Here is a 91,518-nt window from a genome sequence, read left to right as displayed (position 1 = left end):
AACGATGACGTCAAACTGCTTTGGATTTCTGACCATCTGCATAGCTGCATTGTCAATATACATATGGCTTAATTCAACCTCAGGATAATCTGCTGCAACTTCCGTTACTACTTTTCTCCAATGCCTGGAGCTTTCCAGTACGTTTGCCTTATCTACACTAGTGAGCTTTTTATTTCTTTTCATCGCCATATCAAAAGCTACGATGGCAATTCTTCGAATTTCTTCTTCAGCATAGAGTTCAACATCATAAGCTGCTTTTCCAAGCTCCGTATCCTTATAGCCCTTTTCACCGAAGTAGATCCCTCCAGTAAGCTCACGAACCACGACGATGTCAAGTCCCCCCTGGATGATCTCCGTTTTCAGCGGGCAGGCATCCGCCAGTTCTTCAAAAAGCAACGCCGGTCTGATGTTAGCAAAGAGCCCAAGCTCCTTTCGAAGTCCAAGCAAAGCTCTTTCCGGCCTTTGATCTCCGGGAAGGGTATCCCACTTCCAGCCGCCTACGGCACCCAGTAAGACAGCATCACTATCTTTGCATATTTCAATAGTTTCATCAGGCAGGCAAGCGCCTGTTGCATCAATAGCTGCTCCCCCTGCCAATACAGTACGGTATTCAAATTGATGTCCGTATTTTACTCCTATTTGATCCAGAACCTTTACCGCCTCAGCCACCACATCGGGGCCGATGCCATCACCGGGAACCAGCGCTATTTTGTAATTCATTTCATACTCCTATCTACTTAGATTATTTTTTACGTAATTTACAAGGCCGTCATTTTCAATTATTTTTGTGATAAATTCCGGGAAAGGTTCTGCCTGATAGCTCTCCCCTTTTGTCATATTTTTGATTTCTCCGGTCATAAAATCAACTTCAACCTCATCTCCGGCCTGAATTTTTTGGGCTGCCTCTTCACACTCAAGGATGGGAAGTCCCGTATTAAAGGAATTCCTGTAAAAGATTCTGGCAAAGGTAGGGGCGATAACACAGCTGACGCCGGCCGCTTTGATCGCTATAGGCGCATGCTCTCTTGAGGAGCCGCAGCCAAAGTTCTTTCCTGCTACAATAATATCTCCCAGTTTTACCTTTCCGGCAAATTCTGCATCGATATCTTCCATGCAATGCTTCGCAAGCTCCGCCGGATCAGAAGTATTCAAATGCCTTGCGGGAATGATTACGTCGGTATCGACATTTTCACCATATTTAAAAACGTTTCCCATTTTCTTATCCTTTCTTTCCTTTTGTTTATAGCTTCTCCGGATTAAAAATTTTACCGGCGATTGCGGAAGCGGCAGCCACTGCAGGACTTGCCAGGTAGATTTCCGAATCCACGTGTCCCATTCTGCCGACGAAGTTTCTGTTTGTGGTGGCTACAGCTCTTTCACCTGCTGCAAGGATTCCCATATGCCCTCCAAGACATGGTCCGCAGGTTGGCGTTGAGAATACTGCACCGGCTTTTACAAAGATTTCAGCGTAGCCTTTCTTTACACAGTCAAGATAGATCTGCTGGGTTCCCGGGAAGATGATCAGCCTCAAATTCTTGGCAACCTTTTTCCCCTTCAGGATTTTTGCTGTTACTTCCATATCTTCCATTCTGCCGTTGGTGCAGGAACCGATTACAACCTGATCGATCTTAATGTCTCCCACCTCGTCAATGGTTTTTGTATTTTCCGGCAGATGAGGGAAGGCTACCGTAGGTCTTATTTTTGCCAGATCAATGACATAAGTCTCGTCATAAACCGCATCCTCATCGGGTGCATAAATCTTGATCTTCTTTTTAAAGGCTTTATTCTTATTTTTATGCTCCTTCATGTATTCCTTTGTAATGTCATCCACCATGAAGATGCCGTTTTTTGCCCCGGCTTCAATGGCCATGTTTGCCATGGCAAGCCTGTCGTCCATGGACAGGTTCTTTAAACCGCTGCCCATAAATTCCATGGATTTGTAGAGTGCGCCGTCCACACCGATCATCCCGATGATATGCAGGATCACGTCTTTCCCACTCACCCACTTGGTTGGTTTTCCTATCAGTTCAAATTTGATCGCGGAAGGTACCTTGAACCAGGCTTTCCCCCTGGCCATTCCTGCAGCCATATCCGTAGAACCGATTCCTGTGGCAAAGGCGCCTAAAGCACCATAAGTGCAAGTGTGAGAATCTGCTCCGATAACGGCATCTCCTGCCACCACCAAGCCTTTTTCCGGAAGCAGCGCATGCTCAATTCCCATTTCTCCCACTTCAAAATAGTTTTCAATTTCCTGATCTACTGCAAATTCTCTGAGCATTTTACACTGCTCGGCAGCCTTGATATCTTTGTTGGGAGTAAAGTGATCCGGCACCAGCACGACCTTGTTCTTGTCAAAGACACCTTTTGCTCCCATCTTGTTGAATTCTTTTATAGCAACCGGACCCGTGATATCATTTGCCAAAACAATATCCAAATCCGCTTCGATAAACTGCCCAGCCTTTACTTCTTTCAAGCCGGCATGTGCAGCAAGTATTTTCTGTGTCATGGTCATTCCCATTTTGTCATCCTCCTTCCTGTTTATGCACGATGTTCTTTATCGTAAATCATTTTATTTACTGCGTTGATATAGGCTTGAATACTCGCTTCTATCACGTCTGTGGAAAGCCCTCTTCCTCCATAGATTTCACCGTTTTCGTCACTAATCTTCACCAGTGCATCTCCCAGTGCATCCATTCCTTCCGTGACGGACTGCAGCTGATAATCGTCAAGCTTCAGATCCATCCCAACAATTTTTTCAATTGCCTTAAAGGCGGCATCGATAGGACCGTCTCCTCTTGATACCTTTTCGATTGCTTTTCCGTCTTTGATTACCTTTAATACGGCGGTGGAAGTAATACTGTTTCCGCTGTTGATAACGAAGCTTTCCAGGGTATAGGTCTTTGGAACCTGAAGAGTTTCCTTTGCAAGAATCGCCTCAATATCTCTGTCATATACGGATTTCTTCTTGTCGGCGACTACCTTGAACTTCGCAAAAGCCTGTTCCAGCTGCTCGTCGCTGATTTCATATCCAAGCTCTCTGATCTTGTTTCTGAAGGCGTGTCTTCCGGAATGCTTTCCAAGTACGATGTTGTTATTTCCTACGATCCCGATAGATTCAGGAGTCATAATTTCGTAAGTCTGCTTGTGCTTTAATACACCATCCTGATGAATTCCCGATTCATGGGAGAAAGCATTTTCTCCGACAATCGCTTTGTTTGGCTGTACCTTTACGCCGGTGATTCTGGTAAGCAGTTTCGAAGCACGCATCAATTCAGTGGTAACCACTCTTGTTTCCGCCTGGAACAGATCCTTTCTTGTGTGAAGGGCCATGACCACTTCTTCCATTGCCGCATTACCGGCACGTTCACCGATACCGTTAATGGTACATTCGATCTGGTTGACTCCCGCTCTGATTGCCGCCAGGGAGTTGGCTACGCCAAGACCAAGGTCATTATGGCAATGTGCGGAAATGGTTACGTCATCCAATCTTGGGCACAATTCACGGAGCTTCATGAAAAATTCATAGTGTTCTTCCGGTGTGGTATAACCAACGGTGTCCGGAATGTTTACCGTAGTGGCTCCAGCCTGAATGGTTGCATCAAAAATCCTGGCCATGAATTCCAAATCGCTTCTTGTTGCATCTTCCGCGGAAAACTCGATGTTGCTGCAATATTTTTTAGCATATTTTACGGAAGCAACCGCTTTTTCAATTACAGCATCCGGCTCCAGATTCAATTTATATTGCATATGAATAGGAGATGTAGCGATTACGATATGGATTCTGGGATCCACTGCTTTTTTCAATGCTTCCCAGGAAGCATCAATGTCCTTTTCCGCAGCTCTGGACAGGCTGGCTACTGTGCAGTCCTTGATAATGGATGAGATCGTTTGAACAGATTCGAAATCTCCAGGAGAAGTGATAGCAAATCCCGCTTCAATGATATCCACTTTCATCTTTTCCAGCTGTTTTGCCATTTCAATTTTTTCTTTTAAGTTCATGCTGCAGCCTGGTGACTGCTCTCCGTCTCTCAACGTAGTGTCAAAAATTCTAATCATTCTGGTCATTGTTGTTACCCTCCTATATTCTCCGTAAATTCGTTTATTCTTTGTTAGAACGCAAAAAGTCCCTGAAGCTTTTAGTAAGCTTCAGGGACGATATTATACTACCGCGGTACCACCCTGATTACTGTATGTAACAGTCATCTCACTGGATTCTAACAAATCCTCGACCTTGATAACGGGGTCTGCCGGAATCTTTTACTTTCCTTTGATTTCGAAGATTCTGCTCGGGAGAGAGATTCAATTTTCACACGTACCGGTTTGCAGCTACCACCGGCTCTCTGTAACGTTTTATGGAAAAAAGAGAAGCTCCGTCATTGCATTTATTGTTAGTAGTATATTAAAATACTTTTTCGTTGTCAATGGTTTTTTTCTTAGATCGTGTCTCTTTTAAATTATTTTTTCAGATTTATTCGATTCCTCATACTTTTACTCCGGTCTTTTAGTGTATAATGATTTTGGAGAGAGAGTTAGGAGGTTTTATGTATAAACTAATCGTAAGTGACATGGATGGAACGTTATTGAGAGATGATCACTCTGTTTCAGAGTATACGAAATCAATCATCCAAAGAGCAGCAAAGAACGGCACCGAGTTTATGCTGGCGACAGGAAGAATCTACGGTGGAGCGCGGCGTTATTCGGCGGAGTTGGGGCTAAATACTCCCATACTGGCCTGTAACGGGGCCTTGATTAAAGAAGCCGGCGGCAGGAAAGTATATGGAAAGCCCATTGCTTCGGAAGCTTTGTCTGAGGTTTTTCAGTTTCTGACGGACAAGGGGCTTTATTTTCATTTTTATGGGGAAGAGTGCTTTTATACTGAAAAGTTCTCCCCTCAATGGTCGGGCTTTTATCAATTCAACAATGAGCTTCCTGAGGATGAACGCTTTCCTATGATGGAAGTAAATCCTTTTCAAATTCTTGATAAGGATGAAATTTATAAGGTACTGGTGCATTGTGAGGAGGAAGAACGCGGAGTGCTCTACAGCGAATTAACGGAGCTGCCGGGAATTTCTGTAACCAGCTCCTGGTATAACAGCTTTGATATTTGTGCGGAGCAGGTAAGCAAAGCCAACGCCATTGAGAAGTATGCAAAGGGAAAAAATATACTTCCCTCAGAAATCATGTGTTTCGGAGATAATTTCAATGACATTGATATGATACAATTTGCAGGTCTTGGAGTAGCCGTCGAAAATGCAGTCCCAAAGCTTAAGGAGCTTGCAGACTATGTTACGGGAACCAACAATCAGGACGGAGTGGCCAGGGCAATAGAAAAATTCTTATTCGAATAACGGTTTAAAAAATTGAGTAGGTGTTAAACCTACTCAATTAAATATTACCGTATGTATGATTGTTACTCTTAAAAGCGCTACTTTAGAATTCTTTAGAGCATTCCTTCATAGCGGTCATCCGGCTCTGCTTTCGGTTCCGGTGGAGAATCCACCTCATAATTGGCTTCTGCAGGAGCTTCGATATCTTCTACTTCCTTTGCAGGTTCACAGATGGTACACCCTAAATAGTCATCAATTTTTTTGCCGTCACCGCAGCAGTTGTCGTTTTTCTCCAATTCCTTTTCGGACATAATCTTACCTCCTTTATGAAATAACCCAATATCATTTTATTGTTTTCATTTTATATCTTATACCCAAAATGAACAAGAATAAAAAATAAAATTACTTCTTTACCCAAGGTTTTTTTGATTCCTCAAATTCTTCGGCTAATTCCTTCGGAAGTTTCGTTAGAAGGCTGACAACAACAAGAACCAGAGAAGCCGCCAGGAATCCGGGGATAATCTCATAAATCTGGAAGATACCCCCTTGAGCCTTCATGGAATACCAGTATAAATCCACCACGCCGCCGGTAATCATACCGGCAATGGCACCCTGTACCGTAGTTCTCTTCCAGAACAAGGAAAAGAGGATCAGCGGACCGAAGGCAGCGCCAAAACCGCCCCAGGCACAGGACACAAGACCAAAAACAGAACTGTTGGCATCCAACGCGATGACAATCGCAATGGCGGATACCACTACCACAGTGATTCTGCTTACCCAAACAATTTCCGTCCCTTTGGTACTCTTTTTAAACAGCAATGCGTAAAGATCCCTGGAGGCAGAGGATGCCGTAACCAGAAGCTGTGAGCTGGCGGTACTCATGATGGCTGCCAGAATAGCCGTCAGCAGGATTCCTGCAACCACATCCGGGAACATGGAATTGATCATGGCCATATAAATAGTTTCACCATCTACCAGATCCGGCAGGTAGGCTTTTCCGATAATTCCGATTCCTACGGCAGCGGTAAGCGTTATAATGACCCAGATCATTGCTATCGTTCTGGATTTTTTAATCATATCCGGAGATTGAATTGCCATAAATCGGGTGAGGATGTGCGGCTGTCCAAAATAGCCGAGTCCCCATCCAAGCCCCGAAGCCAGCAGCATGGAATCCACAGCACCATTTTTCATAGGGAAAAGGCCTAAAGATTCGGGAGTCAGTTGTGAAAGTCTCGTTGCCACTTCACCGACACCGCCCATTTCCATCATTGCCATAAAGGGAACCGCAATCAAGGCAAAGAACATGATGCTTCCCTGGATGGCATCCGTCCAGCATACTGCGGAGAATCCACCCAAAGCGGTATAAGATACAATAATAGCAGCACCAAGTATCAGGCCGGTTGTGTAATTGAGGCCAAACACCGTGGAGAATAGTTTTGCTCCGGCTGAAAATTGTGATGAAGTATAAATAAGGAAAAATATTACGATAAAGACTGCGGAAATGATTCTTAGTATATGTTTTGTATCCTTGAATCGATTTTCGAGGAAGTCCGGTATGGTAATGGAATTGCCTGAAACCTCTGTATACTTTCTCAGACGTTTTGCAACAAACAGCCAGTTCAGATAGGTCCCGAGTACCAGGCCGATAGCCGTCCAAATCGCTTCTGAGGTTCCCGCGTAGATCACATAGGCAGTTCCGGGGAGTCCGATAAGCAACCATCCGCTCATATCGGATGCCTGGGCAGACAAGGCGGTGAGCCAGCTCCCTAAATTTCTTCCTCCAAGAATATAATCGCTCAGATTACTTGTCTTACTGTAAAACTTAAAGCCGATGGCCACCATGATGGCCAAATAAATGACAAATACGATTGCAATCGTTATCAAAATATTCACTCCTTTATTTTATTTATAATTAATTGAATTGCTGTTTCCGCATCACAGATATCAAGATCACCCTGCATCTGCTCCATGAGGTCATAATCCCTCACCGGTATTACCAGTTCGTCCTCTTCGCGATCCCCCGCATTGATGACGAGGACCTGAAGTTTACCGGAAATAGCCTTGTTCTTTTGATTTACAGTATCAATTACTCGGTCTTCCAGTCTGGTATACCTGATTTTATCATAGGGGCATTCATAAGTATGCTGAAATTTGCTGGTGCCATTCCTCATATTATAAATGCTGGTATAAATATAGAGATTTTCATTTCCAAAATAAAGCGCCATAACGGAAAAGTTGGAGTATCGCAGGAATCCGTCTTCTCCCTGTTTCCAGAGTAATGGCAAATTGACATTATGAACGTAATCTCTCGGTCCCCTTACAAGAACCATTTCCAGCTGTTCAAGATTCTCTTCCTCTGCCAGCTTCGGAATATTTTCCTTCAGCAATGCTTTGCTGATATCACCGAGCTTGACGAGGTCATAAGCCAGGATCTCATCAAAGGTCTGATCCGAAACCTGCTTTTGCTGTACTCGATACTCCTTTTTCATTCCATGTAATCCTTTTAAAATGAGAAAAATCCCGGCAGCGGTCATAAGCCAGCACATGTATTGCAATGCTGCATTGGTATTGGAGTATAAAAACAGCTTTGGCAGCAGAATCCCTCCCAGAAACCCGGTGAGAACCCCTCCTACGACAGTTCCAAAGCCTTCCTGTGACCAGATATTTTCCGGCCCCAGGAAATAATGCCGGACGGCACCCCTTCTTAACAGTTCTTGGATCTGCTCCTGCTCTTTGGCTACAGCATTCTCGTGCATGGTTTCTTCGGGTGTCTTGACCATTTCCATAGTAATCATTCCTTCGGTATTATTTTTTTTACGCTCTTTTCCAGATCGGGTCTCCCCAGCCATATTTGCGTACCGCAAGTTTCACATTTAATACGAAAATCCATTCCGGTACGCATGACGGTGAAGCGGTTTCCTCCGCAGGGATGCTTTTTCTTCAATTCTACAATATCACCTATTTTTAGAGCAAGAGGTGGCATCATGACCCTCCTTACCGACTAAAATGTTATTCTGTCCGTTCCCATATAAGGTCTAAGGGCTTCCGGTATCACTACGGTACCGTCTGCCTGCTGATAATTCTCCAAAATGGCCGCGCAAGTCCTGCCGACTGCCAGACCGGAACCGTTTAAAGTATGAACAAACTCCGGTTTGCTCTTGGAATCCGGACGGTATCTGATTCCTGCACGTCTTGCCTGATAGCTTTCAAAATTACTGCAGGAAGAAATCTCAACATACTTTCCATAGCTTGGCATCCATACTTCAATATCGTAAGTCATTGCAGATGAGAATCCTAAATCTCCTGTGCTGAGCTTTACAACACGATATGGAATTTCAAGACGTTTTAGAACCTCTTCCGCCGCATTGAGAAGGGATTCCAGCTCCTGATAGGATTCCTCCGGCTTTACAAACTTCACTAATTCCACTTTATTGAATTGATGCTGCCTGATCAGGCCTCTGGTATCTCTGCCTGCAGAACCCGCCTCTTTTCTAAAGCAGGGGGTGTAGGCCGTATAGTAGACAGGAAGTTCCTCAGCATCCATAATTTCATTCATCCTGAGATTGGTAACAGGTACTTCGGCAGTAGGAATCAGGAAGAAATCCTTGGCCGGAATCCAAAACATATCTTCTTCAAATTTTGGAAGCTGCCCCGTTCCCGTCATGGCATCTCTGTTTACCATAAAAGGCGGCAGAATTTCCGTATAACCATGCTCTTCCGTATGAAGATTCAGCATGAAATTTATGATAGAACGCTCGAGCCTTGCTCCCATTCCTTTATATACGGTAAATCGAGCCCCGGAAATTTTCGCAGCTCTTTCAAAATCCAGAATTCCCAGATCCTGACCCACATCCCAGTGAGCCTTGAAATCAAAATCAAAGACTCTCGGTTCGCCCCATTTTCTGACCTCTACATTATCTGCATCGCTTTTCCCTACAGGGGCAGATTCCGACGGTGTATTGGGGATATTTAAAAGGGTGCTTTTCAGCTGTTCTTCTACTTCGCTGACTTCCGTATCCAGCTTTTTAATTTCATCGGAAAGAGCCTTCATCTCTTTCATCAGCTCCGTAGTATCCTTTCCCTCTTTTTTCAATTTGGGAATTTCCTTTGAATCAAGATTCTGCTTGTTTTTCATCTGTTCTACAGAGGAAAGAATACTTCTCCTTTTTTCATCCAGCGCCAATACCTGATCGATTCCGTAATCACCCTGGCCTCTGGATTCAACTGCTTTTTTCACAGATTCAAAGTCTTCTCTGATTCGTTTCATGTCTAACATTTCTTCTTCTCTCCTTTACAACAGATTCTTTTTATATTCCATATAGGTATTCACAAGCTCCTCGATCTTTGATTGCATTTCGATTTGGAGATCGGAAGCCTCATTATAGTTTTTACTGTCCAATGCCAGTTTTATCCTTGTAAGCAAGGATTTTTTCTCTATTTGATCCTGTCCCAGATACACTCTTAATTTTTGTATCTTGGTCCAGTTCAGAACGTCATAATCGGTGCATTCATTATCGGGATGCATTTTTTTGCATTCTCTTACCAAAGCCATGGTGTTGGGAATAATTCTGTTATGAAGCTCCGTAGCCCAGGCTCCCACTGTTGCTTCTTCGTAAGATTCCAGGGTGATATTGTCCATAACCCCATCTTTCATGAGGATTTTCAATTTATCCGGATATTCCCGGAATGCACTGATATTTTCCCAGACGGTAGCAGGAACTTTTCCGAAGAGCTTGTCTCTTTCTTCCTCACTGTATTCGTCAAATACGTCCTTTTCGCTTCGATATTCACGACGGGTTTCCAGATAGAAATCTTCTTTACCGTACTTTTTCGAAAGGGAGCCTTCCAGTTCCTTTGTTGTTTTCCCTGCTTCCAGAGCCGCGGTTATCCCATCCAGCATTGCCAGATAAGCAGTAGCCAGTACCAGATAGGTATTGCTTTTGGGATTTGGAGAGCGCAGCTCAAATCTGGTAGACAGCGGATTATTGATGTCACGAACCAACCCGACGAGCACCGTCCTGTTTCGTGAAGGAACCTTTGCCGTATGACCGATGGAAGTTACAATGCATACAGGAGCCTCAAATCCGGGTTTCAATCTGTTCAACGCATCATTGGAAGATGCGATGAAGGGATTCATCACCTCATAGTTCTTCAGGATTCCGAGCAGCGCTCCAAAGCCTATCGGATTCAGGTAATCCTCTTCCATATTCTTCGGTGCAAATAAGTTAATTATTTTTCCATTTTTCAGTTTGGCAGCTACCCCGATATGGGTATGCTCTCCGTTGCCTGCAACGCCTTCCATAGGCTTGGCCATAAAAGTAACATCCAGGCCATGGGCTCTGAAAACATCTCTTACCACATATTTTACCTGGTTTTCATTGTCGGCAGCCTGAAGAGCCGTACTGTATCCCCAGTCGATTTCCAACTGCTCCATCACATGGTCATATTCGCCGGAGGTGCCCAATTTTGCTTTGATTCCTCCGACCTCCTTGTGGCCCATTTCAATATTGAATCCATAACGATCCAGGATCAGCAGCGATTTTTCCAATGCTGTTCTTACCGGACCAATGGTTCTCTTCCAATACTGCTCCTTCAGAATCTGCGAGGTAGAAAGCTGTTCCCGGTCCGCTTTGTCATCCGGAGTCTTTACCCAAAATTCCAATTCGGTGGCCGCTGTTAAAACGATATCATCGATTTCATCAATGGAATCAATCTCCAGATAATCAAAAACATAAGGATTTTTTTCAAGAAGGCTGCGGACACCTATTTTAAATGCCTTTACCGTATCTCTAAGGATGACTCTTGAACCAACTTCAAAGGTATCATTATGAACCAGGAAGGAAGGAATTCTCAGAGTGCCTACAGGCAGCTTGGTATCCTCTGTCACATGGTTGAAATTATAATCAACATACCAGTTAACACTTAAATCCGGTATGATGTCTACTTTGGCATTATTCAATTCCGCGATTTTCGGAAGTACTACACTGGATCCGTCCGTTTGAACGCCCTGGGACAGAAATTTCTCCATATCTTTTATGAACAGCTCCACGGGTATTTTTTCATCCGTATCGTGGCCGCCGATATCAATCCCTACCAGGGAAACAAACTTCACTTCCTGATGTTTGGAAAGCAGTTCGGTTATCTCTTCTACGGTATGGTTTTCCGCGGGAATATTAAACAGCATTCTATTTATTATCATCTCGCAAGGGCTCCTCTCTTTATTTAAATATTAAGTATTATCTATTTCTGTTGAGTCTTAGAGCCGGTTTGTCATTGGTTAAAACTCTTAACATATTATTATAACTTTAAATGCCGCACTTTTCTAGCCTTTTTTAAAGGTATGGGTGAAGTAAGCACCTGCTAAACGAAACTTTCCTATTTTGGATCAGTTACAAGTATAAGTTTGTTAAAGTCAGTGATTTCTTTATTATGGAGTTTTATAATAAAATCTGCGGCTTCGGATAGAGGCAGCTGCTTACTGATTACATAATTTGTTTTCAGCAGACCCTTTTCTAAAAGATCCAAAATTTCTTTATACTCCCCGCTGGAAGCACAAGATCCTTTTATTGTCAGCTGCTTCGTTATGACACTGGCTATATCCAATTCAAATTTTTTATCTAAATTTGCCAGAGTCACTAAGGTACCGCCCTTTTTTAAAGATGCAATTCCCATATGGAAAGTGCTTTGAGCTCCGGCCGCATCATATCCGTAATCCGTCCCTTGCCCGCCGGTCAGTTCCATTATAGCAGTACTCACGTTCACCTTTTTTAAATTAATAACGGAATCAGCTCCCAACTTTTGTGCCAAAAGCAGTTTTTTATCATTTCGGCCAACCACAATGAGATTACCACAATTTCTTAGTTTAAAAAATTGCACCGCAAATAAAGCAATGGTCCCGGTACCAAAAATGACAACGGTATCGGAGGAAGTCAGATTCAGAAGATTTATGGCATGAAGAGCAACTGACATTGGTTCGACCAAGGCTGCCTCTTGGTAGGATACGTGATCACCGATTTTATATAAAATATGCTCCGGAACTGCAAGATACTCACAATAAGCGCCATGCTGTCTGTAATCATCACAGGAAACTCCATAAACCTTCCTATAGTCACAAAGGTTAAGCTGTCCTTTCCGACAGAATTCACACCGGCCGCAATAGATAGTAGAGTCAAATGTAACCCTGTCTCCTGGTTTAAATTCCGTTACCTTCGCACCGGCTTCCGTAATCATACCGCTAGCTTCATGTCCCATAATGATCGGCACCTGCCGTCTGTTGGATTTGCCGTCGATACCGTGGATGTCACTCCCGCAAACCGATACGGCCATTATTTTGACCAAAACTTCATTATCCTTAATTTTGGGCATCTCTACATCCGTATATTCAAGTTTCATATATTCTTTCATAATCAGCGCTTTCATTCTTATCTTCTCCTTTATCAGAAAAGGTAGAGTTTGTTATCTCTACCTTTTCTTATTTTTACAAATGAAAAAACTCTCTTGTAAACTCTTCTTTTAAACTTTCTTTCACTCATTTTGAGATAAATACTTAATGATGTTACGGGCAGCAATCATGCTTACATCATTAATAGATTCAAAGGAGTACATCCCCATATGAGGAGTAATCGTAACCTGTTGTAATTTTAGTAAAGGATAATCCTTGTTTGGGGGTTCTTTTTCAAGGACATCCAGTCCTGCCCCGGCGATATGTTTGCTTAGCAGCGCTGCCAGTAAGTCGGTTTCGTTAATAATTCCGCCTCTTGAAGTATTGATAATAAAACTTCCCCTTTTCATCATATTGAGCTCTTTCAAGCAGATTAAATTTTGAGTTTGATGGTTTAACGGAACATGAACAGACAGGAAATCAGCAACAGAAAGTGCTTCCTCAAGGGATACCGGTTTTACATAATCTTTAAACTCTTCCGGAAGCACTGATAAAAAAGGATCGTAAACGAAAACCTTCATTGAAAATCCATGAGCCCTTCTTGCTACATTTTTACCGATTTCTCCAAATCCAATCAGAGAAAGATTTTTTGAATAAACGTTTACACCGAACACCTTTTCCCAGGATCCTTCCTTTACACTCTTTGCCGCACAGGAAGTTTTGCGTGCCACATCCAGAATAAGCGAAAAGGCTAAATCAGCAACAGCGTTTGAGTTTACCGCAGGCACATTATCCACTTTGACCTTATATCGTTCCATTATTTCTAAATCGATATTATCCAATCCGGTCCCGTGTTTACACACAATTCTTAGTTCAGGAGCTTCCTTTACCGCTCCTTCCGTTAAAGGATGGGATCCTATGATAAGCCCGCTGCATTCTTTCAGTCTCTTGCGAAATTCCATTTCATCAAATTCTTTATTATAATATTCAATATTCATGCCGGCCTCATTTAGCAGTTTTAACGGTTGATCGCTAACCTGCCCAAAAGATTTAGAGGTAATCAGTATTTTTTTCATAAATTAACTCCTAGCTTTCTTTATCCTTGATGCTTTAACTATTTATAATATCAACAAAGCCTTCCACGCAGCAATTCATCTTATTTCTTGCCAAAGCAATCGTCTCAAGACCCGTATTCCATGTTAAATATCGTAAAACTTCCAGGTAGGTGTTTGCTATGCTTTCTTCTGCATAGACCGCTATATTATTTGTCTGTTCCCATTTACTCTTCAGATGTTTCAGAAAAGATTGCATGACAGTGCTGGTTACCACACCGCTCAAGCAGCTTCTCCTTTTATAGTTATCTTCAATATTAAAAATTTTCATGGCATGGATAATATAAACGGCTCGTGCAAATCCATATTTTTGTACATACTCACATCCCTTTTTGACCGCGTTTAAATCAATGCTTTGAAGCTTGCCTTCTTGTACTTCCGTAGAAGATGCCAGTACTGTAGCTGAAGTCAGTGCGTGAAAAATCTCACCGGAGAAAAGAGAAAATATATCAAGAATCGTTTCCTTATCCATTAGAACCGCATGGGTATGAGAACCGGGTAATAAAATTATATATTTTGAAGATTTCCATTGAATTGGCAGGTGATTGCATATACCTGCTATTTCGACCTCCTCTCCCCGGAGGTTGTTAATTTCTTCGATTACATCCCATGACAAATCCATTGATGTAGTCTTCAAACCGCGAATCAGATGAATTTCCCGGTGAAACAAGGTATGCTCAAAATGAATAAAGATGGAAGCTTTTATCCCCTGCTTATCAATCGGAATGGCCGCATGCGGTACTTCCACCAGTCCATAAGGGCTTGTGATCATTCCAGAGGCATATATGCAGGAAATGTCATGGTCAGTCAGTCCTGCTTTGTGAAGCAAAGAATCATAAATTGTTTTCAAACCCCTGACAAGTAAGCTTTTATCATTACATATAGATACATCTTTAGATCCAATATTTAAATTTTGACTACTTATTACGGTACTGTTCTGAATCAGGTATCCTCTCGTATTGCTTGTACCACAATCAAAATAAAAATAATACATTTTCTTCCTCCTATGTACGAGCTTCAAGCTCCGAAATGCGATTCAATGCCTGCTCAATCAATTCTTTTATTTCCCTTATTCTTTCTTCTTTGTCATCATAGTTTACGGTCAGCGGCAGTCTCATACAGCCTGGATCAAAGCCTCTTGCTTTTAATGAAATATGTGAGGAGACCAGACTGTTGCCTTCTTTGATCCTCTCTCCCAACTCATAGGTAATTTCATAAGCTCTAATGGCTTTATCCTCATTCTGATAGGAATATCGAAATAGTGCCGACACAATCTCGGGTGTGTAATTACACATACCCGCTATCATGGAATCAACCCCCAGTTTCCGAAATGCCAGCCAACCTGATGTTGTTCCTGATATATATTGAAAATTCTTGTTATTGATTCGGTTGTCATTATAAACACATGTTGCAAGCTTTATATCTACAGCGCTGTCTTTGACCCCGCATACACCGATTTCTTCCAACCTGCACAGTTGATTCCAGGATAAGGATTTTCCTGTAATTTCGGGATTATTGTAAGCAAATACGGGTATGTCTTCCGCATCAACCAATGCAGAATAGTAATGTATAATTTCTCGATCCGTATATTTATAATGAAAAGGCAAAATCGCACTCACCGCATGGAGCCCTATTTTTTTTGCATACTTGGTCAATTTTATGGATGAAGATGTATCAGCACAACCTGTATGCGCTATTATGAATACTTCCGGGTTTTTCAGGCTAACTTCTTTTGCCAACTCATATACTCTTAATCTTTCTTCTATTGAGAGAAGGAATCCTGATCCATAAGTTCCTGTTACAAAGAAGCCATTTACCCCTTTGCTCAGCATCCAGTCCATGTGCTGCTTACATTTTTTTTCATCTATTTTGCCTTCTTCATCAAAGAAAGTTAAATTTGGTGCAATAATTCCCTTTATCATTGTAAATCCCGCCTTCCCGTATATTTTATTCATTAAGGCTATTCTCAGCTATTGGGGGAACTACATTGTGTAATTCCCCCTTTTTTAAATTTTATATTTTGATTTCTTACTAATATAAATCTGTTTTATAATTCATATATACCGCTCTTGTCTTTAGGAATTCCTGAAAGCCATGCTTACCGTCATCGCCGCCAATTCCGGATAATTTCCATCCGGCATGGTAGCCATGGTATGCTTCTCCCTGTTGTCTATTGACATATAGTTCTCCAAATTCAATATTGTTGGAAAAGAGCATAATTGTATTATAATCATTGGTATATAAACTTGACGTCAACCCATATTTGCAATCGTTTGCAAGCTGTAAAGCTTCATTGGCAGTTTTAAAGGTTGCTACCGGTAGGACAGGGCCAAAAACTTCCTCTTGCATGATTTCTGATTTTTGACTTACATTAATCAAAATTGTCGGCGGGTAAAATGCACCCGATCCCTCTGGCAAAAATCCTCCCAGAATTATATTTGCACCGGCTGCAACAGCCCTTTCTACCATATTATGAACTCTTATGGTTGCTTCTTTGTTTATCATTGCACCCATGGTATGCTCCGGATTGTCTATTCCATCTCCGTAAGTCGCGGCTGCCATACGCTCTTTTATCATGTTTATAAATTTCTCGGCGATGTTTTGATGCACGTAAAGCCTTTCGGCGCAATTGCATATTTGCCCGGCATTACCCAATCTGGAACCTACCACACAGTCTGCTGCAAGCTCAAGATCCGCATCCTCCATTACGATAGCAGGCGCTTTTCCCCCTAACTCTAAAGATACTTTACAAACATTATCGGAGGAAGCACGAATGATTTCTTGTCCCGTTTCTACGCTTCCGGTTACGGTAATCATATCAACCTTCGGATTTCTGGCGATAGCCTCCCCGATAACCGATCCCTTTCCGGAAATAAAATTTACTGTACCGGCAGGGAAGCCAACTTCATCAATTATTTTTGCTATTGCCAAGGTAGAAGCGGGTGTTTCCCCGCTTGGCTTGCAGACTACGGTACATCCTGCTAATAAAGCGGGTGCTATTTTTCTGAAAAGCACATACACAGGAAAATTCCATGGCATGATACAGGCAACAACGCCTATGGGTTCTTTAAATATCATAATATTTTCTTTATTGCTATTATCCCCAGCCAGGATCTCCCCTTCTATACGCCTGTCCCAGTTTGCATGATACTCAATAAGCCCCGTAGCACCGGTGATTTCTCCCATACTTTGATGTAATGTTTTTCCTTGTTCTTTCGAAAGAATAACGGCTAAATCGTCTGCATTCTCCATCACTTTTTCAGCTAATCTTCTTAAGTAGTTTCCTCTTTCCACAGCTGTAATTTTGCACCACTCTTTTTGTGCTTTATATGCAGCTTCTATACTTTCATGAACTTCTCTTGCGTCACATTTGGGAACTTCATATACAATTTTTCCTGTTGCAGGATTATTGACAGCAGAAAACTCGCTGCTATAAGCCTCCCGGAACACTCCATTGATATAGACTTTAAATCTTTCCATAATACATTCTCCTTCACTTTGCAAGTAAAACTAATCTCAGTTAAGGAAAATGAGTACAATAAATATTAAATTTTATTGCAATTCATTCCCTTTTCAAGATGGAAGGCATACACGTTTCCCTGTATACCCTAACGGTCAAAGCCCCATTGCCAAACACTTTAGGTGCTAAGACTCGGAAACAAATTTGATTTATTGAGTGTGAAATTCTTTACCCTTTCTCAATCAACTCCTTCGCAGAATTTTTATAGTACCTTGAATTCACCTCCTTTCAGGACTATTCTTCATTCTTTTTAAAATACGCTCCCAATTTATCAGCAACGATAACAGCCTCATATAGGCTCTCTTCTGTAACTGGAAAAGGCATATGATGTGTGATTTCATTTGCACATGCAGCTGTAACCGCTTGTTTCAATTCTGCATCTGTGATATTACCCCAGCCTAAATCTGCCAGAGTCAAAGGCAGGCCGACACTATAGAAGAAGCTTTGGACCTTATAAATCTCATCAGAACCAACATTTTCAAGAACTAATTGAACCAGCGTTCCAAAAGCTACACACTCACCATGCAGGAAATGATGCTCTTTGTGTAATGCTGTAAATCCGTTATAAATTCCATGTGCTACGGCACATCCATTATTCTCAAACCCCACACCGCTAAGATAGATATTTGCCTCTATTATATTTTCTAGTGCCTTTGTCACTGTTTTATTCTCAACCGCAATCTTTGCTTTCAACCCGTCTTCCAATAGAATCTGCCTGCTCAATTTAGCCAGTTCATAAGAAGAATTAGTTCCAAACCCTTGAAATATATTTTTAGCTCCGGAATTTTTACATGCTCTTGCTTCATAATAAGTTGCAAAAGCATCGCCCATTCCTGAAACCAATAATCTTACCGGCGCTTTTGCAATAATATCAACATCTACCAAAACCAAATCAGGGTTTTTAGGTAAAATTAAATCCTTTGGAAGCTCATTTTCTTCATACATAACTGCCAGTGAACTGCATGGGGCATCTGTAGAGGCAATGGTAGGGGCAATAACCAGGGGCGCACCTGTATAATGCGCAACCGCTTTAGCGGTATCCAAGGCCTTGCCCCCTCCCGCTCCCACTACGGCATGAAAGCTTTGCTCTGTGAAAACAGATTGTACACGTTTTACCTCATCAGGTGAGCTTTCTCCATTAAATTTCACCCAAACCAGTTCAATATCAGTGTTTTTCAAACTTTTATTCAATTGATCTGCGAGAATTTGATATACATTTTCATCCGCTAAAAAAAGAAATTTACTTCCATATTGCTGTAAATAATGATGAATGTCATCCAGTATATGCCTGCCCTGCCGATATCTTGACGGGTTCCCGATTACTTGGCATGTCATAGGTATACTCCTTTCTATTACACAATCTGATATTATTAAATTTTGTGCATAGCAATAGCATACGAAATGCCATTTGCTATGCACGCAGCCCTATTGCGGAGGAATGACAGCAATAGGGAGGAGAGCCTTTTTTCAAGGATTGATAGAATTTAAACCGGCTTTTTTTCACGGTTTGTAATGTGTTGCAGGAAAACCGCCAGTACAATAATTAGACCCTTTATGATCTGCTGAGGATACGCCGCAATGCTCATTAAGCTCATTACATTTGTAATAAGCCCCAGAACCAAAACACCTATAATAGTATTGACAACGGTACCTTTACCCCCGGAAAGGCTTGCTCCTCCGATTACGCAAGCTGCAATGGCATCCAGCTCCAAGCCGGTTGCGATGGAAGGCGCTGCAACTGATACACGAGATGTGGCAACAAGTCCGCCTAAGGCACAAAGCGCTCCGCAGATCGCATAGGCAAAGAATATGTACTTGTTTACGGTAATACCGGCAAGTCTTACTGCAGTCTCATTGCTTCCAGAAGCAATGATCAGCCTTCCAAATACCGTATTCTTTGTGATAAATACGAAAAGTAAAATAAAGAAAACTCCTAAAATAACAGGCCACGGGATACCTGCAATAGACTTGGCCCCAAAAGAACTCAGCAGTAAGGTTGCAGGTTCTCCCATTGGAAGTCTAACCGGCTGCCCATTTGACATTAAGTAGGCAAAGCCTCTAGCCATTGTCATTGTTGCCAAGGTTGCTACAAACGGGGCCATTTTTAATCCGATTACGAAAAATCCGGTGATAGAACCAATCAGGAAGCCGACTGCCAGAACGATTAATATTACACCGACAAGCGCTCCTGCAGAAGTCATATTATAATTGGCGATAAGGATACCGGTAAACATACCGCCAACTGCAGTTACCGAAGCTACTGACAAGTCAATGCCGCCTGTCAGAATAACCAGAAGCATTCCAAGAGATGCCAATGTCAGAGGGACCAATTGTCTTAATAAATTCATGATATTGGTAGCGGTAAAGAATGCGTCTGATAAGATCGTTGATACAATAATCAGTACAACCAGTATAACAATTGCGTTATACTTCATCATTAAATTTACAACATCTACGTTTCTATTGTTGATTCTTTCTTCCATTTCAAGAAACCCCCATCGATAAATTAATTAGATTCTGCTCCGTGATATTTTCTTTTGTTACCTCACCGGTGATCTCACCATGCCGCATTACCAGAACTCTGTCGCTCATACCTATTACTTCTGGCATTTCGGAAGATATCATGACAATTGCTACACCCTGTTCTGCCAGACTGTTCATTACTTTATAAATTTCCACCTTCGCTCCTACATCGACACCTCTGGTAGGTTCATCAAAAATCAATACCTTACACCCTGAAATCAGCCATTTCATGAGAGCAACCTTTTGTTGATTACCTCCCGACAGTGAGGATGCACAATTATTTTGATTCGGGGTTTTAACAGTCAAAAGCTTAATGATTTCATTTACTTCATTGATTTCTTTTTTATGCTTCAATACCCCAAAGGGTCTCGATGAGAATTCATGAAGAGTACTCAATGTTCCATTGATTCGAATCGACATGTCAAGCAATACACCCTGTTGCTTACGATCTTCAGGCAGCATTCCGATCCCCGCTCTGACAGCATGTTTTGGACAATTTATCTTAAACACGTCACCATTTAAATAAATGACTCCACTTTCTTTTTTATCAGCTCCAAAAATTGCTCGCATGGTTTCAGTACGTCCCGCGCCGACGAGACCGGCAAATCCCAGCACTTCTCCTGATTTCACTTCAAAACTGATATTTTTCACCATGCTGCCGCAATTTAAATTTTCAACCTTTAAAACTGTTTCTCCGACCTTCGCATTTCTTTCCGGGAAAAATTCACTTAAATCTCTTCCAATCATATAAGTTACCACTGCTTTTTCATTCGTGTCCTTAACCTCAATGGTCGTTACATTTCTACCATCTTTCAATATGGTAATGCGGTCACAAATTCTAAAAATTTCTTCTAATCGATGAGATATGTAGATGATGCATACACCCTTCTCTTTCAGTTTATTAATAACAGCAAATAATTTTTCGACTTCTTTTAATGTTAAAACTGCAGTCGGCTCGTCGAAAATCAGAACCTTTGCATCTCTTGATATTGCCTTGCATATTTCAACGACCTGCTGATATGCCACGGTAAGTTCGGAAACAGGCTTACTTGGATCAATATCTCCAAACCCCATTTCCTCTAAAACAACTTTTGCTCTCTGCTTTAATTTCTTCCAGTTTACAAGTGTCTTCCCCTCACCGAGACTGTCTATAAAGATATTCTCTGCTGCAGTAAGATGCTTTGCTAATGCAAACTCTTGATAGATTACTGAAATACCGCAGTCCTGGCCCTGTTTGGGGTTATTGATAGAGACTTCTTTACCATCAATCTCGATCTTTCCTGCATCCTTTTCAATTGCTCCTGCCAAAACCTTCATCAAGGTTGATTTCCCTGCTCCGTTTTCACCGAGTAAAGCATGGATTTCCCCTGGTTTTGCACTAAAGCTAACATTATCCAAGGCTGTAACCCCACCGAATCTCTTAGAGATATCGGTCATCTTCACCATATCATTTTTTGTATTATCCATTGCATTACCTCATTACAAATTAAGAGTTATGTAAGAACTCTTACCATAAAGTGAGATTGTAATATAGGAGGGAAAACCTCCTATATTACAATTAACTGGATTTCATTAATCAGCAGCATAGTAAGTGCCGTTTTCAATCGCTTTCTTGAGTTCAGACACTGTCCTGATTTGTAAAGCGGGAACCTTGTGATACAGATTCTTTGGATCCGGATCCCAAACCTGGTCAACATTCTCTTTTTTGATTGCAAATGAATCGAATGCAGTAAGCATAGGCAAGTTGTTTTCATTATATGTATTTGTACCTTCAACGAGATCATGGATCATATCAATTGTTGAATATGCAAAATGCTGACCGCTATGCGTACTTGTAGCGAGCAATTGTCCATTCTTCACCATGGTTACTTCGGCCTTCATTCCGTTACCGATACATGCGATCTTTATCTTATCTGTCAGTCCATAATTCTCTACTGCTTTATAAGCACCGGCACCCTGAAAGTCATTTTCTCCGATAATCAGATTCAACTGATCTCCGACTGCGGATAGCATGGTTTCGCCTACAGCCAAGCCTCCTTCATAGGTCCAGCCTCCTTCTCCCCAGTTCAGACAAGCAATTTTATACTCATTAGAGTCAAATTTACCGCTTTTTACAACTGACTTGAATAACTTTGTCGCGTCAACAATAGCTTGTTCTCTTGTAATTTCTTTACCCATTGCTTGTGCACGTCCATACACTAATCCACTTAGCAAGCCATTAACTCGGCTTTCGGCAGTACTGTTACCCATCATACCAATGACGATACCGAGGTTGATCTGCTCATCGGCACCATACTGAGTTGCAGTATATTTACCAACAGCATATCCATCTTCGAATGTATTTGCGGTGATTGTGGTAATAACCGGGGCTCCGTAAATTTCTGACCCAAAACCAATTACCGGTATTCCAGCATCCACTGCTCTTTGAATGTCGGCAGCAATACCTACAACGTCAGTCGGGTCAACTACAATTATGTCAACACCTCTTGCAATATAAGAATCAATATGGGCACTCTGTTTCTGAAGGTCACCATCAGCCACATCAAAATTAAGAGTATAACCATATTCCGCACATCTCTCCTTTGCTGCATCTCCAACGGATACAAACCAAGGATCACTCTGTGTTATTTCAGTCCAGCCAATAACAACGTTCTTAGGATCTTTTGGCTTAAATGGGAGGGCTTTATTAATGTTTGTTCGGTCTTCAAGGGCATTGGGATCGAATACACCAGATAAACAAGTATCAGGCATCATAGAATACAATTCTTTTGCATAATCCGTCTCTGCAGCTGCATCGCCACTGGACTCAGCTGATCCTTCTGGTGTGTTACCTCCACATCCGATGAATAAACCTGCTGCCATAACTACCACCAGAAACAAAGCTAAAATTTGCTTCTTCTTCATTTTAATCCTCCTAATTGTTAATCTATTTTTAATGCTTGGATTAGCATCAAAAATCGTCATAGGTTTCGTCAAGTCTCTTTAGGCTTTTTAAAAAGATTGTTCAGGTGTAACGATTATTTTTACATGTTCTTTTTTTTCAGGACCTAATAAGGCGTCAAATCCTTCTTTTATGATGTTGCCCAGATGAATTTTTTTAGTAATATACCCTTCTGTTTTTATTTTTTTATTTGATATTAACTGAATTGCCATGGGGAAATTTCTTCTGGAAGAGATAGTACCGATCATTTTTATTTCCGAATATACCAGATCATTTAGATTCAACCGGATGGGATCATCCCATATACTCGTTATTACAAATGCTCCGCTATATTTCAAAACTTTCAAACCAATATCGAACCCTTGCTGAGACCCTGTCACTTCAAATACAATGTCAGCCCCTCCATCGGTAATTTTCTTTATTTTACCAACAATATCTGCTTCATCATTTGGATCTAAAACAATATCAGCTCCTTTATCCTTCGCATATTTCTGCCTTACGGATTTTCTCTGGACAGCAATAATTGTCCTGGCTCCTGCTGCTTTTAATGATTCTATTGTGGAAAGCCCAATTGGGCCTGCACCGATCACTACAGCTGTCTGCCCTACGGTAAAGTTTCCTACTTCAAGAGAATGCAATGCCACAGCGATTGGTTCAATTAAAGCGGCTTCTTCATAGGAAATTGTATCCGGGATTTTATGTACAAATCTCTCCGGAAACGTAGTGAATTCTGCGAATCCTCCGCCTGTACCACATAATCCATGGAAACCAACATTCTCACATAAATTGTATTTGCCTTCCAAACAGGCGGGGCATTTACCGCATATAACCAAAGGTTCTACTACCACTCTGTCTCCCGCTTTGAATTTTGTAACGTCTTCCCCAACTTGGACAACTTCTCCAGAAAGTTCATGACCGAGAATTACCGGAGACGACTTACCACTAATTGGATGCGGTACATCAACGGGTATTGCTATGGGGCCGGATAGGTATTCATGAATATCAGACCCACAGATTCCACACCATTTCACTTTGATTTTTATCATACCGGGTTCTGCTTCAGGCTCAGGTATTTCAACCAGCCGTATATCGTTTCTTCCATACCAAAGTGCCGCTTTCATCATTCACCTCCAAAGTAAATAATTTTTTATATTTTGAGAATATTTACATTATTGGTAATACGCAATTATTATGCCAAGGCCTCGCTGTGGTTTTCGAAAAAAAGTCCTTAGATTTAAGCCATTTTAAGGCATTCCAAGAGCCTTGATAAGAACCTTGGTATCTCTAAGCAGATTCTGGTTGATGTCATTTTGCATCCAGAATGATTTCTGCATCAACGTCCTTTATTGCAGATTAAATGCTGTCCCAGGATCGTATTCATCTATCAAAACTCATTGGGCATTAAAAAACGCCTTAAGCACCATTCAATGCATTAAGACGTTTTTTATATTTCATTTGGAGGCTAAGATTACAAATTATATTTATCTCCGAAGGTCTTATATACCTGCTGCCTGCCGAATAATCGGTATCTCATCAGGTATAGAGGTCTGTAAAAGAGCTTGTATTGCTTTTTCTTGATATTATGTTCCTTCCAAGACTTCAAATTTCTAGGGAGAGTTTTGAACAGCAATTCCCTTCGATCGTTTTCCTCTAGCTGCTTTTCATCTAAATCGGTCTCTGTAACAAGATTCTCCAGATGCTCTTCTTCCAAAGTATGAAAATCTTCAATTGCTAAAAAGGCTTTTTTTCTGTTTGTTTGAACTTCAGTGCTAATAAATATATTACCTTTCTGCCCGCCTTTTTTTAATTTGGTATTTTCGATTTCATACTCACTTAACGCATAGGGTATATAGACTAATCTAATTTCTTCGAATTTATAAGCACGCTTAAATACTCTGGGCAAAATCATGCTTTTGACAATTGAATCCAGTTCTTTGATAACGTCTTCTTCCTTTTTTATTTTTTCTGTTACAGAATAGGTTCTCATGCTGATGTCCTCCCTTTATGGTACTGATAAAATCAGAACCAGCTGGTATGTTTCCAGAAATTACAGATATCGCCTTCTGTAAAATTTCCTTCTTGTATTCTATCGTCCGTTAACGCTATCGTCTCCTCATCAAAGTTGGAAGGCAATGTACCTTTCACGACCGCCCTGCACGATAGAGAGCCGCTCCAACCTTTCTGCACGTAAATGAAATCACCCATCTTTACTCCTATTTGATCCATCTTTTTTTGAGATAACCAAGCGCCGACGATAATGCCCTCTTCATTGTAGGGCTTAATAATTCCAGTGGCTTTTGCAATTCCCATCATTGATCTCCTTTCAATTTCAGTCTATTCAGCCAATGCATGTTTGTCTTTTGCTTCTATGATTTCTTTTATTTCTTCTTGAGAAAGATCAATATATCCTTTTCCGCCTTTTGCAAGTGCATTCCAATACAATTCCTCTAGTTTTGAAACAGGTTGTGCAAAATACACCAGCCCATAATACTCAAAATCTTCTTTTTCTTGTTTCCTCCAGATTAAGGAACCTATCACTAATGCAACCAATGCCCAAACAAGACCTACAAATGAGTTAAACCATCCTGCACCAGCAGTGCCGTATAGTCCAAAGCAAAATGGCTGCTGAAAGACATCCGGAATAAATACCGCAAGCAGTACACCAATAATACTAGCCGCAATAGTAACAGTTGCAGTATTAGAATGAATTCTCTTTGAGCAGATTCCAAAGACGGCAACGATAACCATTCCAGGCATAACAGCTGAAGTCAGGCTGTAAAGTGCAGTCATCAACGCGCTGAATCCCATAAAATATTTTGCATAAATAATTGGAACTACTAAAGCAATTATGACAGAAGAAATACGCGCGGCTTTCAAATAATGTGTGTCAGATCGATTCGGTTTGATCTGCATATAAATATCATTTATAAAAATGGTTACACTGGAGTTTATATATGTACTTCCAGTTGACATCATTGCAGACAGAACAAAGGCAACGATTACTCCTAAAATCCCCGGAGTCGCAACCATTCCAACCAGTACGAGGAATGAAGCTCCTGTGTTTTCAGGTGAAGTCGCAATGCCTTGTTCTACCAGTGATCTTAGAATCAACCCCGGCATTCCGGTAAACAAAACACCGATTGGCATTAAGATGCCCATGAATACGATTGTTACCAGTCTGGCTTGATTAATGGTTCTTGCAGCTAAAATTTTCTGAATATTTCCCTGGTGAGCGAAATACCATGCAGCAGTGATCGCAAAAGCACCGCCCAAAAACATACCGAGCTGCGGAAAATTAGGGTCAAACAGAGGTGTAAATAAGCTTCGGTGTCCGGTAGGGAGATACGTTATCATATTCCCTAAACCACCGGCCATCTTTAAACCTGATCCTACAACGAAGAAACCTCCGACAAAAATTAATACGGCCTGTAACGTGTCGGTAATCATTACAGCCATAATTCCGCCGCTCGTTGTGTAAACTGCCGTGATGACTGTAATAATCATCATACCAACAAAAACATCTATACCGAACATGGCATTCAACAGAACCCCTACTGCGTATGCATTAAAGGACATCAATGCCAGCATAAACAGAAGCATTGCAATAGAACTAACGACTCTTACATTCTTGTTAAATCTTCTTTCCATGTATTCTGGGACAGAATATATTCCGGATAGGAAATAGATCGGTGTACCAATTGCCAGGAACAATACTGCCCATCCCAGGTCATCCAGATACATTTGAAAAGCCGCAAAACCGGCTTCATAACCTGTTTGTGAATAGGATACAATGTCCTGAGCACTAATTAAAACTGTCATAAATGCTAAGGAGCAAATCCACCATGGCAATTTTTTGCTTGCTACGAAGAATTCTCCTTGATTTTTAACACGCTTTCCAAAGAAAAGTCCAATTCCAACCACAGTGACTAAGTAAATTGCAATGATAACGAAGTCTATGGCTTCTAAGTTAAATACTGTATTTGTCACTTATTTCATCTCCTCTCAAACTGTCATTGTAGGATAGTTTCATGCAATGGAAAAGCCACCGGGAATTGAAAATGCCAGTAGGCTTGGCTGATCGGGAAAAACAGACAGATAAACACAACTAGTATAAATAAAATTTTTCCACCAGGTTTTTTAAAAACTCCCTCTTTGCAGAGTAATACAAATCCAATTACGGCAAGCGGAATATGCATTGCATACTCGATCAGCCAGGGTCCAATTTGTTCATAGATAGGCGTCATAATACTATTCTCCTTTGCAAATTAATTTTCATGACTATATTAATGTACATGAAATCATACTATAGACATTTTTGCAGACCGCAGCATCGTCCTCCTTTTTCTGAAGATTTGTCAACTTATATCGATAAAAGCGTGGCAATATTAGTATTTGCAAAACTAATGCCATATTTTATGTTTTTATTATTTTGATCAGATACCCTATGAAACTGTGAAGCCCTTCATTTAACTTAATTTGAATCCTTTTACCAGAATCCTTTTGATAAGAGATTTTAAAATAGGGATCCCTTTTGATGCGTTTTGGAATCTGCCCCAATTTTGCATCATCCACAATCTAAATATTGGCTAATACAACATAAGAATCTATTCTTGCGCATAGATTCTTATGTTGCATCTGGTTAACTTATATTTAAAGAAGGTAGCTATACGGCCAAGTCCAGACCTATTTCCTTCAGTTTTTCTTGTGTTGGAATTCCATCGGAATCCCAGCCTCTTACTCTATAAAATTCTTCCAGCATCTTTTCCAGCGGAGGCAGCTGGGTAGGTGCGCCGCCGGATCCTCTCGGGTCCTTCAGGATTCTATCCGGCAATATGTCATCTTTTCTTGTCAATCCAAGTCTGTAGTTGTACATCCTTTGAAGATTCACAATTCTTTCTCCGGTGATCATCAATTCTTCAAAACTGATCTTCCTGCCGGTTACTGCCTGATACCAACCCTCAATATCGCCTTCCTGCACTCCACCCCACATGAGGAATTTGCACAGTTTCAACGAATCAAACAGGGCACAGAAATCCTGCATCTTTGCGCTCAACCGTCCCTTATCGTTCTCATCAAATCGATCCATTACCTCAGGGAAGCCCATTCTGGCATAGGTTACACCTTTCTCCAAGACATCCGCATATGTAGAGAGATGACATCCTCCGCGATTCGATGTAGCGTATTGAATTCCCAGTGCGAAGAAGGCTCTTGGATCATGTGCCGGTAAATCAAGCCCTTTCACGGCTATTGCTGATTTAGAAGCTTCCGGTCCAAAACGTTCTGCAACTTTTACGACACCTTCTGCAAGTAAATTGCCAATGCCTTCTCTCTCGCCGATTTTATCAATCAGTTCAACCAGAACATCTCCGCTCCCCCATTCAAGGCTCAAGCCTTCCGTATCTTCCGGAGTGATCAATCCTTTTTCGAAAAGCTCCATAGCCTGAGCTACCGCAGAACCGGTAGAAATGGTATCCATTCCATATTGGTTACAAAGCTCGTTCGCTTTACAAATTGCTTCTAAATCATCCACCATGCAATTCGCTCCCAACATGGCCATGGACTCATATTCAGGACCGCCTCCATCCACTGGAGCATATTTCCCCTCAGTGATTTTCACGACTCTTCCGCATCCGACAAAACAGGATTTACATCTATAGTTATTGACAAGAATTCCTCTTTCCACCATAGCCTGACCACAGGTTTTCTCCGCACCTTCATGCCAGGAGCCTTCCATCCAATTTTTGATCGGCATGTCTCCTGATTCTTCTGTGGCCACATGTGAAACCGTAGTTCCAAAATCAGTCATTCCCTGCATTGCTTCTTTACATTTTGGTGCAAAATCTTTAATAAGCTCTTTTAACCTCTCAGGTTCCGCAATCGGTGTTTTCTTTGAACCGATTGCAACTATAGCTTTCAGATTCTTACTGCCCATTACGGCTCCCAATCCCGCTCTGCCTGCTGCTCTTCCATCTTTTCCATCGCTCATTATAGAAGCAAACTTTACCAGTTTCTCGCCAGCAGGTCCGATACAGGTTACCTCCGCTTTCGGATCGGTGTTTTGTTTTAAAATTATTTCCGTCTCGTAACTGTTTTTGCCCCATACGATGTCGGCATCTCTGAGTTCTGCCGAATGATCCGTAATGTATAAATACTTTGGAGATGAAGCTTTTCCTTTGAAGACGATTCCGTCATAACCGGTGGCCTTTAAAGCGGTCCCGAAACTTCCGCCGATATCACTCTGTGCGAATATGTTTGTTAAAGGTGATTTTGAAACCACAGCATGTCTGCCGCTCAAGGGTGTACCTGTTCCGGTAAAGGGCCCCGTCATAAAAATTAAAATATTTTCCGGAGACAACGGTTCTGTCTCCGGTGCCGTTTCGTCATACAGAATTCTTGTTCCTATTCCGCTGCCGCCAAGATAGTTTATTGCATCGTCTTCTTTTAAAACTTCATCCTGAAACGTACCGTTCGTTAAGTCAACTCTTAATATTCTGCCCATATATCCATACATAAATAACCACCTGTTCCTTTATCATCCACCACTAATGGGCGGTACTAACTTAATTTGCCGCTCTTTACCAGTGACCCTTTCGTTTAAGAGAGAAATCCTGCCGTCAATAATCACCAGACAATATTTCCGCAGTTGAACATCATTTTTCACTTTGCCCAAGATTTCCACCCCATACTGTTCCTGCAATGCAATCAGCAGATCTTTAACAGCAGCATCTTCCTTGACAACCAGCTCTAGATCACCAGTACTGGTAAAGTATTTATTTAAGAAACGGCTCACGTTTATTTTAATTTTCACTTTACGCTCCATTATATAAAAATCCGCCGTCCACAGGGATTGTGGCTCCGGTTACATAGTCAGAGGCATTGGAGGAAAGGAATACCGCACAGGCTCCCAGCTCTTCAACGTCTCCCCATTCTCCAGCCGGAATTTTATTTTTTATCATCTCATATAGTTCTTTATTATCCTGTACCGGCTGCGTCAACTCCGTCTTAAACCAGCCCGGGGCAATGCCGTTTACCTGGATGTTATAGGGGGCAAATTCCAACGCGGAAGCCTTTGTGAATTGAAGAACCGCACCCTTGCTCGCGGTATAGGCCGGAGCTTCAATCAGACCTAAAAAGGAAGCCATGGATGCAATATTGATTATTTTCCCAGCGCCCTGTTGTATCATCACATTTCCAAAGATCTTTGTTGCCAGAAAAACGGAATCGATGTTAACGGATAGAACGGTTCTCCAATCTTCCAAAGAAAAGTCCTTAATATAGCCACGTCTTTCCACGCCCTGTGAATTGACAAGGATATCGATATGTCCGAACTCTTTCAGGATATCATCCTTAAGCTTGATCAGCTGTTCTTGGCTGGAGCAGTCCATACTTACCAGCATTGATTTTCTTCCTATTGCTTCTATCTCTGCCACAACACTTTTCGCATTTTCGATATTTCTGCTTGCAGGAATCACATCAGCACCATGATCCGCAAGTGTTAGTGAAATACCTCTTCCAATACCTCTGGTTCCGCCGATTACTACTGCAACCTTTCCTGACAAGTCAAAGCTTTTCTTTTTGAAAGTCATAATAACCCTCCTATTACTTTTTTAATTTCAAACATTTTACATAAAGGGCCTTGAAATCATCAATTGTAGTCTCTCTTGGATTTGTCCATCTGTCTCCGCCCTTCATCGCTTCCTCTGCCAGCTTGTCAATATCGGATTCTTTTACGCCCCAGTTGCTGAGAGGCGGAATCGGAAGATCCTCCAGAAGCTGGAATACACAGTTCACGCCGACCTGTGCAGCTTCCATCAAATCCATATTAGAGACATCCTTGCCGAATAGTTTGGCTATCGCTGCGGTTTTTTCAGGATTGGCGGACATATTAAACTGCATGACCACAGGAAGACAGATTGCATTTCCTACACCGTGAGGCACATGGAACATTGCTCCCAGAGGATGTGCCATGGAATGCGCGATTCCTAATATCGTATTTGTGAATCCCATACCGGCAAGAGTACTTCCGAGCATCATATCATATCTTGAATCCTTGTCATACTCTCCCTTAAAGGTTGCTCTTCTAAGTGCCCCTGCAATTAACTTGATAGCCTGTTCCAAAATCGGCTCTGAAATAGGATCCAAAGCTCTTGATACATAGCCTTCAATGGCATGAGTCAGTGCATCCATACCAGTTGCGGCTGTAAACATCGGAGGAAGTGATGCCGTAAGTTCCGGATCACAGATCGCAAGAGAAGCGATATTGTAAGATCCGCCGATAGCCATTTTCCATTGTTTCTGGACATCTGTGATAACCGCGAAAGGAGTTGTTTCCGCACCGGTTCCGGCAGCGGTAGGTATTGCGATAACAGGTAAAGGAGGCTCTTTGAAAACGTCACAGCCTTCATAATCTCTTATGTTTCCGCCGTTTGTTATCAAAATAGCTGCTGCTTTAGCAGGGTCTATGGAGCTTCCGCCGCCGACACCGATCAGCATATCCACATTCTTTGCCAATTCCACTACAGCCTCTACCGTTTCCACAGATGGATTTGCTTCGCACTTATCAAATACTATGTACTCAACCCCTGCCTCTTCAAGAGAGTCTGTGACTTTTTGGACCACCCCGAATTTAACGAGACCTTCATCTGTGCATATTACTACTTTTTGTCCTCCAAGCCTTTTTATTTCCTGTCCTGTTCTTGCAACCGATCCATTACCAAAAATAACGGATCCGGCTGGAGACCAATTGAATATAGAGTTTTTGCCTTTAAATAGATCATAATCTAGTGGTAATTGTGCAACTTTTCTAAACATTTTGTTCCCTCCTAAATTCTAATTAATTTCTGATGTAATTCTACGTTAAATATTATTAGAGCAATTTTTATGCCACTCTATTGTTGCGGCGATGCTTCTTTCTTTTCTTTTAATTTCTTTCATCTTTGTACGAGAAAGCAGCACTGTCATTATGGTTTTTGATGCGCACCAACATCAAAATGCTATTCCGCATCATTTATCAGCGCTACCATTTTCCCTGCGACATGGCGTCTCTCCAGTTCTGCCAAACATTGAGGCACTTCATGTAATTCAATTTTTTTAATGGAAAGAGGCTTGATTTTTTTCATAACAACCAGCTTCGCAAATTCATCTCCAATCTCTGCCAGCTGTCTTTTGGCTTGCAGATCTCCATTTAGATGTGCTCCTCCCAATGCGACTTCATGTATGGACATAGCCTTCTCATAAAACCGAATCCTGCTGAAATCCGGATGCTCCACAATTGCAGCAAGCTCTCCGTGAAAGGCAAGAATATCAATGTCCTTGGTTGCACTTTCGCGATCCAAGGTATTAACGATATAATCAACGCCTCTCGACTGGGTCTCTGTCATAATTTTAACATAAATGTCGTCCTTTGTATAATCCAGTGCGAAATCTGCCCCTAGTTCTTTTACATAATCAATATTTTTTGTGGAACAAGTTGTAAAAACCGTGAGGCCTCTCATTTTCGCAAGCTGAATGGAATATCCGCCTACTCCCCCGGCACCCGCATGAATCAAAATCGTTTTGCCCCTTTCGGCTCTAAGCTTCTTTACAACAGCTTGATAGGCAGTAAATCCCGAGCATGGCAAGGAGGCTGCCGCCAACATTGAAAGATCTTCAGGCATAAGAGAAACCGAGTTTTCATCCGTGCAGGCATATTCGGCAAATCCTCCGTTAACTTTTGACAAATTGCCATGATAATAAACTCTGTCACCCACGGAGAATTTTGTAACACCTTCTCCGATACTGTCAACGATACCGGCAACATCAAGACCCAGGACCGGGGGACTGCTCCAATTCACATCGCCCCATCCCAGAGTGAGCTTATAATCGACCGGATTTAACCCTGCGGCGGAAACCTTTACCCTTATCTCTCCGTTCTGTGGATTCGGTACAGGTCTGTTCTCTACATATTTTAGTCCATCCAGGGACCCTATTGTCTCTAAGACGATCGCTTTCAATATAATCCTTCCTTTCTTCATTTTTTTGTTAGGCTTATTCAATTAAAAAGATAAGCAACTTTAATGCCAATTGCTAAAGTGTATCGCATAAAAATCTGAAAACAGACTTTTATGCATTATAAATAATTGCATTATTAATATAACATTGATAAAATGAAAGAGTAGGCTTATTCATAATTTTTATTTGGAAATCGCAAGAAATAATGTAGATTTGCGGAGGTTTAATTATGCCTATTTTACCGAAAAAAATATATGAAGTGAAACTGCCTGCAATGATTAAAGTAAAACAACACTTTCCTGATGAAAAGCTGGAAGTGATTCCCGTTGCAGTTGCAGAAGAAATCATGAAGGAAAATATCAAATCCAGAATCCCCAAGGGAGCTTCCGTTGCAGTCCTGGTAGGGAGCCGCGGGATTTCAAACCTAAAGGAGATTGTAAAAGCAACTGTTGACTGCCTGTTAAGACTGGAATCCCATCCGTTCATTGTTCCGGCCATGGGGAGCCATGGCGGCGGCGTTGCAGAAATGCAGAAAGAAATTCTGGAGGGTTACGGAATTACGGAGGAGTATATCGGTGTTCCGATTCATAGTTCTATGGAAACAGTAATCATCGGTAATACAGAAGATGATATTCCTGTTCATATTGATAAGATAGCGTCGGAGGCAGACATAATCATTCCGATTGCCAGAGTCAAGGTTCACACAGACTTTGATGCTCCTATTGAAAGCGGCCTTTGTAAAATGCTGGCCATCGGCCTGGGGAAGCATAACGGCTGCTCCAGATTGCATCAGGAAGGTTTCAGAGAGTTCCCTAGGATCATTCCATCTGTTGCCAAGGTAATCTTAGAAAAGAAATATATCGGTTTTGGAATTGCAATTATCGAAAATGCTCATGAAAACATCCATATGGTAAAAGCCGTCTCTGGTTTGGATTTTATAGAAGAGGAGCCAAAGCTGCTGTCTGTCAGTAAAAGTCTGATGCCAAAGCTTCAATTTGATGAAATTGATGTGCTCATCATTGAACAAATCGGAAAAGATATTACAGGAGCCGGCATGGATCCAAATATTACGGGAAGAATGTCTGTAGGTCCCATCACTGATTTTAAGGGACCTAAAATAAAGAGAATTGTGGTTTTAGGCCTGTCCGAAGGTACCCATCGCAATGCAACAGGAGTAGGAATCGCAGACTTCATCACAAGAAATGTATATGATAGCATAGATCAAGTTTCCACCTATGCAAATTGCATTGCTTCGGGCAATCCTGAAGCCGGAAGGATTCCGATTATGCTGGATACGGAAGAGGAGACAATATTGGCGGCCCTTCAGACGTGCCCTAAGATTGACATAACGAATCCAAAGATCGTTAGAATAAAAGATACCTTACATCTTATTGACATTGAGGTTTCAGAGAACATGCTTGAATATTGCAGTTCTCATCCCTCTTTTATTGTATAACAATTTTTCAAAATTTTTAAATAAAAAAACGTAAATGGTTTTATCCGTTTACGTTTTTTTATCTATCTTAACGACCCATCCACCCTCCGTCAACAGATAAAATCGATCCGTTTACATAATCTGAGGCTTGGGAAGACAGAAAGATCAAAGCACCTATAAGATCGTCCGGGCTCCCCCATCTTCCTGCAGGGATTCTCTCCAATATTTGTGCATATCTTTTGGGGTCCTGTTTGATTTCTGCCGTATTATCCGTGTCCATATATCCCGGGGCAATTGCATTGACATTGATACCTCCGGCTGCCCATTCATTTGATAACGCTTTTGTAAGCTGTGCGATTCCGCCTTTACTGGCCGCATAAGCAGGAACGGTATATCCACCAGAAAAACTTAGCAGAGAGGCTATATTGATTATTTTGCCGCTGTTTTTCTCAAGCATAATTTTCCCGGCCAATTGACTTAATAAAAATACCGATGTCAGATTAACAGCCAAGACCAGTTCCCAATCCCGAAGCGGGAATTCCACACTTGGATGTCTAATCTGCATTCCTGCATTATTTACAAGAATGTCAATATCTCCAAGAAATTCCAGTGCCTCGTAAAAGGCTTTGCGAACATCCTCTTCCTCTTTAAAATCTGCAATTACACCATACGTTCTTGCTTCAGAGGAATCCATTTCTTTTGCTGTGGTTATCACAGTTTCATTTGTCCCCATTAGGACAAGCTCCACTCCTGCATCATGGAGGCCCTGGGCCATTCCCTTGCCGAGGCCGCGGCTGCCCCCGGTAACGATGGCTTTTTTCCCTCTTATATTGAACAATTCCATCATGATTATCCTCTTGATTAAGATATATTCTATGAGATCCTACAAAGTCAGTTTCAGCGCATTGAATATGGTTTTTGAATCTACGTGAAAAGGCATATTATAAGCGTTTTTGCTTTTTGTACAGGTGGCTTCGGCAATAGAATAAATCTGTTTATCAGTTGGAATATCAATGCCCATTTGCCCGAAGGTCAGCGGCAATCCCACTCTTTGATAAAATCTGATTGTTTCGTCCAATTCATTCTGATTGCTTTTGTAAGCTCCCTCCGCTATTAATTGCACAATCGTTCCAAAGGCCACTGCTTCTCCATGAAAAACCGGAAATGGTTTCAGTATTGATGTCATACCACTATAAACGGCATGAGCAATAGCACAACCATTATTTTCAAAGCCTACGCCGCTTAAATAGATGTTGGCTTCTACTATCCTTTCAAGAGCAGTGCTCCACTCCTTTTTTTCAGTACTTTCTTTCGCTTGTTCACCATATTCCAGCAATAATTTACGGCAAAGCGCTGCCATATCATAGGCTGCTTCCGTTGCAGTTCCCCCGCTAAAATTCTTAGCCCCCGACTGCCTGCAAGCCCTGGCCTCGTAGTATGTAGCATAGGCATCTCCCATACCTGCCACCAATGTTCTCACCGGAGCCTTCGAAATGATTTCCGTATCTACAAGTACCATATCAGGATTTCTTTTCATCTTAGAAGATATTATAAAAGTTCCGTCTTCGTCGTAGATAACCGACATTGCACTGCAGGGAGCATCGGATGAAGCGACTGTCGGAATAACGGCCAATGGCAAACCTAGAATGTTCGCAGCAAGTTTAGCTGTATCGATGGTCTTACCTCCGCCTATGCCGACAATCACCTGATAGCCTTTTTCAATCACAACAGAAGCAATTCTTTCAGCTTCAATTTGCGTAGACTCCCCCCGAAAAAGAATGAATCCATGCATATTTTTATTGTTTGAGAAGCTTGTATTTATCTTTTCCTCAATAATTTGCAGTACAACTTCATCACAAATAATTGCAAATTTTGAGCCAAGCACGTTGATATGACTGCTGATATTCTCGATAAGATTTCTTCCCTGCAGATATTTGCCTGGAGCTGCTAATGAGAGCATCTCTTTATGTCTCCTTAAATTTTCATTCGCCTATTTTTTTGTAATAGTCAAAGAACTCTTTTTCTAATTCCTCTCTAAATTGAGGAGCCGCGATTTGAGTTAAGAGCTTCGCTCTTTCTCGGATGGGCTTACCGAACAGATTTGCAATACCATACTCCGTGACTACATAATGGACATCCTGTCTTGTGGTCGTAACCGGGGTTCCGGGCTTCAAACAAGCTACAATTCTGGAAATGCTTCCGTTTTTAGCAGTGGCAGGCAGTGCTATAATCGGTCTGCCATTTTTAGATTGTTCGGCTCCGCGCAGGAAATCCAGCTGTCCGCCTACTCCACTGAAGGTTTTGATTCCGATGGAGTCTGCAACCACCTGTCCCATCATGTCTACTTCCAGCGCAGAATTAATGGCTACCATGTTGTCATTAGAAGCAATTACCGCAACGTCATTGGTGTAATTTACAGGCTTTAAACAAATCATATTATTATTGTCTACATAATCATAAAGGGCTCTGGTTCCTTGAATAAATGTGGAAATAATCTTACGGTTGTTGATAGATTTTTTAGCTCCGTTTACAACACCAGCTTCAACAAGCGGAATCAGGTTATCGGAAAAAACTTCGGTATGTATCCCCAGATCTTTCTTATCCATCAAGAACTTTAATATCGCATTGGGAATGGTTCCCTGGCCCATCTGTAAAGTATCACCATCCTGGATCAGAGTAGAAATATTATATCCGATTTTTTCCGCAATCGGATCATCACTCTTGATTAACGGAATTTCATACAAATCTTCGTCATATTCTACAAAATAATCGATTTCTGAAACATGGATAAGCGTATCTCCGCAAACTCTGGGCATTTTTTTATTCACCTGAGCAATGGTAATCTTCGCGGTTTCAACAATTACTCTGGTTTGATCGCATGAAATCCCCATATTAACGTAACCATTTTCATCAGGCGGTGTACAACTAATCATCGCCACATCACATTTGATAGCGCTCTCTCTAATTGCCCTTGGCTGAGCATAGAAGTGAATTGGAAGAAATTCGCCTTGTCCTGATTGAATACATTTACGGTTGTTCTTTCCCAGGAAAAAACTTATGTCAATAAAGTGTCCTGCATATTCTGGCTGGGCGTAGGGGGCATCGCCTACATTTAATCCCTGCCAGATTTGGACACTCTGGAGCACTTCTTTTCTAGCAAGAAGTGCGTTAATAATATGCTTTGGTTCTGCGGCTGCATGAGAAGGAATGATTGCATCGCCGGATTGAATTACTTTCACCGCATCTTCTGCTGTGGTAAGTCTTTCTCTGTAAATTGTTTTCCAGTCCATATTCTATCTCCTAACATTTATTATATTTTTACCGATATCTATAGATTTATCTCATTGCGAGAGTCACTTCGCCTGTAGCTGCGAGTTCACCCTTGTTAAATACTTTAGAGCAGCACGTTACGATAGCTTTATCCGCTTTTTCATTCAAAATATTAGAGTGAATTTCGATGGTATCACCAGGTTCTATCTTTTTCATAAACTTGACTTTGTCAATGCCGATGAAATACGGTATTTTACCTGCATACCGCTCCATAGAGAGGAGAAGGATATCTGAAGCCTGAGCCATGCATTCTACCGTATACACACCCGGCAGTACAGGCTCTCCCGGAAAGTGCCCTTTAAAAATTTCTCTCACCGGATCAACAAAAAATTTTGCTTTTATACTGCTTCCCTCTATGATTTCTTCCACTTCATCAATGAGGAGCATCGGCTCTCTGTGCGGTATAATACTTTTTATTTCCGCCTGACTTAATGCTGTTTTTTTCATCATTATTCATCCTCCCTGTTTGATTTTTCATAAGCAAACACAGCTGCACCTATTGATCCTACGGCTTGAGGATAAGGGGCCGCCACAACAAGATGCCCCAGTTCCTCGCCCATCAACTTTACTATATTAGAATTCAAAGCCACTCCGCCAGTCATTGCGATTAAGGGTTCATATCCAATGCGGTTGCACATTCCTCTAATTCTTTTAACAATAGCAACGTGAGCACCTTTTGCAACATCTTCTGTAGCTGCTCCTGATGCCAATTGAGAGATCACTTCGCTCTCAGCAAATACAGTACATACACTGCTGATTGGAATATCATTGGTAGATTTCTCGGCAAGATCGGACAACTCTTCTATTTTACAATTCAAAACTCTGGCCATTACCTCAAGGAATCTTCCTGTTCCTGCCGCACATTTTTCATTCATCACAAAGTTTTTCACTTTCCCGTCTTCCCCAATTTTTATCACTTTAGCATCTTGTCCGCCAATATCTATAACCGTGGCTACATCTTCCATGAGAAATGACGCACCCTTAGCATGGCAGCTGATTTCTGTAATTTGAAGATTGGCATCCTGAAATGTAATACGACCATAACCGGTGGCAATGGTATATTTAATATCTTCCTTGGAAATATTCGCTATTTTAAGGACATTTTCCAATACCATTTCAGGGCCCTTTGTTCCGGTGCCCATATTCACGACACTGGTAGCGACAAGTTCCTTACGATGATTAATTAATGCAGCCTTTGACGATGATGACCCAATATCAATTCCTAAATACATATCTTCTCCCTCACTTAACTGAGCATTTCTGCAAAACTTTGTACTCTTGTCCTAATTTGTTCAAAAGAATCCATTTGCTGGTCGATTTCTATGTATAGCAACGGTATTTCCGCTGATTCGATTTCCTCTTTTATGATAGGGAAATCAAACTCCTCTGGGTCACAGAATTTCATCATACAAACAATGACTGCCTGAGCGTCGTTTTCCTTTACCATGTTAATCAGCATGCTGCCTTTGCATTTCTGCTCTTCATATAAGAATGTACATCCTCTTTGATCCACGATACGATATGCCATTTTTTCCAGAGGAGTTCCCTCTTTCCTTGCCGTCACTCTGAATTGTCTCGATTCCTGTGCAAAATCATCTGCTGCAATTGAAATACAATTTTCATCAAAAATATCCAACAGCTCAACGGGTTCTCCAATCAACCCGGTAGTGATAACCCGGATTCCTTTCCATTCCTCCTTAGGCAATCCTTTTAAACCATCTATGATTTGCCGGATTACTTCTGTATATCTTTTTTTATCCATGAAATATCCGGCCTTAATTATAAGATGTCTTTTCCTTGCAGTAATGGTAATAGGATAATCCTTCACAACCTGTACGAAAGTTCTCATAGTTGCCCTGTATTCTTCATAAACTTTAAAGGCTTCTTCCATGTCTGATTCTGATACTTTAGCACCTGAGATCTTTTCAATTTCTCCCTTAATTCTTGTAAATTCAGTAACCATGTATTTAAAACCTGATTGCAGCAGTCTGTTTTGCGGATAAACGATGGGAAGGATCGGTACTTGAGGTACTGCTACTTTCCAATTCTCACAGACACATTTCAAGGTATCACAGAAAGTCGGAAGAACTACCGCTTTTAGAAAATCATATACACCTTGCAGGCCAAGTTCTATATTCGCCCTCATAATGGAACAGCAAAAACCCTGTAGATATTTATCCGCAAGCTTGATTTGAGTTCTTCCTCCCCACATACCCACCGGTAAGTAACCTGCAGCATATATTATTTCTTCCGGAGTATAGATCGGAAAACATCCTATTACTTCCTTTCCGGTCTCATTTATTGATTCTTTGATAGTCTTTTCAGGGCTTAATGCTTTTTTTTCAAGTATTTTGATCAAATCGTGTATAGATTCCATCATCCATTCCTCCTTGCCTGTTTATTCAGCTCCATCATTTCCAGCAATGCCTGAATTCTCGTTTCATACTGAGCCTCGGAGAAAATTCTTGGATCCGTCTGGTCTCCGTCAAAAATGACGGAGGGAACCCCTGTTGCTGCCTCTATTTTCCTTTGAACCTCATATTGTCTGAAATCCATCAGTTTGCAGCTTCTATTTGAATGGTAAATAATCCCGTCGAGGTTGAAATCCCTCACCAGTTTGATAACATTTCCCGTTCCATAATCCAGATTTCTATTTGCATAGTTAGAACTGTAAGCTCTGGCCATTCCATTTAAATCATTGACCTCATAAACAACATTCCATGATTCAGGATAGGTAGAGGTAACCATATTAATCCCGTATTTTTTCAAAATTTTATAGGTCACAGACAAATGCGGCCAGCATGCAATTCCATCCCACATGATTCTGTATTTTTCGTCTTGATCCTTCCATGGTCCGATTCCAAGATCAACTTTATCTTTCAGTTCCTCATACCAGAGTTTAAATATCTCTTTGCCTTCTTTCTTCCCTCGCATGCATACTATGATCGCCATATAGTTAAACATATCAAATCCATTTAGCGGTGATGGGTGCGCTTTTGCCAGATCTGTAGCTTTCTTCCACCAGTTGCAAGTCTCATTGGATACTTCCATGACACGACTGAATTTGTCATAATCAAATTGCTTTCCGGTAATTTCTTCAAGCCTGTCAATTGCATGTTCAATCTGGCCTTTCATATAAGCAATACTGTGGTCCGGTACTGCAAAAGTATGATTAAACGGCATATCGAACATGATGAGAGGAATTTTTAATGTTCTTGCCAGATTTTCGTACCACTTGATCACCGTATTGCAAATGTTGCTGCAGCAGAAAATCAAGTCAGGCATCGGAATGTCTCCTGCTTCAGAGTGCTGGATATCAGCATAACCCATGTTCACTCTGGCATAAGAGCAAATATCTGCAGAATATCCCTTCCCTTCAGATTTTTCAATGAACTCCGGAGCACACTTTCTTGCACCAATTGCAGCCGCATGATTTTCCGGATATACCACATCAATGTCCAGAGTCTCAAGAAGCTCCTGCGGACAGATAGAAGTAGCCCAGGCCACAAGTTTTCCTTCTGCTTTTGCTTCCAACGCTGTACGATAGTGATCGTCCAGCAGTTCTCCCAACATTTGCTTTGATGTCATTTTATTTTCCATATTGCTGCCTCCTTTCCCTTTGGGTGCTTATTTGTTGGAAAATATAGGGTTTCTCTTTTCCAAAAATGCGGATAATCCCTCCGACCGGTCTTCCGTTTTAAATGCGGTATTATAAATTTCAGCTTCATATGCAATTCCGGCAGCAAGGGGAACATCTTCGCTCATATTGATGGCCAGTTTGACCAGGCCGGCTGCAATAGGTGCTTTTGATGCTATTTTCTTGGCGACTCTAAAGGCTTCGTCCATAAGCTCCTCCGGAGAAACTACCTTTTCAACCAAACCAATTTCTTTTGCTTCTTGGGCACTTATCTGCTCACCGGTAAGACAAAGGTATTTCGCCATTCCTTTTCCTACCAGCCTTGTCATCCTCTGGGATCCTCCATATCCTGGAGTAATTCCCAAATTGACTTCCGGTTGCCCTAATTTAGCCTTTTCCGAAGCGATTCGGATGTCACAGCACATAGCCAGTTCGCAGCCTCCTCCGATAGCAAAGCCGTTTATTGCTGCTATTACCGGTTTATCCATTCCTTCAATATAATTCATCATAGCCTGACCCAAACGCGCCAATTTTCTGCCTTCCTGCCCTCGGAAGGTGTTCAGAAGGGAGATATCCGCACCTGCCACAAAAGCTCTGCCCTTGCCGGTCAGGATGATGCATCGGACATCCTCATCATGATGAAGTTCATGGAATACATAATCAAGTTCCAAAATTACTTCTCCCGTCAAAGCGTTCAGGACCTCTTCTCTGTTAATGGTAATGCAGGCGATGTCTTCTTTCTTTTCTATAATCAGATATTGATAATTCATCTTTTACCTCCAAAAGCAGACTATCTCTTAATGGGCTTTTGCGTCCCTTCTCTGTAGTCGTAAAATCCGATACCGGTTTTTCTGCCGCAATGTCCGGCTCTGACCATAGTCTTCAGCAGAGTACTCGGACGATACCTCGGATCTTTATATTCATCATACAAGGTCTCCATTACGGCCAGGGTAATCTCGCAGCCGACGAGATCCATCAGTTCCAAAGGTCCCATGGGGTGATTGAGTCCCCATTTACACCCGTTATCTATGTCCTCTACCGTACCAACGCCTTCTTCTAATAGATTTGCCGCTTCATTAAGAAATAAATTCAGCATTCGATCCACCACAAATCCGCCCTTGTCATAGGCTCTAATGGTTTCCTTTTTTATTTGTTTTGCAAAAGCTACCGTATTTTCATATGTCTCTTCTGATGTGGTATAACCGACAACGATCTCGCAAAGCTTCATGAGTGGTACAGGGCTGAAAAAATGAGTTCCGATTACTTTGTCCGGCCGTCTCGTTACACCTGCCATTGCTGTAATGGGCAAAGAAGAGGTATTGGTAGCCAGGATGGCATCCGGTTTACAGAATCTATCCAGCTTTGCAAAAATATCCTTCTTGATATCCAGTCTTTCCGGTGCTGCTTCAATGGCGATGTCCGTGTTCTTCGCATCGGACATATCGGTGGTTACTGAGATCCGGCCGATTGCAGCAGCTCCTTCTTCCGGAGTCATCTTTCCTTTTGATACCAGTTTTTGGATCATCGTGTTTATCTTTTCTCTGCTGCTTATAACGATGGCTTCATTTATATCATAAAGAACTACTTTCAGTCCGCTCATTGCACAGGTTTGTGCAATACCGGCTCCCATGAATCCAGAGCCAGCCACAAAGACTTCATTAAACTGCATACTTTTCCTCCTTCTGGGAGGCCAACTGCTCCCAGTTATTTCTATAAGTGGCTGTGCCACTTCCGTTAGGGCCAACTTTCCCTATTGATAAAATTAATCTTCCAGAATCAATTCTGTCGCAATACCGGTGCCGCCGCCGCAGCAAAGGGTTGCAATACCTCTCTGCACGCCTTTCTCCTGCATTTCGTAGATCAAAGTCTGCACGAGACGAGCACCGGAGGCTCCAACCGGATGTCCGACTGCAATCGCGCCGCCGTTCGGGTTGAACTTCTCTCTCTGTTTGGCAGTCAGTTCGAGTTCTTTATATACTGCAAGCGTCTGAGCGCAGAATGCTTCGTTTACTTCGAACATACCATAGTCCTCCAGCTTGGTTCCGGCCATCTGCAGAATCTTTCTGATTGCGAAAGCCGGTGCGATACCCATAATCGCAGGATCGACGCCCACACTGATGTGTTTTCCGATGGAAGCAATCGGCTTGAGGCCGAGTTCCTTCGCCTTTTCTCTGGTCATCATCAGAACAACAGCCGCACCGTCGTTCATACCGGAGGAGTTGCCTGCGGTGACCGTACCGCCTTCTTTGAAGGCAGGTCTTAATTTGCCGAGTTCTTCGATTGTGGTGTCTGGCTTAACATGTTCATCTGTATCAAACATGGTCGGGCCTTTTCTTGTCTTAACTTCGATGGGAAGAATTTCTTTTTTGATTCTCCCTCTTTCGATTGCTGCCGAGAACTTCATATGGCTCTCGTAAGCAAATTCATCCTGCTCTTGCCGGCTGATATTGTATTTTTCAGCCAGGTTTTCCGCTGTGATTCCCATATTGACGTTTTCTTTATATAACGCAGGACCGCAGACACGTCTTGCGGTTTCCATAAATTCGCAATGAATCTTCAAGCCTTTTTCATCAAGACGGAACCCCTGCCTGGCGTTTTCGATCCAGTAAGGCGCATTGCTCAGGTTTTCCGCTCCGCCTGCAAGGGCGATGTCAATCATTCCCAAAGCAAGCTGCATATATGCGGTATTGATTGCAAGCAGCGCGGATCCGCACTGGTGTTCAACGGTAAATCCGGGCACTTCAAATGGGAATCCCGCTCTGAGCAAAGCAAGTCTGCCCAGATTCGGTGCCGTAGAATGACCGTCTACATTACCCATGACGCAAAGGTCGATATCTCCTTTTTCGAGATTATTTCTTTTTACCAATTCCAGAAGCAGCGGAGCTGCCAGCTCATCTGCTTCTGTCTTAATCAGCGTTCCGCCGTATTTTCCAAAACCGGTTCTCGCTGCGTCAACAATTACAACATCTCTCAAATTCATTTTTTCCTCCTAGTTCTCATCCCACTGTGCAATGATCTCCGGTATGATCTTATGTAAATCTCCAATCAAGGCATAGTCAGCGACTTCAAAAATAGGGGCCTCCGGATCCTTGTTGATGGCGATAATGATATCTGAGGTCTGCATTCCTGCAAGATGCTGGATTGCTCCGGAAATTCCACAGGCAAAATAAATATTTGGTTTTACTGTGGTTCCAGTCTGACCCACCTGATGCGACTGGTCGATCCATCCGGAGTCAACTGCAGCACGGGATGCCCCCACAACGCCTCCGACCTTATCCGCCAGTTTTTTGATCAGCTCAAATCCGGAAGCGTCTCCAAGACCTCTGCCTCCGGAGCAGATAATCTTTGCATCTGTCAGGGATACCAGCTCCTTGACTTCGTTGACCTGTTCCACTACTGTGATATAGATGTCGTCCTTGCTCAGCTTATGCGCAACCGTAACCAGTTCTCCCGTGGCACAGGTATTCTTTTCTCTCTTCTGCATAACTCCGGGACGAACCGTAGACATCTGCGGTCTGTTATTTGGACATATGATGGTGGCCATCAGATTTCCGCCAAAAGCAGGTCTGGTCTGCTTCAGGTTTTTATCTTCTGAATTGCGGTCAAGATTTGCAGTATTTGAAGTTGTGTACTTATCCAGATAATCGATATAATTGGAAACTTTTACATCCAGTCTTGTACAGTCTGCCGTCAGTCCGGTATCCAGCCTTGCCGCAATACGCGGTGCCAGGTCTCTGCCGATATGGGTCGCGCCGAAAAGCACAATTTCAGGTTTATACTCACGAATCGCATCTGTGATTACTTTCGTGTAGCCATCGGTAGTGTAATTCTGAAGCAGTTCATCCTGAATCAGATAAACCTTATCGGCACCATAGGCATAGAGTTCATTGACAAGCGTATCCACTTTATTTCCGACCAAAACGGCACAAACCTTGCTGTCCCCAATCTCCCTGGAAAGGCGGTAGCCTTCTCCCAGCAGTTCCAAAGCCACATTCATCAGTTTGCCGTTTCGCTGCTCAGTGAATACCCATATGTCTTTATATTCTGAATTCATTGTCATTGATTCTTCCTCCTTATAACGCATCCGTTATATGATATGCTTCTCTCTTAAGCTTCCAACAAGGTTGCTTACCATCTCTTTAGCGGTTTCGCCTTCTACGGTGATGCCTTTTCCCTTCGGCGCAGGGGTAAAGGAACGATATACATTGGTAGGGGATGCCTTCAGTCCGACTGTGCTCAAATCCACCTTAATGTCTTCTGCGTTCCACACCGTGATTTCCTGGGTGCAGGCCTTATAGATTCCCGGCACAGACATATATCTTGGTTTGTTCAATTCTTTGATTGCCGTCAGCAGGCAAGGAAGCTGCAGCTTGATTAGTTCATAGCCGTTTTCCAAGGCTCTCTTTACCGTGACTTCTCTGTCGTTCAGCTGAAATTCCTTAACATAAGTAACCTGCGGTAATTCCAACTTTTCCGCGATCTGAGGCCCAACCTGTGCAGTGTCTCCGTCAATCGCCTGTCTTCCGGCAAAAATCAGGTCATAGTCTCCTATTCTTTTAATTCCTGCTGCAAGAGCATTCGAGGTAGCCCAGGTATCTGATCCTCCCAGAGCTCTGTCACTTAATAAAATTGCTTCATCAGCACCCATAGCCAGGCAGTCTGTAAGCATTTCCTTAGCTTGTGGTGGCCCCATAGTCAAAACTGTGACATGTGTATCCGGATATTGATCCTTTATTCGGAGAACTTCCTCCAACGCATTTGCATCGTCATGATTCAGAATACTTGGTACTCCATCCCGAATCAGTGTTCCTTTTTCTGGATCGATTCTAACTTCATTGGTATCTGGCACTTGTTTTACGCATACGATTATTTTCATGATTCTTCCTCCGCAATCCTATTTAAATATATCCCCTGAGATTACCATCTTCATGACTTCAGAAGTCCCCTCATAAATCTCAGTGATCTTGGCATCTCTCATCATTCTCTCTACCGGATAATCTTTGATATATCCATATCCACCATGGAACTGTACGGCTTTTGTAGTAACATACATAGCAGTCTCAGAACAGGATAGCTTCGCCTGTGCTGCCTCCGTTGTGCTTGGAAGGCCTTTTTGTCTTCTGTCTGCAGCATGATAAAGAAGAAGTCTGGAGCCGTCAATTCTGGTTTTCATATTAGCCATTTCAAAGGCTAATGCCTGAAATTTATCTAACGATCTTCCAAATTGTTTTCGAGACTTCATATATGCTACTGTTTGATCAAAAGCTCCTTGTGCAATTCCTAATGCTTGTGCGGCAATGCCAAGTCTTCCGACATCCAGAGAAGTCATTGCAACTTTAAACCCTTTCCCTAGCGTTCCCAGCAAATTCTCTTTGGGTACAATGCAGTCCTCAAATACCAGCTCAGCTGCGATGGATCCTCGAATCCCCATCTTGTTCTCTTTTTTTCCTCTGGAAAATCCGGGCATTCCTTTTTCAACAATAAATGCACTGATTCCCTTTGTGCCTTTGGATTTATCCGTCATCGCCATGATCACATAGACATCGGCGATTCCTCCGCCGGAAATAAAAATTTTACTGCCGTTCAAAACCCAATGATCCCCCTTGTCTACTGCCTTAGTCTGCTGACCAGCGGCATCGGTTCCTGCATTAGGCTCTGTAAGTCCAAAAGCGCCTAATTTTTTACCTGATAACAGGTCAGGCAAATACTTCCTTTTTTGCTCTTCTGTTCCGTATGTAAAAATAGGCCAGCAGCATAAAGCATTATGCGTTTGTACGATTACTCCGTGTGAGCCGCAAACCTTGGACAGCTCTTCGATTGCCATTATGTAAGCAATATAGTCAGCACCTGCTCCGCCGTACTCCTGAGGAAAAGGCATCCCCATTACTCCCAGCTTTCCTAGATGCTCAATGGTCTCATACGGGTACTCTGCCTCTGCATCCAATCTTTCTGCGATTGGTTCTACTTCGTTGACGGCAAATTCCTTAACCATCTTTCTCACCATTTCCTGCTCTTTTGTTGGGCTAAAATTCATTCTATTACCTCCTGTGATTTAAAAATGCAGCATAACTGCTTTCTCATCATAATTTAGCTTACAATTCATAGGTTTTCATAAGGCTTTGATACGCTATCTCTTCCTAACGCAAATACCATGCCATAGAGAATTCATTTTTTTATTAAATCTTTAGTCAAAAGTAAAAAACCTTCTAAATCCAGTAATCAGGCCATTTATCAATTCTCTCTCTTTATAGCTTTACGAACTCTATAGTTATTTTTAGGTATATGATTTTCTGATGCGTTTCTATTTTTGATGCCCTCACGCATCGTACAATCAAGGTTTAAAAATGTGATTTTCCCATAATTCAGTCGTATCCGCTTGCGGCATAAATCTTGCTACATTGTTTCGTAAATGAAGGAGGAAACCATGATTGGATATAAAGTAGTAATTACAGACCGGGAATACGAGTCCATTGAAAATGAGATTTCTATTTTAGGTCAGATCGGTGCCAGTGTATTCCCTTATCAACTGAAAAGCGAAAAGGATATTATCCGGGTAGCTCATGACTGTGATGCTTTGATAACGCAACATGCGCGGATAACAAAAAAAATCATCGGTCATATGGACCGATGCAAAATAATTGCAAGATATGCTACGGGAATTGATACCATTGATATATCTTCCGCCACCGAAAAAGATATTTGTGTCTCAAATGTTGAGGATTATTGTACAGATGAGGTTTCCACACATGCAGTCGCCATGTTGCTGAATTTAAACAGAAAGCTGCCGCTATACCATTCTTCGGTATCTGAGGGAAACTGGGATTATAAGTCCGCAGCTCCGCTTCTGAGCCTTAGAGACTCCATTGTTGGAATTATCGGATTTGGGCACATCTCCGCCGCCTATCTTAGGAAGCTTCGTCCTTTTTGCGGTGAAATATGGGTTCATAGCAATCATGCTGAAAAAGGACAGGTAGAGAGTCTCGGAGGAAAATTAAAGTCATTTGATGAAATCATAGTGAATGCTGATTACATTACCATTCATTCTCCCCTGACCAGCAAGACCAAAAATCTCTTTCAGAGAAATACTTTTATGGCCATGAAGAAATCTGCATTTATCATCAATGTCAGCCGAGGAGGCCTGATTCATGAGGAAGATTTGATTTGGGCCCTGGAGCAGGGGGTCATAGCGGGTGCTGCACTGGATGTCCTTCAAGAGGAGCCGCCGAAAAAGAGCAATAAGCTCCTTACTATGAAAAATGTGATGCTTACCCCTCATTCCGCTTGGTATTCTACCGCATCGCAAAACAAGCTGCAGAAAACCGTAGCAGAGGAAGTTTTAAGAGTCCTATCCGGATATTTTCCCAAACATCTGGTGAACCCGGAAGTAAAACAGAATTTGAAGCTGAAGGAGCTTCATAAGGAGGAAAAAGAAAATGAGTCAAGCTAAAGGTATTAAAATTTATTCCAGGGACAACGTGGCAGTAGCATTGACGCCGCTGGAAAAAGGAAATGTAGCAGAGATTGACAACAGTGAAATCGTGTTACTGGAAAACATCCCTGACGCCCATAAGTTTGCACTGACAGATATTCCAGCGGGGGATCCGGTTATTAAGTATGGCAATACCATAGGTATTACCATAACCGATATAAAAAAAGGAAGCTGGGTGCACGATCATAACATGTCAACCTGCGCCAATACACGAAAGAGTTATGAATATACTTATAATCAAGAAGCTGTTCTCCCGGGCGGCAGCGCAGAAACCTTTATGGGTTACAGTAGGTATGATGGCTCAGTGGGCATCAGAAATCATCTTGCTGTCATTCCAACCGTATTTTGTGCCAACGGTCCTCTTCAAAAGATTGCCTCCATAGCGAAAGAAAAATATAAGAAAACAGAAAACTTTGACGGCATCCTTCCGCTGACGCACCCTTACGGATGCAGTCAGACGGGAAAAGATTTGGAGACAACGGGCAGGACCATAGCCGGGATTATTAAAAATCCTAATTTCGGAGGAGTGCTGGTTGTCAGTTTAGGCTGTGAGATTAACGATCTGGTGCAGCTGAAAAAATACATGGGAAATTTTGACCCTTCCCGCATTAAATTTTTAGTACTGCAGGAATCGGAAGATGAATTGGCCGACGGGATGGCTCTTTGTGATGAGATTCGGGAAGCAATGAACGAAGACAAACGAACTCCTGCGCCCCTGAGCAAATTGCATATTGCTTTAAATTGCGGCGGCTCCGATGGTTTCTCCGGTATTACGGCCAATAAAATTACAGGCAGTCTGGCAGAACGTCTGGTTTCCGCCGGAGCCACGGTTTCCATGACGGAAGTGCCTGAAATGTTCGGTGCAGAACATATTTTAATGAATCGTGCCATAAACCAAGAGGTCTTTTGTCAAGTCGTGTCCCTGATAGAAAATTATGCAGATTATTTCCAGCGTTACGGAGAAAAAGTCAGTGATAATCCTACCCAGGGAAATAAGGCCGGCGGCCTAAGTACTATCGAAGAAAAGTCTCTGGGCTGTATTCAAAAAGGCGGCAATTGCGCTGTTACGGAGGTTGTTGCCTATGGAGGGAGAGCCAGCAAACAGGGATTGGTTCTGGTCAGCGGCCCGGGAAATGATCTAACTGGGGTTACAGGCCAAATTGCTGCCGGGGCTGTTCTGACGATCTTCACTACCGGCCGGGGAACACCCTGCGGCTTTGCAGGCCCCACCTTCCGGCTGGCTTCCAATAGTGTTCTGGCTGAAAAGAAAAAAGGATGGATCGATTTTGATGCAGGCAGGCTCCTTCGAGTGCAATCACCGCAGGAAGAACAGGAGCTGCAGGATGAGCTCTACCAAAAGGTTCTGGAAGTAATTAACGGAAATTATTTGACAAAAAACGAAATAAACGAATACTACCAGATGGGGATTTTAAGAGATGGGGTGACCCTGTAAAGACTCTCCAAAACAAAAGCTCCCGCCTCGGCAGGAGCTTTTGTTTTATTGGCTTGTACTTTGAAGAGGAGAGATTTACTCACTAAAACAAATTGGGAAGGAACAATACCACAGAAGGTACATAGGTTACAATCAGCAGCACAATCAAACAGGCAATCCAAAATGGGATCATATGCGGCAGCACCTCATCCAGAGTAACCTTGCCTACTTTACATCCAACGAACAGGTTTGCGGCAAACGGAGGAGTAACCATCCCGATTTCAAGATTCAACAACATGATCGCCGCAAAGTGTATGGGATCCACACCGAAGGAAGTTGCTACAGGTATCAGGATAGGACCTAACAGCAGAATGCTTGTATTGGTCTCTAAAAACATTCCTACAATGATCAGCAGCACGTTTAGGATCAACAAAAATACAAATTGTGAATCCGTTACGCTTAACAAGGTATTTGTCAGTACTTCCGGAATCCTGGTAAAGGTAATCATCCTTCCGGCTACTGCGGCAAAGACCATCAGCATCGCTATAGATGCACTGGAAATGGCAGAATCTTCAACAAGGGTTTTTATTTTTTTTTCCGGCCAATTTTTCTTGATTAACGGCATAAAGATCCATCCAATGATCAGACCGTAGAAGACTGCCACCGCACCGGCTTCTGTAGGGGTAAAAACCCCTCCATAAATGCCGTAAAAGATTATGACCGGCATAAGCAGCGCAATGATGGATTCCTTAAATGATTTACCGATACCGCCGAAGTAAAGTGAAAGCTGAAAATTCTCTTTGGTTTTCTCCTGCTTTCTTCCATATGTAAAATAGTTGATTAGAATAAAAGAGATTCCCAGAAAAATTCCGGGAGTTACGGTACATAACCAAACCTTCATTAAGTTTGTACCGGACATCATCGCATAGATAATACCGGGTATACTTGGCGGAATTAAGATACCCAGAAATCCGCAGGCACTGATGAGAGCAGTACTGTATTTTCTATCATAGCCATGCTTCAGCATCTCTGGCAGCATCATCCCCCCAATACCAGTAATGGTAGCAAGAGATGATCCTGTAATTGCCCCGAACAATAGAGATGTAACTACCGTAACAGCACCTACAGCCCCTCTGAGTCTCCCGAATATTGAATTGGAAAAGTTCATAATTGCCGTGGAAATACCTGCTACCGCCATAAGATCGCCAGCAAAAATAAAAGCAGGAATTGCCAGGAATGTAAAAGAATCTAAAGATGCAAATACTGCCGGAGCAACGCTGGTTAAAGGCAGTCCTGAATAAAGCATAACAGCTATAGCAGAAAGGCCCATGCTAAAAGGTACCGGAAATCTGAGAAAGGCAAGAAGCATAAAAACAGTTAAAAACAAAATCAAATTACTCATGCTGCTTCAGAACCTCCTCTTCTCCAGTATCCAAGGTTTTTTGTAAATGAAAGATGAGGATCAAGTTAAATAAGTAATGAAAAGCACATAATATGCTTGAGATTACGATAATCGCCACAATAATCCACATGGGAATCTCCATGGCAACGGAAAGCTGATTTTGTGCTTTCACTTCAAGCATATAATGTGTCATGGTATATACAATATAAGTCCAGAATCCGGTACCAATTATATAGACGATAACATCTGTAAACATCAGCACCTTGCGAACTTTATGATTCGATTTCAAAATGCCTTTTAAGATTGACGGCAAAATATTAATCTCAATGTGACCACGCTCTTTTACAGCTACAGCTGCACCAAGAAATCCTACACCGATATAGATATACCGGATCATTTCTTCTACCCAGGCTAAAGGAAGATGAAGATAATATCTACAGATTACCTGTATCATCAGAAGGCATAGCATTAGAAAAAAGAAAATCACTGTAATATTTTTTTCCAGAAAGCAGATGGCAGCTGAAATTGCTGCAATTTTATTGTTTCTTTCCATAGGGTTCCTCTCAATCTAAGGAATTGTTACCGGAGCAGAACCATACTGCTCCGGCATCCAATTTATGCATTACTGTTCCAATAGCTTTTTCATAACCTCTTGATCAAAATTCTTAGTAGCTTCAGGATCATTCCATACTTTTTTGGCCGCCTCTTTGAATAAAGCATCCAGCTCAGGAGTACTGTCCAAAAGTTGAACTCCGTTATCAGCCATTTCCTTCTCAAACACAGCAACATCTTCTCTCATCATTTTCAATGATACATCAGCGTATTTTGCTCCCAATTCCCTGATGATCGACTGCTGTTCCGGGGATAGCTTATCCATTGTTGCCTTTGAAGTAAACAATGCGGCACCTGCAAATGCGTGGTTGGTTCTTGTCAAATACGGCTGGAACTGATAGAAACCAAAGGTATATGTCAGAATCGGTCCGTTATCCTGTCCATCGATAGCCTTCTGCTGCAATGCGGATGCAACTTCTGTAATATTCATAGCTGTAGGTTGACATCCTATTTCCGTAAAGAACTTAACATACATCGGGTTCTGAGGAGTTCGGATCTTTAAATTCTTCAGATCATCCGGCTTTTGCACCGGCTGTTTGGAATTGGTTAAATAACGGAAATCACTGTCGGTAAATCCTAGAATTTCCATACCCTTTTTTTCCATAGTGGACTTTACCGACTCTCCGATCCAACCGTTATAATAAGTACTGTCCACGTCCTCCTGAGAAGGGAATAGATAAGGCAGATTCACATAGCCTATTTCAGGGAAAACGGTTGCATATCCAATGTCAGCAGCCCAAGCCATACCTAAGGTTCCATTCTGAACGGCTTCGGTAATTTCACGGTCACCTCCGTGAACTCCGCCAAAGTCCAATACCAGTTCTATACTTCCGTTGGATTTTTCATAAACTTCATCTTTCATCTGTTCCGCAGCTCTGTACCAAGCATGGGTGGTAGCCACAGTAGATCCGACATGCAGAACGACCTTTTTCTGGCCATCTGCGGAGGCCTCTTTCTCACCGCCGCAACCAGAAAATGCAACAACCAGTGCAAGCACCAATACGCTTGCTATTATTTTTCTTGTTTTCATTGATTAACTCCTTCTCTAGTTTCTTAAATAGGTAACTATGTATTCTAGACTTGCCACATACAGTTACTCCGCAATCTTTATGCCAATCCTTTATATTTTAGAAAAAAATTGCAAATAGGGTTAATCTGTCAATTCCATTGCTGACAGATCTTCCTTTTCCATTGGACATCTGATGCGATAAAGCATCCTATACCAAATCGGCATCAAAAAAAATAAAGCATAGGCAACAGATTGTTTTCTGCTGCTCTATGCTTATCTCTCAAATATTTTCTATTTTTTCTAGAGATTATATTTCTGCAATTTCCGAACAATAGTGGATTGATTTACCTGCAAATAGTCGGCAATCTCTCTTGTGGTTCTAAATCTGCTTTTTGCCCTCTCAAGAATCAGTTTTTCAAGTGCATCCAATGATTCCTGCAAATTAAGCTCCTCATTCTGCGCTACAATATTGATCATTCTCTTATTAATATTCGCATTGGGGTCAATATTCCAAGGAAGGTCTTCAGGCTGCAAATATTCATTATTACTGACGATTACCATATTTTCAATGACATTTTTTAATTGTCTGACGTTTCCATGCCATAGATGCTTTTCCATTTCTTTTATGATATCATAGGTGAGGATCTTACTTTGTCCATATTTTTTGTTGAATCTAGCCAAGAACAACATACTTAAAGGGGCAATGTCATCCATCCTTTTCCTTAAAGGCGGCACATTGATCTTTACCACATTCAGCCTGTAAAACAAGTCTTCCCTGAAAGTGCCCTCCTCTACCATTTCTTCCAGATTTCTGTTAGTCGCAGCAATAATTCGTACATCGATGATTTTACCGTTAACGGAACCGACTCTTCTGATTTCTTTGGTCTCCAGAACTCTAAGAAGTTTTACCTGAAAGTCTAAGGGGGTCTCCCCAATTTCATCAAGAAATGCCACTCCTCCGTCGGCCATCTCAAGCAGTCCTTCCTTCCCGGACTGAGATGCCCCGGTAAAAGCCCCTTTTTCATAGCCAAACAATTCTGATTCCAATAAATTAGCTGGAATCGCTCCACAGTTTATGGTTACAAAATGCTTATCCTTTCTTAGGCTGCAGGAATGGATGTACTTCGCAACTTCCTCTTTTCCCACTCCGGATTCCCCAAGAATCAATACGGTGGCCTGGAAGTTGGCAACTTTTTCTGCCAGGGCCAGAACTTCCTGCATTTTATGACTTACAGCTAAAATATTCTTTCCTTCCTTTTCTGCACCTTCCGAGTAATCAATATAGTTTTGAAGATACATCTTCTCCATTTTTTGTGACTTCAAAAGCTCTTCTCTAAGCTGGTAAATTTCTGAAATATCTCTGGCATTGATGACAACCATCTTGATTTCGCCTTTTTTATCAAAAATAGGCTTTCCGGTAACGATAATATTTTTCCCGGATTTTGTTACCTGTTTTTTGGATACGGTGCACTTTTGCTCAATTACGACAAAGGCAACCGAATTAGGCATCCAGATAGGATTGATTAGGTCCTTCATATTCTTTCCGTAAAGGTCTTCTTTTTTAATTTCTGCTACCCGCTCATAAGAACTATTTACAAAAAGAACTTCCCCAGTCCCGTCTGTTACCAGGATTCCGTCATGAGATCCTTCCAGAATTTCCTGAAAATCATTAAGCATGCCTTTTTGATGGCTTAATTCCAATTTAAGCAGAGAGCTTTCATAAATATCTAAAATCAAATACGCCTTATCAACATCGCCAGTTGTCTCTTTTAATGCAAAGGACAATATATGCAGAATTCTATTATTTAGAGTAATATGATGTATTTCTCCTTGTTCATTTTCAATATTCTTAAATTCAGGGATAAAATCAGACAAAATTTTGCCGTAGCTTTTTTCTTTTTCTATGTCAAAAAATTTCTCTACTGAATCATTCATAAATTTAACAATACCATCCTCTCCGGTTACGATGATACCGTTGGGACTATTTAAAATGATATCTTTAGATAATTTCTCAAGCTTTAACAATCCACTGCTCTTATCCATACATATCCTCCTTGCTGTCAACAGATGCGATATTGATTACTGATATCTTACACTAAATGTCGAAGGCTTTACAATACTTATTATCTGTAAAATTAAGTAACAGGAGATCACAAAAGGTTCCTGCTCCTATTAAATCTTTAGAATATCCAGTAATTTTTTACATAGCAGCTTCTGCACATAACTGGTAACCGCCAATTTAAAAGCCATCCTTGCAAGATCCTCCCTGTTCATACTTTCATTTATCAAATCTACGGTTTCTTTTAAAGACTCATCTAAAAGCATGGTATATTCGTTATAAAACCTTTCCGCATCCTTCCCTTCCGGCTGGGCTTTCATCAAGAGGTCGGTCTCGCTGACGCTCAGCACCTGTTTCAAGGCGCAAATGGCGGTGAGATATGCCAGATGATCCTTCGTATACTTTTTACCGCTGGCTCTCGGCAGAAGTCCGCTTTTAATATAGTTATTGATCATAGCACCGGTAAGCTGTGCATCTTCCGGTTCCAGGGTATGCTGGCGCTGCATATATCCTACAACCTGATCTTTATAAAGCTCAATGTCAGGCAGGTTCTCCCAGGATGCCGGACGCTCCTTTGATAGTTTCTCCTTTAATTGTGATAATTGATCCATATCATTCTCCTATCCTAACAAATATTTATCATAAAATATTTTTTTTACCTAATGTCTTCCGAACTTTTCGGTCTGAAAGCTTTGCAATTCTTATCATATCACATGTATATAATTTTTTAAATAAGTTTAAAATAAGAAATATAATGTATTGTTATTTTCATAATTGCATAATATAATAATGAATATTATATTACATAGTCTTACAAATCAGGAGGTGATACCATGATAAATTCTGTTTGCATTTTTGGAGATTCTGTAGCAAAAGGCGTCATCTTTGACGCGGCCAAAAATAAATACTGTCTCCTCAAGGAAAGCTTCGCAAACCTGGTTCAAAAGCAGCAAAATATTGCTATTACCAATTATGCCCGGTTTGGATGCACCATAACAGCAGGAAGCGCCATCCTGGCAAAACATCAAAGTAAGCTGAACCAGTTTGATTATACCATTCTTGAATTTGGGGGCAACGATTGTGATTTTAATTGGCAGGAGGTATCCAAAGACCCCTTTGGTGCACATCTCTGCAATACGCCGGCAGACTTGTTTCGTGAACAATATACGGCATTGATAGACCGTGTACGGAAAAACGGCGGCAATCCTGTGCTTCTGAGCCTTCCGCCTATCGATGCCAAAAGGTATTTCAAATGGATCAGTAAGGGTCTAAATGCTAAAAACATAATGGCCTTTCTGGGAGAAGTGGAAACCATCTATCGCTGGCAGGAAATGTACAGCAATATCATACAGGAGCTGTCTTTGAGCTGTAAAGCTCCGATGATCGACATCCGATCCGTTTTCTCCGAAAAGAAGGACTTTAGCGATTATCTCTGCGAGGACGGCATTCATCCAAACGAAAAAGGTCATCAATTAATATCAGAAGCGATTGAAAAGGAAGCATTTCTATAATATGCTTCTTTTCTTTTTTATTCCTGCATGTTACAATGCAATTTACAAGACGAAGTTTGTAGAAAATCATCAAGAGGGAAATAATAAAAATGCAGAAAAACTCCATCGATACGAAGGATCTTTCTTTGATTGTGACGCCCTTATTATCCTGGTATGATCAGCATGCCCGGATATTGCCCTGGAGGGAAAATCCATTGCCTTATCATGTCTGGGTTTCGGAAATTATGCTGCAGCAAACTAGAGTGGAAACAGTGAAGCCCTATTTTGATCGATGGATTGAGAGTCTTCCGACCCTTGCCACTCTTGCTCATGCACCCGAAGAACAAGTGCTGAAGCTTTGGGAAGGTCTTGGTTATTACAACCGTGCAAGAAACATGCAAAAGGCCGCCAAGATGATACTGGACACCTATGGCGGAGAAGTTCCTGCTTCTTACGATGCCTTATTAACCCTACCCGGAATCGGAGAATATACGGCAGGAGCTGTTGCTTCCATTGCTTTCGGTCTTCCCGTACCCTGCGTTGACGGAAATGTGCTCCGGGTTCTGACACGTATTCTGACGGACCAAAGAGAAATTGATCAGACTTCGGTGAAAAAGTATTTTACTGAAGAAATCAGGCTCATCATACCTAGAGAACGTCCCGGTGATTTTAATCAGGCACTCATGGAGCTGGGGGCAACGGTCTGTATGCCCAACGGACTGCCGAAATGCGAGTTATGTCCTTTGCATTTCATGTGCAAGGCCTGTCTTCAAGATAGGGTAATGGAGTTTCCTGTAAAAGCAAAGAAAAAACCACGAAAAAAAGAATATAAAACCATCTTTCTCATTCTAAAAGAAGAGAAAATTGCCATCAGGAGAAGAGAAGAAAGCGGTTTGTTAGCCAACTTATGGGAGTTCCCCGGCACAGCTGGCTTCCTGACTTTAAAAGAAGCAAAAGATCAATTAAACAGTTGGGGACTACTTGCAGAAACCATTGAAGAACTGAATCCGGCAAAGCACATTTTCACACATATCGAATGGCACATGACCGGCTATCTCTGCAAAGTAACCGAGTTTGAGGAACAAAACCATGATTTTGAATGGGTAAGCAAAAAAGATCTGACTGATCATTTTGCAATACCGTCAGCCTATAAGGCTTTTTACATGCAATTACTCTCGATTCTAAAATAATTGGCTCATAGTTATGAGAAAGGAGTACGGGTTTTCATGAAATCCAAATATCGAGGTGTCTTCTCCGCTGTCATCGTTCTTCTTCTCTTACTTTTAATACAAATATTAATGTACGGCGGTTTCTTTCAGGATTTGAATACCGAATCTGAGATGATAGATGATTTCAGCATGATCAGAGGTTCCATCCAGCGATATGTCAAATTAGAATTAGCAAATTCAAAGCCTTACGGCGAAGATATTCCCTTATACATAGACAGTTTACTTTCAAAATACGAAGGCAACCCTGCACTCACGGAGCAAAACAGAATAGAGCGGTTTTACAATCTGGACCGGATGAAACAGCAATGGGAAGAAATTCAGATTCTCGTCGAAAAGTATCATCAAAATCCTACCAAGAAAAGCAAGCAGGATGTGATCCGAAAGAGTGAGGAAATATGGAAAACGACCAACTCCATGGTACTCAGAAATCAGTATAACGAAGATCGGGTAGTTTCCTTTTTTCGGTATTTTACATTGATCATAGGGCTGAATATCGTCGTGATCATTGCCATTTTAATAGTTTATAAAAAGTTTGTACATAATAATCTTGCTGCTTCGGCCATACTCGATCCCTTGACCGGTGCTTTTAACAGGAGATATTTCAGCACCTACCTGGAAAATGAAATCCAAAGTGTGAAATGGAAGCATAAAGCTTTTTCCTTGATCATGGTGGATATTGATCATTTTAAAAAGGTAAATGATACTCATGGTCATGAACGAGGGGACTATGCTCTGAAAGCATTGACGGAGACCATTCAAAACAGTATTAGGCGTTCCGATGTTCTATCCAGAATCGGCGGAGAAGAGTTTATTGTTTTGCTTCCTGATACGGATCTGTCCACTGCAGTTCAGCTGGCTGAAAGGATTCGTAAAAATGCGGCGAATTCTGCCATTGATGGCATCGGTAAATTGACCATCAGCTTGGGAATTACAGAATATAAAGACCAGGATACTAGTCTATCTATTTTAAAAAGAGCGGATCAAGCTCTTTATCTTGCAAAGGAAAACGGCAGAAACCGATATGAAATTATGTAGAAAGTTGAGGCGCTTATGAAAGCAAAAGTATTAGTAGTAGGACATAAAAATCCGGATACGGACTCCATTTGTTCAGCCATAGCTTATGCTGATCTGAAAAACAAAATTTCCGACGAAGAATACATTCCTAAAAGAGCCGGTGAAATCAGCGGTGAAACAAAATTTGTTCTAAATCGTTTTCAGGTGGAAGAACCCGAATTCATCGGTGATGTGGGCACCCAGGTAAAAGACATTGACATGAGAAAAACAGAAGGAGTACAAAGCTGCATATCTTTAAAGAAGGCCTGGACGCTGATGAAGGATGTCAACGTTGCCACCCTGCCCATAACCAATCAGGATCGGTTGGAAGGTCTGATCTCCGTCAAAGATATTGCTACTGCAAATATGGATATCTATGACAATCGCATTTTGGCTTCTTCCCTTACCAATTATAGAAATATACTGGAGACTCTGGATGGGTCTCTCGTTGCAGGAAATGGGGATGGCGTAGTCTCTAAAGGGAAAATCGTCATCGCCGCAGCAAACCCTGATATTATGGAAAGCTATATTGAAGACGGTGATCTTGTCATTCTTGGCAACCGTTATGAATCCCAGCTTTGCGCTATTGAAATGAATGCAGGCTGCATTATTGTCTGTATGGGAGCTCCCATATCGATTACCATTCAAAAGCTGGCAAAAGAAAAAGGATGCAGGATTATCAGCACCCCTCACGATACATACACCGTCGCCAGACTGATTAACCAAAGCACTCCCATCCATTATTTCATGAGAAGTGAAAATCTGGTCACCTTCGAAACTGATGATTACACGCGTGACATTAAAGGCGTCATGGCAAAGGTGCGTCATAGAGACTTCCCTGTTTTAGACGTTTACGGAAAATACTGCGGAATGATTTCCAGAAGGTCTCTGCTTGATGTGAAACAAAAGAAAATTATATTAGTGGATCATAATGAAAGATCCCAATCGGTAGATGGATTGGAAGATGCGGAAATTATGGAAATCATCGATCATCACAGACTGGGAAGTCTGGAAACCATCTCTCCTGTGTTTTTCAGAAATCAGCCGGTGGGATGCACTGCTACGATTATTTTTCAAATGTATGGGGAAAATAAGGTTAAAATCGAGCCAAACATTGCCGGGCTCTTATGTGCTGCAATCATCACCGATACCCTGATGTTCCGCTCACCTACCTGTACCGAAGAAGATCGTAAGGCCGCCGAAGTATTGGCACAGATAGCCGGAATTGAGATAAAGCCTTTCGCAGAAGAACTCTTTCAGGCCGGGAGCAATTTCAAGGATAAATCTATTGAAGAAATTATTTATCAGGATTTTAAACAATTTTTTATTAACGGTGTCAGTTTCGGCGTGGGCCAAAGTACCTTTATGAATGCAATTGAATTACAGGAAGTAAAATCGCGGCTCCTGGCGCATTTTCAATCTGCCGAAAAGCATAAACTGGACATGATGTTTATCATGCTCACCAATATTATTGATGAGTCTACCGAACTATTATATCATGGTAACGGGGCCCAGGAAATTGCAGAAAATGCAATGGAAGTGGAAGCAAAGAACGGTGCTCTGCATTTAAAAGGCGTGGTCTCCCGCAAAAAGCAACTGCTGCCATCATTAATGGCTATATTGCAGCAATAAAATCACCCTTTTACGGGCAAAATCCGGCACGCAGCTTTGGTTGCGTGCTTTTTTATTTCATAAAAGGAGAAACGTATGCAAAAAAATAAAAAGTCACATGAGACAAACTCAACAAACTCAGTCATAAAGAGAGGCTTTCAACGCTATTTTGTCGCAGCCATGTCCGGCATGGCCCTGGGGCTGTTTGCCTCCGTCATTGTCAGCGTGCTTATCACCCAGACATCAAAGATACCTTTGCCAGGCTTTGCTCTATTAGCGCAATTTGCCGAGATCATAGGTGCGAAATCTCCCATTGTCGGCGCTGCTATCGCTGCGGGTATTGCCTATATGCTGAAGCACAAGCCCTTGGTCATATTTTCTTCCTTGGCCGCAGGCGCTTACGGCTACACCCTGGGCGGTCCATTGGGTGCTTATTTTGCCGCGGTTGTCGGAGCAGAAATCGGAGGGCTGATTGCCGGAAGAACCCACTTGGACATTGTCCTGGTACCCTTCACAACCATTATACCCGGCTGCCTTGTGGGTTATTTCGTAGGGCCGGGAGTACAGAGCTTTATGCTGGCATTAGGTGATTTTATCAATATGGCAACAACTTTGCAGCCTTTACCAATGGGCATCATACTTGCCGTCATGCTGGGAGTCGTATTGGTGTCACCGCTTTCTTCCGCAGCACTTGCCATAACTCTTGATTTATCGGGACTTGCCGCCGGTGCCGCAACAGTAGGCTGCTGCGTTCAGATGATAGGATTCGCCGTTTCCAGCTTTCGGGAGAACGGATGGGACGGTGTAATCGGTCAGGGAATCGGCTCCGCCAAGCTGCAGCTCCCCAATATTATGGAGCATCCGAAAATCCTGATTCCCACCGTTTTGACCAGCGCAATTTTGGGCCCCCTCTCCACTACGGTTTTTGGTATGGAAAATGTGGCAATAGGAGCAGGGATGGGTTCCTGCGGATTCGTCGGACAGTTTACGACCTATGCTACTATGACCGAATTTATGCCCGGCGGCCAGGTGATCCTTTATATTGCGATCTTGCATTTCATTCTGCCGGCAATTCTTTGTCTTTTCTTCTCCGAGCTGATGCGCAAGAAAGGGATCATTCACGGCGGTGAAATGAAGTTAAGAATGTATTAATGCCGGGTTAGGAATAAATTGAGATTCAGAATAGTTGAAGTAAAAAAATAATAGATAGAACAAGCATTCATTGCTGTCTATCTATTATTTTTTATTCTTATCTTCTTATTATTTATTATATTTATAGATCTGATGTTCCCGTGTCATCCGCCTGCTGATCTTCAGTCTGGCCGCCAGCCTGGTCTGTTCCCTGAGATTCACGAGGTGCCAGTTGGTTCAGATAGTTCTCAAGCTGTTTCAGGTATTGTCCGTAAGCCGACCAGTCGCCGTTCCTCTGTGCCGCATTTGCGTTGTCAAAGGCCTCATTGGCAAGGCGGATAAGTTCTTCAACGCTAAGCGCTCCGTTACCCGGGGCTCCCGTATTATCCGGAGGCTGTGCCCCGCTGGCTCCCTCTCCAAAGAGAGAATCCAGTGCCGCACTCAGGGTTGGTTCATAGGCAATGCGGTCTCCATAAGCTACAATAACACGTTTTACTTCCGGCAGGCTTCCGGTGTTGGAAGCTTCCAGATATACCGGCTCTACATATACCAGAGATTCTTCGATAGGAATAACGAACATATTTCCTCTGATATAGGTGGATCCTGCTGAATTCCAAAGAGAGAATTCCTTGGAGATTTCCGTATGCTGGTCAATTTGAGATTCAATCTGCATTGGACCATAAACAATTTTGTCTTTGGGGAATTGATATAGAATGAGCTCCCCATAGTTTTCTCCGTCATTCCGTGCCATCAGCAAACCGGTCATATTTTTCTTGCCCCTTGGGGTATAAGGGATGGAGTTAAGGAATTCTACCTTTTCTTCACCCGGCAGCTTCATGATGTAATAATTCGGAGTCATGGAGATTTCTTCCGTACCGAAAATCTCATTGGAGATAGCCCAGAGGTCTTCTCCCTGATAGAATACCTTTACATCATTCATATGGTATCGTTTATAAACATTAGCCTGAATGTTAAACAGCACGTTCGGATACCTGATATGAGATTTTAAGGATTCCGGCATCTGGTCAAAGTTCTTGAACAGCACAGGATAGATTTTTGCATAGGTGTTGGCAACGGGATCCTTGTCATTCACAAGGTAATAGCTTACATCGCCATTGTATGCGTCTATCACTACTTTTACCGAGTTCCTGATGTAATTTACATCGCTGTTTTCCGGTGCAAAGGGCTCCGAATAAGGATAATAGCTGCTTGTGGTATAGGCGTCTATAATCCAGTAGAGCTTGCCGTCTGCAGTTACAATATAAGGGTCGGAATCATACTGAAGGAACGGCATGATCTTCTGCACCCTTTGCATGATATTCCTGTTGATAATGATCCTTGAGTCACTGTCAATGTTGGTGGATACCAACAATTTCAGGCTCTGTTCTCTAATGGCAAATACCACTCTGTTGAACAGATTCAACTTGATGCCTGCGGATCCTTCATAGGTGGAATAAATGTTGCTGTCCCCGCTGGGATAATCGAATTCCTGCTCATCCGTATTGGTAAGGATATAATTGTTCGTCAGTTCTCCGAAATAAATTTCAGGTCGGTTTAGCTTGATTTCATCTACATTGGATACCGGCGGAATGCTGTGGATAAGCATATCCGGCTGCCCGCTGGCGGTAACCTTGTCTACTCTTGACAAGGTGATTCCATATCCGTGGGTATACTTCAGATGTCTGTTCAGCCATTCTTCTCTGATTTGAGTTTCATCGATTTCTCTGGCAGACAGGAAGGTCTGGGTATAATCACCATTTATCATATATCGGTCTACATCTACATCGTTGAATAGGTAATAGAGTCTGATACTTTGGGTCTGGTTGTAGAATTTCTTTGCCGGTTCATAATCATTAATTCTGATGTTAGTTATGGTGTCCATGTTGTTTTGAATATCTTCACTGGTCAAATTGTTATAAGCAGGGAAGGGTTTCACCGTAACATCCTGTAAATCGTATGCCGACTGGGTAAAGACAATATTGTTTCTCAGGTATTGGCTCTCCTTGTTGATCTCATCCGGGGAAACCACTAAGTTCTGCACCAGAAGACTCGCTCCGGTACCTGCAGCACCCAGAATGATCATAATAATCGGAACCGTTAAAACCATTTTATAGCTTCTTTTTCCAATTCCCATAGCAAAACCAATGGCAGCCAGCACTGAAAATACAACCATGGCTCTGTACACCCACAAGGTGACGTTGATATCGGTAAAACCTGCACCATACAGTACCCCGGTATGGGAGTACAAGAGCTCATACTGTCTCAGATAAAAGTTCGCTCCAACCATGAGAAAGAAAATAACGCCTAAAATGATCAGTTGTTTGGAAGCAATGCTGATAAGCTGCTTAAAATTGTCATCATTAAACTGCTTTTTCGGTCTTTGGTTAAACCCTCCGGGATTGAAATTCTGTCCAAATTTGTCAAAGGCTCCTCCAAATACGCCGCTGAACGGATTATTGTAGTTGCCGTTAAATCTTTGGCCGTCATTAGGGTCTGCGTAATCCGTCTGACCCTGGGTGTCCCGTTCAAAGATCTTTGGTCTTCTCATGGAGAGAAGCAGGAAGTAATAAAGCAAGGTCAGCACTCCAAAGGCTATGACGATCCCAATAACGATACCATTGAGTTGTTTTATAAATTCCAGCCTGAAGACATAGAAGGAAACATCCAGATTAAAAATTGGATCTGCGATTCCAAAGCTAGTACTGTTTCCAAATTTGAGTATTTGGAACCAAAGGCTTGTTACGGTAGTTACCGTCACCAGAATTCCAAAGACTGCGCTTAGCCCAAGGGAAATGCGATTCAGTGTTTTTTCACTGACTGCCGGGGAATCCACCGTATCAATCTTCTTATAGTACCCTCTTTTCAACACTCGTAAATAAAAATAGGTTAACAGGGTAATCACGACAAAGGATGGTATCCCAATTTGCAATTGCGTAAACAGCTGTTTAAAGAAGACACTCGTATAACCTAACTCTTTAAACCATAAATAATCAGCTATAAAACTTACAAGCCCGCTAAATCCGGCAATAAGAATCAGTAGTATCGCTATGATGATGCCTAATCCTAATTTTTTTTTCTCCAAATTATTCCCCCCTCAATATCTGCACAATTGGTGTGCCTCCGTTATTTTAGTTGTTGTATTAACCTCTGGATTGCCAGTTTGGCTTCCTCAGGCAGATTATCTCTTCCGCCTTTAAAGTCAATCAATGAATCCAGATATGTAACCCTGTTGTTCATGCTTTTTACAAGCAGATCCATATATTCTTTATTGCCGAAATCCGGTTCAAAACCCGGTATCACCAGCATCTTCATATCATTTAAGTTCCCGAAGCTTACAAATTCCGCTGTCTCATCCACGATGCTTTCAATGATGCCGATGGTTACTTCCTTAGGGATTTTCTTGTCCAGGAAGTGTCCCGTGTTAATAATAAAGCATTCTACACCCCTCTGTTTAAATAATGCCTTAAACTTGTTGTAGTCTTCCTCCAGAGGATAGGTTCTGAAAGGATTTGCATAGGGTTCAAATACAAGGGCATCCTTATCTACACCGTCTGCCAGTTTTTCTGCCGTCGTTCGTTTTGTAGCGAGCACAGCACCCATCACCGATGCCAGTACCGGATTTTCAATTTTAATAACAGGCGGCAGAGAATGATCCTTCATCAGCCAAACAATGCTGTTGATGGGCTCATCCAGTTTATCTACCCTGTTTTCCGCCCATAACTTTGATTTGATGGCTCTTCCGTTGCCGTTTCTTAAATCTTCTGTAACAATCACCAATTTTCCGTCACAGTCAATGGTAGCTCCGCAGTTCTGAACTGTGACTAAATATTTATTATCCGGAGATGTTAACGGATAATCCTGGGTCTTGTCAAAATATGAAGGCTCTAACGCTACAGAAGACCCATTTTCGGTGGAAATTACATAAGCATCATCATGGAGTACTGTCACTTCGTATTTACCGTCATGCTTTGCATGCGTTAATGTAGATTTACCCGATCCTGACAGTCCGAAAACACCCATTACGTGTTTTTTTTCATCTTTTCTGATCATTCTTTTCAAACCACCGTGACAGGAAGCGTACCCGTTTCGATTTGCAACCCCCCAGGCGATTGTTAACGTACCCTTTTTGTGTTCGCCGAAATACCGTAAGCCCAGCAGTGCTGCGCAGTTGTGTTCCGGGTCAAAATAAGCAATTCCATTTGGATATCTTGGATCTTTCCAATCAGGATCCGACAGTATGAAGATGTCGGGCTCCTCTCCCAGTTTTGCTGACCGCTGATACATTTCATTGTAGTGTTCATTCAAACTCTGAAAATTTAACAGCCAGTTATAAACCGTGTTTTCGTAAGTTTCTGGGACAAGTAGATTGGCTTTTACCATGAAGTCCTCATCAAGGCCGATATAGGCTTCTGTATGGATCATTTTTTTATACCGGGTTCCATATGCCGCTTCCCTGAGGATTGATGCATATTCAGGTTCTGATATGTCTTTTTCCCCCAAAATGATCCTCGCACCTGCAAATCTTCCAACAGTTTCTCCATCGTTAAAGAGTAAAACGTTTGCGCTTTCCGGTAGCCCTATCTTCTGCGGATCAAACACGGGCATGTCGGTTACGATAGTACCCATGGCGTGTTTGGCCATCTCATAGGCTTCTTCAAGCTCGATCACCTTTCTCACGTTGTTTCCATAAAAAGCCGTCTCGATCGTTGTTCTGGACGGTGAAAAAGCTACGTTTCCCGTTGTGATTCTGCTTCTTTCAAACCTTGAATTTGTTGCCATTTTAACATCTCCTTTTGATTTCACTTGGTTGTATTTAAAATTTAAAATAGTTAACAATCTTCATTTGGTTTTCAGATGGTTCAAGGTAATATATCCAGTTGTATTTCTTATCGGCAGTGGATCCTTTTTCGGTAATCCGGATTTCTTCATGAACCCAGATATAAAATCCGTTTTGCCCCTGCCTGATTTCACCTATCTCTAACAGTTTAAAGGTTTCCTTTACTTTTCCTATCTTTGAAAAGCTCACTGCGTTTTGATAAGCTTTACTATCTTTTTTTATATAATTCAGTACCTCTTTACTTTCTCCGTTTACATAATCGATCCAAAGAGAATCAAAAGCGATTATGGCTCCTGCTATGGAACTATCGTAATAAATGGTATTTCCCTCTTCAGTGGTCTGCCAGATGTTATTCGCTATGGGCTTCGATTGATTGATGTCTGCGGCTCCATAGTCCTTAGAAGCATTAAAGGCGAGGGAATCATTCGCGGTTATCTTCTCTATATTTTTGTTAAGGTGCAGCTGGGATGTTACCAGTGCATTTTTATCAGTAACAGGGTTTGGGTCAGGCTGCGGATTGTCGGCCTCTGCAGGGCCTTCTTTCTTTGGCTCCACGTCAGCATCATCGGGTGTCGTATCTTCTTCCGGTTTATTTGAATCATTCCCGGAAAAAATATCTTTTATACTATTGATCCAGCCCGTTATCGTTTTGGTGGCTTTGATCTGCCCCTCTGCAAGGTAGGATGCGGCCGCACTCTCCGGGATAAAATATTTGATTCCCAGAACGGTAATCTCCAGTATCAAGATGATCATGATGATGATCAGCAGCCATTTTCCGAGGCGCCCCTTCTTTTCTTTTTTCTTTTCAGGCTGCCCTATTCCTTCATTCTGAGATGCTATAGGATCGAAAGCGTTTGCAGGTATGCTTACTGGTTCCTTTTTTTGCTCTTCAGGCTCCCCGGTTTCCCCTCGTTCCGCCGTGATTTTTTGCTCTGCGGCAATTTCATGTTCTGAGGTTTCACCTGTTTTCACGGTTTCCGATTTTTGTTCATCATGTTCATCATTAGGAACTTTTTGATTTTCCTGTGGATCCTCAGATTTTTCAAATTCCGATTCCTCTTGCTTATCTGACTCCAATTCCTCCAGATTTTTTTTGATGGTTTCATTATCCTGAAGAATCTCATCATTAAAGAAAACAGCTCTTGCTTCGGTCATTTCCCGTAAATGATCCGCCTTAGGCTTTAAAGGAACCTCCTGATTTTCGCCGGAACTGTCCGTCGGAATCTCTTTATATTCTTTCGGTTCCTCTTTCGTTTTTGGCTCCTCTTTCGTCCCCTCTACCGGATCCTCTTCTATTTCTATCTCTTTTTCTTTTACCGTTTCCGTATCTGTCTCATTTTCTGTTTCCGGTTTTTCTTCTTTTTGGGGCTCTTCTGCAATTATTGTTTCCGTATTCGCAAAGGTTTGCTTTGACATGTCCTCCAAAACAGGCTCATCGATACTTTTCAGAATTGATTCCGTTTCCTCTGTTCGTTTTCTTATTTTTTCATATTCTTTATCCAGCAATTGCTGAAACTCTTCATTCTTCTTGCTAAAGGTAAAGAATTTCGAAATATTCGTATCCTGGTTTTTAAATCCGTCCTCTTTGATTTCTCTGAAGAGTTCCTGCTCTAGAAAGCTATCCTCTTCCTGCTGTTCAATTGATCCTTTTACCGGCTCCGGAATCCATTGAAACCTGATATCTTCCGTCTTTCTCGCTTTCGGAAAATCGTGAATATTCCAAACAAATTCACTCCCGGTACCCAGCGGTTCTTTCAGAATCTCTTTTCGCTGCTGATTTTCTTCCGGACCAATCTTTTGCAGTGGATCTTCCGGGACACCCGATTCCTTCGGGCCATCTGGTTCTGCCGATCCATTCAGATGGTCATAAGGAATTACGGGCTGAAATTTGAACTTTTCCAAACGGGGTTCAGGATCATCATAAGGCGGGTTGTACACGACTTCTTCTTTTTCTATGTAATCCTGTTTCCTGTTCTTTTCTATTTCAGTTCCGCAAACTTCGCAAAAGTGATCTGTATCATTAAGTAAATGGCCGCACATTTTACAATACATTTTAACTTCCTCCATGTTAACAGCATTCAATCTCTGATTTGCAATTCGATTTCTTCTTTGGAATAAACTCTTCCGTTTCTCCCTATATTGCTGATTGTACTGTGTCGGCTAACAGTGTGCTTGTCCCCTCCCGGTACAATAACCATGTCTTCATCATCGGGATTCATTGGTTCCGTGCTTTTTACGCTATTGTCCTGCTGTGATTTGCCGATCATATTTTCTTCCATGTTTTGCAATCTTCCGTCTATACTCGTTAATAAATTAACTTCTAACTTAGATTTTTCCTTCCAAAGTTTCAAGCCTCGATAGGCAAACCAAAATAAGGATACTGCAATGATGAAAATGAAAATCAACAGCAGATATCCCATTACCTCAATATTATGAAAATCCCCGTTTCCCAGGGACTGCAAAATCCGTTTCATGGATACGCTAATACCTTCCATATATGGGCGCCTTTATGTATCATAAAATTTTGTTTATATTATAATACAATTTTGTTGGAATATCAAATAAAACACATAAAAAGAGCGGGTAAACTTCCCGCTCCGTATTATAAGAGAGATTTTGATTGAATTCATAGCATAGCGTCAACTGAAAAGTTGACGCTCATGCTTTAAATTCGGGTTTAAAATTGACTCAATTTTAGTTATAAGCATTTAATAATCGGAATTCGTCATATTCATTTTTTTGTTTTTTCCACCTCTGTTTGTAATATCTCTCATGTCACCCTGATCAGTTACATCTCGCATATCATTTTTAGTGGAATTTCTGATTCCGTTATTCGTTGAGTTTTTTGCTTTCGTATTTTGAGTATTTTTCATTTCTAATCCCTCCTTAATCATTATTCTTTACCGATGAATTTCTTATATAAGCGGAAATTCTAGGAATTTTCATTTTCTAATTGAATATAAATAATTGAATGGGTATCACGTTTATCTATCGAGATTTATACATTTTTCATGTTTTGTCTAGTTGTATTTTATCATCGGAGTGATAGAATAAAATTACCAAAGTTTGTATATACAGATAAAAGGAGGATGATTGTTATGGGTAGAGTAAAGGAAAAAATCGAAGCATTTAGTTTGAAAAGAGTCATAAGTTACCTGGATAAAGACCCAGACGAGAATATTCCAAAGGTCATTGATTGGGTCGAGAAGTTCGATAGAGATCATGAATATGCCACACCATACAGACTGGCAAAAGAGGCTCTCAGGGATCCCGAAAACAATTGGAATAAATTAATGAAGAGTCTCTATTCAGATATAGACGAAGGCGTCAGAAAAAAATTATTCGAAAACTTTATCATCAACGCCTTAATTTTGCGAAATGAACGCAGAAAAGAAATTGAGAAAAAATATAATTGCAATGTGCCATGGACTCTGCTTTTAGATCCTACCTCGGCATGCAATCTGCACTGTACCGGCTGCTGGGCTGCCGAATATGGAGACACGCTGTCTTTGAGCTTCGAAGCTCTGGATGACATTATACACCAGGCAAAAGAAATCGGTATGCACATGTTCATATTCACCGGAGGCGAGCCTTTGGTCAGAAAAAAAGATGTAATCAGGCTTTGCGAGAAACATAACGACTGTGTCTTTTCCGCCTTCACTAATGGAACCTTGATTGATGAAGCCTTTGCCGACGAAATGCTGAGAGTGAAAAATTTCATACCTGCCATCAGCGTAGAAGGTTTTGAAGAAGAGACGGATATGCGCCGGGGTAAGGGCACTTACGGGGCCGTCATTCGTGCAATGGATCTCCTGAGAGAAAAGAAACTTCCTTTTGGATTTTCTGCTTGTTATCATCGGAAAAATACCGATGTCATTGCCAGTGAGGCTTACTTTGATGAAATGATAGCAAAAGGCTGCAAATTTGCCTGGATCTTTACCTACATGCCAGTGGGCAAGGACGCCGTACCGGATTTAATAGCTACGGCGGAACAGCGGGAAACCATGTATCGCCAAATTCGAAAATTCCGAAAAGAAAAGCCGATTTTTACCATGGATTTCTGGAACGACGGAGAATATGTAGGAGGCTGCATTGCGGGAGGACGCTGCTATTTACATATTAATGCTGCCGGAGATATAGAACCTTGTGCCTTTATTCATTATGCGGATTCCAATATTAAAGAAAAGACCTTGCTGGAGGCGCTCCAATCCCCCTTGTTTATGCAGTATCGAAAAAATCAGCCCTTTAATGAAAATTTGCTTCGTCCCTGTCCTTTGCTGGATAATCCCGGAAGGTTGGCAGAAATGGTAAAAGAGTCCGGAGCAAACTCCACCGACTTCCAACATCCGGAAGACGTAACGGAACTTAGTGAAAGATGTGTGGAAGCAGCAAATCTTTGGGCACCGGTCGCCGATAAACTTTGGGAAACCCGGCAAAAGAATAAAAATCTCTAGTAAAATAAAAGCAGCAGAATCAATTGAAATTCTGCTGTTTTATATTTATAAATAGAACAATACCCCCATATTGTTTTATTATTTAGATGATTGTTTATTTTACATCCTTCAGATCTCTGATTCCAAAGATTCCAAGGCCGGATGCATCCCCAGGGTAGAACCTCGGAATTTCTTTTCGCAGACCGCCAAGCACAGGATCTTCCGACAGAAGAATGGCAGCATCCAAATCGACTCTTGTGATATTCTTCTTGGCTGATGCAAGATGGGTGGCTGCAGTGAGACTGATCTTGCTTTCTATCATGCTCCCCAGCATGCATTCAACACCATAGGTTTCCGCAATGGCATTGATTTTTAAAGCATTATGAATGCCGCCGCATTTCATCAGTTTTATATTCAGAATATCTGCCGCCCTTATCTGAAGGATCCTCAAGGCGTCAGCAGGGCTGAATATGCTTTCGTCCGCCATAATCGGCGTCGATACTTGATTGGTGACAAACTGCATTCCCCCAATATCCGCTGCATTTACCGGCTGCTCCACCAACTCGATATCCAGCCCCTTGTCCTCCAGAGTACGGATCACCCGAACTGCCTCTTTCGGTCTCCATCCCTGATTTGCATCCAATCTGAGCTTTATTTGTTTTCCAACCGCCTCACGGACAGCCGATACCCTCTCAATGTCCTTTTCAGGATCCAGGCCCACCTTCAGCTTCAGCGCGCGAAAGCCCTGTGACACTGCCTCCATGGAATCTTTACACATTTCATCCGGTTCATTGAGGCTTATGGTCAAATCTGTTTCCACGCAGTTTCGATAACCGCCCAGATACTTGTATAACGGCTTGCCGCAGCTCTTGGCCGCCAAATCATAAACGGCCATATCCACAGCAGCCTTTGCACTTGTGTTGTTCAAGCAGGAGCCGTCTATGTGATACATGATATTGTCAAGACAGTCGATATCCATTCCGATTAGGCTTTTTCTCATCAGCTTTATGGCCGCTACGACAGATTCATTGGTATCCCCTGTTATGACAGCCGTCGGAGGTGCTTCTCCGAAGCCCGTCTGCCCGTCATCGGCATGAATGATCACCACCGTATTTTCCGCCGAGTCCACCCTTCGAAGCGCAGTTTTAAAAGGTTTTTTTAAGGATATACTGATATGTTTTATCTCGATGTCTTGAATTTTCATAAATCAAACTCCAATCTTATGCCTTTACATCTTTAAATCCAGACCGCCTAATTGATTCTCATGTTTTTTACTGAAAACTACATATGCGAAATATCCGCAAAGCAAAGCGAATGCAAAGAGGCTTACCAGCATATTTTCGGTTCTTGGGATAATTCCCACCGCAACTCCCGAAAAGTCAATGCCTGCATAAAGCAGTGCCGTTACAATGACGCCCATGAGAGCATCTCCTGCGATAAGCCCGGAAGCATACAGGGTCCCCTTTTCAAGTTTTTTGTTCCTGGTTTCCGTATCGTATTGTTTCCTTTCAATGATGCCTCTGATGATTCCACCCACCATCATGGCCGTGGAAAGATGAATCGGCAGATAAAGTCCTACGGCAAAAGGAAGCACAGAACCTCCCAGAAGCCATACGGCAACGGAAACAGCCATCCCCATCAGGATGAGCCCCCAAGGAAGGCTACCCGTCATAATGCCCTCCGCAATGGCTTTCATCATATTCGCATGAGGGGCAGGAAGTTTTTCAGAGCCGATTCCATAGACCTGGTTCAGCATGATAATAACCATGCCCATAACAGCTGCAGCCGCTACAAGTCCGATCACCTGGCCGGTCTGCTGTTTCTTCGGAGTGGCACCAATAAGAAAACCCGTCTTGAGATCCTGGGACATGTCTCCGCTGACCCCAATGGCAATACATAATACAGAGCCAACGGTAAGAGTCGCGACAATTCCCGAAGTTCCGCTGAAACCCATTACCCTGAATAATACCGCCGTTACCAGAAGTCCACCGATGGTCATTGCTGCAATGGGGTTGGAGGAGCTGCCAACAAGTCCTACGATATGCGCAGAAACCGTTACAAAGAAGAAACCGAAAATCAATACCAAAACTGCTCCGACACTTCCCGCTGCCACATTTGGAAATACAGGGAGGAAAGCGATGACGGCCAAAACCAGAATGACACCAATCACAATGATTCTTCCGGAAAGGTTTTCATCCGTTCTTTTTACTTTGCCGGCTTCCAGTTTATAGGCTCCGAAGGTTCCTCTAACGGACCTGACAATAATAGGAATAGCGCTGACCAGGCTGATAAGCCCTCCCATGGTGACTGCACCAATACCTACATATTTAATGTACTTGCTCCACATCCCCCACATATCCATATCAGCGATCGGATCTACTCCCGGAGGGATCGCTGCGGGGGCATACTGGCCGAAATAATAGATCATCGGCATGATCACACACCAGCCAATGATTGAGCCTGCAAGAGAATAGGAACAGATTCTCGGTCCTACCAGGAAGCCTGCACCAACCAGGGAAGGCAGAAAATCCATTCCGAGGCCGCCGCCTTTTAGATTGCTTTTAAAATAATAGTCAATCGTATAAGGGAAGGTACAGATCCCGTCTGTCAAAAACTTGAACACAGCCCCCAGCCCCAGAGCTTTGAACAGCATGGCCGCTCCGGATCCCCCTTCGTTCCCTGCAACGATAACCTCTGCGCAGGCCGTCCCTTCCGGGTAAGGGATTTTTCCATGCTCATCCTTTATGAGATACTTCCTCAACGGGATCATGATCAAAATTCCCAGAATGCCGCCGGTACATGCGATAATAAAAATCATGGCGGCACTGACGGGAAGGTTTAAAAGCAGAAGCGACGGCAAGGTAAAAGCAACCCCTGCCGCAAGGGCTTCGCCGGAGGAACCTACAGTCTGAATGATATTGTTTTCCAGCACCGTACCGTTCCTCAAACCTTTCAGAACAGCCATCCCGATCACCGCCGCCGGAATGGAGGCACAGATTGTCATGCCGATCTGCATGGCAAGATATGCATTTGCCGCACCAAAGAGTACAGAAATGACGCAGCCGATGATAACAGCTCTTGCGGTAAATTCACGTATATTTGCCTGCGCAGGTATGTAGGGTTCATATTCCTTGTCCGGATTGTAAGTATATGCTTCCGGAGCCAGGCCTCTTTTTAATTCTTCCGCCGTGGTACTTACCATTGGTTCTTGATTCTCCATAATCAATTCCTCCTTCTCAAATAAGTTCTGCCATGCTCCAATCATTTCTCCTTCATTTCAAAATAGTCATGCACGATTTTTGACGTCTTTTGGATGATTTCTCTTGTCTCGTTATTGGTTGCCGTTCCCCATGCAAAAAATAGATAAAGATAATCGCAGTTTTTGCCATACACAATTGCCGCCTCATGGTTCAGCCTTTCCAGTTCCCCGCTTTTTCTGGCGATTACCAGTTCATCCGGCAGATCCACCCGCATCATGCATTCGTCTGCCTGGCCTTTCATAATATCCAAAATAAAATCACTGCACTGCCTGTCAATGAGCTCTCCTTTATAAAGACGGGTCATGATAGTCTCCATTTCACGGGCGGTGGTATGATTCTCAAATCCTTTTTCCCTGGCATGAAAATCCATCATCTTTCTTCGCAGCCTGGTTTCCTGCAAGCCCAATTCCGCCATGCATCCATTTACATTTTCCATGCCCAAAAGATCGATGAGAACATTTGCGGCTGTATTGTCACTGTATATGATCATAAGTTTTAGCAGGTCAAACAGGGTATAGCTGTTGCCGCTGTCCAGAAACTGTAATACGCTGAATGCAGCTTTATCTTCCGGCTTGACCGTCAGCCGTAAATCAGGGGACAGCTCTCCCGATTTTATTTGCCTCACGGCTTCAATCAAAATTGGTACTTTTATCAGACTGGCCGATGGAACTACAAGATTTTCATCATAGGAAAAACACTCTTTTGCCATGAAATTCTTAATGACAAAAGAACATTTGCCGTTCAGCTCCTCAACACAAGTCAGAAGTTTATCCATAAGCATTTTAAACACTTCCTTTTCTGTGCTACGATTCGGGATAGAAGGATCAGGGCCCCAGGGAAAATAAAAAATCCAACAAAACATGCCAAAACAAATGGCCGTTCTACTGGATTTCATTCAGGATGGCGAAGCATTTCATCTGCATCGTCTATATGAATAAAGCAGTTTACGAAATGGTCACTATATGATGCTGCTTTTAGCCGCTACAGCTCAGAAAAGCGGAATATACCATATATTTCTATCAGTACAAGAATAGCATAAAGCAGCCTTATTGTCTATATTATATGATCAAGATTTTCACTTATGACCCTCGTCTGCATTGAGTTGTTTGTCTTAGAGTTCCGGGTCTTCACAAATCTTTTTCAGATGCTCTGTCAGCTTTGTATTTTCACTATAGTCAACGGCACAGTCGATGATAGCCGGAACCTTTTGTTTGAATGCCTCCTCCAGAATCGGCATCAGATCTCCTGCCTTTTCCACCTTGTAGCCTTTGCAGTTCATTGCCTCGGCCAGCTTGACAAAATCAGGATTCGTGAAATCCACATTGTGGCTCTCCCCGTATTGGTCCAGCTGTCTCCACTTTATCAAGCCATATCCGGAGTCATTGAAAATCAGAACGGCGAAATTAAGCCCAAGTCTGACCGCAGTCTCCAGCTCCTGCGAATTCATGGCAAATCCGCCGTCTCCCGTAATTGTGATAATTTTTTTATCCGGGTGCACCAGCTTGGCAGCCACCGCTCCCGGTACCCCGATCCCCATTGAGGCGAATCCATTTGATATGATGCAGGTATTGGGCTGATAACAGCCGTACAACCGTCCAATCCACATCTTATGGGCACCTACATCGGAAACCAGGATATCGTCTTTTCCCAGAAACTTTCTGACATCATGGATAATCTTCTGCGGTTTCATAGGGAAAGAATCATCCTCTTCATAGAGCTTTTGCTCCTCACTGAATCTTTTGTAAACTTTTATGGCATGTTCAGGCTCTGTATTTCGAGTGGTACGCCTTGCGATGCTGTTTAAAGACTCGGTCATGTCTCCAACGACTTCCACCGTACACTGATAACACTTGTTGGTATCCGCCGGGCTGCTGCCAATATGAATGATCTTGATTTTTCTTTGCTGATTCCAGACAGCGGGGGCAAATTCTACAAGATCATAGCCTACGGCAATCACAAGGTCAGCGCTTTCCAATATCTTGTTAGCATAATCCTTCTGGGGAATTCCCACGGTCATCATCGCATAGGGATTGTCTATGGGAATGACCCCTTTGGCCATCATCGTATTCACAACCGGTATTTTCAATTCTTCCGCGAAATGCGTGAGCGCATGTGATGCGCCCGCACGAACGGCACCGCTTCCTGCCAGAATCACCGGATTCTGAGCTCGAAAAATTTCCGCGGCAGCCAGTTCTACATTCTGCATGCTTGCAAATTCCTTCAGATTCGCCTTGGCTCTTTTAAGCGGTTTTTCTTCATCCGACACCATCATCTTGGAAATGTTCACCGGAAGATCGATATAGGTGGCGCCCGGCCGTTCACTTTCTGCGTATTTAAAAGCCAGCCGCACTATTTCTCCAATGGTATCTGGGCGGACCACAATCTTGGCTCGCTTTGTGATCGGTTCGAACATTTTGGTCAAATCCAAAAGCTGGTGCGATGTAATATGCATTTTATCAGTCCCTACCTGACCGGTAATTGCCACCAGCGGAGCACCGTCTCCCTGGGCATCCGCCACACCGGTAACAAGGTTTGTAGCTCCCGGGCCCAAGGTCGACAGGCATACTCCTGCTTTTCCGGTAAGCCTTCCGTACATATCCGCCATAAACGCCGCCCCCTGCTCATGCCTGGTTGTAACAAACTGAATGGAGGAATTTTTCAGTGCGGCCACCAAGGCCAGGTTTTCTTCTCCCGGAATCCCGAAGATATATTCAACGCCTTCTGCTTCCAGACATTTTACCATTAACTCTGCCGTATTCAATTGTTTGTTTTCCATCGGTTTGTCTTCCAACATATCGTTAACTCCTTTTCATATTTTTTTCAAGACATGAAAAATTATTTTTTTGCTTTATATAAAAAATCCAATAAAACATGCCTTATCAATATGGCCGTTTTACTGGATTTCATTCATGATGGCGAAGCATTTTATCTGCAACGTCTATTCCGAACAAAGCAGTCTTGCTATTTTTGCTGTTTATGTTTTTTCTTCACTTCCAGATACCTTTTCTGCGCATCCTTATAAGCAGTAATCAGCGCCTTCTGGGAAGAGCCAAAATACCGGGCTGAAATCTCATTTTCAAGCTCCATATCAAAGCTGTCAAACTTTCTGCCCAGGAAAATTTCCCGAATAAACAGCTTTGTAATATTCAGGGAAGCCGTACATTCCAAATCCACCACTTCATCAGTATTCGTGTCTATGACAAATGCGATGAAGAAAATCTTGAAGTTACTGGTGATAGCATTGTCGCTGCTGGTCTTCCCATGACCTACAATATAAATAGTATTCTTGTTGTACATCTTTTGATACCTTTTCGGCAAATTAATTTCGACTATAAGTTTCTTCCAATTATTGGGTTCAGATTATCACAAAAATATTTGCATGTCTACATGAAACTGATCCAATACATTTTTGTAAAAATTGTATTGACAAGCTTCTGCACAAGTGTTACACTACTAAATGTGTCAAAACACAAATGCATATGCTTCATTAGCTCAGTTGGTAGAGCACCTGACTCTTAATCAGGGTGTCCGCGGTTCGAGCCCGCGATGGAGTACCAATAAAAAAATACAGTACCGAAAGGTGCTGTATTTTTTTATTTATCTTGCATAGCCCGGCTAGAGCCGCGGACGGAAGGGGTTACGGGGAAAAATTTTCCTCGTTCAAAGTATATCGTTTTTAAGCTATGGATATTCAAAAGCAAGCGATATACGGACCACCGCTTCGGGGGTGACAGACAAGGGAAGCCGTGCTTGACCGACTAAAAGCATGGCGGCTTGTCGCCAAGAGGGTGGCAGAGTCCCCTATGGAAAGGGCGTCAGCGCTTTGTTCGCGGTTCGAGTGCGATGGAGTACCAATAAAAAGATACCGTACCGAAGGTGCGGTATTTTTTTATTGGCATTCAAGTCGGTGGTTCGAACCGCGGACGGAAGGGGTTATGGGGAAGGCACTTCCCCGTTCAGAGTTTGCTGAAATAAAGTCCCGTTAGGGCAGGATGCTATATTAAGCTAAAGCGTCTGTAAAAGTTTTGCAACCATTGCCATGCGATATGGAACATGGTCAATATGTATATACTCTCCGGAATTGTGAAGGAATTCTCCTGTTGCTCCCAGGCCATCTAATGTAGGGATTCCGGCTGCTGCGGTAAAATTCCCATCACTGCCTCCGCCAACAGTAATTCCCTTAAGCTCCAACCCATACTGCTTTCCAATTTCCAATGTTTTTTGGTACAACTCTTTGTCGCCGACCATAACCGGTTTATCTATCTTTCCCTGTACTTCCAAACGTACATTTGGTGTCAATGCTTTCAGATTCATTATTTTTTTATGTATGGTTTCGGCGATTTCCTCTGTCTGATATCTTACATCCATGGTTAAATATGCAGTTTCCGGAACCATGCAAGTACCGGCAATGCCTCCGCTTACTACAGTTGGAGTAAATGTAACTCCTTCAGTCTCATCGTTCCACTTTTCTATATACAGCAATTGCCGTGCAATCTCCATCAAAGGGCTGATGGCCAAATGAGAATTAGATCCCGAATGGGCTGCTTTTCCATGAGCGATGATATCATATGTGCCTCTGCCATAACGTTTGGTTTTTATTGCATTGAAATCATTTATGCCCGGCTCCATAACAAGAACACAATTATAGTTCTGGGTTTTTTCGATAATTATGTCGCTGGAGCAAAAGCTTCCCGATTCCTCATCACCGTTAAAGAATATCCCAATCTTCTTTTCAGGCATCAGTCCTAGCTCAATTAGGGCCTTCAACGCAAAATATGCCATGACAATACCGCCCTTCATGTCTAAAATGCCCGGCCCATAAGCCTTCCCGTCTTCCATTTTAAACGGCATTGTCTTGATTGTACCAAGAGGGAACACCGTGTCGTAATGCCCTAAAATAAGTGCACTCCCTTCGCCGGTACCGATTTCTCCATAGATATGATCACCGCAGGTACTTTGCGGGATCCTCTCAATACGAAAGCCAAGCTCACGAAAAGCCTTCTCCAGAAACTGACTGCATTTATCCGAGGTTTCTTTGTCCTCATGTGAAGGAGATTCCAGTTCAATGAACTCCTTCAGCATATCAAAAAAGTCTTTCTGGTGCTGCTGTAAACAGGTCAGTATTTTATCCTTATCCTTAATCATTATAATATCCTCCACAAGCAATTATTTAACGCTATTACAAATATTAATTCTGTTTGCTTGTTCCCTTAAAGCTTCTCTCTACGGCAATATTTCAACTATATCCATATTCTTAATATGCGCCGCATTCCCCTCTTCAACATCGATATGCATCGTCGGATCAGGTATGTCTGTAAATGTGACAACCGTTTCATCAAAGATCAGTGCTCTCTCGCCAGCTATCTTCACTCTTACCAGCTGCTTGTTTTCAAGCCCATATTCCGCTGCCTTTTCCGGAGACATATGTATGTGACGTTTTGCAATTACTGCTACTGATTCAAGCTTCAGTTCACCGGCAGGCCCGATAATCGTCAGTGGTGCTAAATCAGGGGAGCCTGACAGCTTAACCGGTGCATTGATTCCCAGTACAAAATTGTCAGCTGTCAAAATTTCGGCCTGATTATACGGACGCATAGGTCCCAAAACACGCACATTGGAAATCGTACCCTTTGGCCCCTTAAGCGTTACTGTTTCATTGGCTGCAAAGATAGGATAGCCTAATGGTTTTTTTACTGTCAGCTCATAATCTTTACCAAACAGTACGTCCACAGCTTCTCTCGTGAGATGTATATGTCGGTTAGAAATCATTATATATGCAGTTTTCAATATTCTTCTCCTTTTTAACAAAATGATCTATGCCTGTTCGGTATCATAATCCTTGACCGGTTCTTCTCTTCTGAGCATTCTCAACGCACCCTCTGCAAGTGCCTTCATTTCTACCGCTCCGGGAACAACCTCCACCGGTGCAATAAACTTAACCCTCTTTGTAAGGCTGTCAGTTAAACGCTTTGAATGTGCAATTTCACCGGTAATAATAATTCTTTCCACATCGCCGTTCATAACCGTCGCCATGCCGCCGATGTCTTTTGCTATCTGAAAAATCATTGCCTCAAAATAGAAGTCCGCTTCTTTATCGCCGCCTTCTATTCTTCTTTCAACTTCAAGGATATCACTTGTGCCTAAATATGCCACCAGGCCGCCGTTTCCCATCTGCCGTTTCATACAGCTTACAAGATCCCATTTATCTGAAAAACACATCTTAGTGAAAGCGATCATCGGCAATGCGCCAGCTCTTTCAGGGGAAAATGCATTAATATGGCTGTCAATAATCTTGCCCTTTACATGAGCATTGACCGTAATTCCACCTCCGAGGTGACATATGATAAAATTGTAGTCTTCGTACTTTCCTCCCAGCTTTCTTGCAATAGTCCAACCGGCCGCTTTCTCATTCAGAGTATGACCTGCACCCCGCAGTGTAGGCAGTTCAGGAAGTCCAGAAACTTTTGCATACTCTATGAAATCATCTGCAAGCGGCGCATCATATATGTAACCCGGAACGCCAAATTGTTTCATAAGGTCAAATGAAATCATGACTCCCAGGTTTGATGCGTGAGGCCATGGCGCTCTCTTACACTCTTCCACCATCAATGGAGTAATGCCATACCCCCCGGGATGAAGAGGGCGACCGCCGCCGCCTCGCGAAACAATGGCATCCAGCTCTTTAATTCCGATCTCTTCAATATACTCCTCCACCATCTTTTTGCGCATATCGAACTGATCATTAATTTCCTTGAATTGCGCAATTACCTCGGTCGGGTGGTTCAGCTTTTTACTATGAATTTCCTTTTCATTTTCATAATAAGATACTCTTGTGGAAGTGGACCCTGGGTTTATTATAAACAGCTTGAATACTTTTTCCATATTTTCCTCCGTTTTTAAGCCTCTTAGAAGGCTTATGTCAATTAGATTTTTTAATATACTCGAAACCCCTCTTCACAAGCCGCTTGTTCGAATCTGCATACTTTGCCTTGTAACCGGTAAAGGAATGGTCAATGATGTTGCAAATTGATTCCAGAGATACTCTCTCCGCGACAGCAATGTATGCACCAAGCAAAACCATGTTTGCACCACGCGTGTTTCCTTCTTCTTCTGCAATACCATCCGCAGGAACATAATATGCGTGCAGATCATCGCGCCCCACTTTATTTGAAATCATTGAGCTGTCAAGTATGACTACTCCGCCAGGACGAACTCGGCACTCAAATTTTCCCAGCGAGAGATCATTCATTACGATTAGGTAATCCGGTTCCCTGATCATAGGAAAAAGGATCTCCTCATCTGAAATCGTTACATTACAATTCGCAGTTCCGCCGCGCATCTCTGCACCATAGGAGGGAATCCATTCCACTTCCCAGCCTTCATCCAGAGCTGCATAGGCTATCATTTGGCCAATACGCAGAGCTCCCTGCCCACCTGCACCTGCTACTATTATTTTATCTCGAAGCATCAGACATCCCTCCTTTAATAGTTTTTAAAATTGCTAAGCGGGTAGTAAGGTATCATATCAGTTCTTATCCGTTCAAGAGCCTCAAGAGGCGTTTTGCCCCAGTTTGTCGGACATGTGGACAATACTTCAACAAGGGAGAATCCCTTGCCTTCTATTTGACACTCAAATGCTCTTTGAATGGCTTTTTTAGCTTTCCTGACATTCGCAGGCGAGTCAACGGAAACCCTTTCAATGAACTTTGCCCCGTCAATTGTAGAAAGCATTTCACAGATACGAATCGGGTTACCGCAATGCGCAGGATCTCTGCCATAAGGCGAAGTCGTGGTTTTCTGTCCGGGCAGTGTTGTCGGTGCCATCTGGCCGCCTGTCATGCCATAAGTAGTATTATTTACAAATATTGTTGTAATCTTTTCTCCTCTATGCGCTGCATGTACGATTTCTGCCGTGCCAATCGATGCGAGATCCCCGTCGCCCTGATATGTAAACACTACCTTATCAGGATTTATTCGTTTCACGCCTGTAGCATTTGCAGGGGCTCTGCCGTGAAGGGAGTAAATTGTGTCGATGTCCATGAACCACGGCATATATCCGCCACAGCCCACGCAACCTACGGCAATTGTATCACCTCCGATTCCAAGTTCATCAATTACTGTGGCCACCAGCTTGAGAATCAGCCCGTGCGTGCATCCCGGGCAAAATGTTAGTGGAGTATCATTGAGAGATTCCGGTTTTTTATAGATAATGCTCATTTCACTACCTCCCATACTTCTGAAACTTTTTCCACGATTCCTTCCGGTGTCAGAGAATCCGTTGCAGTATCACCTACGTGGTATACAGGCCATTTACCGGCTGCCGCTATTTTAACATCATCTATCATCTGACCGATAATATTGATCTCCGGACATATGATTGCTTTACAATTAGGGCCTATTTTTTCAAACGCCTCATATGGGAATGGCCAAAGTGTTTTAGGACGTATCATACCCAGTTTAACTCTGTCGCCGAGCTCCTCTATCGCAGCCATGCACATGCGTGCGGCCGTACCATATGCTGCCAGGACAATATCAGCATCTTCCACATCAACAATTTCCACTCTCGTTTCGTTGCGGATAATCTCCGGATAGAGGACAGTTTCCGCCTCATGTTTTTCGCCATAATGCGTTCTGCCCTCCGGCAAAAAATGAAATTGCGGTTTTCCTCCTCTGGAATTCTTGCCATGCAATGCCCATGTCTTCTTTGGTAAGTCCATACGTCCTGCAGGCACCTTATTAAAATCCACGCCGCCCATCATCTGTCCGATCATACCATCGGCCAGAACTACAACCGGGTTGCGGTATTTATCTGCTATATCGAAGGCTTCAAAAACCATATCTGCCGCTTCTTGTACGTTGGATGGTGCAAATGTTACTACTTTATATCCGCCGTTACCTATCATGCGGTAATCTTCCTGCGCTGCCTTCATGGTTCCGAATGCCGGACCGTTTCTCATTACTACAACAACTACTGCCGGCAGCCTCGTCAGGGTCATTGCTGCCAGTGCTTCAAGTTTTAAGCAATATCCGGGTCCTGACGTACTTGTCATAACACGCGCCCCTGAGGCAGATGCTCCCATTACCATGTTCATTGCCGCCATCTCGCTCTCAGCCTGTAAAAATATGCCGTCGCGCTTCGGCATTTCTCTGGAAAAGTATTCAGGGATTTCACTTTGCGGAGTAATCGGATATCCAAAAAATGCCTTGCAGCCTGCACGAATCGCAGCCTCGGCCATAGCTTCGTTTCCCTTCATTAGAACTTTTGCCATTATGTCCTCTTCCTTTCTTCTTATTGTTCAATCTTTTCAATTGTGATGATTGCATCCGGGCACATCAATGCACAGTTTAAGCAACCGACACACTCATCTTTATTTATGATCATTGCGGGATGGACGCCTGCCTTGTTCAAGCATGATTTGTCTATAGAAATCAGCCCTTTTTTACACCACGACATACACAGTTCACAGCCCTTACATCCCTCAGTATCAAATGTAACGTTAAATTTCATGTGCAATTACCTCTCTTCCAGGTCTTTTTGTTTTACAGGTCTATCTTTAATCAACATAAAGGTTATAGCCAGTCAGGTCTCATAATCAAACTGATAGGGAATGGTTCTCCGGCTAGCTTCAGATCCTTCATTTCAGGCATCAAATGCTCCTCTATTACCGTATATACCACCTTGATCCCTGTCAATTCCGACAACCGCCTTGCCAGCGCATCTCCCTTGGCTATATCCCCTTTTGTCGTCTCCCTTAGCATATGAGTACTATTGATAATACCGTTAATTTTGAGTCTGCTCGTTTCATTAATTGCCTCAAGGTATCTGGAAGCTTCTTCCGCTGTTGATGTTTGTGGTCTATTCGCATTTACCACCATCCACATATTATATTTACCGTCAGAAAGCAGCTTTGAATATCTCGCCAATACATTGGCGCCGGCTGAGTCGCCGCCTACATCAACGAGACTCGTCTGATCTTTCGACTCAAAGCAGGTCTGCAATGAAGCTGCAAGAGCGGGTGTGTCAAAGTGATAATCATCTTCATAGTTACTGGAGATTACCCGTATCCCTTTGCTCTTAAAAAGCTCTTTCAGTTCCCTTGCTCTAAAATACGGGTTGACAATATCCATATCGGCAACAACAGGCTGTTTTCCATTTTCATTCAGCCAGATCGCATAATTTGCGACAAATTCAGTTTTACCGCTACCAAAATGTCCGACAATAATCGTGGGATTTTTTAAATTCATAATGTGTCCTCATCAAATTATTTATTCATCATTCCTATAGTCGACGCGACTTTTCTTCCAAGATTTCCAGTGCACTTTAAGCCGACTTCATCCTGCAGCACAGCGTCTCTTACCCGCCCTCTCAGAGGATATGTGGTCGCTCCGCCGCCTAAATAACATCCAGGCATAGGTTCTGCTCCTGAGCCTACTATGATCATGTCATGAATCGCAAAATAGTAATGGATCTGCTGAATCGTAAATTCCTGTCCTGCATTTCTGTTGCCACCGACAGCTATTCCACCGCCTACCTTGTAGCTTAAAGCATTTTTGTATTTGCTAAATCCATATCGTAATAGGCCTTCCGTTCTATCCATAAATGCTTTCATCTGTGCATTTGCCGATCCGAAATAAACAGGCGAGGCCAATATTAAGCCGCTGCATTCCAAAAGCTTGGGATAGATCAGGTCCATGCCGTCACGAAAAGACAAGCACGCCCTGTCAGCATCACCTTTGGCCGCCGTCTCGGCGCAGCAGCCTACGCATGAATTGCAAGGAGAAATATCGTAATCTCTAAGATAAATTGTTTCTGTTCTTATGTACTCATATTCCTCAGCTGCTTTTAATGCATGTTCCAAAAGGATATCTGTATTGGCTCCTTTTCTTGGACTGCTGGAAATACCTAAAATTAATTTTTTTTCCATTTTTCGTTCCTTTCCTGTTTTCTCTCAGACTCTATGAACCGGACCCGAAGACCGTTTATGTTCATATTTAAAGTGATTTGCATTTTATATCAACCTTTTATTCAGCCGCACTCTTTGCCGCTAATCGCTTTCCTTTAATACTATTCAAGGTAGTATCCAGATCCTTACCGCCGGATTCATACTCGTGCCACTGTTTTACAATAACTCCGGAAACTCCATATAATCCGATTAAGTTTGTGAATACCATTAATCCGTTAAAGGTGTCACAAATTGCCCATACCAGGCTTACAGTCGCTAATGAACCGAATATTACGAAGAATACAATCATTGCCATGTATATAGGCACAGACTTGACACCAAAAATTCTCTTGAAGTTTTGCTCACCGTAGAAATAAGCAGCGATAACTGTTGAGAAGCAGAAGAAAAATATACATAGCGCAACAAGGATTGAGCCAACCGTTCCAAATACACTTTCAAATGCTCCCTGAATAACACCAATGCCCTGCTCTCCGGATGAAGCAGCACCGGATGCTAATATCAACACACAGGATATTGTTAAGATTACAAATGAGTCTATTATTATCGTAACCATAGCTACGAGCCCTTGATCGCAAGGGTGTTTAACCTTTGCCACTGCATGAGCATGTGGTGTAGAACCCATACCGGCTTCATTTGAAAACAACCCTCTGGCTACACCGTAACGCATTGCTTCTCTGACGGCAATACCCGTAAATCCGCCACCAACCGCCTGTGGTGAGAAAGCAGCTTTGAAAATCATCGCAAATGCTTCTGGCACATGATTAATATTAACGACAATAACAATAAGCGAACATAATATGTAAATTATAGCCATTATCGGAACCACGGTTGACACTGTTGCCGCGATTCTTCCCATTCCTCCTACAACAACAGCTAACAGCAGTACCGAAACCACAATACCCGTTGCCACTGGAGGTATTCTAAAGGAATTATGCATTGCATCAGCAATTGTGTTTCCCTGTATCATTGCTGCTGCCATACCAAACCCTACAATAACAAATATGGAAAACGCAGCTGCTAAAGCTTTACCAAATGAGTTAGGGAATGCTGCCCTAATGTAATATGCAGGCCCTCCGATTACCGTGCCGTCTGACAGGTGTGTTTTATATTTTTGTGCTGCGGTGGCCTCAGAAAAAATTGTTCCCATTCCAAAGAATGCGCTGACCCAAATCCAGAAAACAGCTCCAGGTCCTCCGGCCATAATAGCTGTAGCAGGGCCTGCAATATTTCCTGTACCTACCTGTCCGGCAAGTGCGGTAGCAAGGGATTGGAATGAGCTCATTCCCTCTTTCTTGTTTGCCTTTCCACCGGATCTTAAGTCCCCAAAAGCAAGCATAAACGCGTCCTTGATTCTCCTAACTTGAGGGAACTTCAGCCTGATGGTGAAAAAAATGCCGGTTCCAACTAGTATGAAGATCATAAAGTTGCCCCAAAACACACCATTAATTGCATTAAAGAAGTTTAATAATGAATCCATCATTTTTTTATTTGTTAGTGAACTTTATTCACTAACACTCCTTTCCTTTCAAATAGAATTATTATTTGACTAATACAATAGCAATACTTATGCCAAGCTTTAAAAGTTTTCTTTTACATTGAAAGTTACTCTATTTTCAAGTTTTTGCTTATTTTTTTTAAGCAATATCTAACAGAAGTCGCCTCGAGGTTATGCATTTATGTATAGCGTTATTAGTTTTCTAATACTTGTGATTAATCCCTTTCACCAGATAATTCTTTATTCTCCTTACTGCTTCTTCAATGTTCTCATCGGAATTTGCAAAACACATTCTTAGATAGCCTTCGCCCATATCGCCGAAAGCACTTCCGGCGACAGTCATAACACCGGCTTTGATCAATAAGTTCCTGGAGAATTCCCAAGACGACATATTAAAGTCTTTAATGTTAATAAAAGTACAGAAAGAACCTTCTGTTTTAAAGCATTTCATCCCCGGAATCTCACTCAGTCCGTTAACCAGAAGATCCCTTCTCCTTTCATAATGTCTGCGCATCTCTTCAACGCAATCCTGCGGTCCATTGATAGCATCTGCACCAGCCTGCATAACAAACAGCGGTAAACAGGATGCCACCGCCTGCTGCATTTTAAACATATACCGCATAACATCCTTATTTGTACTAACCACATATCCGAGTCTCCATCCAGTCATAGCATATGTTTTTGACAAACTGTTTACCACTAAGACCTTATCCCTGATACTGGGGATTTGAGAAAGGCTGAAATGCTTGCGGCCGTCAAAAATAATCTTTTCATAAACTTCATCGGAAATAACCATAATATTATGCTTTTCGATTACTTTGGCCAGTTTTTCTCCGTCTTCTTTGCTTAAAACCGCGCCTAACGGGTTGCTGGGATAGCTGATAATCACAGCCTTTGTTTTCGGTGTAATGGCTTTTTCTAAATCTTCAGCCTGTAATCGGAAGCCATGTTCCTCATAAAGAGGTACTCGAACAGGCACGCCGCCTAACGTCAATGTCTGTCCTAAATAGCAGGTATAGGTAGGATCAGGTATGATAACTTCGTCGCCCGGATTCAAAATTGCCAACAGGCACAGCAAAATGCCCTCTACACCTCCGATCGTTATCATGACATTTGAATTATCATAATCATAGCCGCCGAATTCTCTATTATACTTATTGGCAACAGCTTCACGCATGGTATCAAGACCCGGCTCTGTTCCATATTTCGTCATTCCGGCTGCAATCGCCTTCATACCGCTTTCTTTAATATGTCCTGGTGTCTCAAAATTTGGTTCTCCGTTGCACGTGTTAACTGCTCCGGGGTAATCCTTTGCCAGATCGAACATTGCTCTGATTCCCGAAGTCGGGTACGTCTGTGCTAGTTTAGAAACATAATTAAACTCACTCATGCTTGACCTCCTCCTATTTTTTTCATTCATTTGTTTTAGGATATCTACACGTCTATTAATCACTCTTTTTCGGATTCTTTGCTTTATAACGGGTTGCCGCCTCTATACCGGTCATAAATTCAACACTTTCGGTTTCCAGCATATGCTTCACAAGTCTTTCAAGCATCTTCATCCTTGCGGGACGTCCAATGATCTGCGGATGGCATGTTAATACAAAGCAAATATCGGAGTCGCCCTCTTCTTCTACTTCTTCTAGAAATTCTTCCAGCAGGGCATCAAATTCTGATCTCCAGTAGTTCTCAACTGCTTCCAGCGGCTGCATGGCCTTGCCGGGAGTACGCAGGCTATACAACCAGTAGGCTGCGTCGTCAAGTACCCAGTGGATCGGAATCTCCACCAATTTGGTTTCTCTTCCGCCTAACTTCAGATATCGGATTTTATCTGCATCCATCATGTTACTTGAATATTCGATTTCCTTCATTTCTTCCAGGATATCAATGGTATTGGTGCTAAACTCCCAAGCCGGAGAACGATAGGCTTTCGGGCGGGCTCCGGTCACTTTTTCCATAATATTACTGCAGTCCAGGTATTCCTTCTTCTCAGCATCATAACCATCCATATTGTCAGGATAAGTATGACTCCATCCATGATTGCCAATCTCATTCCCCTCATCAACAATGCGCTTTGTCAATTCCTGATATTGATTAACTGTAAATCCCGGGATAAAAAATGTGGCATGCAAACCATACTTTTTTAGCATCTTCAGAATGCGGGGCGCTCCCACTTCCGGGCCATACCTACCCTGTGACAGTGTTACCGGACGATTGGCATTTTCAGGGTCTCTGCAGCGCCAAAGGCATTCGCCATCAAGATCAAATGTAAGTAGTACAGGCATTTTCTTTTTCATTGTTATTTCCTCCTATTGAAAGATCTGCGTTCGTGAAGAGATGAACCCCTCTTTTATCCTTTGTTAAACTTTTCTGAATAAAAAAAGCATAATTCTCTACGCACTTTATTAAAAGCAAATATCATGCCATACGGCATGTCATAAACAAAACCGTCCATACTTGGCATATGTTCCGAAGGAACAATTAAGGGTATGCCTAAAAGTTTCCCTTTTAAGCATACCCTCATTAATCATTTCAGAAATATTGCCAAATTGTGTTCTCTCTATTTCTTTTTTGCCGAATATTTATTGAGCTTTATGGAGACCGAGGCTTGACTGATTCCCAATGCCTCAGCAACCTTCGTCGTTGTACCGTACTTCTCATACGCCTCTAAAAGTATCTGCTTCTCCACACTTTCCAGGATCTGTTTCAAAGTTTTACCTTCTGCATGATACTTCTCCATAGCAGTTTCAGAATAAATGTTTGGCGGAAGCATATCCTCTGTTATGACATAATTGTCGGCAGTAAGAATGACGCCTTCTACTATATTCTCTAATTCCCTAACATTTCCCGGCCATGAGTATTTCTCCATACGTTCGATTGCTTTGCTGGAAAACACATGGCTTTTCTCATATTTTTGATTGTACTTAGCAGTAAAGTAATCGACAAAACGGGAGATATCCTCTTTACGTTTCCTGATTGGGGGAATCGTAACAGAGATCACATTCAGGCGATAGAAAAGGTCTTTCCTGAAGCCGCCGCTTTCCACCAAACCGGGAATATCCTTGTTGGTGGCAGCAATCAAACGGAAATCAACATTCCTTTCTTGTATGCCTCCTACACGGGTAATCTTTTTCTCTTGAATCACCTTTAAAAGTTTGACTTGCATCTGTAAAGGCAAATCAGCGATTTCATCCAGAAATAAAGTGCCGTGATCAGCAGTTTCAATCAGACCGGCCTTGCCTTTCTGGCTTGCTCCGGTAAAAGCTCCTTTTTCATACCCGAACAATTCAGATTCTAGCAGATTCTCCGGAATGGCGCCGCAGTTAATGATAATAAACGAGGCATTTCTTCGTTCACTTAAAGAATGTATCATATCAGCAAAACGATTCTTTCCGACACCGGATTCCCCGGTAAGCAGAACCGTAGCGTCAACGGGAGCGACTCTCTTAATTATTTCATTAATCCGTTTTATTTGGGGATCAGAACTGATTATAGAATCGCCGGCCCCCTGCCCCTTATAAAGTGCTTCCAATTCCACTGCAGAGGTTTGTATCATCTCGTCAGGGGAAATACCATAAATGGACTTACAGCCGGTGAGCATCTCTTCCAGAATACTGTTCTGATCAATGACAATTAAATCTCCATCTGAGCTATTATAATCTTTCTTGTCTGCTTCTTTCAGATTCCGGGGAAGTGGCTCCATAAGGCAAGAACTCATGAATATAAAATAATATGACTCTTGTTCCTGATCATATTGCATCAGAACAAAATATTCATGTCCTTGAATCAGCGTTCTTGCCGCAAAAAACGCTGCCATTCCACGCGAAGCTTTCTGCGTAGACAAGAGCCGTCTCAATCTCTCCTTCTCGCGGGGAGCGTCAAAACATCTCAAATACGCTTCATTGTAAAGGAACTGATCTTCCTTTGAACTATATTTTGCCAAGGGACAGAAATTTGGTTTGACCACTTGGTTCAATCGCGCACTCACCTCCTCGCGGCAGCACTGTATCAATCGATTGCGTTCATTATATCACAAAGGTATGAATGCCGTCAGCCGTTATAGATATTAAGGCTATAAAAAAATGGAATGCTTTAAAAACTAATTGCGTTAGAGTATAATACTTTATAATTACTATTTTGATATGTTGTTATCGCAATTTTAATATAATAAAGCAGCAAATTGTATGGAGGTGGATTTATGGACTCCTATCAGGATTTATTAAATAGAATCGATGAATTAGAGAGCATTATTGAAAGACAAAATGAAGATTTAGAATTGCTGGAAGCAGCCTTCAATTTATCCGAAGTGGGTTTTACTCTTTCCGATGCAAATGGTGTAGTAATAAAAATCAATCAATCCCAGATCAGAATCACCGGGCACCAACCCCATAAGACTTTGGGACGAAGCATGGCAGATATCCAAGCCGAGAACTTCAATCAATCCGCTACCATGAAGGTCGTAAATACAAAAGAGCCTGTAACGATTGAACAGACTCTGCCATCCGGCAAGAGTTATCTAGTGTATGGGCAACCCTATTTTAGCACAGATGGGGATTTGAAATATGTAATTTGTAATCTGGTTGACAATACGCAGCATAATTATATCCGACAGGAACTTGAATCAGCCAAGAACAGCAATAAGCAACTGGAAAAGACTGTTCATCAACTGCAGGAGATTGTCGATATGCAGAAAACCTTGATTTATTGTAGTAAAAAAATGCAAGGCCTGATCAGCGTATGCGATAAAGTCGCGCATTTTAATTCCACAATTTTGATTTTAGGACAATCAGGTGCCGGCAAAGAAGTTATTGCAGAC

Annotated in this window: 81 protein-coding genes, 1 tRNA gene, 1 riboswitch and 1 other annotated feature (1 of these 84 running past the window's edge); of the genes, 12 read left to right on the top strand and 70 right to left on the bottom strand. The window is 42.3% G+C overall.

What is annotated here, in order from left to right; all coding sequences use genetic code 11:
- The 4 genes from leuB to KCX82_RS08390 form a co-directional block, all read right to left on the bottom strand.
- Positions 1-720, bottom strand: a 720-nt coding sequence (gene leuB / locus KCX82_RS08405; RefSeq protein ID WP_227018010.1) for a 3-isopropylmalate dehydrogenase, incomplete at its 3' end; no start/stop codon positions are given.
- Between the two features lie 9 nt (positions 721-729).
- The gene (gene leuD, locus KCX82_RS08400) at positions 730-1,215 is read right to left on the bottom strand and encodes a 3-isopropylmalate dehydratase small subunit (protein ID WP_227018009.1); all 486 of its coding nucleotides are present in this window, start codon (positions 1,213-1,215) and stop codon (positions 730-732) included.
- A 25-nt stretch (positions 1,216-1,240) separates the two neighbouring features.
- The gene (gene leuC / locus KCX82_RS08395; RefSeq protein ID WP_227018008.1) at positions 1,241-2,518 is read right to left on the bottom strand and encodes a 3-isopropylmalate dehydratase large subunit; all 1,278 of its coding nucleotides are present in this window, start codon (positions 2,516-2,518) and stop codon (positions 1,241-1,243) included.
- A 20-nt stretch (positions 2,519-2,538) separates the two neighbouring features.
- On the bottom strand, positions 2,539-4,065 hold the full coding sequence (locus tag KCX82_RS08390; protein ID WP_227018007.1) for a 2-isopropylmalate synthase: 1,527 nt from the start codon (positions 4,063-4,065) through the stop codon (positions 2,539-2,541).
- Between the two features lie 80 nt (positions 4,066-4,145).
- Positions 4,146-4,386: a binding site (T-box leader), on the bottom strand.
- Between the two features lie 155 nt (positions 4,387-4,541).
- Between KCX82_RS08390 and KCX82_RS08385 the strand changes: the two genes are divergently transcribed.
- Positions 4,542-5,348, top strand: coding sequence for a Cof-type HAD-IIB family hydrolase (locus KCX82_RS08385; protein ID WP_227018006.1), 807 nt, complete (start codon positions 4,542-4,544; stop codon positions 5,346-5,348).
- 92 nt (positions 5,349-5,440) lie between these two features.
- On the opposite strand, the gene KCX82_RS08380 is transcribed toward KCX82_RS08385, so the two are convergent.
- The 25 genes from KCX82_RS08380 to KCX82_RS08260 all read right to left on the bottom strand — a co-directional run bounded on the left by KCX82_RS08380 (position 5,441) and on the right by KCX82_RS08260 (position 32,796).
- Positions 5,441-5,638 carry a hypothetical protein gene (locus tag KCX82_RS08380; RefSeq protein ID WP_227018005.1) on the bottom strand — a complete coding sequence of 66 codons (198 nt, stop codon included), beginning with the start codon at positions 5,636-5,638 and terminating at the stop codon, positions 5,441-5,443.
- Positions 5,639-5,729: 91 nt separating this feature from the next.
- A complete protein-coding gene (gene putP / locus KCX82_RS08375) occupies positions 5,730-7,211 on the bottom strand; it encodes a sodium/proline symporter PutP (protein ID WP_264373232.1) in 1,482 nt (493 codons plus the stop codon).
- Between the two features lie 5 nt (positions 7,212-7,216).
- Positions 7,217-8,113 carry a hypothetical protein gene (locus tag KCX82_RS08370; protein ID WP_227018003.1) on the bottom strand — a complete coding sequence of 299 codons (897 nt, stop codon included), beginning with the start codon at positions 8,111-8,113 and terminating at the stop codon, positions 7,217-7,219.
- A 5-nt stretch (positions 8,114-8,118) separates the two neighbouring features.
- A complete protein-coding gene (locus tag KCX82_RS08365; RefSeq protein ID WP_227018002.1) occupies positions 8,119-8,310 on the bottom strand; it encodes a DUF951 domain-containing protein in 192 nt (63 codons plus the stop codon).
- An 18-nt stretch (positions 8,311-8,328) separates the two neighbouring features.
- A complete protein-coding gene (gene serS, locus KCX82_RS08360) occupies positions 8,329-9,603 on the bottom strand; it encodes a serine--tRNA ligase (protein WP_227018001.1) in 1,275 nt (424 codons plus the stop codon).
- A gap of 15 nt (positions 9,604-9,618) precedes the next feature.
- Complete coding sequence (locus KCX82_RS08355; RefSeq protein ID WP_227018000.1) at positions 9,619-11,526, bottom strand: type I glutamate--ammonia ligase; 1,908 nt, start codon at positions 11,524-11,526, stop codon at positions 9,619-9,621.
- Positions 11,527-11,702: 176 nt separating this feature from the next.
- Entirely contained in the window at positions 11,703-12,746 is a 1,044-nt protein-coding gene (locus tag KCX82_RS08350) for a zinc-dependent alcohol dehydrogenase (protein WP_227017999.1), read from the bottom strand.
- Between the two features lie 105 nt (positions 12,747-12,851).
- Complete coding sequence (locus tag KCX82_RS08345; RefSeq protein WP_227017998.1) at positions 12,852-13,784, bottom strand: phosphoglycerate dehydrogenase; 933 nt, start codon at positions 13,782-13,784, stop codon at positions 12,852-12,854.
- 34 nt (positions 13,785-13,818) lie between these two features.
- Complete coding sequence (locus KCX82_RS08340; protein ID WP_227017997.1) at positions 13,819-14,814, bottom strand: 2-dehydro-3-deoxygalactonokinase; 996 nt, start codon at positions 14,812-14,814, stop codon at positions 13,819-13,821.
- 10 nt (positions 14,815-14,824) lie between these two features.
- Positions 14,825-15,742 (bottom strand): dihydrodipicolinate synthase family protein, encoded by a 918-nt coding sequence (locus tag KCX82_RS08335; protein ID WP_227017996.1) that lies wholly within the window; start codon positions 15,740-15,742, stop codon positions 14,825-14,827.
- Between the two features lie 109 nt (positions 15,743-15,851).
- Positions 15,852-17,300 carry an aldehyde dehydrogenase gene (aldA, locus tag KCX82_RS08330; RefSeq protein WP_227017995.1) on the bottom strand — a complete coding sequence of 483 codons (1,449 nt, stop codon included), beginning with the start codon at positions 17,298-17,300 and terminating at the stop codon, positions 15,852-15,854.
- A 70-nt stretch (positions 17,301-17,370) separates the two neighbouring features.
- A riboswitch (molybdenum cofactor riboswitch) is annotated at positions 17,371-17,490 on the bottom strand.
- A gap of 84 nt (positions 17,491-17,574) precedes the next feature.
- Complete coding sequence (locus KCX82_RS08325; RefSeq protein WP_227018104.1) at positions 17,575-18,675, bottom strand: glycerol dehydrogenase; 1,101 nt, start codon at positions 18,673-18,675, stop codon at positions 17,575-17,577.
- Between the two features lie 149 nt (positions 18,676-18,824).
- Positions 18,825-19,823 (bottom strand): ABC transporter permease, encoded by a 999-nt coding sequence (locus KCX82_RS08320; RefSeq protein ID WP_227017994.1) that lies wholly within the window; start codon positions 19,821-19,823, stop codon positions 18,825-18,827.
- A gap of 1 nt (position 19,824) precedes the next feature.
- Complete coding sequence (locus KCX82_RS08315; protein WP_227017993.1) at positions 19,825-21,330, bottom strand: sugar ABC transporter ATP-binding protein; 1,506 nt, start codon at positions 21,328-21,330, stop codon at positions 19,825-19,827.
- Between the two features lie 105 nt (positions 21,331-21,435).
- Positions 21,436-22,767: a sugar ABC transporter substrate-binding protein gene (locus KCX82_RS08310; RefSeq protein ID WP_227017992.1), complete on the bottom strand. Its 1,332-nt coding sequence runs from the start codon at positions 22,765-22,767 to the stop codon at positions 21,436-21,438.
- A gap of 87 nt (positions 22,768-22,854) precedes the next feature.
- Entirely contained in the window at positions 22,855-23,850 is a 996-nt protein-coding gene (locus KCX82_RS08305) for a 2,3-butanediol dehydrogenase (RefSeq protein ID WP_465250636.1), read from the bottom strand.
- A gap of 422 nt (positions 23,851-24,272) precedes the next feature.
- Positions 24,273-24,791 carry a hypothetical protein gene (locus KCX82_RS08300; RefSeq protein WP_227017990.1) on the bottom strand — a complete coding sequence of 173 codons (519 nt, stop codon included), beginning with the start codon at positions 24,789-24,791 and terminating at the stop codon, positions 24,273-24,275.
- A 32-nt stretch (positions 24,792-24,823) separates the two neighbouring features.
- Complete coding sequence (locus KCX82_RS08295; RefSeq protein WP_227017989.1) at positions 24,824-25,114, bottom strand: hypothetical protein; 291 nt, start codon at positions 25,112-25,114, stop codon at positions 24,824-24,826.
- A gap of 24 nt (positions 25,115-25,138) precedes the next feature.
- Complete coding sequence (locus KCX82_RS08290; protein WP_227017988.1) at positions 25,139-26,791, bottom strand: sodium:solute symporter family protein; 1,653 nt, start codon at positions 26,789-26,791, stop codon at positions 25,139-25,141.
- A 23-nt stretch (positions 26,792-26,814) separates the two neighbouring features.
- A complete protein-coding gene (locus tag KCX82_RS08285) occupies positions 26,815-27,048 on the bottom strand; it encodes a hypothetical protein (RefSeq protein ID WP_227017987.1) in 234 nt (77 codons plus the stop codon).
- Between the two features lie 419 nt (positions 27,049-27,467).
- Entirely contained in the window at positions 27,468-29,315 is a 1,848-nt protein-coding gene (locus KCX82_RS08280) for an aldehyde ferredoxin oxidoreductase family protein (protein ID WP_227017986.1), read from the bottom strand.
- 21 nt (positions 29,316-29,336) lie between these two features.
- The gene (locus KCX82_RS08275) at positions 29,337-29,612 is read right to left on the bottom strand and encodes a MoaD/ThiS family protein (RefSeq protein ID WP_227017985.1); all 276 of its coding nucleotides are present in this window, start codon (positions 29,610-29,612) and stop codon (positions 29,337-29,339) included.
- A 1-nt stretch (position 29,613) separates the two neighbouring features.
- Positions 29,614-30,390 carry an SDR family oxidoreductase gene (locus tag KCX82_RS08270; protein WP_227017984.1) on the bottom strand — a complete coding sequence of 259 codons (777 nt, stop codon included), beginning with the start codon at positions 30,388-30,390 and terminating at the stop codon, positions 29,614-29,616.
- A gap of 13 nt (positions 30,391-30,403) precedes the next feature.
- Positions 30,404-31,615: an iron-containing alcohol dehydrogenase gene (locus KCX82_RS08265; RefSeq protein WP_227017983.1), complete on the bottom strand. Its 1,212-nt coding sequence runs from the start codon at positions 31,613-31,615 to the stop codon at positions 30,404-30,406.
- 182 nt (positions 31,616-31,797) lie between these two features.
- The gene (locus KCX82_RS08260) at positions 31,798-32,796 is read right to left on the bottom strand and encodes a zinc-binding dehydrogenase (protein WP_227017982.1); all 999 of its coding nucleotides are present in this window, start codon (positions 32,794-32,796) and stop codon (positions 31,798-31,800) included.
- Positions 32,797-33,023: 227 nt separating this feature from the next.
- On the opposite strand from KCX82_RS08260, the gene KCX82_RS08255 reads away from it, so the two are divergent.
- The gene (locus KCX82_RS08255) at positions 33,024-34,250 is read left to right on the top strand and encodes a nickel pincer cofactor-dependent isomerase, group 22 (RefSeq protein ID WP_227017981.1); all 1,227 of its coding nucleotides are present in this window, start codon (positions 33,024-33,026) and stop codon (positions 34,248-34,250) included.
- A 67-nt stretch (positions 34,251-34,317) separates the two neighbouring features.
- On the opposite strand, the gene KCX82_RS08250 is transcribed toward KCX82_RS08255, so the two are convergent.
- From KCX82_RS08250 to KCX82_RS08190, 13 genes are all read right to left on the bottom strand, one after another.
- Positions 34,318-35,076 (bottom strand): SDR family oxidoreductase, encoded by a 759-nt coding sequence (locus tag KCX82_RS08250; protein ID WP_227017980.1) that lies wholly within the window; start codon positions 35,074-35,076, stop codon positions 34,318-34,320.
- Positions 35,077-35,112: 36 nt separating this feature from the next.
- On the bottom strand, positions 35,113-36,189 hold the full coding sequence (locus tag KCX82_RS08245) for a glycerol dehydrogenase (protein WP_227017979.1): 1,077 nt from the start codon (positions 36,187-36,189) through the stop codon (positions 35,113-35,115).
- Between the two features lie 22 nt (positions 36,190-36,211).
- Positions 36,212-37,519, bottom strand: a complete 1,308-nt coding sequence (locus KCX82_RS08240) for an acetyl-CoA hydrolase/transferase family protein (RefSeq protein WP_227017978.1) — start codon at positions 37,517-37,519, stop codon at positions 36,212-36,214.
- Positions 37,520-37,565: 46 nt separating this feature from the next.
- The gene (fabZ, locus tag KCX82_RS08235; protein ID WP_227017977.1) at positions 37,566-38,009 is read right to left on the bottom strand and encodes a 3-hydroxyacyl-ACP dehydratase FabZ; all 444 of its coding nucleotides are present in this window, start codon (positions 38,007-38,009) and stop codon (positions 37,566-37,568) included.
- On the bottom strand, positions 38,009-38,791 hold the full coding sequence (locus KCX82_RS08230) for an acyl-CoA dehydratase activase (protein WP_227017976.1): 783 nt from the start codon (positions 38,789-38,791) through the stop codon (positions 38,009-38,011). Before KCX82_RS08230 ends, fabZ begins: the two co-directional genes overlap by 1 nt.
- A 14-nt stretch (positions 38,792-38,805) precedes the next feature.
- Positions 38,806-39,936 (bottom strand): 2-hydroxyacyl-CoA dehydratase subunit D, encoded by a 1,131-nt coding sequence (locus KCX82_RS08225; RefSeq protein WP_227017975.1) that lies wholly within the window; start codon positions 39,934-39,936, stop codon positions 38,806-38,808.
- Complete coding sequence (locus tag KCX82_RS08220) at positions 39,936-41,159, bottom strand: 2-hydroxyacyl-CoA dehydratase subunit D (RefSeq protein WP_227017974.1); 1,224 nt, start codon at positions 41,157-41,159, stop codon at positions 39,936-39,938. Before KCX82_RS08220 ends, KCX82_RS08225 begins: the two co-directional genes overlap by 1 nt.
- Before the next feature lie 27 nt (positions 41,160-41,186).
- Positions 41,187-41,966: an enoyl-CoA hydratase/isomerase family protein gene (locus KCX82_RS08215; protein ID WP_227017973.1), complete on the bottom strand. Its 780-nt coding sequence runs from the start codon at positions 41,964-41,966 to the stop codon at positions 41,187-41,189.
- Between the two features lie 20 nt (positions 41,967-41,986).
- Complete coding sequence (locus KCX82_RS08210) at positions 41,987-42,865, bottom strand: 3-hydroxyacyl-CoA dehydrogenase family protein (protein WP_227017972.1); 879 nt, start codon at positions 42,863-42,865, stop codon at positions 41,987-41,989.
- A gap of 93 nt (positions 42,866-42,958) precedes the next feature.
- Positions 42,959-44,176 carry a thiolase family protein gene (locus KCX82_RS08205; protein WP_227017971.1) on the bottom strand — a complete coding sequence of 406 codons (1,218 nt, stop codon included), beginning with the start codon at positions 44,174-44,176 and terminating at the stop codon, positions 42,959-42,961.
- Positions 44,177-44,185: 9 nt separating this feature from the next.
- A complete protein-coding gene (locus KCX82_RS08200) occupies positions 44,186-45,256 on the bottom strand; it encodes an electron transfer flavoprotein subunit alpha/FixB family protein (RefSeq protein WP_465250635.1) in 1,071 nt (356 codons plus the stop codon).
- A 27-nt stretch (positions 45,257-45,283) separates the two neighbouring features.
- Positions 45,284-46,072, bottom strand: coding sequence for an electron transfer flavoprotein subunit beta (gene etfB, locus KCX82_RS08195; protein ID WP_227017970.1), 789 nt, complete (start codon positions 46,070-46,072; stop codon positions 45,284-45,286).
- 18 nt (positions 46,073-46,090) lie between these two features.
- The gene (locus KCX82_RS08190) at positions 46,091-47,230 is read right to left on the bottom strand and encodes an acyl-CoA dehydrogenase (protein WP_227017969.1); all 1,140 of its coding nucleotides are present in this window, start codon (positions 47,228-47,230) and stop codon (positions 46,091-46,093) included.
- A 390-nt stretch (positions 47,231-47,620) separates the two neighbouring features.
- Here KCX82_RS08190 and KCX82_RS08185 point away from each other — a divergent pair, with 390 nt between their 5' ends.
- Together KCX82_RS08185 and KCX82_RS08180 are read left to right on the top strand one after the other, a co-directional pair.
- Positions 47,621-48,643, top strand: coding sequence for a C-terminal binding protein (locus KCX82_RS08185; RefSeq protein WP_227017968.1), 1,023 nt, complete (start codon positions 47,621-47,623; stop codon positions 48,641-48,643).
- Positions 48,630-50,138 (top strand): UxaA family hydrolase, encoded by a 1,509-nt coding sequence (locus KCX82_RS08180; protein ID WP_227017967.1) that lies wholly within the window; start codon positions 48,630-48,632, stop codon positions 50,136-50,138. Before KCX82_RS08185 ends, KCX82_RS08180 begins: the two co-directional genes overlap by 14 nt.
- 82 nt (positions 50,139-50,220) lie before the next feature.
- Here KCX82_RS08180 and KCX82_RS08175 read toward each other — a convergent pair whose 3' ends face one another.
- The 5 genes from KCX82_RS08175 to KCX82_RS08155 form a co-directional block, all read right to left on the bottom strand.
- Positions 50,221-51,519: a TRAP transporter large permease gene (locus KCX82_RS08175; RefSeq protein ID WP_227017966.1), complete on the bottom strand. Its 1,299-nt coding sequence runs from the start codon at positions 51,517-51,519 to the stop codon at positions 50,221-50,223.
- Positions 51,512-52,072 (bottom strand): TRAP transporter small permease, encoded by a 561-nt coding sequence (locus tag KCX82_RS08170; RefSeq protein WP_227017965.1) that lies wholly within the window; start codon positions 52,070-52,072, stop codon positions 51,512-51,514. The genes KCX82_RS08175 and KCX82_RS08170 overlap by 8 nt, the downstream gene beginning before the upstream one ends.
- Positions 52,073-52,141: 69 nt before the next feature.
- Positions 52,142-53,161 carry a TRAP transporter substrate-binding protein gene (locus KCX82_RS08165; protein ID WP_227017964.1) on the bottom strand — a complete coding sequence of 340 codons (1,020 nt, stop codon included), beginning with the start codon at positions 53,159-53,161 and terminating at the stop codon, positions 52,142-52,144.
- A gap of 279 nt (positions 53,162-53,440) precedes the next feature.
- Positions 53,441-55,183, bottom strand: a complete 1,743-nt coding sequence (locus KCX82_RS08160; protein ID WP_227017963.1) for a sigma 54-interacting transcriptional regulator — start codon at positions 55,181-55,183, stop codon at positions 53,441-53,443.
- 129 nt (positions 55,184-55,312) lie between these two features.
- On the bottom strand, positions 55,313-55,810 hold the full coding sequence (locus KCX82_RS08155) for a DUF1836 domain-containing protein (protein WP_227017962.1): 498 nt from the start codon (positions 55,808-55,810) through the stop codon (positions 55,313-55,315).
- A gap of 222 nt (positions 55,811-56,032) precedes the next feature.
- Between KCX82_RS08155 and KCX82_RS08150 the strand changes: the two genes are divergently transcribed.
- The 5 genes from KCX82_RS08150 to KCX82_RS08130 all read left to right on the top strand — a co-directional run bounded on the left by KCX82_RS08150 (position 56,033) and on the right by KCX82_RS08130 (position 61,734).
- Positions 56,033-56,710 carry an SGNH/GDSL hydrolase family protein gene (locus KCX82_RS08150; RefSeq protein ID WP_227017961.1) on the top strand — a complete coding sequence of 226 codons (678 nt, stop codon included), beginning with the start codon at positions 56,033-56,035 and terminating at the stop codon, positions 56,708-56,710.
- A gap of 89 nt (positions 56,711-56,799) precedes the next feature.
- Complete coding sequence (mutY, locus tag KCX82_RS08145) at positions 56,800-57,879, top strand: A/G-specific adenine glycosylase (protein WP_227017960.1); 1,080 nt, start codon at positions 56,800-56,802, stop codon at positions 57,877-57,879.
- Between the two features lie 36 nt (positions 57,880-57,915).
- Positions 57,916-58,953 carry a GGDEF domain-containing protein gene (locus tag KCX82_RS08140; RefSeq protein WP_227017959.1) on the top strand — a complete coding sequence of 346 codons (1,038 nt, stop codon included), beginning with the start codon at positions 57,916-57,918 and terminating at the stop codon, positions 58,951-58,953.
- Between the two features lie 15 nt (positions 58,954-58,968).
- Complete coding sequence (locus KCX82_RS08135; protein ID WP_227017958.1) at positions 58,969-60,603, top strand: putative manganese-dependent inorganic diphosphatase; 1,635 nt, start codon at positions 58,969-58,971, stop codon at positions 60,601-60,603.
- A gap of 75 nt (positions 60,604-60,678) precedes the next feature.
- Positions 60,679-61,734 carry a PTS sugar transporter subunit IIC gene (locus KCX82_RS08130; protein ID WP_227017957.1) on the top strand — a complete coding sequence of 352 codons (1,056 nt, stop codon included), beginning with the start codon at positions 60,679-60,681 and terminating at the stop codon, positions 61,732-61,734.
- A gap of 121 nt (positions 61,735-61,855) precedes the next feature.
- On the opposite strand, the gene KCX82_RS08125 is transcribed toward KCX82_RS08130, so the two are convergent.
- The 5 genes from KCX82_RS08125 to KCX82_RS08105 form a co-directional block, all read right to left on the bottom strand.
- Positions 61,856-64,795 carry a UPF0182 family membrane protein gene (locus tag KCX82_RS08125; protein ID WP_227017956.1) on the bottom strand — a complete coding sequence of 980 codons (2,940 nt, stop codon included), beginning with the start codon at positions 64,793-64,795 and terminating at the stop codon, positions 61,856-61,858.
- Between the two features lie 41 nt (positions 64,796-64,836).
- Positions 64,837-66,492, bottom strand: coding sequence for a phosphoenolpyruvate carboxykinase (ATP) (locus KCX82_RS08120; protein ID WP_227017955.1), 1,656 nt, complete (start codon positions 66,490-66,492; stop codon positions 64,837-64,839).
- 34 nt (positions 66,493-66,526) lie between these two features.
- A complete protein-coding gene (locus KCX82_RS08115) occupies positions 66,527-68,602 on the bottom strand; it encodes a zinc ribbon domain-containing protein (RefSeq protein WP_227017954.1) in 2,076 nt (691 codons plus the stop codon).
- Positions 68,603-68,628: 26 nt separating this feature from the next.
- Positions 68,629-69,045, bottom strand: a complete 417-nt coding sequence (locus KCX82_RS08110) for a hypothetical protein (RefSeq protein ID WP_227017953.1) — start codon at positions 69,043-69,045, stop codon at positions 68,629-68,631.
- 213 nt (positions 69,046-69,258) lie between these two features.
- Positions 69,259-69,423, bottom strand: coding sequence for a hypothetical protein (locus tag KCX82_RS08105; RefSeq protein WP_227017952.1), 165 nt, complete (start codon positions 69,421-69,423; stop codon positions 69,259-69,261).
- 225 nt (positions 69,424-69,648) lie between these two features.
- Between KCX82_RS08105 and KCX82_RS08100 the strand changes: the two genes are divergently transcribed.
- The gene (locus KCX82_RS08100; RefSeq protein WP_227017951.1) at positions 69,649-71,004 is read left to right on the top strand and encodes a radical SAM/SPASM domain-containing protein; all 1,356 of its coding nucleotides are present in this window, start codon (positions 69,649-69,651) and stop codon (positions 71,002-71,004) included.
- A 94-nt stretch (positions 71,005-71,098) separates the two neighbouring features.
- Here the strand turns inward: KCX82_RS08100 and KCX82_RS08095 are convergent, their stop codons facing one another.
- From KCX82_RS08095 to KCX82_RS08075, 5 genes are all read right to left on the bottom strand, one after another.
- Positions 71,099-72,187, bottom strand: coding sequence for a dipeptide epimerase (locus KCX82_RS08095; RefSeq protein WP_227017950.1), 1,089 nt, complete (start codon positions 72,185-72,187; stop codon positions 71,099-71,101).
- Between the two features lie 24 nt (positions 72,188-72,211).
- Entirely contained in the window at positions 72,212-74,203 is a 1,992-nt protein-coding gene (locus KCX82_RS08090; RefSeq protein WP_227017949.1) for an OPT family oligopeptide transporter, read from the bottom strand.
- 41 nt (positions 74,204-74,244) lie between these two features.
- Complete coding sequence (locus tag KCX82_RS08085) at positions 74,245-75,024, bottom strand: serine hydrolase (protein WP_227017948.1); 780 nt, start codon at positions 75,022-75,024, stop codon at positions 74,245-74,247.
- Positions 75,025-75,354: 330 nt separating this feature from the next.
- Positions 75,355-77,037, bottom strand: a complete 1,683-nt coding sequence (locus KCX82_RS08080) for an acetolactate synthase large subunit (protein ID WP_405127677.1) — start codon at positions 77,035-77,037, stop codon at positions 75,355-75,357.
- A gap of 167 nt (positions 77,038-77,204) precedes the next feature.
- Positions 77,205-77,540: a DUF3870 domain-containing protein gene (locus KCX82_RS08075; protein WP_227017947.1), complete on the bottom strand. Its 336-nt coding sequence runs from the start codon at positions 77,538-77,540 to the stop codon at positions 77,205-77,207.
- 184 nt (positions 77,541-77,724) lie between these two features.
- Here KCX82_RS08075 and KCX82_RS08070 point away from each other — a divergent pair.
- Positions 77,725-77,800, top strand: a tRNA-Lys gene (locus tag KCX82_RS08070).
- 448 nt (positions 77,801-78,248) lie between these two features.
- On the opposite strand, the gene KCX82_RS08065 is transcribed toward KCX82_RS08070, so the two are convergent.
- The 13 genes from KCX82_RS08065 to KCX82_RS08005 form a co-directional block, all read right to left on the bottom strand.
- On the bottom strand, positions 78,249-79,388 hold the full coding sequence (locus KCX82_RS08065; RefSeq protein ID WP_227017946.1) for a M20 family metallopeptidase: 1,140 nt from the start codon (positions 79,386-79,388) through the stop codon (positions 78,249-78,251).
- Positions 79,389-79,466: 78 nt separating this feature from the next.
- Positions 79,467-80,030, bottom strand: a complete 564-nt coding sequence (locus KCX82_RS08060; protein WP_227017945.1) for a PduL/EutD family phosphate acyltransferase — start codon at positions 80,028-80,030, stop codon at positions 79,467-79,469.
- A 27-nt stretch (positions 80,031-80,057) separates the two neighbouring features.
- Positions 80,058-81,125, bottom strand: coding sequence for a butyrate kinase (gene buk, locus KCX82_RS08055; RefSeq protein WP_227017944.1), 1,068 nt, complete (start codon positions 81,123-81,125; stop codon positions 80,058-80,060).
- A gap of 37 nt (positions 81,126-81,162) precedes the next feature.
- Complete coding sequence (locus KCX82_RS08050; protein ID WP_227017943.1) at positions 81,163-81,711, bottom strand: 2-oxoacid:acceptor oxidoreductase family protein; 549 nt, start codon at positions 81,709-81,711, stop codon at positions 81,163-81,165.
- A gap of 14 nt (positions 81,712-81,725) precedes the next feature.
- A complete protein-coding gene (locus tag KCX82_RS08045) occupies positions 81,726-82,460 on the bottom strand; it encodes a thiamine pyrophosphate-dependent enzyme (protein WP_227017942.1) in 735 nt (244 codons plus the stop codon).
- Complete coding sequence (locus KCX82_RS08040) at positions 82,457-83,512, bottom strand: thiamine pyrophosphate-binding protein (protein ID WP_227017941.1); 1,056 nt, start codon at positions 83,510-83,512, stop codon at positions 82,457-82,459. Before KCX82_RS08040 ends, KCX82_RS08045 begins: the two co-directional genes overlap by 4 nt.
- Before the next feature lie 20 nt (positions 83,513-83,532).
- Entirely contained in the window at positions 83,533-83,751 is a 219-nt protein-coding gene (locus tag KCX82_RS08035; protein WP_227017940.1) for a 4Fe-4S dicluster domain-containing protein, read from the bottom strand.
- 62 nt (positions 83,752-83,813) lie between these two features.
- Positions 83,814-84,488: a P-loop NTPase family protein gene (locus KCX82_RS08030; RefSeq protein WP_227017939.1), complete on the bottom strand. Its 675-nt coding sequence runs from the start codon at positions 84,486-84,488 to the stop codon at positions 83,814-83,816.
- A 17-nt stretch (positions 84,489-84,505) separates the two neighbouring features.
- Entirely contained in the window at positions 84,506-85,168 is a 663-nt protein-coding gene (locus KCX82_RS08025) for a flavodoxin family protein (protein WP_227017938.1), read from the bottom strand.
- 97 nt (positions 85,169-85,265) lie between these two features.
- Positions 85,266-86,687: an alanine/glycine:cation symporter family protein gene (locus KCX82_RS08020; protein WP_319633336.1), complete on the bottom strand. Its 1,422-nt coding sequence runs from the start codon at positions 86,685-86,687 to the stop codon at positions 85,266-85,268.
- Positions 86,688-86,904: 217 nt separating this feature from the next.
- Positions 86,905-88,092: a pyridoxal phosphate-dependent aminotransferase gene (locus KCX82_RS08015; RefSeq protein WP_227017937.1), complete on the bottom strand. Its 1,188-nt coding sequence runs from the start codon at positions 88,090-88,092 to the stop codon at positions 86,905-86,907.
- Positions 88,093-88,147: 55 nt separating this feature from the next.
- Positions 88,148-88,999: a polysaccharide deacetylase family protein gene (locus tag KCX82_RS08010; protein WP_227017936.1), complete on the bottom strand. Its 852-nt coding sequence runs from the start codon at positions 88,997-88,999 to the stop codon at positions 88,148-88,150.
- A gap of 263 nt (positions 89,000-89,262) precedes the next feature.
- Positions 89,263-90,669 carry a sigma-54 interaction domain-containing protein gene (locus KCX82_RS08005; protein WP_227018100.1) on the bottom strand — a complete coding sequence of 469 codons (1,407 nt, stop codon included), beginning with the start codon at positions 90,667-90,669 and terminating at the stop codon, positions 89,263-89,265.
- Between the two features lie 231 nt (positions 90,670-90,900).
- Between KCX82_RS08005 and KCX82_RS08000 the strand changes: the two genes are divergently transcribed.
- On the top strand, positions 90,901-91,518 hold the start of the coding sequence (locus KCX82_RS08000; protein WP_227017935.1) for a sigma-54 interaction domain-containing protein. It continues 828 nt past the right edge of the window; 618 of the gene's 1,446 nt are visible here — the first part of the coding sequence; the start codon lies at positions 90,901-90,903; the stop codon falls past the right edge of the window.

This window comes from Sinanaerobacter chloroacetimidivorans (assembly GCF_018128545.1).
GTDB lineage: Bacteria > Bacillota > Clostridia > Peptostreptococcales > Anaerovoracaceae > Sinanaerobacter > Sinanaerobacter chloroacetimidivorans.
Note: the sequence above shows the minus strand (reverse complement) of the source record. Positions and strands in the feature narration are given on the sequence as shown.

What these genes read in the sequence shown, in the direction of transcription:
- leuD (WP_227018009.1), bottom strand. Translation starts at nt 1,215, where the DNA reads ATGGGAAACGTTTTTAAATATGGTGAAAATGTCGATACCGACGTAATC.
- leuC (WP_227018008.1), bottom strand. Translation starts at nt 2,518, where the DNA reads ATGGGAATGACCATGACACAGAAAATACTTGCTGCACATGCCGGCTTG.
- KCX82_RS08390 (WP_227018007.1), bottom strand. Translation starts at nt 4,065, where the DNA reads ATGACCAGAATGATTAGAATTTTTGACACTACGTTGAGAGACGGAGAG.
- KCX82_RS08385 (WP_227018006.1), top strand. Translation starts at nt 4,542, where the DNA reads ATGTATAAACTAATCGTAAGTGACATGGATGGAACGTTATTGAGAGAT.
- KCX82_RS08380 (WP_227018005.1), bottom strand. Translation starts at nt 5,638, where the DNA reads ATGTCCGAAAAGGAATTGGAGAAAAACGACAACTGCTGCGGTGACGGC.
- KCX82_RS08370 (WP_227018003.1), bottom strand. Translation starts at nt 8,113, where the DNA reads ATGGAAATGGTCAAGACACCCGAAGAAACCATGCACGAGAATGCTGTA.
- KCX82_RS08365 (WP_227018002.1), bottom strand. Translation starts at nt 8,310, where the DNA reads ATGCCACCTCTTGCTCTAAAAATAGGTGATATTGTAGAATTGAAGAAA.
- serS (WP_227018001.1), bottom strand. Translation starts at nt 9,603, where the DNA reads ATGTTAGACATGAAACGAATCAGAGAAGACTTTGAATCTGTGAAAAAA.
- KCX82_RS08355 (WP_227018000.1), bottom strand. Translation starts at nt 11,526, where the DNA reads ATGATAATAAATAGAATGCTGTTTAATATTCCCGCGGAAAACCATACC.
- KCX82_RS08350 (WP_227017999.1), bottom strand. Translation starts at nt 12,746, where the DNA reads ATGAAAGCGCTGATTATGAAAGAATATATGAAACTTGAATATACGGAT.
- KCX82_RS08345 (WP_227017998.1), bottom strand. Translation starts at nt 13,784, where the DNA reads ATGAAAAAAATACTGATTACCTCTAAATCTTTTGGGCAGGTTAGCGAT.
- KCX82_RS08340 (WP_227017997.1), bottom strand. Translation starts at nt 14,814, where the DNA reads ATGTATTATTTTTATTTTGATTGTGGTACAAGCAATACGAGAGGATAC.
- KCX82_RS08335 (WP_227017996.1), bottom strand. Translation starts at nt 15,742, where the DNA reads ATGATAAAGGGAATTATTGCACCAAATTTAACTTTCTTTGATGAAGAA.
- aldA (WP_227017995.1), bottom strand. Translation starts at nt 17,300, where the DNA reads ATGGAAAGATTTAAAGTCTATATCAATGGAGTGTTCCGGGAGGCTTAT.
- KCX82_RS08325 (WP_227018104.1), bottom strand. Translation starts at nt 18,675, where the DNA reads ATGACATGCCAAGTAATCGGGAACCCGTCAAGATATCGGCAGGGCAGG.
- KCX82_RS08320 (WP_227017994.1), bottom strand. Translation starts at nt 19,823, where the DNA reads ATGGAAGAAAGAATCAACAATAGAAACGTAGATGTTGTAAATTTAATG.
- KCX82_RS08315 (WP_227017993.1), bottom strand. Translation starts at nt 21,330, where the DNA reads ATGGATAATACAAAAAATGATATGGTGAAGATGACCGATATCTCTAAG.
- KCX82_RS08310 (WP_227017992.1), bottom strand. Translation starts at nt 22,767, where the DNA reads ATGAAGAAGAAGCAAATTTTAGCTTTGTTTCTGGTGGTAGTTATGGCA.
- KCX82_RS08305 (WP_465250636.1), bottom strand. Translation starts at nt 23,850, where the DNA reads ATGATAAAAATCAAAGTGAAATGGTGTGGAATCTGTGGGTCTGATATT.
- KCX82_RS08300 (WP_227017990.1), bottom strand. Translation starts at nt 24,791, where the DNA reads ATGAGAACCTATTCTGTAACAGAAAAAATAAAAAAGGAAGAAGACGTT.
- KCX82_RS08295 (WP_227017989.1), bottom strand. Translation starts at nt 25,114, where the DNA reads ATGGGAATTGCAAAAGCCACTGGAATTATTAAGCCCTACAATGAAGAG.
- KCX82_RS08285 (WP_227017987.1), bottom strand. Translation starts at nt 27,048, where the DNA reads ATGACGCCTATCTATGAACAAATTGGACCCTGGCTGATCGAGTATGCA.
- KCX82_RS08280 (WP_227017986.1), bottom strand. Translation starts at nt 29,315, where the DNA reads ATGTATGGATATATGGGCAGAATATTAAGAGTTGACTTAACGAACGGT.
- KCX82_RS08270 (WP_227017984.1), bottom strand. Translation starts at nt 30,390, where the DNA reads ATGACTTTCAAAAAGAAAAGCTTTGACTTGTCAGGAAAGGTTGCAGTA.
- KCX82_RS08265 (WP_227017983.1), bottom strand. Translation starts at nt 31,615, where the DNA reads ATGTTTAGAAAAGTTGCACAATTACCACTAGATTATGATCTATTTAAA.
- KCX82_RS08255 (WP_227017981.1), top strand. Translation starts at nt 33,024, where the DNA reads ATGCCTATTTTACCGAAAAAAATATATGAAGTGAAACTGCCTGCAATG.
- KCX82_RS08250 (WP_227017980.1), bottom strand. Translation starts at nt 35,076, where the DNA reads ATGATGGAATTGTTCAATATAAGAGGGAAAAAAGCCATCGTTACCGGG.
- KCX82_RS08245 (WP_227017979.1), bottom strand. Translation starts at nt 36,189, where the DNA reads ATGCTCTCATTAGCAGCTCCAGGCAAATATCTGCAGGGAAGAAATCTT.
- KCX82_RS08240 (WP_227017978.1), bottom strand. Translation starts at nt 37,519, where the DNA reads ATGGACTGGAAAACAATTTACAGAGAAAGACTTACCACAGCAGAAGAT.
- fabZ (WP_227017977.1), bottom strand. Translation starts at nt 38,009, where the DNA reads ATGATGAAAAAAACAGCATTAAGTCAGGCGGAAATAAAAAGTATTATA.
- KCX82_RS08230 (WP_227017976.1), bottom strand. Translation starts at nt 38,791, where the DNA reads ATGTATTTAGGAATTGATATTGGGTCATCATCGTCAAAGGCTGCATTA.
- KCX82_RS08225 (WP_227017975.1), bottom strand. Translation starts at nt 39,936, where the DNA reads ATGGAATCTATACACGATTTGATCAAAATACTTGAAAAAAAAGCATTA.
- KCX82_RS08220 (WP_227017974.1), bottom strand. Translation starts at nt 41,159, where the DNA reads ATGGAAAATAAAATGACATCAAAGCAAATGTTGGGAGAACTGCTGGAC.
- KCX82_RS08215 (WP_227017973.1), bottom strand. Translation starts at nt 41,966, where the DNA reads ATGAATTATCAATATCTGATTATAGAAAAGAAAGAAGACATCGCCTGC.
- KCX82_RS08210 (WP_227017972.1), bottom strand. Translation starts at nt 42,865, where the DNA reads ATGCAGTTTAATGAAGTCTTTGTGGCTGGCTCTGGATTCATGGGAGCC.
- KCX82_RS08205 (WP_227017971.1), bottom strand. Translation starts at nt 44,176, where the DNA reads ATGAATTTGAGAGATGTTGTAATTGTTGACGCAGCGAGAACCGGTTTT.
- KCX82_RS08200 (WP_465250635.1), bottom strand. Translation starts at nt 45,256, where the DNA reads ATGACAATGAATTCAGAATATAAAGACATATGGGTATTCACTGAGCAG.
- etfB (WP_227017970.1), bottom strand. Translation starts at nt 46,072, where the DNA reads ATGAAAATAATCGTATGCGTAAAACAAGTGCCAGATACCAATGAAGTT.
- KCX82_RS08190 (WP_227017969.1), bottom strand. Translation starts at nt 47,230, where the DNA reads ATGAATTTTAGCCCAACAAAAGAGCAGGAAATGGTGAGAAAGATGGTT.
- KCX82_RS08185 (WP_227017968.1), top strand. Translation starts at nt 47,621, where the DNA reads ATGATTGGATATAAAGTAGTAATTACAGACCGGGAATACGAGTCCATT.
- KCX82_RS08180 (WP_227017967.1), top strand. Translation starts at nt 48,630, where the DNA reads ATGAGTCAAGCTAAAGGTATTAAAATTTATTCCAGGGACAACGTGGCA.
- KCX82_RS08175 (WP_227017966.1), bottom strand. Translation starts at nt 51,519, where the DNA reads ATGAGTAATTTGATTTTGTTTTTAACTGTTTTTATGCTTCTTGCCTTT.
- KCX82_RS08170 (WP_227017965.1), bottom strand. Translation starts at nt 52,072, where the DNA reads ATGGAAAGAAACAATAAAATTGCAGCAATTTCAGCTGCCATCTGCTTT.
- KCX82_RS08165 (WP_227017964.1), bottom strand. Translation starts at nt 53,161, where the DNA reads ATGAAAACAAGAAAAATAATAGCAAGCGTATTGGTGCTTGCACTGGTT.
- KCX82_RS08160 (WP_227017963.1), bottom strand. Translation starts at nt 55,183, where the DNA reads ATGGATAAGAGCAGTGGATTGTTAAAGCTTGAGAAATTATCTAAAGAT.
- KCX82_RS08155 (WP_227017962.1), bottom strand. Translation starts at nt 55,810, where the DNA reads ATGGATCAATTATCACAATTAAAGGAGAAACTATCAAAGGAGCGTCCG.
- KCX82_RS08150 (WP_227017961.1), top strand. Translation starts at nt 56,033, where the DNA reads ATGATAAATTCTGTTTGCATTTTTGGAGATTCTGTAGCAAAAGGCGTC.
- mutY (WP_227017960.1), top strand. Translation starts at nt 56,800, where the DNA reads ATGCAGAAAAACTCCATCGATACGAAGGATCTTTCTTTGATTGTGACG.
- KCX82_RS08140 (WP_227017959.1), top strand. Translation starts at nt 57,916, where the DNA reads ATGAAATCCAAATATCGAGGTGTCTTCTCCGCTGTCATCGTTCTTCTT.
- KCX82_RS08135 (WP_227017958.1), top strand. Translation starts at nt 58,969, where the DNA reads ATGAAAGCAAAAGTATTAGTAGTAGGACATAAAAATCCGGATACGGAC.
- KCX82_RS08130 (WP_227017957.1), top strand. Translation starts at nt 60,679, where the DNA reads ATGCAAAAAAATAAAAAGTCACATGAGACAAACTCAACAAACTCAGTC.
- KCX82_RS08120 (WP_227017955.1), bottom strand. Translation starts at nt 66,492, where the DNA reads ATGGCAACAAATTCAAGGTTTGAAAGAAGCAGAATCACAACGGGAAAC.
- KCX82_RS08115 (WP_227017954.1), bottom strand. Translation starts at nt 68,602, where the DNA reads ATGTATTGTAAAATGTGCGGCCATTTACTTAATGATACAGATCACTTT.
- KCX82_RS08110 (WP_227017953.1), bottom strand. Translation starts at nt 69,045, where the DNA reads ATGGAAGGTATTAGCGTATCCATGAAACGGATTTTGCAGTCCCTGGGA.
- KCX82_RS08105 (WP_227017952.1), bottom strand. Translation starts at nt 69,423, where the DNA reads ATGAAAAATACTCAAAATACGAAAGCAAAAAACTCAACGAATAACGGA.
- KCX82_RS08100 (WP_227017951.1), top strand. Translation starts at nt 69,649, where the DNA reads ATGGGTAGAGTAAAGGAAAAAATCGAAGCATTTAGTTTGAAAAGAGTC.
- KCX82_RS08095 (WP_227017950.1), bottom strand. Translation starts at nt 72,187, where the DNA reads ATGAAAATTCAAGACATCGAGATAAAACATATCAGTATATCCTTAAAA.
- KCX82_RS08090 (WP_227017949.1), bottom strand. Translation starts at nt 74,203, where the DNA reads ATGGAGAATCAAGAACCAATGGTAAGTACCACGGCGGAAGAATTAAAA.
- KCX82_RS08085 (WP_227017948.1), bottom strand. Translation starts at nt 75,024, where the DNA reads ATGCTTATGGATAAACTTCTGACTTGTGTTGAGGAGCTGAACGGCAAA.
- KCX82_RS08080 (WP_405127677.1), bottom strand. Translation starts at nt 77,037, where the DNA reads ATGTTGGAAGACAAACCGATGGAAAACAAACAATTGAATACGGCAGAG.
- KCX82_RS08075 (WP_227017947.1), bottom strand. Translation starts at nt 77,540, where the DNA reads ATGTACAACAAGAATACTATTTATATTGTAGGTCATGGGAAGACCAGC.
- KCX82_RS08065 (WP_227017946.1), bottom strand. Translation starts at nt 79,388, where the DNA reads ATGATTAAGGATAAGGATAAAATACTGACCTGTTTACAGCAGCACCAG.
- buk (WP_227017944.1), bottom strand. Translation starts at nt 81,125, where the DNA reads ATGGAAAAAGTATTCAAGCTGTTTATAATAAACCCAGGGTCCACTTCC.
- KCX82_RS08050 (WP_227017943.1), bottom strand. Translation starts at nt 81,711, where the DNA reads ATGCTTCGAGATAAAATAATAGTAGCAGGTGCAGGTGGGCAGGGAGCT.
- KCX82_RS08045 (WP_227017942.1), bottom strand. Translation starts at nt 82,460, where the DNA reads ATGAGCATTATCTATAAAAAACCGGAATCTCTCAATGATACTCCACTA.
- KCX82_RS08040 (WP_227017941.1), bottom strand. Translation starts at nt 83,512, where the DNA reads ATGGCAAAAGTTCTAATGAAGGGAAACGAAGCTATGGCCGAGGCTGCG.
- KCX82_RS08035 (WP_227017940.1), bottom strand. Translation starts at nt 83,751, where the DNA reads ATGAAATTTAACGTTACATTTGATACTGAGGGATGTAAGGGCTGTGAA.
- KCX82_RS08030 (WP_227017939.1), bottom strand. Translation starts at nt 84,488, where the DNA reads ATGAATTTAAAAAATCCCACGATTATTGTCGGACATTTTGGTAGCGGT.
- KCX82_RS08025 (WP_227017938.1), bottom strand. Translation starts at nt 85,168, where the DNA reads ATGGAAAAAAAATTAATTTTAGGTATTTCCAGCAGTCCAAGAAAAGGA.
- KCX82_RS08020 (WP_319633336.1), bottom strand. Translation starts at nt 86,687, where the DNA reads ATGATGGATTCATTATTAAACTTCTTTAATGCAATTAATGGTGTGTTT.
- KCX82_RS08015 (WP_227017937.1), bottom strand. Translation starts at nt 88,092, where the DNA reads ATGAGTGAGTTTAATTATGTTTCTAAACTAGCACAGACGTACCCGACT.
- KCX82_RS08010 (WP_227017936.1), bottom strand. Translation starts at nt 88,999, where the DNA reads ATGAAAAAGAAAATGCCTGTACTACTTACATTTGATCTTGATGGCGAA.